Origin of the sequence: Flavobacterium hydatis, from assembly GCF_000737695.1 — a bacterium.
GTDB lineage: Bacteria > Bacteroidota > Bacteroidia > Flavobacteriales > Flavobacteriaceae > Flavobacterium > Flavobacterium hydatis.
The window spans coordinates 1-115,343 of sequence record NZ_JPRM01000006.1; the positions used below are offsets into that span (position 1 = coordinate 1).

General features: G+C 31.1%; 109 protein-coding genes and 2 tRNA genes (1 of these 111 running past the window's edge). 34 read left to right on the forward strand and 77 right to left on the reverse strand.

What is annotated here, in order from left to right; genetic code table 11:
- Positions 1-261 precede the first annotated feature (261 nt).
- The 3 genes from IW20_RS04435 to IW20_RS04445 are packed head-to-tail and all read left to right on the forward strand — an operon-like array spanning position 262 to position 3,046.
- Positions 262-1,356, forward strand: a complete 1,095-nt coding sequence (locus IW20_RS04435) for a Nif3-like dinuclear metal center hexameric protein (RefSeq protein ID WP_035619380.1) — start codon at positions 262-264, stop codon at positions 1,354-1,356.
- Between the two features lie 3 nt (positions 1,357-1,359).
- Positions 1,360-2,139, forward strand: a complete 780-nt coding sequence (locus IW20_RS04440) for a zinc ribbon domain-containing protein (RefSeq protein ID WP_035619383.1) — start codon at positions 1,360-1,362, stop codon at positions 2,137-2,139.
- Positions 2,140-2,191: 52 nt separating this feature from the next.
- Entirely contained in the window at positions 2,192-3,046 is an 855-nt protein-coding gene (locus IW20_RS04445) for an alpha/beta fold hydrolase (RefSeq protein ID WP_035619386.1), read from the forward strand.
- Between the two features lie 152 nt (positions 3,047-3,198).
- On the opposite strand, the gene IW20_RS04450 is transcribed toward IW20_RS04445, so the two are convergent.
- Positions 3,199-3,879, reverse strand: a complete 681-nt coding sequence (locus IW20_RS04450; protein ID WP_035619387.1) for an ArsR/SmtB family transcription factor — start codon at positions 3,877-3,879, stop codon at positions 3,199-3,201.
- A gap of 76 nt (positions 3,880-3,955) precedes the next feature.
- On the opposite strand from IW20_RS04450, the gene IW20_RS25270 reads away from it, so the two are divergent.
- The 3 genes from IW20_RS25270 (at position 3,956) to rluF (ending at position 6,489) form a co-directional block, all read left to right on the forward strand.
- Entirely contained in the window at positions 3,956-5,122 is a 1,167-nt protein-coding gene (locus IW20_RS25270) for a cytochrome P450 (protein WP_051885545.1), read from the forward strand.
- 15 nt (positions 5,123-5,137) lie between these two features.
- Complete coding sequence (locus IW20_RS04460; protein ID WP_035619389.1) at positions 5,138-5,482, forward strand: antibiotic biosynthesis monooxygenase family protein; 345 nt, start codon at positions 5,138-5,140, stop codon at positions 5,480-5,482.
- Between the two features lie 194 nt (positions 5,483-5,676).
- The gene (rluF, locus tag IW20_RS04465; protein WP_035619391.1) at positions 5,677-6,489 is read left to right on the forward strand and encodes a 23S rRNA pseudouridine(2604) synthase RluF; all 813 of its coding nucleotides are present in this window, start codon (positions 5,677-5,679) and stop codon (positions 6,487-6,489) included.
- Positions 6,490-6,628: 139 nt separating this feature from the next.
- Here the strand turns inward: rluF and IW20_RS04470 are convergent, their stop codons facing one another.
- The 12 genes from IW20_RS04470 to IW20_RS04525 all read right to left on the reverse strand — a co-directional run bounded on the left by IW20_RS04470 (position 6,629) and on the right by IW20_RS04525 (position 22,157).
- Complete coding sequence (locus IW20_RS04470; RefSeq protein WP_035619393.1) at positions 6,629-6,913, reverse strand: hypothetical protein; 285 nt, start codon at positions 6,911-6,913, stop codon at positions 6,629-6,631.
- An 89-nt stretch (positions 6,914-7,002) separates the two neighbouring features.
- On the reverse strand, positions 7,003-7,293 hold the full coding sequence (locus IW20_RS04475) for a hypothetical protein (RefSeq protein ID WP_051885547.1): 291 nt from the start codon (positions 7,291-7,293) through the stop codon (positions 7,003-7,005).
- A 346-nt stretch (positions 7,294-7,639) separates the two neighbouring features.
- Positions 7,640-8,386 carry a LytR/AlgR family response regulator transcription factor gene (locus tag IW20_RS04480; RefSeq protein WP_035619395.1) on the reverse strand — a complete coding sequence of 249 codons (747 nt, stop codon included), beginning with the start codon at positions 8,384-8,386 and terminating at the stop codon, positions 7,640-7,642.
- Entirely contained in the window at positions 8,379-10,121 is a 1,743-nt protein-coding gene (locus IW20_RS04485) for an ATP-binding protein (protein ID WP_035619397.1), read from the reverse strand. Before IW20_RS04485 ends, IW20_RS04480 begins: the two co-directional genes overlap by 8 nt.
- A 130-nt stretch (positions 10,122-10,251) precedes the next feature.
- Complete coding sequence (locus IW20_RS04490) at positions 10,252-10,728, reverse strand: hypothetical protein (protein WP_035619399.1); 477 nt, start codon at positions 10,726-10,728, stop codon at positions 10,252-10,254.
- Between the two features lie 317 nt (positions 10,729-11,045).
- Complete coding sequence (locus IW20_RS04495; RefSeq protein ID WP_035619401.1) at positions 11,046-11,927, reverse strand: bifunctional 5,10-methylenetetrahydrofolate dehydrogenase/5,10-methenyltetrahydrofolate cyclohydrolase; 882 nt, start codon at positions 11,925-11,927, stop codon at positions 11,046-11,048.
- A 141-nt stretch (positions 11,928-12,068) separates the two neighbouring features.
- Positions 12,069-13,421, reverse strand: coding sequence for a signal recognition particle protein (gene ffh, locus IW20_RS04500; RefSeq protein ID WP_035619403.1), 1,353 nt, complete (start codon positions 13,419-13,421; stop codon positions 12,069-12,071).
- 257 nt (positions 13,422-13,678) lie between these two features.
- A complete protein-coding gene (locus IW20_RS04505; protein ID WP_051885549.1) occupies positions 13,679-15,364 on the reverse strand; it encodes an MBOAT family O-acyltransferase in 1,686 nt (561 codons plus the stop codon).
- 1 nt (position 15,365) lies between these two features.
- The gene (locus tag IW20_RS04510) at positions 15,366-16,697 is read right to left on the reverse strand and encodes a LysM peptidoglycan-binding domain-containing protein (RefSeq protein WP_240478453.1); all 1,332 of its coding nucleotides are present in this window, start codon (positions 16,695-16,697) and stop codon (positions 15,366-15,368) included.
- 82 nt (positions 16,698-16,779) lie between these two features.
- On the reverse strand, positions 16,780-18,258 hold the full coding sequence (locus tag IW20_RS04515) for an SGNH/GDSL hydrolase family protein (protein WP_051885551.1): 1,479 nt from the start codon (positions 18,256-18,258) through the stop codon (positions 16,780-16,782).
- A 313-nt stretch (positions 18,259-18,571) separates the two neighbouring features.
- Positions 18,572-19,999, reverse strand: coding sequence for an HmuY family protein (locus IW20_RS04520; RefSeq protein WP_165571404.1), 1,428 nt, complete (start codon positions 19,997-19,999; stop codon positions 18,572-18,574).
- Positions 20,000-20,006: 7 nt separating this feature from the next.
- Entirely contained in the window at positions 20,007-22,157 is a 2,151-nt protein-coding gene (locus IW20_RS04525; RefSeq protein WP_051885555.1) for a TonB-dependent receptor plug domain-containing protein, read from the reverse strand.
- Positions 22,158-22,263: 106 nt separating this feature from the next.
- On the opposite strand from IW20_RS04525, the gene IW20_RS04530 reads away from it, so the two are divergent.
- Positions 22,264-23,169 carry a DUF6607 family protein gene (locus IW20_RS04530; protein ID WP_035619407.1) on the forward strand — a complete coding sequence of 302 codons (906 nt, stop codon included), beginning with the start codon at positions 22,264-22,266 and terminating at the stop codon, positions 23,167-23,169.
- Positions 23,170-23,228: 59 nt separating this feature from the next.
- Here the strand turns inward: IW20_RS04530 and argS are convergent, their stop codons facing one another.
- Positions 23,229-25,010 carry an arginine--tRNA ligase gene (gene argS, locus IW20_RS04535; RefSeq protein ID WP_035619409.1) on the reverse strand — a complete coding sequence of 594 codons (1,782 nt, stop codon included), beginning with the start codon at positions 25,008-25,010 and terminating at the stop codon, positions 23,229-23,231.
- 322 nt (positions 25,011-25,332) lie between these two features.
- On the opposite strand from argS, the gene IW20_RS04540 reads away from it, so the two are divergent.
- Positions 25,333-27,747, forward strand: coding sequence for a TonB-dependent receptor domain-containing protein (locus tag IW20_RS04540; RefSeq protein WP_035619411.1), 2,415 nt, complete (start codon positions 25,333-25,335; stop codon positions 27,745-27,747).
- 296 nt (positions 27,748-28,043) lie between these two features.
- On the opposite strand, the gene IW20_RS04545 is transcribed toward IW20_RS04540, so the two are convergent.
- Both IW20_RS04545 and IW20_RS04550 read right to left on the reverse strand, forming a co-directional pair.
- Entirely contained in the window at positions 28,044-28,715 is a 672-nt protein-coding gene (locus tag IW20_RS04545; RefSeq protein ID WP_035619413.1) for a copper homeostasis protein CutC, read from the reverse strand.
- Positions 28,716-28,952: 237 nt separating this feature from the next.
- Entirely contained in the window at positions 28,953-29,960 is a 1,008-nt protein-coding gene (locus IW20_RS04550; RefSeq protein ID WP_035619414.1) for a 3-oxoacyl-ACP synthase III family protein, read from the reverse strand.
- A 264-nt stretch (positions 29,961-30,224) separates the two neighbouring features.
- Between IW20_RS04550 and IW20_RS04555 the strand changes: the two genes are divergently transcribed.
- Positions 30,225-32,636 carry an alpha/beta hydrolase family protein gene (locus tag IW20_RS04555; RefSeq protein WP_035619417.1) on the forward strand — a complete coding sequence of 804 codons (2,412 nt, stop codon included), beginning with the start codon at positions 30,225-30,227 and terminating at the stop codon, positions 32,634-32,636.
- Positions 32,637-32,900: 264 nt separating this feature from the next.
- On the opposite strand, the gene IW20_RS04560 is transcribed toward IW20_RS04555, so the two are convergent.
- The 3 genes from IW20_RS04560 to IW20_RS04570 all read right to left on the reverse strand — a co-directional run bounded on the left by IW20_RS04560 (position 32,901) and on the right by IW20_RS04570 (position 35,219).
- On the reverse strand, positions 32,901-33,851 hold the full coding sequence (locus tag IW20_RS04560) for an ABC transporter ATP-binding protein (RefSeq protein WP_035619419.1): 951 nt from the start codon (positions 33,849-33,851) through the stop codon (positions 32,901-32,903).
- Positions 33,852-33,989: 138 nt separating this feature from the next.
- Positions 33,990-34,679 (reverse strand): OmpA family protein, encoded by a 690-nt coding sequence (locus tag IW20_RS04565; RefSeq protein ID WP_035619421.1) that lies wholly within the window; start codon positions 34,677-34,679, stop codon positions 33,990-33,992.
- A 33-nt stretch (positions 34,680-34,712) separates the two neighbouring features.
- A complete protein-coding gene (locus IW20_RS04570; protein WP_035619422.1) occupies positions 34,713-35,219 on the reverse strand; it encodes a lipocalin family protein in 507 nt (168 codons plus the stop codon).
- 183 nt (positions 35,220-35,402) lie between these two features.
- Here IW20_RS04570 and htpG point away from each other — a divergent pair, with 183 nt between their 5' ends.
- The 14 genes from htpG to IW20_RS04640 all read left to right on the forward strand — a co-directional run bounded on the left by htpG (position 35,403) and on the right by IW20_RS04640 (position 49,914).
- A complete protein-coding gene (htpG, locus tag IW20_RS04575) occupies positions 35,403-37,286 on the forward strand; it encodes a molecular chaperone HtpG (RefSeq protein ID WP_035619426.1) in 1,884 nt (627 codons plus the stop codon).
- Between the two features lie 205 nt (positions 37,287-37,491).
- The gene (locus tag IW20_RS04580) at positions 37,492-37,845 is read left to right on the forward strand and encodes a hypothetical protein (protein WP_035619428.1); all 354 of its coding nucleotides are present in this window, start codon (positions 37,492-37,494) and stop codon (positions 37,843-37,845) included.
- Positions 37,842-39,146: a hypothetical protein gene (locus IW20_RS04585; protein ID WP_035619430.1), complete on the forward strand. Its 1,305-nt coding sequence runs from the start codon at positions 37,842-37,844 to the stop codon at positions 39,144-39,146. The genes IW20_RS04580 and IW20_RS04585 overlap by 4 nt, the downstream gene beginning before the upstream one ends.
- A 59-nt stretch (positions 39,147-39,205) precedes the next feature.
- Complete coding sequence (locus tag IW20_RS04590) at positions 39,206-40,405, forward strand: hypothetical protein (RefSeq protein ID WP_035619432.1); 1,200 nt, start codon at positions 39,206-39,208, stop codon at positions 40,403-40,405.
- Positions 40,406-40,466: 61 nt separating this feature from the next.
- The gene (locus IW20_RS04595) at positions 40,467-41,672 is read left to right on the forward strand and encodes a lipase/acyltransferase domain-containing protein (protein ID WP_035619434.1); all 1,206 of its coding nucleotides are present in this window, start codon (positions 40,467-40,469) and stop codon (positions 41,670-41,672) included.
- 177 nt (positions 41,673-41,849) lie between these two features.
- On the forward strand, positions 41,850-42,746 hold the full coding sequence (locus IW20_RS04600) for an EamA family transporter (protein WP_035619903.1): 897 nt from the start codon (positions 41,850-41,852) through the stop codon (positions 42,744-42,746).
- 85 nt (positions 42,747-42,831) lie between these two features.
- Positions 42,832-43,188, forward strand: a complete 357-nt coding sequence (locus IW20_RS04605) for a DoxX family protein (protein WP_035619437.1) — start codon at positions 42,832-42,834, stop codon at positions 43,186-43,188.
- Positions 43,189-43,218: 30 nt separating this feature from the next.
- Positions 43,219-43,926, forward strand: coding sequence for an aquaporin Z (aqpZ, locus tag IW20_RS04610; RefSeq protein ID WP_035619439.1), 708 nt, complete (start codon positions 43,219-43,221; stop codon positions 43,924-43,926).
- 46 nt (positions 43,927-43,972) lie between these two features.
- Complete coding sequence (locus IW20_RS04615; RefSeq protein ID WP_035619441.1) at positions 43,973-44,215, forward strand: GlsB/YeaQ/YmgE family stress response membrane protein; 243 nt, start codon at positions 43,973-43,975, stop codon at positions 44,213-44,215.
- A gap of 175 nt (positions 44,216-44,390) precedes the next feature.
- The gene (locus tag IW20_RS04620; RefSeq protein ID WP_035619443.1) at positions 44,391-45,218 is read left to right on the forward strand and encodes a sterol desaturase family protein; all 828 of its coding nucleotides are present in this window, start codon (positions 44,391-44,393) and stop codon (positions 45,216-45,218) included.
- A 122-nt stretch (positions 45,219-45,340) separates the two neighbouring features.
- On the forward strand, positions 45,341-45,619 hold the full coding sequence (locus IW20_RS04625) for a DUF2805 domain-containing protein (RefSeq protein WP_035619445.1): 279 nt from the start codon (positions 45,341-45,343) through the stop codon (positions 45,617-45,619).
- A 113-nt stretch (positions 45,620-45,732) separates the two neighbouring features.
- Positions 45,733-47,592 (forward strand): M61 family metallopeptidase, encoded by a 1,860-nt coding sequence (locus tag IW20_RS04630; RefSeq protein ID WP_035619447.1) that lies wholly within the window; start codon positions 45,733-45,735, stop codon positions 47,590-47,592.
- 120 nt (positions 47,593-47,712) lie between these two features.
- Positions 47,713-48,423: a DUF4369 domain-containing protein gene (locus IW20_RS04635; RefSeq protein ID WP_035619448.1), complete on the forward strand. Its 711-nt coding sequence runs from the start codon at positions 47,713-47,715 to the stop codon at positions 48,421-48,423.
- Positions 48,424-48,654: 231 nt separating this feature from the next.
- Positions 48,655-49,914 (forward strand): hydroxymethylglutaryl-CoA reductase, encoded by a 1,260-nt coding sequence (locus IW20_RS04640; protein ID WP_081912433.1) that lies wholly within the window; start codon positions 48,655-48,657, stop codon positions 49,912-49,914.
- A 67-nt stretch (positions 49,915-49,981) separates the two neighbouring features.
- On the opposite strand, the gene IW20_RS04645 is transcribed toward IW20_RS04640, so the two are convergent.
- From IW20_RS04645 to idi, 7 genes are all read right to left on the reverse strand, one after another.
- Positions 49,982-50,055 (reverse strand) — tRNA-Thr (locus tag IW20_RS04645).
- 115 nt (positions 50,056-50,170) lie between these two features.
- Positions 50,171-50,244: transfer RNA gene (locus IW20_RS04650), tRNA-Thr, on the reverse strand.
- Positions 50,245-50,321: 77 nt separating this feature from the next.
- On the reverse strand, positions 50,322-50,588 hold the full coding sequence (locus tag IW20_RS04655; protein ID WP_035619450.1) for a hypothetical protein: 267 nt from the start codon (positions 50,586-50,588) through the stop codon (positions 50,322-50,324).
- A 56-nt stretch (positions 50,589-50,644) separates the two neighbouring features.
- Complete coding sequence (locus IW20_RS04660; protein WP_035619452.1) at positions 50,645-51,613, reverse strand: type I phosphomannose isomerase catalytic subunit; 969 nt, start codon at positions 51,611-51,613, stop codon at positions 50,645-50,647.
- Between the two features lie 65 nt (positions 51,614-51,678).
- On the reverse strand, positions 51,679-52,137 hold the full coding sequence (locus IW20_RS04665; protein ID WP_035619454.1) for a peroxiredoxin: 459 nt from the start codon (positions 52,135-52,137) through the stop codon (positions 51,679-51,681).
- A 1-nt stretch (position 52,138) separates the two neighbouring features.
- Positions 52,139-52,549, reverse strand: coding sequence for a 6-pyruvoyl trahydropterin synthase family protein (locus IW20_RS04670; RefSeq protein ID WP_035619456.1), 411 nt, complete (start codon positions 52,547-52,549; stop codon positions 52,139-52,141).
- A 12-nt stretch (positions 52,550-52,561) separates the two neighbouring features.
- On the reverse strand, positions 52,562-53,089 hold the full coding sequence (gene idi / locus IW20_RS04675) for an isopentenyl-diphosphate Delta-isomerase (RefSeq protein ID WP_035619458.1): 528 nt from the start codon (positions 53,087-53,089) through the stop codon (positions 52,562-52,564).
- A gap of 288 nt (positions 53,090-53,377) precedes the next feature.
- Here idi and msrB point away from each other — a divergent pair, with 288 nt between their 5' ends.
- The 4 genes from msrB to IW20_RS04695 all read left to right on the forward strand — a co-directional run bounded on the left by msrB (position 53,378) and on the right by IW20_RS04695 (position 57,105).
- Positions 53,378-53,938, forward strand: a complete 561-nt coding sequence (msrB, locus tag IW20_RS04680; RefSeq protein ID WP_035619460.1) for a peptide-methionine (R)-S-oxide reductase MsrB — start codon at positions 53,378-53,380, stop codon at positions 53,936-53,938.
- A gap of 4 nt (positions 53,939-53,942) precedes the next feature.
- Positions 53,943-54,551, forward strand: a complete 609-nt coding sequence (gene msrA, locus IW20_RS04685; RefSeq protein WP_035619462.1) for a peptide-methionine (S)-S-oxide reductase MsrA — start codon at positions 53,943-53,945, stop codon at positions 54,549-54,551.
- Between the two features lie 125 nt (positions 54,552-54,676).
- Positions 54,677-56,095 (forward strand): aminopeptidase P N-terminal domain-containing protein, encoded by a 1,419-nt coding sequence (locus IW20_RS04690; RefSeq protein ID WP_035619464.1) that lies wholly within the window; start codon positions 54,677-54,679, stop codon positions 56,093-56,095.
- A gap of 50 nt (positions 56,096-56,145) precedes the next feature.
- Positions 56,146-57,105, forward strand: a complete 960-nt coding sequence (locus IW20_RS04695; RefSeq protein WP_035619466.1) for a quinone oxidoreductase family protein — start codon at positions 56,146-56,148, stop codon at positions 57,103-57,105.
- A gap of 231 nt (positions 57,106-57,336) precedes the next feature.
- On the opposite strand, the gene IW20_RS04700 is transcribed toward IW20_RS04695, so the two are convergent.
- From IW20_RS04700 to IW20_RS04710, 3 genes are all read right to left on the reverse strand, one after another.
- A complete protein-coding gene (locus IW20_RS04700; RefSeq protein ID WP_035619468.1) occupies positions 57,337-58,425 on the reverse strand; it encodes a DUF6630 family protein in 1,089 nt (362 codons plus the stop codon).
- A gap of 42 nt (positions 58,426-58,467) precedes the next feature.
- Positions 58,468-59,166, reverse strand: coding sequence for an SMI1/KNR4 family protein (locus IW20_RS04705; protein ID WP_035619469.1), 699 nt, complete (start codon positions 59,164-59,166; stop codon positions 58,468-58,470).
- Between the two features lie 114 nt (positions 59,167-59,280).
- Positions 59,281-60,840 (reverse strand): NAD(P)/FAD-dependent oxidoreductase, encoded by a 1,560-nt coding sequence (locus IW20_RS04710; protein WP_035619470.1) that lies wholly within the window; start codon positions 60,838-60,840, stop codon positions 59,281-59,283.
- 271 nt (positions 60,841-61,111) lie between these two features.
- On the opposite strand from IW20_RS04710, the gene IW20_RS04715 reads away from it, so the two are divergent.
- Positions 61,112-61,351 carry a hypothetical protein gene (locus IW20_RS04715; protein ID WP_035619471.1) on the forward strand — a complete coding sequence of 80 codons (240 nt, stop codon included), beginning with the start codon at positions 61,112-61,114 and terminating at the stop codon, positions 61,349-61,351.
- An 83-nt stretch (positions 61,352-61,434) separates the two neighbouring features.
- Here the strand turns inward: IW20_RS04715 and IW20_RS04720 are convergent, their stop codons facing one another.
- Genes IW20_RS04720 through recQ form a run of 3 tightly spaced genes read right to left on the reverse strand, consistent with a single transcriptional unit; the run spans position 61,435 to position 64,823 of the window.
- Positions 61,435-61,854: a hypothetical protein gene (locus IW20_RS04720; protein ID WP_051885557.1), complete on the reverse strand. Its 420-nt coding sequence runs from the start codon at positions 61,852-61,854 to the stop codon at positions 61,435-61,437.
- A 5-nt stretch (positions 61,855-61,859) separates the two neighbouring features.
- Complete coding sequence (locus IW20_RS25275; RefSeq protein WP_051885559.1) at positions 61,860-62,618, reverse strand: hypothetical protein; 759 nt, start codon at positions 62,616-62,618, stop codon at positions 61,860-61,862.
- Positions 62,619-62,627: 9 nt separating this feature from the next.
- A complete protein-coding gene (gene recQ / locus IW20_RS04730) occupies positions 62,628-64,823 on the reverse strand; it encodes a DNA helicase RecQ (RefSeq protein WP_035619472.1) in 2,196 nt (731 codons plus the stop codon).
- A gap of 84 nt (positions 64,824-64,907) precedes the next feature.
- Here recQ and IW20_RS04735 point away from each other — a divergent pair, with 84 nt between their 5' ends.
- The 4 genes from IW20_RS04735 (at position 64,908) to lptB (ending at position 67,862) form a co-directional block, all read left to right on the forward strand.
- On the forward strand, positions 64,908-65,873 hold the full coding sequence (locus IW20_RS04735; protein WP_035619909.1) for a KpsF/GutQ family sugar-phosphate isomerase: 966 nt from the start codon (positions 64,908-64,910) through the stop codon (positions 65,871-65,873).
- Entirely contained in the window at positions 65,873-66,694 is an 822-nt protein-coding gene (gene tatC / locus IW20_RS04740; protein WP_035619474.1) for a twin-arginine translocase subunit TatC, read from the forward strand. Before IW20_RS04735 ends, tatC begins: the two co-directional genes overlap by 1 nt.
- The gene (locus IW20_RS04745; protein WP_035619476.1) at positions 66,687-67,034 is read left to right on the forward strand and encodes a carboxymuconolactone decarboxylase family protein; all 348 of its coding nucleotides are present in this window, start codon (positions 66,687-66,689) and stop codon (positions 67,032-67,034) included. The genes tatC and IW20_RS04745 overlap by 8 nt, the downstream gene beginning before the upstream one ends.
- An 87-nt stretch (positions 67,035-67,121) precedes the next feature.
- Positions 67,122-67,862: an LPS export ABC transporter ATP-binding protein gene (lptB, locus tag IW20_RS04750; RefSeq protein WP_035619478.1), complete on the forward strand. Its 741-nt coding sequence runs from the start codon at positions 67,122-67,124 to the stop codon at positions 67,860-67,862.
- Between the two features lie 72 nt (positions 67,863-67,934).
- Here lptB and IW20_RS04755 read toward each other — a convergent pair whose 3' ends face one another.
- Positions 67,935-68,792, reverse strand: coding sequence for a glycoside hydrolase family 25 protein (locus tag IW20_RS04755; protein ID WP_035619480.1), 858 nt, complete (start codon positions 68,790-68,792; stop codon positions 67,935-67,937).
- A 12-nt stretch (positions 68,793-68,804) separates the two neighbouring features.
- A complete protein-coding gene (locus IW20_RS04760; RefSeq protein WP_035619483.1) occupies positions 68,805-69,521 on the reverse strand; it encodes a CDP-alcohol phosphatidyltransferase family protein in 717 nt (238 codons plus the stop codon).
- A 189-nt stretch (positions 69,522-69,710) separates the two neighbouring features.
- On the opposite strand from IW20_RS04760, the gene IW20_RS04765 reads away from it, so the two are divergent.
- Complete coding sequence (locus tag IW20_RS04765; protein WP_455423158.1) at positions 69,711-70,778, forward strand: putative type IX sorting system protein PorV2; 1,068 nt, start codon at positions 69,711-69,713, stop codon at positions 70,776-70,778.
- Positions 70,779-70,829: 51 nt separating this feature from the next.
- Positions 70,830-71,969, forward strand: coding sequence for a lipoprotein N-acyltransferase Lnb domain-containing protein (locus IW20_RS04770; protein WP_035619487.1), 1,140 nt, complete (start codon positions 70,830-70,832; stop codon positions 71,967-71,969).
- Here the strand turns inward: IW20_RS04770 and IW20_RS04775 are convergent, their stop codons facing one another.
- The 43 genes from IW20_RS04775 to IW20_RS04980 form a co-directional block, all read right to left on the reverse strand.
- A complete protein-coding gene (locus IW20_RS04775; protein WP_035619491.1) occupies positions 71,970-73,364 on the reverse strand; it encodes an exopolysaccharide biosynthesis polyprenyl glycosylphosphotransferase in 1,395 nt (464 codons plus the stop codon).
- A gap of 77 nt (positions 73,365-73,441) precedes the next feature.
- Positions 73,442-74,815 (reverse strand): O-antigen ligase family protein, encoded by a 1,374-nt coding sequence (locus tag IW20_RS04780; RefSeq protein ID WP_035619493.1) that lies wholly within the window; start codon positions 74,813-74,815, stop codon positions 73,442-73,444.
- Between the two features lie 5 nt (positions 74,816-74,820).
- Entirely contained in the window at positions 74,821-75,891 is a 1,071-nt protein-coding gene (locus tag IW20_RS04785) for a glycosyltransferase (protein WP_035619496.1), read from the reverse strand.
- On the reverse strand, positions 75,888-77,006 hold the full coding sequence (locus tag IW20_RS04790; protein ID WP_035619497.1) for a glycosyltransferase: 1,119 nt from the start codon (positions 77,004-77,006) through the stop codon (positions 75,888-75,890). Before IW20_RS04790 ends, IW20_RS04785 begins: the two co-directional genes overlap by 4 nt.
- Positions 77,006-77,560, reverse strand: coding sequence for a serine O-acetyltransferase (locus IW20_RS04795; RefSeq protein ID WP_035619499.1), 555 nt, complete (start codon positions 77,558-77,560; stop codon positions 77,006-77,008). Before IW20_RS04795 ends, IW20_RS04790 begins: the two co-directional genes overlap by 1 nt.
- Before the next feature lie 5 nt (positions 77,561-77,565).
- On the reverse strand, positions 77,566-78,375 hold the full coding sequence (locus IW20_RS04800) for a class I SAM-dependent methyltransferase (RefSeq protein ID WP_035619501.1): 810 nt from the start codon (positions 78,373-78,375) through the stop codon (positions 77,566-77,568).
- Positions 78,372-79,373 (reverse strand): glycosyltransferase family 2 protein, encoded by a 1,002-nt coding sequence (locus IW20_RS04805; protein ID WP_035619503.1) that lies wholly within the window; start codon positions 79,371-79,373, stop codon positions 78,372-78,374. Before IW20_RS04805 ends, IW20_RS04800 begins: the two co-directional genes overlap by 4 nt.
- A complete protein-coding gene (locus tag IW20_RS04810; protein WP_035619505.1) occupies positions 79,370-80,911 on the reverse strand; it encodes a glycosyltransferase family 2 protein in 1,542 nt (513 codons plus the stop codon). Before IW20_RS04810 ends, IW20_RS04805 begins: the two co-directional genes overlap by 4 nt.
- Positions 80,908-82,059: a glycosyltransferase family 4 protein gene (locus tag IW20_RS04815; RefSeq protein WP_035619507.1), complete on the reverse strand. Its 1,152-nt coding sequence runs from the start codon at positions 82,057-82,059 to the stop codon at positions 80,908-80,910. The genes IW20_RS04810 and IW20_RS04815 overlap by 4 nt, the downstream gene beginning before the upstream one ends.
- Before the next feature lie 2 nt (positions 82,060-82,061).
- Complete coding sequence (locus IW20_RS04820; RefSeq protein ID WP_035619510.1) at positions 82,062-82,943, reverse strand: hypothetical protein; 882 nt, start codon at positions 82,941-82,943, stop codon at positions 82,062-82,064.
- Positions 82,943-84,376, reverse strand: coding sequence for an MBOAT family O-acyltransferase (locus IW20_RS04825; RefSeq protein ID WP_035619512.1), 1,434 nt, complete (start codon positions 84,374-84,376; stop codon positions 82,943-82,945). Before IW20_RS04825 ends, IW20_RS04820 begins: the two co-directional genes overlap by 1 nt.
- 8 nt (positions 84,377-84,384) lie before the next feature.
- Entirely contained in the window at positions 84,385-85,488 is a 1,104-nt protein-coding gene (locus IW20_RS04830; RefSeq protein ID WP_051885560.1) for a glycosyltransferase, read from the reverse strand.
- On the reverse strand, positions 85,481-86,875 hold the full coding sequence (locus tag IW20_RS04835; RefSeq protein ID WP_035619514.1) for a hypothetical protein: 1,395 nt from the start codon (positions 86,873-86,875) through the stop codon (positions 85,481-85,483). The genes IW20_RS04830 and IW20_RS04835 overlap by 8 nt, the downstream gene beginning before the upstream one ends.
- Positions 86,872-87,720 carry a GNAT family N-acetyltransferase gene (locus IW20_RS04840; protein ID WP_035619516.1) on the reverse strand — a complete coding sequence of 283 codons (849 nt, stop codon included), beginning with the start codon at positions 87,718-87,720 and terminating at the stop codon, positions 86,872-86,874. Before IW20_RS04840 ends, IW20_RS04835 begins: the two co-directional genes overlap by 4 nt.
- Complete coding sequence (locus tag IW20_RS04845) at positions 87,717-88,637, reverse strand: polysaccharide deacetylase family protein (RefSeq protein WP_035619518.1); 921 nt, start codon at positions 88,635-88,637, stop codon at positions 87,717-87,719. The genes IW20_RS04840 and IW20_RS04845 overlap by 4 nt, the downstream gene beginning before the upstream one ends.
- Complete coding sequence (neuC, locus tag IW20_RS04850; protein ID WP_279348592.1) at positions 88,637-89,773, reverse strand: UDP-N-acetylglucosamine 2-epimerase; 1,137 nt, start codon at positions 89,771-89,773, stop codon at positions 88,637-88,639. The genes IW20_RS04845 and neuC overlap by 1 nt, the downstream gene beginning before the upstream one ends.
- Entirely contained in the window at positions 89,766-90,806 is a 1,041-nt protein-coding gene (gene neuB / locus IW20_RS04855; RefSeq protein ID WP_035619520.1) for an N-acetylneuraminate synthase, read from the reverse strand. Before neuB ends, neuC begins: the two co-directional genes overlap by 8 nt.
- Positions 90,807-90,820: 14 nt before the next feature.
- A complete protein-coding gene (locus IW20_RS04860; protein WP_035619522.1) occupies positions 90,821-91,492 on the reverse strand; it encodes an acylneuraminate cytidylyltransferase family protein in 672 nt (223 codons plus the stop codon).
- A 1-nt stretch (position 91,493) separates the two neighbouring features.
- A complete protein-coding gene (locus IW20_RS04865) occupies positions 91,494-92,378 on the reverse strand; it encodes a glycosyltransferase family 2 protein (protein WP_035619524.1) in 885 nt (294 codons plus the stop codon).
- Positions 92,379-93,392, reverse strand: a complete 1,014-nt coding sequence (locus IW20_RS04870) for a glycosyltransferase family A protein (protein WP_035619526.1) — start codon at positions 93,390-93,392, stop codon at positions 92,379-92,381.
- A 12-nt stretch (positions 93,393-93,404) separates the two neighbouring features.
- Positions 93,405-94,283 carry an FkbM family methyltransferase gene (locus IW20_RS04875; RefSeq protein ID WP_035619528.1) on the reverse strand — a complete coding sequence of 293 codons (879 nt, stop codon included), beginning with the start codon at positions 94,281-94,283 and terminating at the stop codon, positions 93,405-93,407.
- A gap of 8 nt (positions 94,284-94,291) precedes the next feature.
- A complete protein-coding gene (locus tag IW20_RS04880; RefSeq protein ID WP_035619530.1) occupies positions 94,292-95,491 on the reverse strand; it encodes a glycosyltransferase family protein in 1,200 nt (399 codons plus the stop codon).
- Positions 95,488-96,384: a glycosyltransferase family 2 protein gene (locus tag IW20_RS04885; RefSeq protein WP_051885561.1), complete on the reverse strand. Its 897-nt coding sequence runs from the start codon at positions 96,382-96,384 to the stop codon at positions 95,488-95,490. The genes IW20_RS04880 and IW20_RS04885 overlap by 4 nt, the downstream gene beginning before the upstream one ends.
- Positions 96,385-96,403: 19 nt before the next feature.
- Positions 96,404-97,321 carry a glycosyltransferase family 2 protein gene (locus IW20_RS04890; protein WP_051885562.1) on the reverse strand — a complete coding sequence of 306 codons (918 nt, stop codon included), beginning with the start codon at positions 97,319-97,321 and terminating at the stop codon, positions 96,404-96,406.
- Positions 97,318-98,292, reverse strand: a complete 975-nt coding sequence (locus IW20_RS25280) for a glycosyltransferase family 2 protein (protein ID WP_051885564.1) — start codon at positions 98,290-98,292, stop codon at positions 97,318-97,320. The genes IW20_RS04890 and IW20_RS25280 overlap by 4 nt, the downstream gene beginning before the upstream one ends.
- The gene (locus IW20_RS25285) at positions 98,289-99,254 is read right to left on the reverse strand and encodes a glycosyltransferase family 2 protein (RefSeq protein ID WP_051885565.1); all 966 of its coding nucleotides are present in this window, start codon (positions 99,252-99,254) and stop codon (positions 98,289-98,291) included. Before IW20_RS25285 ends, IW20_RS25280 begins: the two co-directional genes overlap by 4 nt.
- Complete coding sequence (locus IW20_RS04905; RefSeq protein WP_051885568.1) at positions 99,255-100,169, reverse strand: glycosyltransferase family 2 protein; 915 nt, start codon at positions 100,167-100,169, stop codon at positions 99,255-99,257. It abuts the gene before it with no gap.
- A gap of 6 nt (positions 100,170-100,175) precedes the next feature.
- Complete coding sequence (locus tag IW20_RS04910) at positions 100,176-100,985, reverse strand: class I SAM-dependent methyltransferase (RefSeq protein WP_051885570.1); 810 nt, start codon at positions 100,983-100,985, stop codon at positions 100,176-100,178.
- Positions 100,986-100,992: 7 nt separating this feature from the next.
- The gene (locus IW20_RS04915; protein WP_035619533.1) at positions 100,993-102,276 is read right to left on the reverse strand and encodes an ABC transporter ATP-binding protein; all 1,284 of its coding nucleotides are present in this window, start codon (positions 102,274-102,276) and stop codon (positions 100,993-100,995) included.
- A gap of 65 nt (positions 102,277-102,341) precedes the next feature.
- A complete protein-coding gene (locus tag IW20_RS04920; RefSeq protein WP_089052138.1) occupies positions 102,342-103,211 on the reverse strand; it encodes an ABC transporter permease in 870 nt (289 codons plus the stop codon).
- Between the two features lie 219 nt (positions 103,212-103,430).
- Complete coding sequence (locus tag IW20_RS04925; RefSeq protein WP_205625900.1) at positions 103,431-105,335, reverse strand: polysaccharide biosynthesis protein; 1,905 nt, start codon at positions 105,333-105,335, stop codon at positions 103,431-103,433.
- Positions 105,336-105,463: 128 nt separating this feature from the next.
- Positions 105,464-106,348: a glucose-1-phosphate thymidylyltransferase RfbA gene (rfbA, locus tag IW20_RS04930; RefSeq protein WP_035619539.1), complete on the reverse strand. Its 885-nt coding sequence runs from the start codon at positions 106,346-106,348 to the stop codon at positions 105,464-105,466.
- Between the two features lie 85 nt (positions 106,349-106,433).
- On the reverse strand, positions 106,434-107,279 hold the full coding sequence (rfbD, locus tag IW20_RS04935; protein WP_035619541.1) for a dTDP-4-dehydrorhamnose reductase: 846 nt from the start codon (positions 107,277-107,279) through the stop codon (positions 106,434-106,436).
- The gene (gene rfbC / locus IW20_RS04940; protein ID WP_035619544.1) at positions 107,279-107,827 is read right to left on the reverse strand and encodes a dTDP-4-dehydrorhamnose 3,5-epimerase; all 549 of its coding nucleotides are present in this window, start codon (positions 107,825-107,827) and stop codon (positions 107,279-107,281) included. The genes rfbD and rfbC overlap by 1 nt, the downstream gene beginning before the upstream one ends.
- Before the next feature lie 667 nt (positions 107,828-108,494).
- Positions 108,495-108,698 (reverse strand): DegT/DnrJ/EryC1/StrS family aminotransferase, encoded by a 204-nt coding sequence (locus IW20_RS26905; RefSeq protein ID WP_316930608.1) that lies wholly within the window; start codon positions 108,696-108,698, stop codon positions 108,495-108,497.
- Positions 108,638-108,904: a hypothetical protein gene (locus IW20_RS26675; RefSeq protein ID WP_240478454.1), complete on the reverse strand. Its 267-nt coding sequence runs from the start codon at positions 108,902-108,904 to the stop codon at positions 108,638-108,640. Before IW20_RS26675 ends, IW20_RS26905 begins: the two co-directional genes overlap by 61 nt.
- Positions 108,905-109,115: 211 nt before the next feature.
- Complete coding sequence (locus tag IW20_RS04950; RefSeq protein ID WP_035619546.1) at positions 109,116-110,081, reverse strand: MraY family glycosyltransferase; 966 nt, start codon at positions 110,079-110,081, stop codon at positions 109,116-109,118.
- A 118-nt stretch (positions 110,082-110,199) separates the two neighbouring features.
- Positions 110,200-111,264 (reverse strand): EpsG family protein, encoded by a 1,065-nt coding sequence (locus tag IW20_RS26930; RefSeq protein ID WP_081912434.1) that lies wholly within the window; start codon positions 111,262-111,264, stop codon positions 110,200-110,202.
- Positions 111,265-111,505: 241 nt separating this feature from the next.
- Positions 111,506-112,408, reverse strand: coding sequence for an NAD-dependent epimerase/dehydratase family protein (locus IW20_RS04960; protein WP_035619551.1), 903 nt, complete (start codon positions 112,406-112,408; stop codon positions 111,506-111,508).
- Positions 112,409-113,227, reverse strand: a complete 819-nt coding sequence (locus IW20_RS04965; protein ID WP_240478455.1) for a glycosyltransferase family 2 protein — start codon at positions 113,225-113,227, stop codon at positions 112,409-112,411. It abuts the gene before it with no gap.
- Between the two features lie 206 nt (positions 113,228-113,433).
- Positions 113,434-114,573 (reverse strand): DegT/DnrJ/EryC1/StrS family aminotransferase, encoded by a 1,140-nt coding sequence (locus IW20_RS04970; protein ID WP_035619554.1) that lies wholly within the window; start codon positions 114,571-114,573, stop codon positions 113,434-113,436.
- On the reverse strand, positions 114,566-115,186 hold the full coding sequence (locus tag IW20_RS04975; protein ID WP_035619556.1) for an acetyltransferase: 621 nt from the start codon (positions 115,184-115,186) through the stop codon (positions 114,566-114,568). The genes IW20_RS04970 and IW20_RS04975 overlap by 8 nt, the downstream gene beginning before the upstream one ends.
- Positions 115,173-115,343: the end of a sugar transferase gene (locus IW20_RS04980; protein ID WP_035619559.1), read on the reverse strand. 435 nt of this gene lie beyond the right edge of the window; only the last 171 of its 606 coding nucleotides appear in the window; the start codon falls outside the window, past its right edge; it ends in the stop codon at positions 115,173-115,175. Before IW20_RS04980 ends, IW20_RS04975 begins: the two co-directional genes overlap by 14 nt.

Sequence of the window (115,343 nt, forward strand, 5' to 3'; positions counted from 1 at the left end):
TCCGAATGCTAGTGATAATTCCATATAAAATGGCAAATGGGAAGAGTAATTTTCGAAGTAAATTCATAATACGAAATTAGAATAAATTATCTTTGAAATAAAATTTATAAAAACAAACTAACACAAATTTCACGAATTACCACTAATTTCATTGTTACCAAAAATTAAAATTTGAAATTCTAAAAACTTCAAAATCAAATCTTAGTTTGTGTAAATTCGTGTTCTCTTAAAAAAATACAATTATTCATTACCCTATAAATTATGAAAATACAAGAAATACTTTCTGTACTTGAAGAAATGGCTCCTTTGGCTTACGCCGAAGATTTTGATAATGTCGGGCTTTTAGTTGGTGATTCATCTACAGAAGCTACAGGAGTTTTGGTTTGTCACGATGCGCTTGAGAATGTAATTGACGAAGCTATTACCAAAAATTGCAATCTGGTTGTTTGTTTTCATCCGATTCTATTTTCTGGGATAAAAAAAATAACGGGTAAGAATTATGTAGAACGTGCTATTCTTAAAGCCATAAAAAATGATATTGCCATTTATGCCGTTCACACTGCATTAGACAATCACTCTCAAGGTGTAAACAAAATATTCTGTGATGCTTTAGGCTTGATAAATACTAGTGTTTTGATTCCGAAACAAAAGTACATTCAAAAACTAGTCACTTATACTACACCTGATAATGCTGACAAGGTTCGAAATGCAATGTTTGCCGCTGGTGCAGGAACTATTGGTAATTATGATAATTGTAGTTTTAATACTGAAGGTTTTTTTACTTTCCAGGGAAATGAAGACAGCAATCCTGTAATTGGCGAAAGAGGAAAACTACATACTGGAACCGAAATAAAAATCGAAGTTATCTTTGAAAAACATTTACAATCAAAAATATTAAAAGCGCTGTTTGCAAATCATATTTATGAAGAGGTAGCTTACGAAATTTACGATTTACAAAATGCTAATCAAAACATCGGTTTAGGCATGATTGGAGAATTTGAAACTCCGATGAACGAAACTGATTTCTTACCTTTTGTAAAAGAAAAAATGTTAGCAGATGACATTAGACATTCTGCTTTTATTGGCAAAAAAATCCATAAAGTAGCTGTTCTTGGCGGATCTGGAAGTTTTGCTATAAAAAATGCAATTCAGGCTGGAGCCGATGCTTTTTTAACAGCAGATTTAAAATACCATCAGTTTTACGAAGCCGAAAATCGATTACTATTAGCCGATATTGGACATTTTGAAAGCGAACGCTATACAAAAAATTATATTGTTGATTATCTTCGGAAAAAAATCCTTAATTTTGCAATCATTTTATCAGAAGAAAATACAAATCCAGTTAAGTACTTATAGAATATGGCGAATACGAAAGAATTAAGTGTTGAGGACAAGTTAAGAGCAATTTACGATTTACAGCTAATTGACTCTAGAATTGACGAAATCAGAAACGTAAGAGGAGAACTTCCATTAGAAGTGGAAGATTTAGAAGATGAAGTTGCAGGTTTAGGCACACGTTCAGAAAAATTGAAAAGCGAACTAGAAATAGTTGAAGAGCAAATCAAGACTAGAAAAAATGCTATTGATGATCATAAAGAAGCCATCAAAAAGTACACAAAACAACAAGAATCAGTTCGTAACAATAGAGAATTTAACTCTTTGACAAAAGAAGTTGAATTTCAAGAATTAGAAATTCAATTAGCTGAAAAGCAAATCAAAGAAATGAAAGTTTCTATTGAGCATAAAAAAGAAGTTATCTCTAGTTTAAAAGAAAGACTTGAGTCTAAAACTTCTCATCTAAAACACAAAAAATCTGAATTGGATGCGATTATGGCTGAAACTCAAAAAGAAGAAATCTTCTTATCTGAGAAATCAGCTGAGTACGAAGTTTTAATCGAAGACCGTTTATTAGCGGCTTACAAAAGAATCAGAACTAGTGTTCGTAACGGTTTGGCTGTAGTATCTATCGAAAGAGGTGCATCTGCAGGTTCTTTCTTTACTATTCCACCACAAACACAAGTAGAGATTGCATCTAGAAAAAAAATCATCACTGATGAGCATTCTGGAAGAATCCTAGTTGACAGTGCATTAGCAGAAGAAGAAAAAGAAAAAATGGATTTATTATTTTCTAAATTCTAAATAATATAAAGCCTCGAAGTTCGGGGCTTTTTTTATATTAAAATCTACAATTTTGGGGCTTAAAGAAGGTATTCGTTTCATAACATTAAAATCCGTTGGGCAATATATTAACTTTTTAAGTTATGTACGTCCGCAAAAAGCAGCGCAGATTTCATATGAGCTTTTTAGTCAACCCCGAGAAGGAAGATTAAGCAAAGAAAGCTTACCACAAATACTACAAGATACCAAAACTGAAACGTTTCATCATAACGAGCATCATTTTCAGACTTATACCTGGGAAGGAAATGATACCAAAATATTGCTCGTTCACGGTTGGGAAAGTAATGCTTCGCGCTGGCAAAAAACACTCCCACACTTACAACAATCAGGAAGCACAATTATTGCTATAGATGCGCCTGCTCACGGACAAAGTAGCGGTAAAGAATTCAATGTACCTCTTTATGCTGAATTCATTAACAAAGCGGTACAAAAATACCAACCTACAATTATAATTGGTCATTCTATCGGCGGAGCTGCTTGTGTATATCACCAGCATTTATATCCAGATACCAGTATTCAGAAAATGGTTATTCTAGGCGCTCCATCAGATTTGCAAACGCTTATAAATAATTATATTGCCATGTTGAGCTTAAACGAAAAAATGGTTCCGCTATTGGAGAATCGTTTTATAAATCGTTTCAACTTTAAACTGGAAGATTTCTCTGGAAAAAAATTCGCTTCAAATTTTACTGTCAAAGGATTAATTGCACACGATACCGAAGATAACGTTGTCGCTTTTGAAGAAGGAGAAAAAATAGCCAGCACTTGGAAAAACAGCCAATTTATCGCTACAAATGGTTTAGGTCATGGCATGCATGATGATGAATTGTACCGAAAAGTGGTTGCTTTTTTATTTTCGGAAATTTAGTTTTCTTTAGGCTCTTTCTTTAGGTTCTAAGGTTCTAAGGTTCTAAGGTTCTAAGGTTCTAAGGTTCTAAGGTTCTAAAAAAAAGCATTCTGCTTTTTTTTAGAATTCATTAAAAATCTAAGAAGTATAAAAGGTCTAACAATCTAAGAAGTCTAGACAACGATTTTAAATTGTTTATATAATTCTTTTTCTCCTTTTCCTGTAATAATTATTGCTCTAGAATTTTCGGTTTTTCGTAACCAATCATTTGCTATCATTTTATTCAATAACGACGTAGCCAGAGATCCTGCCATGTGATTTTTTCTTTCACTCCAATCAAGACAAGGCTTCAGGAATAAACGTCTTTGTTTCTTAACCTCATCTACATTTATTCCAAAATCAGAAAACCATTTTATTCCTTCCTGGCTAATTTCAAAATCATTATTAGTATCTACAATTATATTCTGCTCTAATAAACTATTCGTTAAAGCCACACCTATTTTCCCCGCTAAATGATCATAACAAGTTCTGCAATGTTTTATTGGCGGAAGCTTTTCAGTATTCTTTTTTTGTGGAACTTTTTGTGGCGGAATTAAGCTTGCCATCCCCTCGATAGCATAAGCAATTTCTTTGCTTGAATATCTATAATATTTATGACGCCCTTGTTTTTCTACACAAAGTAAATCGGCATCTAGCAGCTTGCCTAAATGCATGCTTATATTTTGCGGCGATGTATTCCCAACAATTGCAAGTTCTGTAGCCGTAAATGCTTTTCCGTCGAGCAATGCCCACATGATTGACGCTCGGGTTGGATCACCTATTAATGTTGCTATTTTTATAAACTGTTCTTCCATTTTATACAATCATAGTTAAAGCCAGACTGAAGTATCTACGTGTAAAGTTAAATAACTTTGCTAAAAATTATAATCTATGCAACCTACTTTATTCCTTCAATCAGATATTAAAGATCCGTATGCTATATATAAAACAATGCTTGAAAAACATCCTATTTTTTGGGATGAAGCAAACCAAATTTGGGCGATTTATTCTCACGAATATTGTACCGAAATCCTAAATAGTCCCAACGTAAACATTCCTGTTATCAATCCTAATAATGAGCAGAATCTTAATAAATACGCTTTAAAAATCATCAATCATTTATCCCGATTATCAAACGGAATTCAGCATGTAATAGCAAAGGAAACTGCAATGCTTTTATTTGCAAACATGAAATCAATTAACATTAATCAAATCATAGCCGATTTACTAGATAATGGATTAATCGAAAACAAAATTGATTGGGTTGATTCTGTTTGTAAAAAGCTTCCTATTTTGGTTATTTTAAAAAGCTTTGGTTTTGAGCAAGATGATTGCAAATTCATTTCTGAAAAAATAGAACATCTTGTAAAAATAATGTTACCGAATAAATCGAATGAACAAGTTCGGGCTATTAATGAAATTTCGGAAAGTTGTTATTCTATAATAAAAAAACAACTGTCGAATCTTCCTTTTTATCAACCTTTACTAGATAAAATATCCAAATCGCATAACATTTCTCTGGAAGAAACGATAACAATATCTGTGAGCAATTTAATTGGATTGCTGATTCAAAGTTATGATGCTGGTAGAGGGATTTTGAGTAACTCTTTATTACAAATCATAAATAACCCGAATCTAATTTCTAAGAACAATATTGATAAAACTCTAATACAAAAATTGGTTATCGAAACACTACGATTTGATCCACCAATTCATAATACAAGAAGAGTTGCAATTACAGATATTATATTGGGTAAAACAATAATTAAAAAAGATAAAAATCTATTATTGGTGCTCGCCGCAGCAAATCGTGATCCTGAAAAATTCGATAATGCTTTGAGTTTTGATATAGAAAGAATCAATAACAATGATAATCTTACCTTTGGGATTGGAGGCCATATGTGTCTGGCTAAATACTTTTCGATTCAGCTTACTACCGAAGCTTTATTTTATTTATTCAATAATTATAAAACAATTACAACTCTAGACAACAACATTCAGTACGAACCTTTGATAAATGCCAGATTACCTAGAAACATCTGGATTCTGATTCAATAATTTAAATAAAACAATATGATAGCAGTAATTTTTGAAGTAATTCCTAACGAAGAAAAAAAACAAGAATATCTAGACATCGCAGCAAGTTTACGTCCTGAGCTTGATAAAATCTCTGGTTTTATATCTATAGAGCGATTTCAGAGTCTTAATGATCCTGGAAAAATTTTGTCTTTGTCATTTTGGAAAGATGAAGAAAGCATTCAACAATGGAGAAATCTCGAAATGCATCGTAATGCTCAATCTAAAGGACGTCAAGAAATCTTTAAAGATTACCATTTGAGAATTGCCGATGTAAAAAGAGATTACGGAATGTTTGACAGAAAAGAAACGCCAAAGGATAGTGAGGTTCTGAGGTTCTGAGGTTCTGAGGTTCTGAGGTTCTGAGGTTCTGAGGTTCTGAGGTTCTGAGGTTCTGAGGTTCTGAGGTTCTGAACTAAAAAAGCATGCTGCTTTTTTAGTTATTATTAAAATTCAAAAGTCTAAGAAGTCTAAAAGCTCTAACAATCTAAGAAGTCTAAATTCCAAGATGTCTATTTTTTGACTACTTTTGCACTATGGAAGAAAATCTAAAACGCCTCAACAAATTCATTGGAGAAACTGGATATTGTTCTCGTCGTGAAGCTGACAAACTAATCGAAGAAGGACGTGTAACCATAAACGGAATTGTACCCGAAATGGGAACAAAAGTTTCACCTGATGACGAAGTACGCATAGACGGAAAGTTAATCGTAGAGAAACACGATAAACCAGTTTATTTAGCTTTTAATAAACCTGCTGGAATCGAATGTACCACTAATCTGGAAGTTCGTAACAATATTGTAGATTACATTAATTATCCTAAACGTATTTTCCCAATTGGAAGGCTGGATAAAGCCAGTGAAGGTTTAATATTCATGACTAATGATGGTGATATTGTAAACAAAATTCTGCGCGCAAGAAACAATCACGAAAAGGAATATACTGTAACAGTAAACAAACCTATTACTGATCGTTTTATTGAGCGAATGGGGAATGGCGTTCCTATTCTTGATACAGTAACCAAAAAATGTAAAGTTGAACAAATAAGCAAATACATCTTTAAGATTATCCTGACTCAGGGATTAAACCGTCAGATTAGAAGAATGGCAGAATATTTAGGTTACGAAGTTACTGCCTTAAAGCGTATTCGCATTATTAATATTTCTCTTGATGTTCCTGTAGGTCGTTACCGTGATTTAACCGATGCTGAGATTAAAGAATTAAATGAACTTATTGAACCTTCAAGTAAAACTGAGGAAGCTAGTTTGCCTAAAATAGAAACCCCGAGAAGAAAAACGGAATTTATAAAAAGAGACGATCCTCGATTTAAGAAAAAGGGCGATTACTAATTAATAAGCTCTAATTACACTATAATAAAGAAAAGCCTGGAATTAAAAACTCCAGGCTTTTTTACTACAATCTTATTTTTCAACAAACAAATAATATTATTTTATCTTATTCCTTTACTTTTCAGATTCACAACATTCATTAAAATGGTGTTATCCCTGTAAGAATTGCATTTCCAGACAATGGTTTAAAAATATCAACAATTGCCTCGTAAGTCAGTCCAGATAAGACGACTGTTGCATCACATCTAAAACGATAATTTATTCCTTTCACTACTTGGGTAGAAACAGCAGTTGGAATATATTTTACTCCTAGCAAGCCATTCATCGCTTGTCTGAATATTTGCAAATCTTCTTGAGTTGGAATATGATAGACGGTCCATCCTCCAAACAATGTTTCATTATTTATTAGGGCACTATTTGACATAATTTCTATAATTTAAATTGTTTTAATTACTCTAATGGATTCCATAAATCACTTATTTTAAAAGTGATGCTGAATTCTTTTTTTGAGTATTAAATCCTTGTTATTTTCACAACATGTGGGTCTCCAACTAATGGCTTAAAAATTTTCACTATAGCTTCATAAGCAATCTCTGAAGGCGGAATTGATGCATCGCATCTAAAACGATAATTCATTCCTGCTACCACTTGTGTCGCAACTGCTGTAGGGATATATTTCACTCCAACATACCCCTCTAAGGCTTGTTTAAATAGTAATAAATCTGCAGCTGTAGGTTTGCGAAAATCTGTCCATCCGCCTACTATTGGCTCATGGTTTTCTAAGACTTGGGTTTGACTTGACATAATGTTAAAATTTAATTGTTCTTGGTCCTACTCATAAGGCTTTTCGGAAGCGCCATGTTTTTAAATTGGGTATTAAAACCGTCTTTAATGCAATTATTTAGCTGATAGATTATCACCTAAATAAGAAGTCATGGAGAATAAATTATGCTAGTCTTAATCAATTCCCTATAGTAAAACTATAGCACAATTAAATCTGTAAGTATGAATATGTCATGAGAACGGAAATCATTGTCATGAGAGGTAAAAAAAGTAGTATGGGATTTTTCCCTAATGTAAATAAGCAAAAAAACCTCGTTCATATAAATATGAATGAGGTTTTAGTTATAAAGAATTGTACGAAGTAATGTTATCTCAATATGCGAAACTTTTTTACGAAATCTCTGTATTTCTCGCTCAAGACAACCTTGTGGTTTCCTTTTAAAACAACTAGATTATCATTAACAATTATCTCTTCTATCTTGCTTAGGTTTACAATATAGTTACGATGTGTTTGACTAAACTTAGCAGGATCCAAAAACTGTATGATTTTGGTAAGAGATATTAAGATTACAAATTTTTCGGCTTCAGTTATTATATTGCAATATCTGTCTTCAACTTCTATATAGACTATATCCTCAATTCTAACTTTTTTTAAAGCTTTATTTTTTTTAATAAAAAGATAGTCGTCACTTATAACGGTATCTTGTTCTTCACCAACAAAAACATTGGTTTGACCATAAAATTTTTCGACTGCCATCTCTAGTGCGTACAAAATTTCTAGCTCATTGAATGGTTTTAATAAAAAACTAAATGGTTTGGTCAATTTGGCTCTTTCAAAAATCTGGCGATCTTTGGAACTTGTCAGGAAAACAAATGGTTTTAATCCATTAGGAACAATATTAATTGTTTCTGCAAAAGTAACCCCGTCTGGTTTTCCGTCTAAAAAAACATCTATAACTACAACATCTATTGCGTTATTATAAAACAACGCCAATGCTTCATTATAAGTAGGCGCAATGCCCACAATATTATAATTATTAGCGGTAAGCACTTTTACAAGTGCATCGCTTTCTGCTGGAGTATCTTCGATAATAAGTACATTTATATTATCCATGATTTTTAAACTTTTGTAATACTATAATTATTTTTGTTCCAACATTTTCTTCACTTTCAATTTCTAATCTACCGCCATTTTTATAGATCATGCTCTTGCATAATTGCATTCCTAATCCGGTTCCTATTGTATCATCGTTTTTCTTTTTAGAAAGCAATGCAGTCTTTTTCAATAGTTCTTCTTGTGTAGAAGCGCTCATTCCTAATCCGGTATCTTCGACAACTAAGTAACAAAAATCATCGTCTGATTCTCGGGTATAAATCGAAATCTTACCATTGTCTTTAGTAAACTTAATTGCGTTATCTAATATATTACGAATAATTATTTTAAGCGAATCCATATCGGCAAATACATAATCGGTAGTAGAAACTCTATTTTCAAAACTGATGTTTCTATTTATCATTAATGGCTTATAATTATACTCTACATGTTTCACAATTGTCGCCAAATGCAGTGATTCCTGAAAAAAATAGGTTTGTTTCGTTTGTAACAAAGCCCAATTAAGTAGGTTATCTAATAAATTATAAGCTCCATTAGCAATCGCACTATTATTATGTAATTGCGTATCTAGCTCAGTATAATTCTTAGTTTCCAGATTTTCAATTAACTTGCTATTACTCGTTTTTAGAGCATTTACCGAAGATCTTAAATCATGACTTACTATAGAGAACAACTTATCTTTTGTAGCATTCAATTTATCTAACTCATCTTTCTGAGCTAGGATTATTTTATTATTCTTTATTTTCTGTCTATAAAAATACACTCCTGTTCCAAACAAGATTAGCAATAAGACTGAAGAAAACAATAAGCTATTTCTTTCGGCTACTTTTAGCTTATTTTCAGCTTCTAAAATATTTACTTCTTTTTGTTTTTGCTTTACTGCAAATTTCTTTTCTAGCTCGGCAAGTGCCCAAACTTTATTCTGATCGTTTAAAGAATCTTTCCAGGTTTCATATTCTTTACGATAGGTTAAGGCTAATGGGAAATTTTTTCTATTCTCCTCTACCACTGCCATATTTAATGCAGCAGTTTGTTTTATTTCAAATGATTTAACTTTTTTAGAAAGATGATATCCTTTTTCAAAATAAGGAATTGCCTGACTGTCTTTATATTGTTCATAATACAAAGTGGCAATATCCATATAGGATCCGATTAATAATAAAGTATCTTTTTCTTTTTCTTGCAATTGAGCACCTTTAAACAAATGTTCTTCGGCTTTATCAAATTCTTTAAGATGCAAATAGCACAATCCTATATTATGTAAAACTGTACTTATTCCTAAATCATAAGTAGGTATATTTGATAGCTTTATTATTCCTTCAAAATACTGTAAAGCATTTTTAAATTCATTTTGACTTAATGCAATCTCACCTAGATTATTTTTTACTTTATAATGAAATGGAAAATTACTAGAAACTTTATTAAACTCTTTTTTTGCTTCATTAAGAAGTTTTTTTTCTTTAAAACTGATTCCTCTAAAATAATGACAGTAATCTCTAAGCTCAATATTTTTAGTTAAACTAATATGCTTCATAGAATAAACTAAGGTTGAATCCCAATTTTTTTCTATAAAAAATGATACTGCTTTATTAAAATTAATCTCTTCTTTAAACTTATTTGCTTCTATTTTTATTTCTTCCTTAAACAACTTCTTAAGAGGTAAATCTTCCTGTGAGAAGAGAAAAAGCGAATTAAACAACAATATAAAAACAACAAGTAATTTAATCTTAATCATTTCTCTTAATTATATATCAAGGATTATAAATCAATATAAGTAATTAAATCAATTATTATATTTCATTTATAATCCTTATTAGATTAACATTTCTCAATTGAATGAAAATTCTTCAACAAGTAATGAATAATTATCCTCCTGACTGAACTGTAGTTACTGTTCCTCTAGAAGCTACTGGATCTACATCCCAAAGAAAAGTTTGGATTGTTCTTACTTTTGAGAAATCTCCGATAAATGCATAGCGATTTGCATTAAATTTAAGCTCGTGAACAGAGAATGTACACGCCTCTTGTTCTGGCATATTATAGGCAATAAAAAATTGCAATTGGGGATGTCCTTCAAGATCGGTATAACAATTTTGAAAAATGTCATATTGAAAAACTTCATTTCTTCTGTCCAGATCAACATAAGCAACAATGTTTATGGAGAGCGTATCACTCTCTGCATTATAATATGCTTCTACAAACGGAGACAAAAGTCCTTTAGATTTTCTTTCAGGAAAAGTAACCTTTCCTATTTCTTTGTTATCATTTTCAGAAAAAATTTTAGTTCCTGGAGGCATGGTAATTACCTCATTACTCTCTACATTTAAATTTGTTGTGCTCATAATTTTAAGTTAGTTAGCTTATAGGTTTGGGACCTATCAATGGGTTAATAAATAAGTTTACAGAAATAAAATATATGACTAAAAATGGCCGGTAAATAGCCTTTTATTTCTATTTCAAATATAACAAACATTTTCTTAATAACTTTTAATCATTAACAAATAACACGTTAAAAACCTGTAGTTTATCTTGATTATTTGCTTTTAATCGCCAAAAAAGAACAGGAAACAGTTAATTCCTACAAATAACTCCATAAAGTAAAGAGCAAAAAAAAGCCTTAAACAAAAGTTTAAGGCTTACTATGTAATATGTGAAGATGTTATTTTCCTGCTTTCATTTTTCTTGCCAACAATGTGTTTTTAAGCAACATGGCAATTGTCATAGGTCCTACTCCACCAGGAACAGGTGTTATAAAAGATGATTTTTTACTTACTTCTGCAAAATCAACATCACCTGTAATTACATATCCTTTTGGATTTGTAGCATCATCTACTCTTGTAATTCCTACGTCGATAACAACAACACCATCTTTTACCATATCTGCTTTTAGGTAATTTGGAACTCCTAAAGCAGTAATAATGATATCGGCATTTTTAGTATATTCCTCAATATTCTTTGTTCTACTATGTGTCAAGGTTACTGTCGAATCTCCAGGGTTTCCTTTACGGCTCATTAAGATACTCATTGGTCGCCCTACTATATGGCTACGCCCAATAACTACAGTATGTTTTCCGGCAGTTTCTACATTATAACGCTCTAATAATTGCATAATCCCAAATGGTGTCGCCGGAATAAAAGTATCCATCTCTAAAGCCATTTTTCCAAAGTTTGTAGGATGAAATCCATCTACATCTTTATCTGGATCTATTGCCATTAAAATCTTTTGTTCGTCGATATGTTTTGGCAAAGGCAACTGAACAATATATCCGTCTAGATTATCATCTTCATTCAGTTCTTTAATTTTTGCCAATAACTCTACCTCTGTAATTGTTTCTGGTAAACTTACCAAAGTTGAATCGAAACCTATTTGCTGGCAAGATCTTACTTTACTACCTACGTAAGTTAAACTAGCCCCATCTGTACCTACAATCACAGCTGCCAAATGAGGTACTTTTCCTCCCGCATCTTTAATTGCTTGCACTTCTATTGCAATTTCGTTTTTAATATCTTCAGCTGTTTTTTTACCGTCTAGTAGTTGCATTTTTTTTAAAGGGTTTTTAAAGTTTAAGATTTAAAGTTTTTTCGGTTCAAACCATAAATCAATTTAGTTGTGTTTATATTAAAAAGTTTAAGGTTTAAAATTTCAATTATCTTGAAACTTTAAACCTTATTTATTTTTTTATTATCTCGGCATTCCGCCTGGCATTCCTTTCATGCCTCCCATCATTTTCATTAAGTTCTTTCCGCCTGGGCCTTGCATCATTTTCATCATTTTGCTCATTTGGTCGAACTGCTTCATCAGCTGATTTACTTGCTCGATTTTAGTTCCCGAACCTTTTGCGATTCTGGCTTTCCTTTTCACATCGATAACTGCTGGCTTGCTTCTTTCTAGTGGCGTCATCGAATGTATAATCGCTTCGATATGCTTGAAGGCATCATCTTCAATCTCTACATCTTTCATTGCCTTAGAAGCACCTGGTATCATTCCTACCAAGTCTTTCATATTACCCATTTTCTTTACTTGCTGAATTTGTGATAAGAAATCATCAAAACCAAATTCGTTTTTAGCAATTTTCTTTTGGATTTTTCTTGCTTCTTCTTCATCAAATTGCTCTTGCGCTCTTTCTACCAACGACACAACATCACCCATACCAAGTATACGCTCTGCCATACGAATAGGATAGAACACATCGATTGCATCCATTTTCTCTCCTGTACCAACAAACTTAATTGGTTTGTTTACAACAGATTTTATAGAAATTGCAGCTCCTCCACGTGTATCTCCATCTAATTTAGTAAGGATAACTCCGTCGAAGTTTAATATATCATTAAATGCTTTTGCAGTATTTACAGCATCCTGACCTGTCATGGCATCCACAACAAATAAAGTTTCTTGTGGTTGGATTGCTTTGTGTACACGTGCAATCTCATCCATCATTTCCTGATCTACGGCTAAACGTCCTGCTGTATCGACAATAACAACATTAAACCCATTAGCTTTAGCATGTTTAATTGCGTTTTGAGCAATTTCTACAGGATTTTTATTTTCTGGTTCTGAGTAAACCTCAACACCTATTTGGTCTCCTACAACATGTAATTGGTTTATCGCCGCTGGACGATAAATATCACACGCTACTAAAAGTGGTTTTTTATTCTTTTTTGTTTTTAAATAATTAGCAAGTTTTCCAGAGAATGTAGTTTTCCCCGAACCTTGTAATCCTGACATTAAAATAATGCTTGGATTACCAGACAAGTTTATCCCTGCTACATCACCACCCATTAATTCAGTAAGTTCGTCTTTTACTAACTTCACCAATAATTGTCCTGGCTGAAGTGTCGTTAAAACGTCTTGTCCAATTGCTTTTTCTTTTACTTTGGTAGTAAAATCTTTAGCAATTTTAAAGTTAACATCGGCATCAAGTAAGGCACGACGAACTTCTTTTAAGGTTTCGGCAACGTTTACTTCTGTAATCTTACCGTGTCCTTTTAATATATGGAAGGCTTTATCTAACTTATCACTTAAATTATCAAACATACTATTTTCTTTATTTGAAGTGCAAAGATAATCTAATTAGACATTTCAGGCAATTTTTATTTAACTGCAAAGTACGTTTTGATTTTACCGCAAAGTTCGCAAAGTTTTACACAAAGTTTTTTTGTTTCACGCAGATTAAAAAAGATTTTAGCTGATTTTTAAAACCCTCTTAATTTGTGGCTTTAAATATAAAAAGCGCAAAGAAAAAACTTTGCGCCTTTGTGCCTATGAACCTTTGTTCCTTTGAATCTTCTTAATTAGAACTGGAAGTAAATAAAAGGTTGTGAACCTGCAACTGCTGTTGCATAAACTATCCAGTACACAAATCCTAAAACAATTGCTTTACCAATTAAAGGAGTTTTATCAAATACTAATTTCATTTTGGCTGTAATTACTTCTGGTAAAAAGTGCCATACATAACCGAAAAGCATTAATAAAAATACATTTTTATATCCTAGTACGATCGTTTGCCAATGATCTGGTTCAAATGTTAATTGTCCGATATTGTTGATTACTTGTATTGCTGTATCAAAATCTTTTGCACGGAAGAATATCCAACAGAAAACCACAAAATGGAATGTTAGTACAATGGAGAAAAATTTCCAGATTGTACTTAATCCGTTACTTTCTTTTTTAGAAGGAAAAAGTTCTACAAATATTTTATGAACTGCTAATGCCAATCCGTGTAATGCTCCCCAAATAATAAATTGTGCTCCTGCTCCATGCCACAATCCTCCTAAAAGCATTGTTGTAAACAAGTTAAAATTAGTTACCATGGTTTGTTTTAATTTGCTTGAAAGCAAAAATGACAAGCAAAAAACTGCGATTCCTCCAACTGCTATTACTAACGGAATTATACTTTCAGCCGAATTTGTGATTCCCCAAAGTAACAATCCGAAAAAGAATAAACTCGGGAATAAAAATCCTGCAAATGTTCCTTCTCTGTTTCCTCCGATAGAGATATACAAAAAGTCTTTTAACCAAGTAGATAATGAAATATGCCATCTTCTCCAGAAATCAGTAATCGAAACCGATTTGTAAGGTGTTCTAAAGTTGGCTGGTAATTTAAACCCAAGCAATAATGCAATACCAATGGCCATATCTGAGTATCCTGAGAAATCACAATAAATCTGGATTGCATATCCGTAAGATGCCATTAAATTCTCAAACGAGGTATAACTCATTGGCGAATCGAAAACACGATCTACGAAGTTTACCGAGATATAATTAGAAATTACCGTTTTCTTAATTAAACCACCAATGATAAGAAACAATGCATTATTTACATCTTCTTTAGTAAGGTTTAATTTTTGATATATCTGTGGCAAGAAATCCTTAGCTCTTACAATCGGGCCGGCAACTAATTGCGGGAAGAATGAAACGAAGAATAAATATTCGATATAATTTTTTGTTGGTTTAATCTCTTCACGATAAATCTCGATAATATAACTCATCGATTGAAACGTGTAGAAAGAAATTCCGACAGGAAGGAAAATATCATGAAGCTCAAAATTACCATGAAACATATCATTGTAGGTAACTATCATAAAGTTCATGTACTTAAAATACCCAAGTAATCCTAAATTTAGGATAACACTTATTACCAAGTATATTTTCTTTCGGCTTTTTACAGTTTCATTATATATAACCTGACTCAAGCCATAATCTACAACCGAGGAAAGTAGCAATAACAAGAAATATATTCCGCTTGACTTATAATAAAAGAAAAGCGAGAATAGAATAACGTATGTTAATCTTAAATAAAATGTCTTGCGTAAAAAGGCATACACAAAATAAAAAACCAGAAACAATCCTAAGAATAGTCCTGTGTTGAATAATAATTTTTCTTCTGGGTTATAAATAAACCAACCCTTAACCTGTTCTAATGTAAGTGCACCAAAATTTTGAACGAACCAATCATTAATGCTATCAACTGTTATCAACTTATTTTTTTAATTTAAAATTATCGTATTCGTTTAATAATGCTTTCGAAAACAAGCTTCCTTGTTTTTCATATCCGTTTTTAGAATAATGTACCCAGTCTGGGCCTATTAATCCTTGAGCTTTTAATTTTCCAATACCACTCATTCCACCAAACTCGTTATACAAATCCCAAACTGCCAAACCATCTGTTTGAGCTGTTTCAAAAATATGTTTTGTATAATCAGCAACAAACGTATTTGGTTTTCTTCCTTTTAATAGTGATGGCGGCGGCGTCATAACTAGAACAGGAACATGAATGTTTTGATCTTTTAACTTACTTATAAACTCGCGTAATTGTTTTATGTAACCTGATGCTTCTAACCTGTCATAACTTTCGTTTGTTCCTAATGATAATATTATCATATCTGGATGTAACGATTTTAGTTGCTCAAAGAAAACAGGATATTTATTATAATCAGAAAATTTTGCTCCATTTACTCCAATACCACTATAAATTACTCCTGGGGAATCTTTCTCGAGTATTAACCCATTAAGCTCATATTTCTTAGCCTCTTTATTTGGAATAAGATAGATTTTGTCTAATGCCTTTTCGGTATTATAATAATGAGAAAATGAATCTGATGCTATATCCAAAGGAACATACTCTGATTGTGAAATTGTTTTAGGACGTGTTTCATTTGTAACAATCTTAAGCGTTCTACCTGCTCTAATTGCATTCGATTTTAAATGATTGACTCTTTTTATCTCTGCAATCGAAACATTGTATTTATCTGCAATAACCGAGATTGCTTCTCCTTTTTTTATTTTATGCGTAATTACTTTTTTCTCCGAAGATTGAATCATATTAGTTTGAATGCGAGTTGCCAAGTCAAACATATGCTGATTTTGCGGTGTAATTATCTTTATTGTATTAAACTTATATACAGGATCTTTTACATTAACCTCAATTACAAATCCATCGGTATTTCTCCAAAGTGCGATTCCGCTTAAACCCATTGGGCAGTTTTTCTCCGGAAGAATGTTTCGGTAACTTTCCCAAATTTTATTCGAACGGAAACGTTCATTATAAGAACCGTTTGTTTTTGCTAATGAATACGGAAAAATAAAACCTCTTCCTGCATTTCCTAATTCTTTCTGAAGATCTTTACGAATCTCATTTGTCATCAAATCACTCTGAATATGTGAGTCTCCGATATGAACGATGTTTATTTTATGATTCCCCTGATTTTCATTGCTTTTTAATTTCTTAAAGAAATCTTCCAGAACCTTTGCATTATAAATTTGACTCCCTGATATAGGCTCAATAGTTGTTGTATCGATATGGTTAGTCATCTTTTTAGTTATTAAAATTGGCTCGGTTTTTTGCGCTTTGTTATTAGACGCAAAAAGAAGACAACAAAAGAAAATAATAAGTTTATTCATCTACACTATCTTTTATTACAGACACGGAATCTGTATTGGTTTTCCTGACTGTTTTGCCTTTTCTTATGTCCGCTTCTCTCTTTTCGCGCAAAACTTTATATTGTTCGTATCCTTGGTTCAATTGCTCATAAAGTAATCCTCCAATTGCTTTTGCTCCACGCTGATTAAAATGCGTATAATCTTTATTAGCTTTTGCTGGTGCCTCATCTACCCATTTTACCATAGAGCCGTCCCCACCCATCAAAGTATATAAGTTAACAAATCCAGATTGAGTTTCTAAAGCATAACGCTTTTGAGCTTTCATTAAAGGAACAACTGCCGAATCGGTTTTCATTTGCATATCATATTTTGTCGATTTATCTGCAGTCGAAATAATCAAAATAGAAACTCCAGGGAAAGACGCTTTTATTTTGTCTACCACTTTGGTCATTCCTTTTCCATACCACGAATAGTTTTTTGTACCGTAATTTAAAACATTGGTTCCATAATGAAGGATAACCAAATCGTATTTTAAACTGTTGTTAAAACTTTGCATTACATTGGCATCAAAAATAGAAATTGGCATTCCTGAATTTCCTCTTTGTGAAAAATTATCTACGTGAACCCCGCTACCATTATCAAAATTGAAGCCATAAATAGGAATAGAGTCTGCGTGAACAAAATTAGCCTTAAATCCTTTTATACTTTTAGAAGTTACTTTTATAGTATTTACTAAATTATTAGGTGCAAGACTTTTGGATATTGTGTCTTTTCCTATAATAAAATTCACTTTACCAGTTCTTGATGATTTTCCATAATATAAAGTTGGATTATCTAAACTAGTCGCAAATTTATTTAAACCCGCCTCATAGGAAACCCATGTAGAATTTGACTTATCATTAGCAAAAAAGACATGCCCGTTTACACCAAAAGGACTTGCGGGTCTCTTAACATTAAGATATGATTGCATTTTCCAATTTTTGGAATACAGCGCTTTTACTGAAGCTCTTGATGCTGCTGACTCTGAAGTAATAGAAACAAATCCAACTCCTGTACCTCCAAATCTTTCTTGATATTTGTTTCGAACATCTTGTACAATTAAATCACCATCGGTCATAGAATCGCCATAATAGGCAATCCTTACTTTTGCTTCTGGGTGTTTTTCTAATTGATATAATTTATCATAAAAAGAAATCAGGTATTGATATCCTTTATAATTATCAAAAGTTTCTGATGGGAATTCTATTCCTTCATTAGCATTAAAAACGATATTCTCACCTGCTTCATCATCAGCATCGGTGCTATCATTTTTTTTAGATACGCCTTCTTTTTCAAATGATTCCAGAAGCATACTATCTACAAGTACATTTTTGGAGTCGACTTTACTTTCAGGAAAAATTTTATCTGGTAATATTTGTTTAAAACCAATGAAAGCTACAAATGCTAATGCTACAATTGCAAAAGACTGAAAAAAATAAGATTTTGTATTCACTTGTAATTATAAATTTTGAAGAATAAAATCAATAAGAACTCCATTATGCAAATTTCCTATTAATTTAATTAAAACGTTTGCAAAGATAGAATAAACAATAAATCTATTATTCCTTTTTTACGATTAAATAAAAATAAAAAAGAGGCTAGATAAATCTAGCCTCTTTCCAAAAAAAAAATAAAAAAAAACCAAGTTACTATCTAAATTGAATTTAAACATAGTCTTGTTATTAAGATTGATAAGCTATAACCTTACCACACGAAACAACTTACCAATCTTTTTATTTCCATAAAATGGAATCGTTTTTATGTGATTATTTTAAAAGCGCATATTGGAATTTTGGATATCCTCTTTCTCCTTTTTCATTCATCCCAGCAGTGAATTTCAATTTAAAAATATTTCCTGCAGGATCTTTAACTACGTAAAAACGATCCGTTCTTAAAACGAATTGAGGAATTGGAAGTCCATTAGGCCCCATTATACTTGTACCTCGCCAGTTTGAACCAATATTTCTCTGATCTTCTGTAAATTTAGCACTCTCTACATTCGCCAATGTAAAACTATCGTATGTTAGAGCTTCTGAAACAAGTACTTGATAAGCTTTTGCATCACCTCTAAGATTATTAACTACATAATCTGGATAATGGTAAGGTGCTAAACCTGATGGCCCACCTGGAATTACGTTAACAAATGTTGTAATATTAATATCCCACTGATTTTTTTGCGGCTCTACATTAACCATTTTCTTATCCAACAAACTGAAAAATGTAAAATTATAGGCTGCATTTTTAGAAATTATTACTTCTTGATGCGTTGTAGATGCAATATCAGCATACTGAACTTTATAATCATTCCCATTTCTTAATATTCTAACCTTTTTCCATCCTCTTGATGCACCAGACCCAATTCCTTCAGATCCAAGTTCTGGAACTACTGTGCTAGGGTTACTTCCCATATTAATTAAGTATACTTTATTATCTCCATCTGTAGCCGAAACTTCAGCAATTGCAGTTTTCAAAATATTTCCATCAGGGCCGTCTACTTGATCTGGTGAACCTGATCCTTGAGCAATAATCATAGTTTCATCAGCAACCTGTACTTCATCTATGTTTACAGTCGTAAGTTTTTTAACTGACATCTTCACTGTATTATTTAATACAACTCTAAAATCTTTACCAGAATAAAAACCTAAATCCCAAGAAACTCTAGCCACTTTTGTCATTGCACCGCTACTTAAATCAATGTAAACTTGATTCGGTTCAGTAGGTCCTCCAAATTCTGGAGCTAAAGCTGTTCCTAACGAAGCTGTCTCGTTAAAATTTAATTGCATTGTTTTATTCCCTACTACATTAGCATTAATTGAGGAACCTGTAATAGTAAAGATTACATTTTTTACTTCAGTTCCAATTGCTTTTTTAATTCTATTAAAAGTAAACTCAACAGAGGTTGCGCCTTGTACAAATGGCACTGTTATCTTATTTTCTACAACTGCAGGAACTGTTGTAAAATCTGTAGTATATGCTGCTGCCGTTGTTGTATAAGTAAGCGTCAATGAACCAGCTGCAGGAGTCGGCGCAGAAAATTTTATCTGAACAGGTGTTGCATCACTTGTTAAGTTATATGAAGGCTCAGCAAATGCAACAGACAGTGTCTGCCCATCACCATTATTATCATCATTGCTATTACATGCTGTAAAAGCAAGTAATACAAAGGAAAGCATTAAAAATAGATTTTTTTTCATGATTATATTAATTAAAATTAAGGTTATACGTGAGTTTAAGAAAATATGAACGACCATATCCAAGCAATACATCAGTTCCTCCACTTGAATGAGCTCCCGAAGAAGATCCTCCTTGCGTTAAAGTGACACTTTTAACATCCAGAATATTTCTTGCTCCTATAGTTACATCTAATTGTTTCTTGAAAAACGTTTGTCTAATTGATGCATCCATCCAGCTATATGGCATTAATTCGGTTAGAAAAAATTGTGTATTTGTTCCATCACTTGCAGCAACATAGCGTTGCTCCTTTCCATTGTATTTATAGTAGGCAGAGAACATTGTTCCCCATTTAGGTAGTGTATAAGAAATACTAGAATTTAGTTGTAATGAATACAAAAAGTTATCGTCTGAGCTAATATCTAAAGCAGCAAGGTCTATTTTTTGTGAAATTCCTACCAATGCTACTCCAACTTTAGCATTCCAACTTTTATATGCAAATTGCTGAGTTGAAGATATATTCCACATTTGATATTTATCGATATTCAGATATTTATAATTCTGAGTCGGAACTACTTGAGACAATACCAAACTAATCCTATCATCGATATCTAAATAAGTTACAGCTAGATTACTTGAAAGTAGTGCTCCCGAATTAAATACACAAGATCTTTTTAAACTCACTTCATACGAAGTACTTGTTTCGGGAACTAAATTTTGATTACCTTGAACATTATGATTCGAATCTACAAAATAGGTATAAAGCTCATCAAAGTTCGGGGTTCTATATGAACTCCCAATCGAGGCCCTAGCTTCAAGCCCACGTTTAAAAAGATATCTTAACCCTAATGAACTTGCATATTGATTATCGAATTTTGATTGAAAAGAATATCTAATTCCTGGACGTATAGAGAATTTATCTGTAAAATTAATTTCGGCAACAGTAAAAATATCGTAGTTTTCTAAACGTGCTCTAACATCTTTTGCTTGCTTTTGATCATCTTTAAAACTTCCAGAAGCTGAATTGTAAAATCCATTTTCATTTGTAACCTCATACCCAATCTGTAAATCGACTTTTTTATCATCAAAAAAGTTATTTACAGTTCCTGTAGAATATAATACTTCGTTGGATTGATATGTTTTTCGATCATTTGCCCATTCTTTATGAGTTTCCATCTGATAATTAAATTTTTCAATGTCTCGATCTTGCTTTTGATGAGAAACCGAAACGTTATAATTTAATTTTGAGAAAAGCTTACCATATGAATTTAAATGGTTGTAGTATCTATTAGATGCAAAACGCTTATCATTTGCGTAAAATGTTTCAGGGAAAGGATAATTAACTTGGGGAATTAATATAGGACTGTAGTAATCAATGTTTTCACTATAATAATCAAATTTATAAAAAATTCTAAAATCATTTTTTTTATAACCAATCAATGCATTCCCTACAAGTTGTTCTTTAGGAAGCCAGCTATAGCCCCTTAAACCATTCCCTACAGCATAATCTTTGCCTTTCATACCATCAAAATATCCTGCAAAATCGTTTCTATTTCCTCCTACCGAAACAAACCAATTCTCATTAAAATTATGTGCTATCTTGGCTGATTGAATATGTCTTCCTTTATCAAAAAATGCAAATTCATCAGCAACTGTTTCTTCTTGAGCAGTAACACTAATTTCCCATTTATGAGCTGCTTTCTTTTTTGTTATAATATTAAGAACTCCTGTTACGGCATTTGCTCCATGGGTAACCCCCATCGAACCTTCGATAATCTCTATACGCTCTACGTCGTCAAGGTTAACCTGAGTTAAATCGACATTGTTTCCCATTCCTGTATCACTTATTAAAGGCACATTATCTACTAAAATTTTAAAATATTGAGAATCTAATCCAAACATAGAAACTGTAGACCGACCATCACTCCCACTTGTTCTTATAGAAATATTTAAATATTGATTTAAAACATCCGCAAGATTGTTTGCAGCCAATCGTTTTATATCCTGCTCTGAAATCACACGTACATTAAATACCGACTTTTTTATAGATTGTGGCTCGAATTGTCCTGTAACAACAACTTCTGACAATTCGTTGGCACGAATACTATCTTTTTGCTTTTCCTGAGCGGAAAGTGTTCTACAAGATATAAGGGCAACAAATAGGATAATTTTGGTTTTCATTATTTTTAATTAGTCTTAATAATCTCGGCAAATATATAATTATTTTAATTCAATCTAAATAAAATTTATATATTTGCTGAAAATTTAAAATCAAAAAAGACAAGTTATGATTACAAAAGGTCTCTGTTTATCAGCCGTTATGGCGTTATCTGTAAATTTTGGATTTAGCCAGGAATCTAAAAAGCAACAAGATATTAAATCGATAAAATCGATGTGTGGTTGTTATGAAGTGAAATTTAATTTTGCTGAAACTTTTAAGTATACTAAAGACTCTATTAATTACAAGCCTTCGCCAACTAAGCATGAATCTGCTCTAGAATGGGTAGAATTATTAGAAGATACTCCTAACAAAATTGTAATGCAACACTTATTGATCGTAAGTGACGATATGATTATTAAGCACTGGAGACAAGACTGGCTGTTTGAAAACACAGACTTGTATTTATTTGATAAAGGGACTTCTTGGAAATACAAACAATTAGATAAAAAAGCCGTAAAAGGACAATGGACTCAAAAAGTGTATCAAGTAGATGATAGTCCAAGATATGAAGGAACTGCTTCATGGGTACACGTAGACGGGCAAAATTACTGGGCAAATATCACAGATGCTCCATTACCTCGTAGAGAACACACAATACGTAATGATTATAATGTTTTAAAAAGAAGAAACATTCACGAAATTACTTCTACGGGATGGAATCATGAGCAAGACAATGACAAATTAATTCGCGATGATAGCGGAAAAGATGTTTTGTTGGCACAAGAAAAAGGAATGGATGTGTACACTAAAGTTGCAGATATTAAATGTATCGCTGGTCAGAAATGGTGGAAAGAAAACAATGCACTTTGGAAAAATGTTCGTGATAAATGGCAAACTCTTTTTGACAGACATCAAGACTTAAACTTAGAAGCTAAAGTAGAAAGAAAGGCACTTTACTCTCTTTTGTTTGATTTAAAACCTACTGCTACAAAAGCAGAAACAGATGCAATCATCAACAAATTTGTAAAATAAAATATTTAGTTAGTTATGAAAAGAGCCGTTAGTTTTGATACTAACGGCTCTTTTTTATTTTACATTCTTTCAGGAACTTCTATTCCTAATAAACTGAAACTTGATTTTATAATCTCTCCTACTTTTTGAGAAAATTGAACTCTGAATATTTTCTTGGTCAAATCCTCTTCTCCTAAAATATGTACCGACTGATAAAATGAATTATACTCTCTTACCAAATCATACGTATAATTAGCAATTAAAGCTGGGCTATGATTTTGTGCAGCGTTTTGGATTACTTCTGGGAAAAGTTCGATTTGTTTTACCAATTCTTTTTCTTTTTCATGAAGCTCTTCGATTCCGGTTAATGTTACAGAGAAATCAAAATCGGCTTTACGAATAATCGATTGAATCCTTGCATAGGTATATTGGATAAACGGTCCTGTATTACCAGCAAAATCTACTGACTCTTCTGGATTAAACAAGATACGTTTTTTAGGATCTACTTTTAAAATGTAATATTTTAAAGCACCAAGTCCTATTGTACTATATAGTTTTGCTTTTTCATCGTCAGAGAAACTATCTAATTTCCCTAATCCTTCGGAAATTTCCTGAGCTGTATCGGTCATTTCCTGCATTAAATCATCGGCATCGACAACAGTTCCTTCACGGCTTTTCATTTTCCCCGAAGGTAAATCAACCATTCCGTATGATAAATGATATAAACTTGAAGCCCAATCAAAACCTAATTTCTTAAGTATTAAGAACAATACTTTAAAATGGTAATCTTGCTCATTTCCTACAGTATAAACCATTCCTCCAACATCTGGATGATCTTTTACACGCTGGATTGCTGTACCAATATCTTGTGTCATATAAACTGCAGTTCCGTCTGAACGAAGTACAATTTTACGATCTAAACCTTCATCGGTTAAATCAATCCAAACGGAACCATCTGGATCTTTTTCAAAAATTCCTTTATCTAAACCTATTTGTACAACATCTTTTCCTAATAAATAAGTATTGCTCTCGTAGTAGTAACTATCAAAATTTACTCCTAGGTTTTTATATGTAATGGCAAAACCATCATAAACCCATTGGTTCATTTTTGCCCAAAGTTCTTTTACAGCTGCATCTCCTGCTTCCCATTTTAAAAGCATTTCTTGTGCTTCAAGAATTATCGGCGCTTGTTTCTTAGCTTCGTCTTCGGTTTTACCAGCTTGCATTAATTCATTAATCTGCTCTTTATAAACCTTATCAAATTTCACATAATAGTTCCCTACCAGTTTGTCACCTTTTAAACCTGTACTTTGGGGAGTTTCTCCATTTCCAAATTTTTCCCAAGCCAACATCGATTTACAAATATGGATTCCTCGGTCGTTTATAATTTGAGTTTTATATACTTTTTTACCTGCAGCTTTAATAATTTCGGCTACAGAGTATCCTAACAAATTGTTACGAACGTGTCCTAAGTGTAATGGTTTGTTTGTATTTGGCGAAGAATATTCTACAATAATTGCTTTATCAGAAGGATTTGGTTTTACAAAACCATATTCTTTCTCCTCTTTAATACCATTAAAGAAACTTACATAATAAGTATCGGCAATTACAATATTTAAGAAACCAGAAACTACATTAAAACGAGCAACCTCCGGAATATTTTCTACAAGATAATTTCCTATTTTATTTCCTAACTCGACAGGATTACTTTTAATCACTTTTAGTAAAGGAAAAATAACCATTGTAATATCGCCTTCAAACTCTTTTCTGGTAGTTTGAAACTCGATTTTATCCACGGTTACTTCAAATAAGGCTTGTATTGCTTTTTGTATAGAAGGCGTAAGAATTTGTGATAATGACATGTAAACTTAGTTTTAAAGTGTGCAAATATACTGCTTATTCATCAATTACAGAAAATGTAAAAGATTTAAAATCTATGATAAGAAGTCTTACTAATCCGAAAAACAATTAAGACTCATTACAAATAACAATCTTAAATCCCTGAAAAACAAATCATTTTCAACAAAACAACTATTTTTTTTCACTAATCCTGTAACATAAAATAAATATAATAGTCTTAATAGAGTCTTTTAAATAATTTTCCAACAAGAGTAATCAACTTGTATTTTAAAGAAAATCATCAATCAAATAATCAATTAATCAACCTTAACTAAATCAAAACTTATGAAACTTAAAATTATCATGTTATTTCTTATTGGAGTAATAACATCGGTACAAGCTCAAAACTCTGGAAGTGTTTCTGGAAAAGTACTAGAAAAAGCCACTAATTCTCCTATTTCTTATGCTACTGTTGCTGTAAAAGAAGAAGGAAAAACAATCGCAAGTGGTGTGACAGATGATAAAGGTGACTTTATCTTAAAAAATATCCCTTTAAAAAATTATCTTTTAGAAATTCAATACATCGGATTTAGACCATACAAAACTAACTTATACTTTAGCGATTCTAAAAAAGAATACACATTTAAGGTTGCGCTTGAAGAAGAAGCTACTCAACTTAAAGGTGTAAACATTGTTAGCGAACGCTCGACTATCGAACAAAAAATTGACCGTAAAGTAATTACTGTTGGTAAGGATCTAACAACTGCCGGAGCTTCTGCATCTGACATCATGAATAATATCCCTTCGGTAAATGTGGATCAGGACGGAAAGCTTTCTCTTCGTGGAAACGATAATGTACGTGTATTAATTGACGGAAGACCATCAAATATTGATCCTGCTCAATTACTTAAACAAATTCCATCAACTTCTATCAAAAAAATTGAGTTGATTACAAACCCAAGTGCAAAATACAATCCAGAAGGAATGTCTGGAATCATCAATATTATCCTGCATAAAAACACTAATACTGGTTTTAACGGAAGTTATAGTGCTGGTATTACTTTTGGAGAAACTGCAAAATACAATCAATCATTAGACTTAAACTATAAAACTGGGAAAGTAAATTTCTTCGGAAACGTAGGTCAGAATTTTGGAACATATCACAACAGTGGTTTTATCAAAAGAATTGATCCGGAAATCATTCAGGATATTAATGTTCTAAACGACAATGATTCTTACTTATATAAAATTGGAATGGATTACTTAATTGATGATCATAACACAATATCTGTTTATACCAACCAAAATAAATCAAACGGAAAAGGATTTGTAGATACTAATATTGATTATAACAATTTAACAGGTTCTGATGTTTCTAATATTTTTCAGAAATCAAAATATTCAGGTCCAAATAAAATTGGTACTTATAATTTAGCTTACAAACATATCTTTAAAAAAGAAGGTCATACTTTAGATTTTGAAGGAAATTATAGTGATAACGAAGGAACACAATATGCTTCTTTTGATACTCAATCAACGAAAACTGACAATACTGTAGAAAAAGTAATTTACGACGATCAAATTAAAGGCACACGCAAATTAAGTACTTTTAATATAGACTATGTAAATCCATTAAACGAAAAAACTACGCTTGAAGCGGGTGCGGAAGCTAGAATTACAAAGACCAATAATGATTATGTTACTGGAAACCCACTTGCTGATTTTCCTGTTACTAATTATACTTACGATACTAATATTTATTCGGCTTATGTAACATTTGGTCAGAAATATAAAAAATTCAGTTATCAATTAGGAGCTCGTTTTGAAAGTTATAAAGTAGCTACTAATTTAAATTATGGTCTTGACAAATTTAATGATGACTATATTACTTTATACCCATCGGCTTATTTTACGTATAACTTAAATGAGAAAAACACATTACAATTAAGCTATAGCCGTCGTGTGGACCGCCCTAGTTTAGAGCAAACAAAACCTATCCGTGAGTTTTCTACTCCGTTAGTAACCTCTTTAGGAAATCCTGAATTAAGACCTCAGTTTACTAATTCGGTAGAAATAAATTATACAAAAACTCTAGAAAAAGGAAGTTTTACAACTGGTGTTTTCTATAGAAGCATTAATGACCCAATTAGCAGAGTTTTATATCCTGACGAAACAGATCCAAGCGGTAACAGACAAATTATGACATATACTAACTATAATCATAATACTTCTTACGGTTTTGAGGTTTCTTTTAATTACAAAATCACTAAATGGTGGGATATTCAACCATCTATTGATTTCTCAAGTATCAACCAACAAGGTATTGTGTTTGAATATGATCCTGCAACAACAAAGAGTAATCCTATCGAAAGAAAAGTTACTGTTGCTGCATTTAATGGTCGTATGAACTCAAACTTTAAAGTTAACAAACGTATAAGCTTCTTATTATTTGGTTTTTACAGAGGTCCTGTTGATGGAGTTCAAAATAATAGCCATGAAATGTACAAAATGGACATAGGTTCACGTTATACATTGTTAGACAACAAGATGAATATTAGTGTACGTTTTAATGATGTATTTCACACTATGAAATATGCTTTTGATTCTAACTATCCTTATGCACATACAGGAGAGTTTACATGGGAAAGTCAAACCGTTTATTTAGGGTTAACATATAATTTTGGTGGAGCAAAAATTAAAAACTTACAACGTAAACAAAGAGAAGACAACACGAGTAAAGGTGGCGGAGGAATGTTTTAATCCATCACACTTATTCGAATATTTTAATAATTGAATATTTTTTAGTAGTAAAGAAAGCCCAGAGTATGCCACTCTGGGCTTTTTTGATATATTCAATTTACATAGATTATCTAAAAAGGGAACGCGGATGACGCAGATTTCCTGAAGGAAAGACGCAGATAAAAACGGATTTTTTTTCTTTTTCTGTTATTTTTAAAAATCCGTTTTTATCCGCGTTTTCGCCTTGGCGAATCCGTATCATCCGCGTTCTATTTTTTCTAGACAATATTTATTTTTCGTCTATAGCATACTAAAAACTACAGCTTAGCTTTTAGAGCATTAATTTCTGCTGCGCTTGCTGTTTCGCCAGAATCGGTAATTGCAGATGAATGGAAAAAAGTATTTCCTAGTTTCTCTTTTAGCAATCCTATATTCGTAGATCGAAGTCCCCCACCAGGCATAATTACGATTCTATTATTTGCTTTTTGTACCACATCGATAAGAACATCAATTCCTTCTACTACATCCTTTCCTTGTCCTGACGTTAGGATTGTTTTAAAACCACAATTAATTACATCTTCCAGAGATTTAGATACATCCGAAACAACATCAAAAGCGCGATGAAATGTACAAGGAAGCGGGTTTGCCAAATTAATTAATTCCGTATTTTGTTCTATGTTAACGCTTCCGTCAGGATTAAGATTTCCAAGCACAAAACCATCAACATTGCATTTTTTGTATTCGATTATATTCTCTTTCATTTCCTCAAACTCAGTATCTGTATAAACAAAATCTCCACCACGAGGTCGGATAATAACATTTAAATCTATAGTAGCTTTTTCTCTTGCTGCCTGAACTAAATCTAAACTTGGGGTTGTCCCTCCTTCTTTCATATTTACACACAACTCGATTCTGTTTGCTCCATTTGCCTGAGCAATTTCTACAGAATCAAGATTAAAACACGCAATCTCTAATTGGCTTTTTTCCATTTTTATTATTCTTAAACAATTACAATAGGCTTAGACTTATGTTTATCCTGAAAAGAGACGAACAGACTCAACCTAACAATACAATTATGTTGCATCGAAAATAAACAAAAAAACCTATTCAGTACTGAATAGGTTTTCTTTTAAAAGTATTTTTTAATCATTTAAGAAAATATAAGTTTGAAAACATTACGTTTAAATGAACTTATATAACTTATATGGTTGTTTGTATCGGTTTAATTACCATTTGATAATTGCACTTCCCCATGTAAATCCGCTACCAAATGCAGCTAGAACAACTGTATCTCCAGATTTGATTTTTCCTTGTTCCCAAGCTTCTGTCAATGCAATCGGAATAGATGCTGCGGTTGTATTACCGTATTTCTGAATATTGTTATATACCTGATCATCATTCAATCCAAATTTCTTTTGGATAAATTGAGATATTCTCAAATTAGCTTGGTGAGGTATCAACATATCAATATCCGAAACCTGTAGATTATTTGCTACCAAACCTTCATTAATAACTTCAGCAAAACGTACTACTGCATTTTTAAATACAAATTGTCCGTTCATATAAGGGAAATAACTTTCGTCGTTCGGGTCATTATCTGCAATAATATCAGTTACCCAACGTGCTCCCATTCCTGGTGCTGTTAGTGATAATTCTTCGGCATGTTGACCTTCTGAGTGTAAGTGTGTAGATAAAATACCTTTTGTAGCATCTTCTTCTCTACTTAAAACTGCTGCTCCGGCACCGTCTCCAAAAATTACAGAAACACCTCTTCCTCTAGTTGTCATGTCTAAACCTGTAGAGTGTACTTCTGAACCAATTACCAAAACATTCTTATACATTCCTGTTTTAATATATTGATCTGCTACAGAAATAGCATATATAAAACCAGAACATTGGTTTCTTACATCTAATGCTCCAACAGTTTTTAATCCTAAGTCACGTTGTACCAAAACTCCTGGTCCTGGAAAATAGTAATCTGGGCTTAATGTTGCAAAAACAACAAAATCGATATCTTCTTTTGCTACACCAGAACGTTGAATAGCTATTTCGGCAGCTTTTACACCCATCGAAGTTGTAGTATCTTCTCCTCTTATAATGTGTCTGCGTTCTTCAATCCCTGTTCGTTCTTGTATCCACTCGTCATTGGTATCCATAATTTTAGACAAATCGTCATTGGTTACCACATTTGAAGGGACATAATATCCTAATCCCGCTATTTTTGAATGATACATATTTTTTTATTATTCGTTAAAAAATTGGACTGCAAATCTAAACATCTTTTAAAAATCATGTACACAATTTAGTGATTTTTTAGTAATTAACAATTCTATATATTATTCCCATTTGTTACTTTTTTCAAATACATAATTTTTGATAGGAAAATTACGTTATTTTTCAAAATATTCATATAACAAGTCATTTTCATTATTATAATATAACAAGATTGAACTACTTTAGACAAATCATAACAATCTTTAATTCTAAAAGTTTCAACTATGAAATTAAAAGTCACTCTATTTCTGTTTCTAAATCTTGGTTTAGTAGCTTTTGCCCAAGAAAATTTAACGTACCAGAAACCTTCTAAATCTATTTTAGATTTAGCCGATTATCAAAGAGCTCCATCCGTATCTATGGATACTAAAAAAGAGTTTATGCTATTATCTTACAGAAATACCTATAAAACCTTAGACGATTTAAATCAGGAAGAACTTCGTTTGGCTGGTTTAAGAATTAATCCTGTAACAAACATTTCGAGCACGGTTACTTATGTAAGAAACCTAAAGCTGAGAAAAGTTAATGATACTAAAGAAATTCAAGTTTCAGGTTTACCAACTGCTCCTCAAATCAGTAATATAGCATGGTCGCCTAATGACAAAAAAATCTTATTTACTCAAACTACAAAAACCGGTGTAGAACTTTGGATTGTAGATGTAGCATCTGCTAAAGCTACAAAACTTACCGATGCAAACTTAAATGCTAATCTTGGAACTCCATTTAGCTGGTTTAACGACAATGAGACGATTTTGGTAAAAATGTTACCTAAAAACAGACCTGCATTATTAGATTCTAAAAAAGATTTACCAACAGGCCCAATTGTTTCTACCGCTGATGGATCTAAATCGCAAAACAGAACCTATGCAGATATGTTGAAAAACAAAAATGATGAGGCTAATTTTGAGAACATTATCACATCCGAAATCTACAAAGTAAACATTAACGGAACGGCTACTTTATTTAAAAATGCCGATATGTATTCTTCTGAAAGAATTTCGCCAGACGGTAATTATGTAATGTTAACTACAATACAAAAGCCATTCTCTTATATTGTTCCGCTAGGAAGATTTCCATCAAAAGCAGTCGTTTATGATAAAAATGGTACTGAAGTAAAAACGGTAAACGAAGTTCCTCTTTATGAAATTATGCCAAAAGGCTTTATGGCTGTTCCTAAAGGAAAAAGAGAAATGTCTTGGAGAGGTGATAAACCGGCAACGCTTTCTTATGTTGTAGCTTTAGACGAAGGAGATCCTGCAAACAAAGTCGATTTTAGAGACGAAGTTTTTCTTTGGAATGCTCCATTTAATACCGAAGCAACTTCATTGGTAAAAACACCTCAACGTTTTAATGAAATTATCTGGGGGAATGACAATACTGCAATCCTTATGGACGAATGGTATGATACGCGTAATATTAAAACCTATTTAATTAATCCATCAGACGCAACTCAGAAACCTAAAGTAATCTTCGACAGAAACTCTCAGGATATCTACGCAGATCCAGGTGCTTTTGAATTTAAAAAGAACCAATACAATAAATATGTTCTTGCTATAGAAAACGATAATGCTTTCCTTCTTGGCGAAGGTTTTACCAAAGATGGTCAGTTCCCTTTTATAAGCGAACTTAATCTTAAAACATTAAAAACAAACCGTCTATATACTTCTACTCTTAAAGATAAAAAAGAAGATATATTAGAGATTGAAGATTTTAAAACAGGAAAAGTTTTGGTACAAATTCAATCCAAAAATGACTATCCTAATTATTATTTCAGAAACATAAAAAAACAGAATAATTTAACTCAGGTTACTTTCTTCAAAAATCCATTCGAAAGTATCAAGAATGTAAGCAAAGAAGTAATTAAGTACAAAAGAAAAGATGGTGTAGAATTATCTGGAACTTTATACTTACCTGAAGGATATGATAAAGTTAAAAAAGAAAAATTACCATTGTTAATCTGGGCTTATCCAGCAGAATACAAGGATAAAAACAGTGCAGGACAAAGTAGCCAAAACCCTAATGAATTTACATTTCCTTACTATGGTTCATTTATATATTGGGTAACCAAAGGATATGTAGTTCTAGATGATGCTTCGTTCCCAATTATTGGTGAAGGAACTACTGAGCCTAATGATAACTTTATTACACAACTTGTAGATGATGCCGAAGCTGCAATAGATGCTGTAGATGCATTAGGATATATAAACAGAAAGAAAGTTGCTGTAGGAGGACATTCTTACGGAGCATTTATGACTGCTAACTTATTAACGCATTCTAATCTTTTTGCTTGCGGAATTGCCAGAAGTGGTGCTTACAACAGAACGTTAACTCCTTTCGGATTCCAGACTGAGCAACGTAATTACTGGGAAGTTCCAGATATTTACAACACTATGTCGCCATTTATGCATGCCGATAAAATGAAAACACCACTATTATTAGTACATGGTGAAGCCGATAACAATCCGGGAACTTTTACTTTGCAAACAGAGCGTTATTTCCAAGCTTTAAAAGGATTGGGAGCTCCAGCGAGAATGGTAATTTTACCAAAAGAATCTCATGGTTATGTAGCTAGAGAAAACATCTTGCACTTGCTTTGGGAACAAGATCAGTTCTTAGAGAAATATTTAAAAAACTAATTCCCGAGAAACTTCTCGATTAATACACAAAGAATTCCCTAAATGATGAATTTCGGGGATTCTTTCATTTCATACTATGTTAATTATTAAGGAGCTAATCCTGCTGTACACTATATCTTTTATGGCAAACCCCGCCATAAAAGGATGCCGTTCCCATCAGGGCTAAAAAGCCAAATCTCATTTCACAAATAAAAACCCGATTGATTTTAAAGTCAATCGGGTTTTGTTTTTTATCGTGCTAAAAGAATTATCTAATTTTCTAATTTACAGATAATTTAAACCTAAATAAATTTCCTGCTCAATAGGTAAATCAATTTCACTTTCAAAAAAGATCAATTGTCTTTTATGAACCGTTTCTATTAAATAATGATTTCCTCTAAAATAAGTTCGTCTAATCTTCACTAACAAATTAGACTCTGCAACCATTTTAAACTGATGTGGGTAAACCAATGTTTTATGCATTTCATCTTCGTAAGGAATTAGCAAATGAGTAGCAATTTCATTTACCTCTCCAAAAAGTGAAGCCACATATTTCGTCTCAGGATCTTCGTATATTTTTGTTGGATTATCTTTAGCAAGAACTTCTCCGTTTCGCATTACAATCACCTCATCTGCAAATGACAAAGCATCGGTACTATCATGCGTTGCGATAATACAAGTAATCCCTTTTTGTTTTAAATATCTAAATAAATTTCTGCGTAAAGCATTTTTACGAAAAGCATCTATCTGACTAAATGGTTCGTCTAGTAAAATTACTTCTGGCTCTAAAGCCAAAACTCTTACTAAAGCAACTCTTTGTTGTTGTCCCCCACTTAATAACTTTGCTTTTACATTAGAGAATTGCTCCATTTCGACCATTTCTAGTAATTCCTGAACACGCAATTTTTTCATGTTAGCAAAACCATTCGAAAGGAACTTCCCAACATTTTCGGCAACGGTTTCAAAAGGAGACAAATCAAAGTCCTGCGCCAAATATTTCATATAAGGCATTCCGGGAACCAAGTTGTATTTGGGTCCTAAAACAGGTTTTTCATTATACGAAATAGCACCTCCATTTAAATCGTATAATCCGTACATTAATTTAAGTAATGTACTTTTTCCGCAGCCGCTTTCACCAATAATAGCAATATTTTCGCCCTTATTTATGGTAAAAGAAACATTTTTTATAACAGGTTTTTCGGTATACGAAAAAGAAATATCTTGAACTTGAAGCATTAGTTGGCATTGAAAAATTGAGGATACAAAGATAGTTGCTTTGATAAAAATAACTCAGAGAAAGTTATTAAATTATCTACAAAAAAAAGCTGCTTCAAACAGAAGCAGCTTTTAATTTATTCGTTAAGAAGCTATGCCTTATTTACCAGCTTTTGCATCGTTTACCATTTTGTCATTTGCAGTAATAGCAAACTCTACACGACGGTTTTGTGCTCTTCCTTCTGGAGTATCATTTGTAGCAATTGGATCTGCAATTCCTAAACCTGAAGTTTTGAAACGAGTAGCTTTTAATCCTTTAGAAACTAAATAAGCCTGAACAGAAGCAGCTCTTTGTCCTGAAAGTGTTAAGTTATATTCTGGTTTACCTGTATTATCAGTATAACCAAAAATTTGAATATCAGTATCTCCATACTCATTAAACACAGGAACTAATTTATCTAAATTTGCTTTTGCCTGAGTCGTTAATGTTGATTTGTTAGTATCAAAACGAACTGAATTTTCATTTAAAGTTAAATGGATACCTTCTCCTACTCTTTCTACAGTAGCACCTGGTAAAGCCTGATCAATTTCACGAGCTTGTTTGTCCATTTTGTTTCCAATAAGAGCACCAGTTCCACCACCTACGGCAGCTCCAATAGCAGCACCTAAAGCAGCGTTTCCACCACGTCCTAAATTGTTACCAAGAATACCCCCGATAAGAGCACCAGCAGCAACACCTATTCCTGCTCCTTTTTGAGTATTATTTGCATTCTTTACTGAATCACAACTTGTAAAAAAACTTGTTAATACAAGTAAAGTACTCAAACCTAAAACTGTTATCTTTTTCATATGTCTATCTTTTTTTATATGTATTCTTTAATATTAATTAGCTCTTTGAAATTGGTATACTACATCTTTCACTTGTCCACCTACATTGATATTATCAATTAATTGGAATGAACTCTCTGTTAAACCTCCAATTTTTAATAAATACCCATCTCTCACTTTTTTCGCTTTTACACCAGCGTCAAGAATCTTAAGCACAAACATACCCTGACTATTTATACTCCACACAATTGGAGAAGAAAACGCCGTACAACTAGATGAAGCTAAAGCCATTGACCCTTTGTTGTTATTTGAAATAAAGTTCCATGTACTACCAATAAAACACTTAGAATCAGCAAGATCAAATGAATTTACTTTAATATATTCTGAACCCGGATAAGAAACATTGGTTAAAACCCAATTCCCTTTAATTGCTACTTGAGTCGACTTATCAAGTTTTGTAGAAAGCGGTTCAGCTCCGTTAGAAGATGTCGTTGCTGTAGAAGCTGATTTGCATGCAAAAACCGTCACGGCTAATATGCATATTAAAATAATTTTTCTCATCGTTTTAGCAAATTTAAAATTAATACTCCTACAAAGATACAATGCAAAAAAATTAAATTTGTTTAAAAATTATTTTTTTTTCTTTCAGAATTAACACCTACGACAATTTGTCATCCTCTTGGCAATTGGTATCTTATTTGAAGAATCTGAAATGCATAACGTTAAACTTAAATTTTAAAAAATATGACAACAGGTAAAATTAATGTTTCGGTAGAAAACATATTTCCCTTAATCAAGAAATTCTTATATAGCGATCACGAAATTTTCTTGCGTGAGTTGATTTCTAACGGAACCGATGCTACTCTAAAATTAAAACACCTAACAAGTATTGGTGAAGCCAAAGTAGAATATGGCAACCCAATTATTGAAATTAAAATTGACAAAGAAGGTAAAAAAATCCACATTATCGACCAAGGTCTTGGGATGACTGCCGACGAAGTTGAAAAATACATCAACCAAGTCGCTTTCTCTGGAGCTGAGGAATTTTTGGATAAATATAAAGACTCAGCAAAAGATTCAGGAATTATAGGTCATTTTGGTCTAGGATTTTACTCAGCCTTTATGGTTGCTGAGAAAGTAGAAATTTTTACTAAATCATACAAAGACGAACCAGCTGCACATTGGTCATGTGATGGTAGCCCAGAATTTACTCTAGAGCCAACTGACAAAACTACACGTGGAACTGAAATCGTATTACATATTGCCGAAGATTCTCTTGAATTTTTAGAAGATTCTAAAATTCATGAACTATTGAATAAGTATAATAAGTTCATGCCTATTCCTATTAAATTCGGAACTAGAACAGAAACTCTTCCTAAACCAGAAGATGCTCCTGAAGATTATGTAAACGAAACTATAGAAGTAGACAATATCATCAATAACCCAAATCCAGCTTGGACTAAACAACCAACTGAATTATCTGAAGAGGATTATAAGAGTTTCTACCGCGAATTGTATCCAATGCAATTTGAAGATCCTTTATTCAACATTCACTTAAATGTGGATTATCCGTTTAACCTAACAGGAATTTTATACTTCCCAAAATTAGGTTCGGATATGCAAATTCAAAAAGACAAAATTCAATTGTACCAAAATCAGGTTTATGTAACTGATAATGTAGAAGGAATTGTTCCTGAATTTTTAACTATGTTAAAAGGAGTTATCGATTCTCCAGACATTCCGTTAAACGTTTCTCGTTCTGGCTTACAAGCTGATGGTGCTGTTAAGAAAATATCAAACTACATTACTCGTAAAGTAGCCGATAAATTAAAAGCATTATTTAATGAAAACCGTGCAGATTTTGAATCAAAATGGAACGACATTAAAATCGTTTTAGAGTACGGAATGCTTTCTGAAGATAAATTCTACGAAAAAGCTGGTGCATTTGTTTTGTATCCAACTGTAGATGATAAATATTTTACTCTTGAAGAATTAAAAGAGAAATTAAAAGAAAACCAAACCGATAAAGACGGAAAATTGGTAGTTCTTTATGCTGGAAACAAAGATGCACAACACTCTTATATAGAAACAGCAAAAGAAAAAGGATACGAAGTATTGCTTTTAGATTCTCCTATTATCTCGCATTTAATTCAGAAAATAGAAGGTGATAATAAAGATGTAACTTTCGTACGTGTCGATTCTGATCATATTGATAACTTAATCAAGAAAGACGAAAACACGATTTCTAAATTATCTGATGAAGAAAAAGAAACATTAAAAACATCATTAGAAGCTTATATCCCAAAAGCATATAGTGTACAACTAGAAGCTATGGATAGCCAAGCTGCTCCATTTATCATTACGCAACCAGAATTTATGCGTAGAATGAAAGAAATGAGTCAGTCAGGTGGATCTGGAATGTTTGGTATGGGCAATATGCCAGAGATGTACAACTTGGTAGTAAACACAAATTCTGATTTAGCTACTAGCATCTTGAATACCGAAGACAAAACACATCAGGAACATTTGGTTAAACAAGCATTAGATTTAGCTAAATTATCTCAAAACTTATTAAAAGGTGAAGCATTAACTGCTTTTGTAAAAAGAAGTTTTGAAATGATTAAATAACATGATATTAAGCCCTAAAGGCTATATCATTACAAAGCCCCTCAGGTTATACTTGAGGGGCTTTTTGTTTGAAAAAACAAAATATTTCTAACTATTCTACTAAATAATCCCAAAAAAAAGTACTTATTCCTGTTTTTTAACATAAGCTATTTACATAACTTTAACCCGCTTTTAAAAAAGTTACTTATTAAAAAAACAGAACACTATGAGGAAAATTTACCGTTATGAAAAATTGTCATTCTCGGCTCCCGCCGATGAAGATGTTAATTTTGAAATCAAATTTATATCCGATGGTAATATAGGACATACCGTAATTAATATACCCGGAGATAATGATTCTGAAATTGCTAATTCTGGTAAATGTTCTCTAGGAAAAATCCAATCACTCACATCTGAAAAAACAATTAGTGTTTCGGACATTGCTAATCCTATACCCAACGAAGACACAATTGCTATTGAATACTACATCAATAAAAAACTAATTGCAAAACACTCTAATCCTAAAAGTGAAACAGATCGACCGTATGTAATCCTAACTATCAAATTTTCTGTGAAATGAAAAATTGGATTGTAATAATTACCTTTTTTTATTTCGGAACCCTTCAGGCACAAAAAAAATTAGACATCCTTACAACACCTACTTCTCCAGCTGCATCGGTTTTAGGCATGCAGCCAAGTGCCATATTACAACCTAAATCTTATCGCGCTCTAGAAACAGCTCTTTTTTCGAACTTTAACGATGAAAACGGAAACAGTATAATTCCAAATGATTTTGGTCTCGAGTTTATGCCGTATTGGGCTAATGATCATGGTATAAGTTTAGAAGAATACCTTTATCCAAAAGCAAACCTTGATCAGCTTTTGCGAAATTCCTCATTTTCGTTGGCTTCTACTCAAAACTTCATGTTACAAGACAGTACAAATACAAGAAGTTTGGCTTTTGGTTATCGCACCTCTATCTATTTTGGAAACAAAAGAGATAAAGAAATCATCCAAAAGCACATAAAAACCTTAAGCGATAATCAGCGTATTGGCTCTAAAATATTAGCTGAACTTAGTGAACTTGCTGATAAATTTAAATTTAAAACGAAAAGAGAATACTTAACAGCCATTCGGGATAAACTCACCAATCGTATTTACGAAGTACTCGATAAAAAATCGATGAAAGAAGCCGAAGAAATAACCAAGAATATTTATGACGCTACAGATTCACTTCCGTTTAACGAAAATGATCTTGACTCCTTTTTCATTGCATTTTCTGAATTAATAGAAAATAAATCAATGGGGAGTTACGACGAATTTAAATCTTACATCTTATCCCGTCAAGGTTTAAGTATAGATTTGGCTTATGCCTTATCATTGAATTTCCCTACCAATGATTTTAAAAACTCTAATATACCCAGACAATCATTTTGGATTACCCCTTCGTATAAATTCTCAGATAAAATTAGTTTTCTAAAAGCCACAGGAGTTTTACGTTACGAATGGTACAACAAGAAATATTTTGAAAATTATTTCCCAGACACTAACGTATACAAGAACAATTTTGATTATGGATTGGCTTTATCAGGGCAATTCAAGAAATTTTCATTAGAATTTGAAGCAACCGGAAGACAAAGTAGTTCTCTCTTGATTACTAGTACCGATGCTGCTGGAAACATATTATACACTAAAGAAAATACATCAGATTTTCAGTACATCGGAACATTTAGCTACAGGCTCACAGAACAAATTGCCCTAACCTATCAAATCGGGAGTTCTTTTATACCCGTTTTTAACCATAACGGAACATTAATTTCGCTTCTGTCATTAAACTTTGGCTTTGGTGGCCCCAACGTTACTGATCTAACTTCAAAATAAATCTCAAAAAAAATAATACTCAAACCTACAATCGATGATTTTAAATCATCATAAATAATATGGCAACTAAAACAGGAATTTATATTACCGGACTCGGACAATCTATACACAATGAAACTGTAGAAAAATATACAGAAAGACTTAGAAACGAATTGAACTTTACCACAACTGGTTTTAATTATTTTATTAAAACAGAAAAAATCTCTTATCAACCCGAGAGAAATAGCACTGTGGTAAGTCTTTTTAAAAAAGATAAAAATGACAATGAAGAATTAATATATAAAATATATGATTTTCAATACCATAAAATCTTAACCGAAAAATTTGAACATTATAACATCTTCATAAAAAACCTTATTCTATTTAGTTTAATAATTAAGAAAACGCCTCAAATCACTTTAAGGTTTTTCAGAAAAAAAGAATTCAGCAGTCCTTACCAAACTACCTATGCATTTTCTATCCTTTTGATAATTTCATTATGTGTTCTTTTTTTAATTCCAGCTTGTATAGATTTAATGACTAATGAAAGCATTATAAAAAACATTTCTAAACTACTTTATCACTTCGGCTATGATATTGATGTAGAAAGAATACATAATTACGGCAAATACGTTCTTTCGATAACGACATTAATTTTAATTTTTGCTCCCCAATCCAAAACGATCATAACATCATTGGCAACCGAGTTTTCTTGTGTTGATAGTTATATCGCCAATGGAGAACAAAGCCAAATTGTATTAGGAAATCTTGATTCGCTTGTAGAGTATATTGCGGAGAATGAAGTTGAGCCAGAAATCCATTTTCATTGTTACAGCTTCGGGAGCATCTTAGCAACTGATCTTATTTTTCCTGTAGCCGAGATTCCACCATCAGATAACATCCAAAAACTAACCAAACTTCTTATTACAACAGGAAATCCTTATGAATTTATAAACGCCTATTACCCTTCTTTTTTTAAGAGAAGAAGTGCGATAATGGAAAACAACATAAAATGGCTGAACATTTATTCTGTTTCTGATGTTTTTGCTACAAATTTTAGAAAAGATGATACTCGAGGTGAAGCTGAGTTTGGAATAAAAAATATTGCCATTATTCCAGAAAATATTAACTACGAGATTACATCTGACAAATCTGGCATAATTGCCTTTTTCTCATTAAACAGTATCAAAATGCACAAATGTTACTGGGATCCATCTACAATAGGTCAGAGTTGTATGAAAGTATTATTACCTAAATTAATCGGTAGCAAACACATATAAACAAATGACAATCAATATATAATAAAAATAAGTATTACTTTAGATAGCAAAATCTAGCCCCATGAAACCTATCATCTTTATCCCCGGAATTCAAGCTACAAGTCTTGTTAACAGTAATACTTTCGATTTTAATTATATCTGGAACGCATACGACACCTTAGGTTCCTCTATTGGTTCCTCTATTTTTGGAGCGTATATTAACGAAAACCTACAATTTAATCCTTTATACGATCAAGGAATTGAAACGATAATAGAACGCAATCATATCGCTAAATTTCCTTACGAGAATTCTATTGCTAAATTAAAAAACAAACTAAACGAAACCAGAGCATATAAAAACACTCCTGTCTTTTTATTCGGTTACGATTGGCGAATGTCTAACATGGAAAGCGCCAAACGTTTGAAGATTTACATCGAATACCTCAAGCATAAACTTCAGGATCAAAACATCGAAGGATTCCGTTTTATTACTCATAGCATGGGAGGATTAGTTTTAAACTGCTATCTAAACTTATTAAATGATGATTTTTCGGGAATTGATAAAATAGTCATGAATGCTCCTCCTTTTTTAGGATCTCCCTATGCATTAGTTCATATGGTAAAAGGAGATGGAGGTTTAAGAAGTATCTTAAATTGGGTAATAGGAAGAAATGAGGATATGCGTAAAGTTATCCGAACTTATCCTGGGGTTTATGAGTTATTACCCATTTACAAAGATGCCTTAACCTATACAGATAATAATGAATCGCTGGATCTTTTGAAAAAAGAATATTGGCAAGACAATTTATACAGAGATATCGAACCTCTTTTTGACTCACGATTAGCGCTTTTAAAAGAATTTCGTTCTCCCACAGGTTTAAGAAACTTATCTGATTTGCCTCAAGCACTAAAAGACAGAATGATAATTATTGTTGGCGAAGATGACAAAACATTCACTAAGGTAAAAGTCTTAAAAAAAGGGAATAACAATATTGCAAATTTAGTCGACCTAGGTTCTCTTAATGACGGAAGAGAATCTGGCGACGGAACTGTTCCTTTTAAAAGTTCGTCTATTTATGCAAAAGACATTAAAACATTTGCAGTGAAGAAAGAAAACTTCTTTGATGAAATAAGTAACAATCTCGATTTTCATGGTTTATTCCTAAATGATAGTCGGGTACAGAATATTATACAACGCTATTTTTTAACCGAAAGCGCCAACCCAAAACTCAGCGGTCTTAAAAATTGGTGGGACACTCCTAACGGAAGTGTTAGAAAAGTAGAGTGATTAAACAATTATGAATAATCTATAAACAAGACACTTTCGAGAGGTTTTTCTTAAAATCATCAATAGAAACAATGCTCTAAATACAATATCCTAATTAAATCCATTTTTTTAATTACTTACTAAAGCCTATCTTTGCAGGCTTTATTTTTAAAAACAGAAAGCAGTAAATTATATAAAATGACAAAAAATAACGTATTAAAAGGAGTATTTCTAGTAGCATTTGGCGCAACAAGTTATGGTATGTTGGCCACTTTTGTAAAAATGTCATACGATGAAGGATTCACAACAGCAGAAGTAACTACTTCTCAATTTATATTAGGAATCATTGGGATCCTAATCATCAACGCTTTCCAGAAAGCAAAACATAAAGACACAGTTGTTAATGCAACTCCAAAAAACATTGCTCAATTAATGACGGCTGGAACCTCATTAGGAATGACAAGTTTGTTTTATTATCTGGCTGTAAAATACATTCCAGTTTCTATCGGAATTGTTTTATTGATGCAAACAGTATGGATGGGAGTTTTACTAGAAATGATTCTAGAAAAGAAACTTCCTTCTAAACAAAAAGTAGTTGCTGTAATTATTGTATTAGTAGGTACAGTATTAGCTACTAATATTACTCAAAACGAAATACAATTAGATTGGCGTGGTCTTGTGTGGGGTTGCTTAGCTGCTGCTTCATTTACAACAACAATGTTTACTGCAAACCGAGTTGCTACCGAAATTTCGTCAGCACAACGTAGTTTATATATGCTTCTAGGAGGTGCTGTTATTGTATTTTCTTTTGCAATAGCGACACAAACAACTCCATTTAACTTCGAAATTTTTGCAAAATGGGGTATCATCCTTGCACTTTTTGGTACAATTATACCTCCTATGCTTATGAATGCAGGTTTCCCTCTTACAGGAATTGGACTAGGAAGTATCGTTTCGGCACTAGAACTTCCTGTATCAGTAATGATGGCTTACGTATTGTTAAATGAGCAAGTTATATTCTTACAATGGGTTGGAATAATTTTAATCATAATAGCCATCATTATCATGAACTTAAATTTCCAAAAGCAAAAATAAGTGTTAAAAAATACTTGTTAAAAAATAATTAAGATATTACCTTAAAATCCCAATTATTTTTATAAATTCGTAATAAATTTCTATTATGGATTTACCTTGGCATATATATTTAATGGCTTCGCTTTATATTTTAGCTGGGATAAACCATTTCAGAAACCCAGGAATGTACCTCAAAATCATTCCGTCTTACTTTTCAAATCCAAAATTATTAAATATTTTAAGCGGTGTCGCTGAGATTATATTAGGGTCGCTCCTATTAATCTCAGCGACATCTCATTTTGCTGCATGGGGAATTATTGCGTTATTGGTCGCAGTTTTCCCAGCAAACCTATACATGTATCAAAATAAGAAGGCAAGTTTTGGGTTACCTCGATGGGTTTTATTATTACGCATGCCTCTTCAACTCGTTTTGATTTTATGGGCATATCAATATACTTTTTAACATTTATACATTAATTAAACACTTTTTATTATGAAAAAACTTTTTGCTGAATTTTTTGGAACGTACTGGCTTGTATTTGGAGGTTGTGGAAGTGCTATTTTCGCAGCAGGGATCCCTGAATTGGGAATTGGATTTGCTGGTGTAGCACTAGCTTTTGGTTTAACCGTTTTAACGATGGCTTATGCCGTAGGACATATATCAGGAGGTCACTTTAATCCCGCAGTTTCTTTTGGTCTTTGGGCTGGTGGAAGATTCCCTGCAAAAGACTTAGTACCTTACATTATCGCACAATGTGTTGGAGCAATTGCAGCCGCTGGAACTTTATATACAATTGCATCTGGCAAAGCTGGATTTGTAATTGATAATACTAAAGCTGGAGCTTTTGCATCAAATGGTTTTGGAGCTTTTTCTCCAGAAGGATACTCTTTACAATCTGCTTTTATAGCTGAATTTGTTCTGACTTTATTTTTCTTACTAATCATTCTTGGAGCAACAGATAAATTTGCTAACGGAAGATTTGCAGGAATAGCAATTGGTTTAGGACTAACATTAATTCACTTAATAAGTATTCCTATTACAAACACATCTGTAAATCCTGCAAGATCATTATCTCAAGCTGTATTTGTTGGTGGAGAACCATTATCTCAAGTTTGGTTGTTTTGGGTTGCACCAATTCTAGGAGCAATTGTAGCAGGGTTTATATACAAATCATTGTTGCAAAATCACGATGCCGCATAAATTAATATTTTCTAAAATCGATTATTAATCCCTTAAACTTTAAAATATGGAATTTTTATATTTCTTACTTATTGGAGCAATTTCTGGTTGGCTAGCAGGCCAAATATGGAAAGGCGCAGGTTTTGGACTTCTTGGCAACATCGTTGTAGGAATAGTGGGTGGCCTTATAGGTGGATGGATTGCAGGAAAACTAGGTATTGGCGGCGGAGGTTTGCTTTGGCAAATTATAATAGCTGTCGGTGGTGCTTGGGTACTATTATTCATCATTAGTTTGATAAAAAAAGCATAAGCATTCATATACGCTTACTATAAATAAGCAATAATCATTTTACACAAAGAGAAGAAAAAAGTTTTACAACTTTATTTCTTCTCTTTTTTTTATCAAACAAACACACAGACTGAAAATCAAAACTTTAAAGAAATCGTATTACTAAAATTATTAATTTTGAGTAAACACTTCTGCCATGAATGAAATTATTTCCTATTTCAGCACAATTCCATCTTTACACAGGAGTCTGATTCTTGTAAGTGGAATTACCATCTTCTGGATGATAGAAAACACTTTCCCTCTTTTTAAATTTAATTATAAAAAATGGAATCATGCTGGCATTAATTTCTTTCTGACATTTACCACAATTGTCATCAATTTTGTATTAGCATTTATACTACTACAAACAGCAGATTGGGCTATCAGGAACAATTTTGGGATTCTACAATGGCTTCCCGAAATCCCCTTATGGCTATATACAATTGTCGGATTATTACTATTAGACTTAATCGGCGCATATCTAGCCCATTTTACAGAACACAAGATAAAATTTTTATGGCGTTTTCACCTTATTCATCATACCGATACTTGGATTGACACTACAAGCGGAAATCGACATCATCCTGGAGAAAGCATCATCCGGTTTATTTTTACAACTTTTGGTGTTCTAATTGTAGGAAGTCCGATGTGGATGGTTTTCCTATACCAAACACTATCTGTTATATCAACTCAATTTACCCATGCAAACATTTCATTACCCAATAAACTCGATTATTTTTTGAGCTATTTTATTGTTTCCCCAAATATGCACAAAGTACATCATCATTATATGTTACCTTATACTGACAGTAATTATGGAAACATTTTCTCGATTTGGGATCGTCTTTTTGGGACATTTATGTTTTTGCCAAAAGAAGAAATTATCTACGGCATTGACACACACATGAACCCTAAAGAACATAATAATTTGAAAAATTTACTCCAAATTCCGTTTCAAAAACAACGTTCGCCAAAAAACAGTTAAAATCCATAAAAAAAACCAACCATAAGCAACGAAGTAATTATTTTTTTTACTAATATTGATATGTAAATTGAAAATCAATATATTATTAATCATTAACCCCTATTTGAATTAATTTTCACGTGATGAAAAAGAGTAACCGTAAAGAATTGACCTGGGAACAAACAGAAAAACTTGTTGCATTGGCCCTAGAAGAAAAGAATCCTTTTGAAATTATCAAAAAAGAATTTGGACTGGCAGAAAAAGAGGTTTTAGAAATTATGAAAAAGAAGATGCCTACAGAGAAATTTGAAATGTGGAAAAAGAAAGCTGTTGCTAATAAACCTAAGCCGAAACCTGTTAAGATAGATGATTTTGACGAAGATTTGGATGGAAAATATTATATAAAGAATAAATTAGACTAATCATAAAACTCCTGAAATAGGAGTTTTTTTTTACCCTTATAAATAATATCTGAATGTTTTTGTAACTTTTTTCAACTTATAAAGACCAATAACAAAACTAACTCAATAGAATAATGAAAAAAATAATAGTTACACTAGCATTAGCAGCTGTTTTTTTGGGATGTAAAACAGGTAGTTCTGCTACAGCCTCTGCAAAACCAGAAGTCGCAGTTAATATCAATCTTAATGATGTAAAAGACGACAAAGTTCTCGTTACAGTTACTGCACCAAAAATAACTACAGACGAAGTAACATATAGCATACCTAAAACTGTTCCCGGAACATACTCTGAGGACAACTACGGTAAATATATTGACGATTTAAAAGCTTATGATGCCAAAGGAGCACTTCTTACAGTAAAAAAGCTAGATGAAAACACTTGGTCAATATCAAATGCAAAAACATTAAAAACGATCACTTACTTAGTAAACGATACTTTTGACACCGAAAAAGGAACAGGTTTTGGTAATGATGATGTTTTCTCTCCTGCAGGAACAAATATCGACGCAGGCGTTAATTTCATGATAAATACACATGGTTTTGTAGGTTATTTTCAAGATAAACTAGACATTCCTTACAAAGTTACAATTGCACATCCTGCAAAACTTTGGGGAGCAACATCTATGACCGATGAAGACGCAAGCGACACTAGCGATGTATTTACAACATCTCATTATGCAGTTTTGGTAGAAAATCCAATAATGTATTCTAAACCAGATTACACCTCATTTGACGTAAATGGAATGGAAATACAAATAGCAGTATATTCTCCTACAGGAAAATTTACAGCAGAAAGTATTACTCCTGAGATGAAAACAATAATGACAGCTCAGAAAAACTTTTTAGGCAAAATAAATTCGACTAAAAAATACACTGTTTTACTGTATTTATCATCTATGAAACCAGACGACGCTCATGGATTTGGAGCATTAGAACATCCTACAGCAACAACAGTTGTTTTACCTGAAATGATGCCTAAAGATGAATTAGTAAAATCAATGAAAGATGTAGTATCTCACGAATTCTTTCATATCGTAACTCCATTGACTATTCACTCAAAAGAAATTCAATATTTTGATTACAATGCACCAAAAATGTCTGAGCATTTATGGATGTACGAAGGTGTTACCGAATATTTCGCAAACCTTTTCCAAATTAATCAAGGTTTAATCGACGAACCAGAATTCTATTCTCGCATTGCAGAGAAAATAGAGCATGCAAAAGCATTAAATGATACAATGTCATTTACAAAAATGAGTGCCAATGTATTAACACAACCATACAAAGACCAGTACTTAAATGTATACGAAAAAGGAGCACTTATTGGCATGTGTATCGATATTATTATTAGAGAGAAAAGCAACGGACAAAGAGGAATCTTAGATTTAATGCATAAATTATCGGATGAATATGGCGTTACAAAACCATTTAATGATAATGAACTTTTCGCTAAAATCACTCAATTAACTTACCCAGAAGTTGGTGAATTCCTAAACACTTACGTTGCTGGAACAACACCAATACCTTACGCTACTTATTTAGCAAAAGTTGGCGTAACTAACGCTGCCGAAAAAGTTCCTGGAACAATTTTCTTAAAAGGTCAAACTCCATATATCACGATAAACCCTGAGACAAAACAAATCATGGTTATACCAGAAATGGAATTAAATCCTTTCTTCAAAAGTCTTGACCTAAGAGGAGGAGATTACATACTTTCTATAAATGAAAAACCATATTCATTAGTAAACATATATGACTTAATTACAGAAAGTACAACATGGAAAGAAAATGACCCAATAACCGTTAAGATAAAACGTGATGGCAAAGATTTAACTTTAAAAGGTGTTGTTAAACTTCCTTACGAAGAAAAGAATACTTTTAAAGCGACAGATAATTCGAAACAAGCTCTTAGAAATACTTGGTTAAAAGGATAATAAGAAATAAAAACAAGAAAATCCCAATTTAGAAATAGATTGGGATTTTTTTATAAATTAAAAGTCGAGCATCGTTTTTTTAAAACTATTTTCTTTATTTTGCAGCAAAATCTATAAACAATGAAAAAAACTATTATTGCATTCGTTACCCTTGTTCTTTTAGCTTCATGTAACAAAAACGAATCAAAAACCAATTTGCATATTACCGGAAACATAAAAGGATTAAAGAACGGAACCTTATACATACAAAGAGTTGTCGATACTTCTCTAGTTGCTATAGATAGTATTAAAATTGACGGAAATTCTGCCTTTGAAGCAAACATCGAATTAAAATCACCAGAGATGTTATATTTATCTTTAGATCGTGGAGTAACTAACTCTTTAGATAACAACATATTATTCTTTGCAGAACCAGGCACTATTAATATTGATACAAATCTAGATACTTACCTTTCTAGCGCTAAAATTACTGGATCTAAAAACCAAGAATTTTACGAAGATTACAGAAAAATAAACTCTCGCTTTAATGACGAAAATCTTAGCTTAATTGAATCAAGATTTAAAGCAATAAAAAACAATGACCAAAAAACATTGGATAGCATAAATACAAAGCAAGAATCTAATATCAAAAGAAAATATTTATACGCTACAAACTTTGCCATTAACCACAAAGATTACGAAATAGCTCCTTATATCGCCTTATCAGAGATATATGATATCAATATCAAATACCTAGATACAATACAAAAATCAATGACTCCAAAAGTAGCACAATCACTTTATGGTAAAAAACTAACAGAGTACATTGCAAAAATAAAAAAACAGCAATAAGACCATAATACCAAATTGTAAATCAATATTTTACAACTATTTTTTTTATTGCACTTACACTAATCCTGTTTTTTAATAGAACAGGATTTTTTTATGTCTTTTTTTAAATTATTATTTTTTCAAATCTTAAACACTTGACAATTAGATAATTCCATTAAAATAAATCGCATTTTGAGATTTTATATTACTGATTTATAATAACTTAGCTTCATAATTTTAAAAAATAATCTTATGAAAAACCCCCCAAGTAACATCAGTCGTGCAAAGTATGATTTTATTGATTCATCGGTTATTGAAAAACTAGAATCCTATAATTCCAAACTAAGCCAAGAATCAGAGAAAGTACCCGCTCAAGATCCCTACACCTTAAACGGTCAAAAATTACGTTTAAATTTTATCCGTAAACAACTAAACACAAATGTTGACTATTTATCCGGAGAAAAAACTTTTAACAACAATGAGAGCCTAAAAGGTAACATCGAAAACTATATAGGAATGAGTCAAATTCCCACCGGAATAATCGAACCATTAGTAATAAACGGAAGTTCAGCTCAAGGAAGTTTCTATGTACCACTAGCCACTACCGAAGGCTCACTGGTTGCATCATACAACAGAGGCACAAAAGCCTGTAGAGAATCTGGCGCAATTACTACAATCACACTACAAGAAGGCGTACAAAGAACCCCAACTTTTAAATTTAAAAATTTAATTGATTTAGGAAAATTTGTAGCATGGGTATTAGAACATAAAGAAACCTTTTCTTTATTAACCCGGGAAACCAGTAATTATGCAATTCTAAATGACGTAGGAATAAATATAGAAGGAAATGTTCTCATTATAAGATTCGAATATACCTCTGGAGATGCATCAGGTCAAAACATGGTTACAATCTGTACAGACAAAATCTGCAAGTTCATCCTAAGCAATTGCCCTATCAAACCTATATTCTGGACAATCGAAGGAAACACATCTGGAGACAAAAAAGCAACTTCATTAACCACAAGAGTCCGAGGAAGGAAAATAACCGCTGAAATCACACTAAAAAGAGGTATTATTGAATCTGTACTAAAGATAACTCCAGAACTACTACAACAACAATGGAAAATAAGTACTTCTGGTTGTATAAAAGGCGGCACAATAGGCACCGCAATGCAAACAACTAATGCTCTTACCGCTTTGTTTATAGCATGCGGACAAGATGTAGCTTGCTCAAGCGAGGCATCTACTGCCATTACAAGAATAGAAATTGATGAAAATGGAGATTTATATTGCGCCATCACGATGCCAAACATAATTATAGGAACTGTTGGCGGCGGAACTTCATTTCCTACTCAAAAAGAATGCTTAGAATTAATAGACTGCTATGGCGCTGGCAAAAGTAGCAAACTAGCCGAAATAGCAGTTGCTTTATGCTTAACTGGAGAAATTTCTATTCTTGCAGCAATGGGTTCTGGTCAATTTACGGCAGCTCATCAAAAATTTGGAAGATAATTGCAACATATAATTGAGTATGGCACAAAAAAAAAACCATCATATTTCTATGATGGTTTTAACTCTGAGCCGGCGGAGGGACTCGAACCCACGACCTGCTGATTACAAATCAGCTGCTCTAGCCAACTGAGCTACGCTGGCGACTCATTACGGGTGCAAATATATAACTGTTTTTTGATTCTGCAAAATAAATTTAAACAATTTTTAAAAATATTTTTTAAACAAAAAAACCATCCTAAAAGGATGGTTTTTGCTGAGCCGGCGGAGGGACTCGAACCCACGACCTGCTGATTACAAATCAGCTGCTCTAGCCAACTGAGCTACGCTGGCGACTCATTACGGGTGCAAATATAAAGCGGTTTTTCGTTTTACCAAAATAAATTTGCACTTTTTTATCGTTTTTTTTACTACAATTCGTTGATTTTAGCAATCAATTGATTAGCAGTTTCTTCCAATTCAACATTGATTTGTTTGAAATGAGCTTTTTTATTTTCTACGTTCTTAGCGTTCACTTTTGTGATCAAAGTATCGAAAGCAGCAATAGCCTCATCGATTAAATTGTTAGTTTCTGTAGTTGGTTTTCCTGTAGTAGAAATTTCAAATAAGTAAACTGCTTCAATAATATCTCCTAAAACGTAGTTGATGTCTTTCTTTAAATTCTTAACGTTTGCCATTTTATTTTAATTTTAATTTGCGTTTGCAAAAGTACACATAATCTTTCTATTACCTGCTATGAAATGTAAATTTCTAAGATAGAAGCTTTTCCGTTGAGGATGAACTCATTCAAAGCAGCTGGAACTAATACCGTATCTCCTTTTTTATATGTCAATTTATTTCCGTCATATTCTATTTCAAAAGAACCTTCGATACACATATAGACCGTAAAAGTTTCTCTATTTTTATTCACCTCAACCTGACCATCTAACGGAATAAAATTTGTGGTGAAATATGGACAATCAACCACAACATTAGATTCATTTGTTATTTTCTGATACTCCTTATAAGTATCTACCTTATTATAGTTAATAGCATCTAGCGCTAAATCTACATGCAATTCTCTTTTATTTCCTTGCGCATCTACTCTATCAAAATCATACAAACGATACGTAATATCCGATGTTTGCTGAATTTCGGCAACAACCAATCCTGCTCCTATGGCATGAACTGTTCCTGTTTCCAGAAAGAAAACATCTCCAGGTTTAGCTTTTACATCGTCAAGAATAGAAACGAGTGTGTTATTATTTAGATTCTCAAGATATTCTTCTTTACTAGAATCTTCCTTAAAACCTACAATAATCCTAGCATTTTCATCTGCTTGCATCACATACCACATTTCCGTTTTACCAAAAGAATTATGACGTTCCTTTGCCAATTTATCATTAGGATGTACTTGTATCGAAAGATCTTCGCGAGCATCAAGATATTTAAAAAGCAACGGAAATTGTTTCCCGAATCGCTCATGAACTTTTGTTCCTAAAATTTCATTTGGAAATTCTTCTATTATATCTGCTAGCGATTTTCCTTTTAAACTTCCGTTTGCTACAATACTTATATCCCCTTCAACAGTAGATAATTCCCAGCTTTCGCCAGTAATCTTAGAAGTGATCGGTTTATTTAATACGGTTTTTAATTTTTCGCCTCCCCAAATTCTGTCTTTCAAGATTGGGTCAAACTGTAAGGGATATAATTGTGGGGTCATTTATATTATATATTTCATACAGATTCATGTTATTCATGAATACTATATATTATTATTCTTTTAATTTATGATACTAATTCTTTAATCGCTTCTAGTGCCTTAGGAATATGCTTAGCAGCTATCATACTATCAAATATCAGGATTATAACTCCATTTTTATCAACAACATAAGTAACTCTTCCTGGCAGTAATCCAAGCAATCCAGACGGAACGCCAAAAAGTGTTCTTATCCTTTTATCAACGTCTGAAAGAAGGATAAAAGGCAAATGATGTTTATGAGAAAATTTTTGATGAGAATCGACACTATCACTACTAATACCAATTACCTCGGCTCCTAAAGCTACAAAATCTTCATATTGATCTCTAAAGCTACAAGCCTCTGTGGTACAACCAGGCGTATTATCTTTAGGGTAAAAATAAATAACCAAAGGTTTACGACCAAGTACATCTTTACTCTCAAACACCTCTCCATTAGCATCTTTAGCTGTAAAATTCGGGATAACATCCCCTACTTTTAATGACATTTTATTCTCCTTTATAGGTTACAAAATTGCGAGCAGTTTCATATAACACGATTTCTAAATCAAAATCGGGATTAATCTTTTTTCTAATTTTATTCCAAATCACTACTGCAATATGTTCTGCAGTTGGATTTAAATCTTGAAATTCTGGTACATCAAGATTAAGATTTTTATGATCAAATGGCAATTCTACTTCTTCATATATAATATCAGCCAGTATTTTTACATCTATCACAAAACCTGTTTCAGGATCAACTTCTCCAGTAACACTTACTGTTAAGTCATAATTATGTCCATGAAAATTGGGGTTATTGCATTTCCCAAAAACGGCATCATTTTTCTCCAACGTCCAATCTTTTCTGTACAGCCGATGGGCAGCATTAAAATGTGCTTTTCTTGATATCGTTACTCTCATGTAGGTTTTGGTTTAAATTTTATGGTCTTCTAAAAAATGATAAAACTCGTCAAAAATTATTTTGAACCAAACAGTGTAAATCTCAGGATGTAATTGCATATCGGTTTTTACATCTTCTATTTTCATCCATTTCCAAGCTTCAACTTCTTCAGTATTTATAATAGGTTCTTGATTATAATGTCCAATCATAACGTGATCCAGTTCATGCTCTGTTAATCCGTTATCAAAAGGAGCTTTGTATATAAAATGAAAAAGTTCTTTAAGCGGAGTTTTAAAACCCATTTCTTCAAACAATCTTCGACTTCCTGCTTCGATATTAGTTTCGCCATCTCTCTGGTGACTACAGCAAGTATTAGTCCAAAGTAACGGCGAATGATATTTATGATGCGCGCGTTGCTGCAACATAATCTCATTATTATCATTTAAAACAAAAACCGAAAATGCACGATGCAAAACCGCTTTTTCATGCGCTTCCATTTTTGGCATCAACCCTATTTGCTCATCATTTTGATTAACTAATATTACTTTTTCTTCTATCATAATTGGTATTAAACACACAAAAATACGAAAAAAGAAATTGCTTTAAGGCCTAGAAAAAGTTTGTGAAAAGTTTAACGAGCCTACCATTCATTAAAATTTTAATTTTATATCATGATTACGAGCATATTAAAGACATGACAATAACAATCTCATCTTTTAAAACTGAAAATGCATTTTATTCGTAAATAGTAATAGTTAAAACTCACTTAAATATGTATCCTTTTGTAAAATGCACGACAATTTACAAATTCAAGATATTTTACTTTTACAACACTAAATCAACTTATTATGAAAACAAAAATTCGTTTTTTAAGCTTATTATTTTTGCTTCCGCTATTTATATTTCAAGCTTGTGGACAAAACAAAAAAGAACAATATACCTCTACAAAGAATAATCCCATGGAAAAGAAAATTAGTAAACCAAATAATCCATATTATTCTAATACCGACACCACAAAACTAAATCTTACAGATGCACAGTGGAAAAAAGTATTACCTGAAGATGTATATGAAGTAATGAGACATGCTGACACCGAAAGACCCTTTACAGGAAAATACTGGAACACCGACGAGAAAGGAACATATTATTGCGCAGCTTGCGGAAACAAACTTTTTAGATCTGGAGCCAAATTTTCAAGCAGCTGCGGATGGCCAAGTTTTTTTGAACAAGAAAATAAAAAAAGTACAACCTATAAACAAGATAACTCTTTAGGTATGGAAAGAACCGAAGTTCTTTGTGGCAGATGTGGCGGACATTTAGGTCATTTATTTGATGATGGTCCTGCTCCAACAGGAAAAAGATACTGCATGAATTCTATCGCTCTTGATTTTGTACCAGATAATAAATAACAATATGAAAAATACAATTTTAATCTGTCTTTTAATCCTATCTTTTAATGGGTTTGGACAAGCAAAAAAACAACCTAATTACGATACCATCACACTTGGCGGTGGCTGTTATTGGTGTGTCGAAGCAGTTTATGAAAATTTAAACGGAGTAAAATCTGTAGTATCGGGTTTCTCTGGAGGAAAAACTATTAATCCGAGTTATGAAGAAGTATCAACCGGAAAAACTGGCTTTGCCGAAGTAGTTCAGATTACCTACGACAAGAACGTAACAAGTCTGGACGAGATATTTAAAGTATTCTTTACCGTACACGACCCTACAACCTTAAACAGACAAGGTGCCGATGTAGGAACACAATATCGTTCGGTTATTTTTTATAAAAACGAAGAACAAAAAAATGCAGCAAACAACATTATCAATGCATTAAAAAAAGCAAAAGTATATAACGACCCGATTGTAACTGCCGTAGAACCATTTACAAAATTTTACAAAGCCGAAGATTATCATCAAAATTATTATGACAACAATAAAAACCAACCTTATTGTAAAATGGTAATTCAGCCAAAAATAGAAAAGTTCGAAAAAGTCTTTAAAGACAAATTAAAAAAGAAATAATTATTAATTCACTAAGCCGCTTATGAAAATGAGCGGTTTTTTTTATTTAATATTCAAAGCCAAAATTTTGTAATTTGCATCAATCTATTAAGAACCAGAACCTTTTAACCAAACCACGAAAAAAAATGAAGCACGTATACCTATCCCTCATATTCCTGCTGCTTTTTAATTACAATCACGCTCAGGAAAACTTACCCACAGATTACCTTACTAAAGAATTTCATAAAGGACGAAGAGAAGCTTTTAGGAGCTTAATGCCTGCAAATTCAGTAGCAGTAATATTTTCCTATCCCGAAAGAAAATTCTCTAGAGACATAAGCTATAATTTCCATCAAAATCCCGATTTGTATTATTTAAGTGGCTACAAAGAACCCGATGCCGTTTTATTACTATTTAAAGAAATGCAAGGAACTAGCGAAACTGCTTACAATGAAGTTTTATTTGTTAGAGAAAGAAATGCAAATCATGAAATGTGGACAGGAAGACGATTAGGTACCGATGGAGCTAAATCTAAATTAGGATTTACAACCACTTACAACGGAAAAGATTTTAAGGATTTCCCTATTGACTTTAAAAAATTCGACAAAATAATTTACGATAAAATCCCAACCGACATTGGCAAAGACACAAGTGGTTTTGACCTTTTCGGATTACTAGAAACATTTAAAACAAAAGCAGCAATTACGAATGATGATACAGCTTCTCTAATATTATTCGAAAACATTACAGCAACACTTCGCGAAATAAAAACACCCGAAGAGATTGATTTAATGCGTAAATCCGTTAAACTTTCCTGTATTGCTCACAACGAAGTCATGAAGGCAATAAATATCGATATGAGCGAAAATGAAGCCGATGGAATTCATGCTTATATTCATCGAAAATATGGAGCCGAAGGAGAAGGTTACCCACCAATTGTTGGTGCCGGAGCAAATGGATGCATCCTGCATTATGGCGAAAACAATAGCACCAAAATAGACAACCAATTATTATTAATGGATGTAGGTTCCGAATATCATGGCTATTCAGCCGATGTTACCCGAACAATTCCTGCAAACGGAAAATTTACCGAAGAGCAAAAAGCAATCTATCAATTGGTATACGATGCACAAGAAGAAATTTTTAAAATTTGTAAAGAAGGAACTCCACTTGCAGATTTAAACATCAAAGCTAGAGAAGTTTTAGCCAAAGGATTACTGAAATTAGGAATCATCAAAGACTTAAAAGAAGTAAGCATATATTACCCACACGGATGTTCTCATTTTCTTGGTCTAGATGTTCATGACAAAGGAAATTACAGAGGGCCAACAAGCCTACTTAAAGAAAACATGATAATTACAGTCGAACCAGGAATATACATACCAGCAAATAGCAAATGTGATAAAAAATGGTGGAATATAGGCGTTCGTATCGAAGATGATATTCTTATAAAAAAAGATACCTACGAAAACCTGTCAATTGATTCTCCTAGAAAATGGCAAGACATTGAAAAACTAGCTTCACAAAAAAGTAAATTCAACGAATTTAACTTACCAAAAATTTAATCCAAAAACGATTTCCACAATAAATATTTCACAGCTACAATTAAATAAAAATGAAAGCATTAACTTTTTCTACTTTTGGTAATTCCGATGTACTTGAATACATCGATATTCCAAATCCACAATTAAAACACGACGAAATCTTAGTCGAAATGAAAGCCATCGGATTAAATTTTGCCGATGTATATCGTCGAAAAGGAAACTATCACCTTAAAGGAAATCCCCCTTTTATAGCTGGTTACGAAGGATCAGGAATTGTAGTAAATACAAACAATCACTCCGAATTTAAAATTGGAGACAGAGTAGCTTTTGCCGATGTTCCTTTTGCAAATGCTGAACTTGTTGCTGTAAATATTAACCATGTAATTCCGTTACCAGAAGCAATCGATTTTGAAACTGGAGCTTCTATTTTACTACAAGGACTTACAGCCCATTACCTCGCCACCGATAGCCATAAAACACTAAAAGGAGAAACCGTTATTATTCATGCAGTTGCCGGAGGAGTTGGACAATTCCTAACACAAATAAGCAAACTTTTAGGCGCAACCGTAATTGGTTTAACCTCATCACCCGATAAAGCAAAAATCGCTATCGAGCAAGGAGCCGACCATGTATTCTTATACAATGATAATTGGAAAGCAGAAGTTTTTAAAGTAGTCCCAAACGGTGCCGATGTAGTTTACGATAGCATAGGCAGCACCTTAAATGATAGTTTCGAAGTAACCAAAAATTGTGGTCAAGTCGTATTTTTCGGAATGGCTGGCGGCGATCCTGAACCAGTAGATCCAAGAATGCTCATGGATACCTCTAAAACATTAACAGGAGGAGATTTATGGAGTTACTTAACCACCAGAGAAGAAAGAACAAAAAGAGCCTATCAGTTATTTACATGGATTACCGAAGGCAAAGTTTCGTTAGCTACACCTACATCTTTTAAATTATCCGAAGGAAAGCAAGCACATGATTATCTAGAAAGTCGTAAAAGTACAGGGAAAATAATTTTGATTCCGTAAATAATCTGGGCGTGCCACCAATATAAAAAGGGGCTGACTATTGCATCGCTTAGTCGCCCCTTTTTATATTGCTGTCGGGCTTTCACTGCTACTTCGGTAGCTTAGCTCTATCCCTCACGCGTAAACAGTATTCAGTCTCAGTTTTCACAATAATACTTTTACAGACATTTATTAAAGTTTAAAACTTTGACAAAGGTTATATAAAACAATTCATGAATTCGTAGCGACAAGTTACAACTGTTCAACCTCAATTTTAGTCAATTCAGACAACTCTAAAATTCTGGCAACATCATTTTTATTTGCTACAAAAAACAAATAATTATCTCCGTGCGTATCGTAACTCATTAATTCAAAACCTCTTTTTTCTAAAGCCGACTGTATGTAAGGAAACAAATCATGACTATAGGTTTCTTCCGGATAATCGAAATTAAGATCTTCGCCTATCATTTCTGAGATAAAGGCTTCCGCATCTTCAGGATCAAATTTCCAGTCGCTGTTCCAGGCATCGATAATTTCAAAAAAAGCCCAATGACCTTGCACTATTTCATGATATTCTGTATGCCCTTTTTTAAAATTCTTTAAAAGTTTTTTCGATTGCTTCTGAACTAATTTTTCATCTACATCTCCTCTGGAAACCAATTTTATAAACTCTTCAAAAGTTTCCTGTGTAACCTTATCTTCTGACAATAAATTTTCTTGTGAAGGAAGCACGACACTATCAGGTATTTCAATTTCCATATACTGACAAATCCCTTGTAAAACTCTTTCAAACTCTTTGAATCCTATTTTCTGAATTTCATTTTTAGGATTATTTATATCTATATATTCAGTTTCTAAAATTCCTTTTGTATAATCTAAAAAATAACTGTTATTATACAAAATTCTAAAATCATTTGTCTCTAAACTATTAGTACAACAAAAGAAAATGACAAAATTATGCAAGATATGTTTTACATATTTTTTCGCCTCAGGAGTTGGCTCAGAATAAAATTGAATATGAATATAATCGTATTCTAATCCTTCTTGTATCGTTTCTTCCGAAAGCACACCGATATCAATCTTTTTATACAATTCGTTTAAAACCTCATACACATTCTTGAAACCACTTTTCTTGATTTCTTCCCTCCCTTCTTCATGGTCAAACGAACTCGGGAATGAATAAAAATTTACAGAAATAGTATCATGAACCCCTTTCATTTTAAACTCAACACTATTCACCTCATTATACAAATAAGAGTAAATAGAGAATATAACATCAAAAGAAACAATTGATTTTGGATCGTTATTTCTACCAAAAAAATTAGAAAAGAAATCTTTCATTACAATTTATTAAGTGGTTTAATTTTTAGGCTTTAATAATCGTTAATTGTCTGAATATTCAAAACTAGTATCCATTTTATCAAATGGGATGATTTCAACTAATATCTTTTTTAACTCAACATCGCTTAACAATCCTCTTTTAGTTTCTTTTGCTTTAGGCAACAAGATTTCATAGTCTATAATTTCTCGATTAAATACAGTCTGCAAAACATCATTTTGCATATTCGTTAGATACTTTTTATGAGTTTTTAGAACCTTCTCCAGATTATCTTTAAATTCCTCATCACTTACATCATTGTAAACATCCTGATCAGACATATCTGTTAAGAGCATTCTAAAAATAAAATCTTGCATATTCTTCGCTAGATAATTTACTTCATTCGCATCATGCCAAACAAAAACTACAGGATGTTCTCCATTATTTTCTTCACTTAAAAAGAAACAATAATGATCTCCAGCACCGCTTTGGCCGAATGGTATAAATTTGAATTCTTCTTTTATCTGACGATAATCTTCAGGATCCAAAAACTCTTCTATTTCTTCATTTACATTATTAAGATTAAGCAATTCAAAATCGTAAGAATGCAAAAGTAACGGAGGATTTTCTTTTAATTTAGGATAAACGGTTAAATACCAATCAGGACCATATTCTCCAACATTAAGCATTCCATCTAGAGAGAGTTCCTTATAAATAATTGGATATGTAAATCCGTACTTAGCTTCAATATCTAATAACATCATAATATGTATTTTAAAAAAAATTGCTTGGCAACTAAACTGTAATCTAAAATTACAATTTAACTACCAAGCAACTAAAATAACAATATTTTTACCGCTATATAGACATCTAGCAAATTATTTCAAAGTTTCAGCAATCATCAAAGCACATTTTTCACCATCAATAGCTGCCGATATAATTCCACCAGCATAACCCGCACCTTCACCGCAAGGATACAATCCTTTTATTTGTAAATGTTCGTAAGTTAACGGATCTCTCGGAATTCTTACTGGTGAAGATGTTCTGCTTTCTGGTGCATGAAGAATCGCTTCATTAGTTAAATAACCGCGCATTGATTTACCAAATTCAGAAAAACCTTCACGTAATATTTGAGATAAGAAACCCGGAAAAACCTGTCCCATTTCTACCGAAGTAGTTCCAGGAACATAAGACGTTTTAGGAATATCCGATGAAACTTTATTTTGAGTAAAATCGACCATACGTTGTGCCGGAACTTTTTGTGTTTCTCCAGCCAAATGCCATGCTTTTTGTTCGATACTTTTCTGAAATTCCATTCCAGCCAAAGCTCCGAATTTAGCAAAAGGTTTAAAATCTTCTAATTTCAACTCGATTACAATTCCAGAATTGGCTGTAGCCTGATCCCTTTTAGACGGAGACCAACCATTCGTAACCACTTCGCCAGGACTTGTAGCACAAGGCGCGATTACACCACCAGGACACATACAAAAAGAATACATCCCTCTTCCTCCTACTTGTTTCACAATAGAATATGGTGCCGGAGGCAAATGTTCCCCACGATAATCACAACTATACTGAATACTATCTATTAAAGATTGAGGATGTTCGGCTCTTACGCCCAAGGCAAAAGGTTTAGCTTCGATAAAAATTTTCTTTCTATCTAATAATTCAAAGATATCACGAGCAGAATGTCCCGTTGCCAATATCAATTTATTAGCATTAATCGTATCCCCTTTTTGAGTTACAATTCCTTGAACTTCATTATTTTTCACAAGAATATCAGTTACACGAGTCTCAAACAAAACCTGCCCACCGCATTCAATAATTTTTTCTCGAATATCCTGAATAATCTTTGGTAATTTATTCGTTCCTATATGAGGATGCGCTTCTACCAAAATATCATCAGAAGCCCCAAAAGCAACCAATAATTCGAGAATTCTGGTTACATCCCCACGTTTTTTAGATCGTGTATATAATTTCCCGTCAGAGTATGTTCCTGCTCCACCTTCTCCAAAACAATAATTAGAATCTTCGTTTACAAAATGTTCTGTATTTATTGCTTTTAAATCTCGTCGGCGACCACGCACATCTTTTCCTCTTTCTAGAACAATTGGTTTTAAACCTAATTCTATTAATTGCAAAGCGGCAAAAAGTCCTGCAGGACCAGCACCAACAACAATTACCTCTTGCGCTCCAGATACATTTTTATATTCCGGAAGCTCGATATTAGTAGGCTGAAAAACTTCATTTTGCAAATAAATATTCACCTTCAAGTTGATTTTTATAGCTTTTTGGCGCGCATCAATCGAGCGTTTTAAGATAGTTATATGCTGAATTTCATTTGGTGAAACTTTTATTTGTTTCGACAAATGTTCTTTTAGCAATAACTCATTTGCTGCTATTTCGGGCGATACTTGAAGTAAAAGTTCTCTTGGCATTTTGTTTTATTTATTCAATTAGCTTTTCTATTTATGAAAAGAACGTGCAAAAATAACATTTTGAACTGATATTATGTATTTACTGTAAAATTTGCAAAGCTTTATTTTTTAATCTCGCAAAGACGCAAAGTCGCCAAGTTTTTTATTTTCTTTGCGTCTCTGCGTCTCTACAGAAAAAAAACTCAGAATCTTAGCATCTCAGAACCTCAGAACCTATTTTTCAAAATAGACTTTGTACCTTTGCCTCACTGAAACTTTGTACCTATAAATAATGTCAAGAAAAATAAAATTAATATGGGATTTTCGTGGTCCAGCTTCCGCAAAAACCGCAGAACATCATGAGATTCATTTAAAAGAATTTATAGCTATCGAAAAGCTACCTTTAAATATAACTGGATTTACAATACTAAACGATATGTACGCTATTGCCTATATGGTTGTAACCGATGAAAACATGATTCAGGTTCGCGACGCTTTAAAACCACATCGCGGAGAAGTATTTCCTGAATAAACTCTAAATAAAAAAATCCAAGTTCCAAAACCAATCGGCTTTAGAATTTGGATTTTAGATTTTTTAAATAATAATCTGAGGCATTATTCTATATCCAGTTTGTAATCACTAAATATATAGGTATCATTCTTTTTACCTCCCAATTTTATACTTTTGAATTCGACAGACTCTTTATCTTTTACTTCATAAGTATAAATATCTATATCTTTATTTCCTTCCATAGCTTCATAAAACTTACCATCTTCAGTCCACCATTTCCCCTTTTCAGTAAAAGTTTCAACTTCACAATCTTGTTTTGCAGTAAACATAATCATATAAGTTCCATCTGCAAATCTTTGTTGGATCCAGTGTTTTTCGACTCCTTCTATTTGTCTGTCTTTTTCAAAACCTTTCCAAATACCAACCAACTTACTGTCTTGCTCTTTTTTATCGACTGAAAAACCAAAAATAAAAATTGAAAATAATACCAAAGCAACTATTTTATATAATGTTGTTGTTCTCATAATTATTAATTTGTAGTAGGGATTTCTATCGTTTTAATATAATCATTTAGATATATAAACATAAAAGAGTCGACTTGTTTATCCACCTTAAATTCGGCATCTTTCTTCTTTAATGATTCATTTTCTTTTCCAGTACCAGCACTACCTGTTCGAAACCCATCATTAGAGAGATTAGACTCAATTATCATATCTCTAAACTCTTTTGCTTTAAGTTTATATTCATCAGTCTTTTTAAAATATTTAAAATATCCTTTTTTAAAACTTCGAAATTCATCTCCAGTCATTTTTTTCGACTTTATACTGACTCCATTTTTTATTTCAATTAGATTATAATTCTCATAAAGAGAACTATAACCCATATGAACATATTCTATTATTTTTCCTGATGGACAAATTAACAATCCCGAATAAAAATCACATTTAAAATTGGCATTTGACCCAAAAATATCTTTATAAATTGATGTCAAAAAGAAAGAACTTTTGCCATTATCATTTTCTTTTCTATCCTCTTTATAGATATTCTCAACAACAAGATTTCCATCTAAAAATTTAAAATAAGCAATATAGCCTCTCCAATTTGCAGTAGAAAGGCTCGTTATTAAATTCTCCGGAATGGGATGGTTCTTAAAATATCCTTCTAAAGGATTGCCTTGTATCACTAAAGTATCTTTTTCAATAATTAAATAATCCGGAACCTGAGCAGTTGCAAATGATTTAATTGATGTCAAAAAAAACAAAGCAATAATTATTTTCAAAAATCTCATAAATAACTTCTAGTTCGCTACTTCGCTAATAAATTTTATTCGCATAAGGCGTAATTCATCGATATCATACTCACCATCAAATTCTTTAAGAGCATCTTCTATTTTATCAGATTCTGACTCCATAAAGTATTCATGGATTTCTTCTTGCTGATCCTCATCAAGCATATCGTCTACCCAATAGTTAATATTAAGTTTTGTTCCAGAATATACAATTTGCTCCATTTCTTTAATCAAAGCATCCATCGAAAGCCCTTTTGCAGAAGCAATATCATTAAGTGATAATTTACGATCGATGTTCTGGATAATGTATAATTTATTTACCGAGTTAACTCCTGTAGATTTTACAACTAGATCGTCTGGACGAATAATATCATTCTCCTCAACATACCTATTTATTAAGGCAACAAAATCTCCTCCGTATTTTTTTGCTTTTCCTTCTCCTACTCCATGTATATTATACAATTCAGCAATAGAGATTGGATATTTTAAAGCCATATCCTCTAATGAAGGGTCTTGGAAAACCACAAATGGAGGAACACCTAATTTCTTTGCAACTTTTTTTCGTAGTTCTCGTAACATTCCCATCAAAACTTCATCGGCAGTACCTCCAGATTTTGATGCTGTTACTATAGCTTCGTCTTCACTTTCATTATATTCATGATCTTCAGACATCATAAACGAAACTGGCTTTTTAATAAAGTCCAATCCAGCTTTTGTGATTTTTATGACTCCGTAAGTTTCAATATCTTTTGATAAGTATCCTGCAACTAATACCTGACGAAGTAATGCCATCCAGTATTTCTCGTCATGATCTGAACCTGACCCGAAATAAGATTGCGAATCTGTTCTATGTGCTTTTATAACTGCATTTACACGACCTATTAATGTAAATACAATTTCTTTGGATTTATAGATATGTTTAGTATCGCGTACAATTTCTAACAATTTCACCACTTGATCTTTGGCTTCAATTTTAGTTTTTGGGTTACGAACGTTATCATCCATATCTGCACCTTCGCCTGTTTCGCTGTCGAATTCTTCTCCGAAATAATGAAGCAAGAACTTTCTACGTGACATTGATGTTTCGGCGTAAGCCACAACTTCTTGCAATAAAGCAAAACCAATTTCTTGTTCGGCAACTGGTTTACCAGACATAAACTTCTCTAACTTTTCTACATCTTTATAAGAGTAATAAGCTAAACAATGTCCTTCGCCTCCATCACGACCTGCACGACCTGTTTCCTGGTAATAACTTTCGAGTGACTTTGGAATATCATGATGAATTACAAAACGAACATCGGGTTTATCGATTCCCATCCCGAAGGCAATAGTTGCAACAACAACATCTACATCTTCCATCAAGAACATATCCTGATGTTTTGCTCGTGTCTTTGCATCCAATCCTGCATGATAAGGAACAGCACTAATACCGTTTACTTGAAGAACCTCTGCAATTGCTTCTACCTTTTTACGGCTTAAACAATATATAATTCCAGATTTTCCTTTGTGCTGTTTTATAAAACGAATAATATCCGATTCTATATTTTTTGTTTTTGTACGAACTTCGTAATATAAATTTGGTCTGTTAAACGACGCTTTAAAAGTATTAGCATCGGACATATCAAGATTTTTTAAGATATCTTCTTGAACCTTTGGAGTAGCGGTTGCAGTAAGACCAATAATTGGCACATCACCCAACTGTTTAATAATATGTTTTAGATTTCTGTATTCAGGTCTAAAATCATGTCCCCATTCTGAAATGCAATGCGCTTCATCGATAGCGACAAATGAAATGGGTACGTTTTGAAGAAATTGAACATATTCTTCTTTGGTTAACGATTCGGGAGCAACATATAATAATTTTGTCAAACCAGAAGTAATGTCTTTTTTTACTTGAGCAATTTCTGTTTTGGTAAGTGAAGAATTCAGAACGTGAGCAATTCCGTTTTCTGAAGAGAGACTCCGAATAGCGTCTACCTGGTTTTTCATCAAAGCAATTAAAGGAGACACAACTATCGCTGTTCCCTCCTGAATTAAAGCGGGTAATTGGTAACAGAGTGATTTCCCTCCACCGGTGGGCATTATAACAAAAGTATTTTTTTTATCGAGTATACTTTTTATAACCTCCTCTTGCAATCCCTTAAATTGGCTAAAGCCGAAATACTTCTTTAATTCTTTATGTATTTCAATTTCGTTTGAATTCATTCTTTATTTTATGGTATTTTGTATAAATTTGCATCAATAAAGATACAACTTTCTTTTACACTTACAAATTTTAACTATCCTGTTTTGATAACAAAAGAAAATATATTAGCTATCGCTAAAAAAACCATACTCTCTGAAAGCGAGGCAGTTGCAAAGCTGGTTAATTTTTTAGATGAAAATTTTACTCAAGCTGTTCAACAGATATACGAATCTAAAGGTCGTTTAGTAGTCACAGGAATAGGAAAAAGTGCAATTATTGCACAAAAAATGGTAGCAACTTTTAATTCTACAGGAACACCTTCACTCTTCCTTCATGCCTCTGAAGCAATTCATGGTGATTTAGGAATGATTCAAAATGAAGATGTAATTATTTGCATTTCAAAAAGCGGTAATAGCCCAGAAATTAAAGTTTTAGTCCCATTATTAAAACGTTTTGGTAATACATTGATTGCTATTACAGGAAATACGACTTCGTTCTTAGCCAAAGGCAGTGATTATGTTTTAAACACTACTGTAGACATGGAGGCTTGCCCAATAAACTTAGCACCAACCAATAGTACTACAGCACAACTTGTAATGGGAGATGCTCTTGCGGTTTGTTTAATGGAAATGCGTGACTTTAAACCAGAAGATTTTGCCGTATATCATCCTGGAGGAGCATTAGGTAAAAAACTTTTACTTCGCGTGAAAGACATGATTGAACATTCGCTAAAACCAACTGTTAGTCCAGATTCTTCAATCAAAAAAGTTATATTTGAAATATCAGAGAAACGACTAGGTGTAACCGCAGTTGTAGAAAACGATAAAATTATCGGAATTATTACTGATGGAGATATCCGACGAATGCTAAACGACAGAGATACTTTTGCGGATTTAACCGCAGTAGACATTATGACTAAAAACCCAAAAATGGTATCATCAGACACAATGGCTGTAGATGCCTTAAATATATTAGAAGATTTTTCGATTACCCAATTAATCGTTTCTGACAACGGAGAATACAAAGGAGTACTACACTTACATGACATTTTAAAAGAAGGAATCGTATAATGGCAAATAAAAAAAATCTAGGCGAAATGTCGTTTTTAGACCATCTTGAAGAACTTAGATGGTTATTAGTAAGAAGTACAACTGCCATAATAATAATGGCTTTTTTAACCTACTTTATAAGTGATTACTTATTTGATGTAATCATTTTTGGCCCAACAAGACCAACCTTTTTTACGTATCAGTTTTTCTGTGAATTATCTCATAAACTAGGTTTTGCCGAAAACATCTGTATCACCGAGATGCCATTTATCATCCAGAATACACAAATGGAAGGACAGGTAAATGTTTTTGTATGGATGTGTATCTTGGCAGGATTCATCTTAAGCTTCCCTTATATTTTATGGGAAATCTGGAAATTTATCAGCCCTGCGTTATATGAAAAAGAGCGTGCAAATGCTAAAGTATTCATCTTTGTTTCTTCCTTGCTTTTCTTTTTAGGAGTAATATTCGGGTACTTTGTAGTAATACCAATGTCTGTAAATTTCGTGGCAACTTTTACGGTAAGTGATATTGTAAAAAATCAATTTACTCTAGAATCTTATATGGGAATGGTAAAAACTAGTATTCTAGCTGGTGGACTATTCTTTGAGTTACCGATTATCATTTATTTCCTTACCAAATTAGGATTGGTAACTCCACGTTTTTTAAGAAAGTACTGGAAATACGCTGTAATCATAATCCTGATTGTAGCAGCAATTGTTACCCCTCCAGATGTTGTGAGTCAGACAATTGTAGCAATACCAATGTTATTAATTTACGAATTGAGTATCTTTATTTCGGTACTTGTATATAAAAAACAAAACAAAGAATTAAATGTCTGATATCATTCAAGAATTTAACGACTATCGTTCTAAAATGAACGAAAAGTTATTAGCCGACAATAACAAAATTGTAAAGCGCATTTTTAATCTAGACACCAATGCCTATGCTGCAGGTGCCCTGGATGTTAAAACAAAAGAACTTCTAGGCTTAGTTGCCTCAGCTGTTTTGCGTTGTGATGATTGTGTAAAATACCACCTTGAAACTAGCTTTAAAGAAGGGGTTACCAAAGAAGAAATGATGGAAGCAATGGGAATCGCAACCTTAGTTGGCGGTACAATTGTAGTTCCTCATTTGCGTAGAGCATACGAATTTTGGGAAGCACTAGAAGAAACTAAATAATTGTTAATAGGTCTATTTGTTGATTCGTTTATTCGTTAATTTGTAGCGATTAAACGAATCAATCGTTTAAATGATTAAAATAAAAAAATGAAACTAAGAGCCGATAATTTAATCAAAACCTATAAAGGTCGTAGTGTAGTAAAAGGCATTTCTGTTGAGGTAAATCAAGGAGAAATAGTTGGTCTTTTAGGACCAAACGGTGCTGGTAAAACTACTTCTTTTTATATGATTGTAGGATTGGTAAAACCAAATTCAGGCAATATTTATCTTGATGATTTAAATATTACAGATTTTCCTATGTACAAAAGAGCACAACACGGAATTGGTTATTTAGCTCAGGAAGCATCTGTTTTTAGAAAATTAAGTATCGAAGATAACATTTTAAGCGTACTACAATTAACTACTTTATCTAAAGCTGAACAGGTAGCCAAAATGGAAAGTTTAATCGAAGAATTTAGCTTGGAGCATATTCGTACCAACCGAGGAGATTTACTTTCGGGAGGTGAGCGCCGACGTACCGAAATTGCACGAGCTCTTGCTACCGATCCTAAATTTATTTTACTAGATGAGCCATTTGCAGGAGTTGACCCTGTTGCGGTAGAAGATATTCAGAGGATTGTAGCGCAATTAAAAAATAAAAATATCGGAATTTTAATTACCGACCACAACGTACAAGAAACTCTTGCCATTACTGATAAAACGTACCTAATGTTTGAAGGAGGAATCTTAAAAGCAGGTGTACCTGAAGAATTGGTAGAAGACGAAATGGTACGTCGTGTGTATCTAGGTCAGAACTTTGAACTTCGTAAAAAGAAACTGGAATTCTAAAAAAGTATTCAGTCGCAGTTTTTAGTTTACAGTTACTTACTGAAACTGAGAACTGCAACTGGAAACTAAAAACTAATCTACTGTTATAAACTGTAATTGCTGTAAATCGCCGTTGTAGATATTTACATCAACAGTATGTTTTATTCCTGGCATTGTTGCTTTCTCTGTAAACTGCCAAAACAACCAATCCTCTTCTATTTTCTCTCGATAGAAATTATAATTCGCTATCCAAAAAAGATAATCACTAAATTCTTCTTTCAGAAAATCATCATAATATCTTTCTCCACTATATATAATTGGTCGTACTTTATAATGTTCTTCTACTTTATTTAGCCATCTTTTCAATCCTTTTTTCAAACTATCCAAAGATTGGTTCTTAGGTAATTTTTCTATATCTAAAACCGGAGGTAAATCACCTTTATGCAATTTAACGGTTTTAATAAATAGATTTGCTTGCTCTATAGAATTTTCGTTTGGGCGATAATAATGATACGCTCCCCGAATGATTTTCTGCTCTTTAGCTCCTTCCCAATTATTTAAAAATTGGCGATCTACACGATTATTTCCTGCTGTTGCACGTATAAAAACAAACGAAATCGGGAATTTCTGTTCTAAACTATCTACTTTACTCCAACGGATTTTCCCTTGAAATTCGGATACATCCAAACCAATTGCCATTCCTTGATGATTCGACAACACTTGATAATTCCTAACATCCGAAAGACGTTTATCTTCTGCCTCTTTTTCGAGAACTTTATCTGTTTTAAAACTAAAGTAATACGCTAAACCGTTTCGGTAATGATAAACAACTCCTAAAAGAAGGGCAATTAAAACTGAAAATACAGTGAAACGAAAAAACTTTCCTATGGAAGAACTGGTTGATTTAGATTTCCGATTTGAAATCTTTCTTTTGGTAACTTTTCTTTTCATTCAATAAAAAAACTACTTTTTCAGAAACTTATTGTTTATAACAGACAATATTATGTAAGTAATAATTACCAATGGAATCCCTAGGTATTGAAAGAAAACCAATAGCAAAACTGACAATGATAAAAAGCCAACTTGTAGTGCGTTATCTTTTAAATTGAATTTTTTAAATTTTAATGAAAATAAAGGAATTTCGGCATTTAGGATATAAGCACTAAATAACGCTATCACTAATAAAATCCATTGATTTGTTAAGATTTCAAGAATCATCAACGATTCTGAATATTTTAAAACCAAAGGCAAACTCAAAATAAACAATGCGTTTGCAGGTGTTGGTAAACCAATAAATGAATCTGTTTGTCGTGTATCTATATTAAAATTTGCTAAACGATAACAAGAACCCAAAGTCACAATAAACCCTAAAAACGGTGTGAACTCTGTACCAATAATATTGTGTGCACTTGAACTACTTACAAATAAACTATACATTACATAACCAGGAACAACCCCACTGGTTACCATATCTGCCAATGAATCTAATTGTAATCCTAATGGACTGGACACTTTAAATAATCGAGCAAAGAAACCATCGAAAAAGTCAAAAAAGATTCCTAAACAAACAAAATAGAAAGCCATTTCATAGTCTAATTTAGAAACAAAAACAACAGCTATGCAGCCACAAAAAAGATTGATTAATGTAATAGCATTAGGTACATGTTTTTTAATATTCATTGCAAATAAAATTTAAGTATGATAAGCAACAAATTTACTATAATAACTGAATGGAATGTACGTTTTTATTAGAGTTTTTTACACAAAATTCAGACTTTAGCATTATTTACATAAAGGAATAAATAAGCTCAGTAAAAAATTATATTTTTGGTAAAAATTAAACAGACTTCGGTTTATAAAAATTAGCTCTTGAAGAAAATTTTATTGTTTTTACTATTTTGTGTTTACACAACAAATTACGGCCAAACAGTTCGAAAATACTCTAATGAGTTCATGAACATTGGTGTAGATGCTGCAGCTCTTGCCATGTCGAGTGCAGTGGTTGCATCTACGACAGATGTAAATTCAGTTTATTGGAATCCAGCAGGATTAACTAATCTTCAAGATCATCAGGTTGCTTTGATGCATGCTAATTATTTTGCCAATATTGCACAATATGATTATATTGGCTATGCAAGTCCGATAGACGACCGAAGTGCTTGGGGGATTTCATTAATTCGTTTTGGAGTAGATGATATTTTAGACACTACAGAATTAATAGACAATCAAGGAAATATTGATTACAATAGGATTAGTCTTTTCTCGACTGCCGATTATGGTTTTACTTTTTCGTACGCTAGAAAATTACCTGTTCCTGGATTTCAATATGGTGTTAATGCCAAAGTTATCCGACGTATTATTGGTAAGTTTGCCAATTCTTGGGGTTTTGGATTTGATTTAGGATTACAGTTTGAGAAAAATGACTGGCGTTTTGGTTTAATGATACGTGATATTACTACTACTTATAATGTTTGGAATATAGACGAGAAGGAATACAAAAAAATCTCTGATGCCATTCCGGGAGAGAATCAGGAATTACCAGAAAGCACCGAAATTACGTTACCTAAAGCACAATTAGGTATTGCAAAAAAGTTTATAATCAGATATGATTATAGTGTTTTGGTAGCTACAAATCTAAATATGCGTTTTGAAAGAACGAAAGATATAATCTCTAGTAATGCTGTAAGTATTGATCCTGCATTAGGACTAGAGTTTGGATATACTGACTTAGTTTTCTTGAGAGCTGGAGTAGGAAATTTTCAGAATGTAACACAATTAGATAATTCTGAAAAAGTAGGTTTTCAGCCTAATATAGGTCTTGGTTTTAAATATAAAGGCATTCAGGTAGATTATGCTTTGACAGATTTAGGAAATCAAAGTGTTGCATTATATTCTAATATTTTCTCGCTTAAAGTAGACTTAGGCATCTTTAGATAATAAATAATTGCATACCAAAGAAACATTGATAATTCATTTAAAAAAATAGCTATGAAAACGTATTCATCAAAAAAAACATTCTTACTAGTATTGTTTTTTGTGTTTATCAACAACAGTTTTGGACAGAGCCTTTTATTATCCAAAGATTCGAAAGTTAGCGTTTTAACTTGCGGAACTGGGAATGAATCATACTCTCTTTTTGGTCATACAGCTATTAGAATAAAAGATTCTATTAATGCTCTTGACATTGTATATAATTATGGTACGTTCGATTTCAGAACTCCTAATTTTGTTGCTAAATTCACAAAAGGGAACTTACAATATTACGCTACAGCAAATTCTTATCTCGAATTTATTAATGAATATAACTATACAAAACGTAGTGTTTACGAACAGGAATTAAATATCTCTGATGATATAAAGCAAAAATTATTTGATAACTTAAATAAAACGCTACTTTCTGAAGATAGATTTTACACTTATAAATTTATTGACAAGAACTGTACTTCTATGGTTGTTGATGTTCTTAATAAATCTTTAAACGGGACTGTAATTACAAAAAAAGGAGATACTGATAAAACATATAGAACTATTCTATATCCTTATTTTGACGGACATTTTTATGAAAAACTTGGTATCAGCATTATTTTTGGGAAGAAAGTTGATGAACTTGGAACAAAAATATTCTTGCCTTTTGAGTTAAAAAATAGTTTAAATAAAACAACTTTTCAAAATCATCCTTTAGTAAAACAAGATAAAACCATTTTATCTTTTGATAAAGAGCCAACTCATTCATGGTGGAATAACTGGTATACTTACATTATCTTACTTGCATTTATCATCTTTATAGGCAAAAGAAGTATTGACAAAGCTTATCTTTTAATAATGGGATTATTGGGCGTATTTTTTGTGTTTATTGGTTTTTATTCTTTACACAAAGAATTAGAGTTTAACTATAACATTTTATTGTTTAGTCCTTTCTTACTGGTTCTTTTGATTTTCAATCTTATGAAAAACAAAAAATGGACTTATAGATTATCACTCATCCATATCATTTTACTAATTGTATATGGATTGTTTATGATTAATAAAGCTTCATTTCTGATTGTTTTACCTTTGATTATTACTAGTGGAGTCGTACTTGTACGTGTAGCAATTAAGAATAAAAAACCAATTCCTATTATTATATAGTTATTGCCCTCTGTAAAACAAGACTGTAGTAATGGTTTTAAAAGTAATACTTAAATCCAGAAAGATACTTCTGTGTTTAATGTAATATAAGTCGTACTGTAGCTTTATTAAACTTTCTTCTATCGATTCTCCATAGGAATAGTTTACTTGTGCCCAACCTGTAAGTCCTGGTTTAATAATATGCCTTGTTTCATAAAATGGCATAACCTGAGCAATTTCTTTCACAAAAAAAGGACGTTCTGGTCTAGGACCAATAACTGCCATATCTCCTTTTATAACATTAATAAATTGCGGTAGTTCATCTACTCTCGATTTACGCATCATCTTCCCGAAAGGGGTTACCCGAACATCATTTGCAGCAGCAAAAGCAACTCCTTTTGATTCGGAGTTTTTTACCATTGTACGGAATTTATATATTTTAAAAACTGCTCCATCCTTTCCTATTCTTTCCTGAGTATAAAAAAGACTTCCTCGATTTCCTATACAATTTCCTATAACGATAAATGGTATTAAAACAATCCCAATTAATAACCCAATCAATGAAAGAACAAATTCAAAGAGACGTACAACCAACAGATATAACTTGTTACTATTACTACGACTGAAAGGAAAAAAACGATAAAAATCTCTTGCTATATATTGCACAGGAATGCGCTGCGTTTTACTTTCGTATACTTGAGTATATTCTCTAATTATTTTACCAGATTCCAGTAAATGCAGTAATTGCTGGTACAAATCGGCAGTAATACCGTCTGTCTTTTGCGAAGCTATAACAATCTCAGAAACATTATTATTTATTACAAATTCTTCTAACTCATTCTTTTGAATTTCTTTTACATAATGATATTCAGAAGGGGTATTGTTTAAAGAATCTGAATTTACAAAACCTATGATTTTATAATGTGGATCAACATTTTCTAATCCCAATACCAATTCTTCTACTTGATCCTGATCACAAATTAAAACTACGTTTTGAAAAAAACGATGTGAAGCAAGAAAATAAACGTAAAATAAACGCCAAAATAAAATGGCAAAAAGAACTGCAAAATAAAATATAACTATAGAGATTCTCTGTTTAGGTAATTCAGGGGATAAAACTGGAGTCAGCAAATAAACAAAAACAGTTGTCGAAACCGCAATAACAGTACTTTTGATAATCTGAAATTGATTACTTGCTACTTGCAGGTTATACATCTCAAAAATTGACCCAAAAAGGTTAAGATAAATTACCAATACTATTAGCCCATAATAATTAGTATTTGAAATATTAAAATAGCGATAATCAAATACCTGACTTAATAAATATAATGTTGCTAAGATAAAAAAAGAATCAAAAAATCGAAGAATGACTTTCCGTTCAGATATTTCAAAATGAATCTTATTTTTTTGTGGCATTTTTGGTTATAGTGGTTAAGTTCTGTATTTAAATTTGGGGAAATTTAAAGTTACGGCAGCAAATGTATTAATTAAATTTACAATCCTACATTATTACTATCTATAGATTTTTCATTTATGTTATTACCTGATTTAAATTTAATTACATTAATCAAAGTTAGTGCATAAACAAAGGCGGGAGCAGCTGTTCGCATAGCTGCATGATTAATTGTTAAAAACCAAAAAACGTAAAAAGACAAAAAATACAGATGCCCACGATTAGTATAATACAGCACAAAAGGCATTATAAAAAGTATCAAAAGACCTGATATCCCAAATATTCCATGTTCGCTTAACATACGTGTTATTTCATTATGAGAAGCTACATCAACTCCAAAAGCTTTTTTTCTGTACTCTTTACCAGCGCCAGCACCAATTCCTAATATTGGATTATCTAAAAAAACTTTAAGCTCGATATCTATAATAGCCTCTCTCCCTCCTAATCTGTCTTTTTTTATTCTTCCCGCTGCATCTTGATTAGCATAACGTTTGCCAATTAATCCAGAAGTTTGTACAGAGCTATATGTCCAAATTCCTAATCCCATAACAACTGTAATGATAAATACCAAAGCTAATTTTCCTTTTACTTTCGCGCTTGAATAATGATATAACACTAATAATAATAAAGAAATCATTACTACTCCCGTGATTACTCCTCCTCTTGAAAAAGTTACTATGGCTCTATAACTAACAACTAATAATAATATCCCATTTAAAATCAGCAGTTTTTTTGATTTAGAAAAAAGAATCAATTGTGTAAAAAATACAAACATACCTAATCCTAAAACAGTAGAAACCTGATTTGGACCAAATCCCCCAGAAGTTTCAAAATTAGATTGTGTACCTGTAACAACACTCTGTACACTAGGGTTGTATAAAAACAAATATGCAGTAGTTGTTAATATAGGTAATCCCATTGCAAGAACAATATTCTGTAATTCCGGAAAAGTAATTTTCCGATTAAAAGTATATATCGCACAAATCCCTAAACACAATGCTCCTGATAAATTAAAAACCAAAACCTTTTTTATATCTGCCGAAAAATCATCTGCAATCGAGGTTACTAAAACACCTGGAATCAATAATAATATAAAAAAACCGTAAACTAATGCATTAATAGAAAAACTACTATATAACATTCCTATTACCATAAAAAAGATGACGCTTAACTTAATATATTCATTATTCAAGTTCCCTTCTGTCATTCTTAAAAAAACCTCAACACCAATCATATATGCAGCCACTAAGAGTACTTCATTATTTTTATTTTTTGTTTTTAAAACAAAAAACAATCCTACAATTGGAATAACAAGCGCATAAATCTTAGATAAAAATGGCATTACAAAAACAACCAATGCAATTACCAAATGCATCAAAACTAAGAAAGTATAAGACAAATGTTTTATTTTCATGATTATTATGCTTTATAAGCTAAAATTAATTTCTGTATGACAACATCTTTTGCATAATTTTCTGAAACAACATTATTCAAAGACATTCCTAATTGATTTCTAAGTTCAGAATTTGAAATTAATTTAAGGATTTGATTCTCAAACTCTGACACTTTTAAAGGATTAAACAACAGACCTGTGATATTATCTTTAATAACCGAAGAACAATAACCTACGTTTGTTGAAACTACTGGTAAAGCTACAAGACCATATTCTAACAATGTTACCGGAAAACCCTCATCAGTAGAAGCTAAGATTCCTATTGTAGCTTGAGATAAAATATATGCAATATCATTTCTTGAATTATACAAATAAATATTATCCTCTAAGTGGTTTTCTTTTATAAATATTTTAATAGAATCGGAATATTCATCAAAATAATCCTTTCCTATTAGATGTAAACTCCATCCTAAATCACTTAATTTTAAATTTTCAAAAGCTTTTACTATCATCAGATGATTCTTCGGATTTTTCAGATTCGCAAGAAACACGATTCTTTTATCTTTAGTACCTTTTAAAAAAGTAGAACTTAGAGTCTCTTCTGTCAGTATTGCAAAATTTGGAATAAAAAATACTTTTGAACATAACATGTTTTTTTTATTCCATTTCTCTAATAATGGATTAACGGTAAAAATCGATGAGAAAAAAACTGAAAAAAAGACTAAGACACTATTTTTAACTTTTGATTCATGTATCCTTTTTCCATAATGATCATGCCAGGCTATTTTAATTTTCGGTAAAGTAAATTTTAACAGAACAGCCAAAAAGAAAGAAGAACTATGTGCATGAATAACCGTTATCTTATTCTTTACAATATAATTTCTCAGTTTTGAAATTGCGTGTAAATCAATAGCTTTCTTTTTATTTAAAAACAAATAGGTAACCCTCGAATCAATTTGTTCTTTGAGCGCACCTTCTTTACGTGTAACAACCAATCCAGAAAATTCAATTGTTTGACTAAGTGCATTTGCAAAATTTACTGTCATACGCTCTGCACCTCCAGCTTCAAGTGAATCTATCATTTGTAGCACTCTCATGATTGTAGTAATTTTTTAATTTCGGTTTCAAAAACATCTGTCGTAAACTTTTGTGACCATTCTGATGCTTTCAAACTTTTATCAATAAAACACCTCTTATCTTTCAAAATTATCTCTAACTGATGTAAATCATCTAATAAATTCATTTTAAGTAAAACTCCACGGTTACCATAATCTAACATAAAAGGAACGCATGAAACCGATGTTGCTACTGGAACACATCCCCAAAACATACCCTCTGCAATCGCTTTTGGCCATCCCTCACTTTTAGATGGTAAAATAACAAAACCGCTATTCTGATATGCTGTTTTAATTATTTCCTGATTTTGATTTCCATTCAAAAAAATATACTTTTTCAAATCATTCTCTAAAATATATTTTTCTAAAATGATCCTTTCAACGCCTTCTCCATAAAGATTTAATGATACATCGTAACCTTTTTTATATAAACCTTCAACCAATTGAATTGCATATAATGGATTTTTTCCTGAAACTAAAGTGCCGACAAAAACAAAATTCATTTGTTTTTTCGTTTCTAATTCTTTAAAATCTAACTTCTCATTATCAGCATATGTAGCAGTAAAAAAGGGTTTTATATTTTTAGTACTTTCTTTCCATTCTCCATAAACAAGAACTTGTATGTTTTTAGTTAAAAATGTATTCCTTAAAATCCATTTTTGTAATCTATAACTCAATGGTTGCTGAGCTTGAGGATCCCAATTACCTGCATATTTTGCTGTCTTGATTTTATTTGGGAAGAATATCTGAACTATGCAACCTAATAAACCAATATTACCTGGACAACGCAAATGAATATGATCAGCACTTTTCATTGCTCTAAATAAAACAATCACATTGTAAATACTATAAAAAACAGATAGGAAAGCACTTTTTAAAGTATTTAAATTTGAATCTATTAATTTAAAATTCTTAGTAAAATCAAATGGAATTTTTGATATTAAAAGTCCTCGATCATTTTCCCATACAGGGCAGCAAAAAATTAGTTCATCACTAAATTTTCTTAAAATAATTAATTCGTTTACATAAGGTCCATAAGCATAACAGTATTTATCCTTATAAATCAATGGTGCGTTTGAAACAATTAATAATTTCATTAAATATATCCTTCTGAACCTCTATTAGAGATTATTACTGCTGGCACTCCTAAGACAGCTACATTATCGGGGAAAGAATCTTTAACCATTGAGCAAGCCCCAATTAAAACATTATTCCCTATATTAATTTTGCCTGCAATAACTGCATTAGCTCCTATATATACCTCATCTCCTAAAATAGGCGTTCCTCTTTTTTTATCGATACCAGAAACACCAATTGTTACTCCTTGTGATATGTTACAATTATTACCAATTATGCTATTTGAATTTATAATTATTCCTCCAAAATGCCCTACATAAAATGAATGTCCAATTTTTACTGAATACGGTATTGAAATTCCTGTGATAATTTCAATCCATTTTTGCCACAATAGAGCCAAAAATAATAACGGAAATCTAAAAATTTTCCACTTAATTCTGGCATAAATATAATGTGCTATTCTGTGTTGAAAAGTTGCCCAAAAACCTTGTGTAAAGAATACGATACTAAAAAAATTGCCTCCGTATTTTTTATATTTTTTGTAATCCGATTTTATGAGTTGAAATAGATTCATCGAAATTATATTTTTTTCTTCATCAACATCGTTACATGCATACAGCTAAATAAAACCGAGTCTGAAGTTCTGGAATTATTCCAATCTTCTTTATGCCATTTTTGTCCAATAGTTTTCTTTTTTTCATCCGAAATTGGTAACATATTTACCATCACAATCCATTTTGATTTTCCTAGAACTCCTCTTCTTTCGATTATATCAAAAGAGTTTTGAAATTTATAAAAAACTTTTCTTGTAAATGGCCATTCCCAAGCTGCATCTGATTGAAATGGTCTATATAATGTTCTCAATATCTTTATTGGTAAACTCGTTTCAAGGGGATCATAACTTATAATTTCTCCTCCTGAATTTAATTTTTCATTTAATCTATCAATTAAAATTGTGGTGTTCTCAAAATGATGCAAAACTCCATAAGCATAAATCAAATCAAATTTATCAGTTGTAAATTCATCAGATAGAAAGTCAACTGTTTTGGCTTCGGCATTAGGAAATTGCTTGAGTTTCTCATTTAGCTTTTCAATAGCAACATCACTTAAATCAATTCCTAAATACTCTTTTGCATTTTCGGCTAAATACATCGACCAGTAATTACCCGAAAAACACCCTAAATCTAAAACCTTTTTATCAGACAAGTCTCCAAACCATTGTTTGTGTAAAACATAAGCTTGATCCTGGACACCAACATTTTTTTTTATTTTATTTAAAACTCCATTTCTAAATTTTGACCATAGTTTGGTGGCCGAATTTTTCTTCTTGGTATTATAAAATTCTTTTTGTTTTTTGTTGATCTCTAAAATTGTATCTTTTGATTTCATTTTTCTAATTTAGGTTTATTCAATAATAGACTCCACCAACCAATTGTTCTTCCCATTGCTTCTGTAAAAGCAGCTTTTTTATTGTTTGCTGTAATGGCATTGCTAAATCGGATAAAAGTAAGCAAAATGGTTATTGCATTCCACTTAAAAGAATCTTTCAGATTAGGCTTAGGATTTTTTACATGCCACACATACCAACCATTTCGCACTACCATTTTACCGTATAAATATTGATTTGGTCGTCCTGAATCAGCATGGAAATGTTGCAATCTTGCAGCAGTATTTAAATAGAGCTTCCCTGTTTTTGCCACTCTTAATGTAAAATCAGCATCTTCATACAATCCGTACCCCTCAAAATAAGTAGAAAATGAAAGTTTTTCAAAAACTGTTTTTCTAAAAGAGGAAACACCTCCCATCAATTGTTCTACTTGGTATGTTTTATCACTTGGCGGCAAAAAACCAACACTTCTTCCATGTGAAAAACAAGGAGAAAAACCGGGAGGACAATTACTGTCTAGATGCAATTTTTTTCGTAAAACAAAGCGACTCCCGTCTTTACGTTTCCATCCGTCAAAATAAAACTCACTTATCGGAGCTTTATAATCTTCATTTACTTTTTCCCATTTTGTTTCGTTTATAATATACCCACCGACACCTAATGCATCTGGATAGTCTTTATAAGTATTAATTAACTCCTCAAAATAATTTTCTTCTAAAACAGTATCATCATCTAAAAAGCAAACAATTTCGATAGCATCACTTACTTTATTAATTCCAAAATTTCTTTGTTTAGTAAGTCCTCTATTTTCATCTGAAACCAAAAAATAATTTAATTTTTCAATTTGATGCTTTTTTAAAATAATTTCAGTCTCATTATTAGTCGATCCATCAATAATTAAAATTTCATCAGGATACAACCTTTGTTTCTGAACCGATTGTAACAATGCTAACAATGGCTCTGGTCGCATATAAGTACAAATAATTAATGATATCTTCATGACTTACTTATTAATTCATTAGCCCAATATATGCTCTGTTTCCATTCTTTTTTAAATTTAACAAAATATTTTAATGGATTTTTGACATTTTGTAGCTTATAATATTTAAAGAATAAGATGGTCTTAAAGCCATTAATTTGCTCTAAATTCTGATTTTTCGATTTCAAAACCATAATTGTAGGTGAAGGTTTTGGCTGTATAGATTCTCCATCCCAAGGAAACGTTGGTTTTATCCTAAACCCGCCCATTGGAGCTTTAAGGTGTAATATTGAAATTTTAGGAAAATACAAAACATCTGCACCTTTATTACGCAATTGCAAACCAAAATCGGTATCCTCACCATAACCAAATTCTAAACTCTTACTAAAGCTCACTTCCTTTAGCAATTCTGACTTTAAAAAACTATTGCCTGAGCCAAAATTTCCCGATTGGCTAATTATCTTATTTACTAATTTCTCCTTGCGTTGCAAATATGAAGCAGACAAAACTAAAATACCATACTGCTCAATGTTCTTAAATACATTTCCTATTAAATTAATATCAAATCGATTGTCATCATCATTAAGGAATACCCACTCACTTTCTACCTGATTAAGAGCAACATTTCTGGCATTGCAAGCTCCTGCCTGATGTGTAAAAGTATGCTTTATAATAAATGGCCAATCTTCTGAAGTTAAATAATCTAACTCCGAAACACTTCCTATTAGAGGATTCTGCTCAACGATTATTACATTTTTAGGTAAATGTGTTTGTTGGGATAAATCTTTTAAAACATCATATAAATATTCTTTTCTTCCGATAGTTGGAATAATAACATCAATAGTTCCTGAATTAATTACTTTTAATGAAGAATTAACTTTAATTGAATCTAGACTAATGTTATTATTATTTCTGTTCTTAAAAGTAAAACTATATAGTAAAGCTAAGAGAGGAAATTTAAATTCATAAATCATAAAATTTAGGAATAGTAAAAATATCCATCTCGTTCTATAATGTTGTTTCACAAATCTGAAAAGAATCAGATTAGATGGTTTTGAAATTAAATGGATTTCGTTTTCAAGCAACAATTTTGGCTCCGAATAACATAATAATCCTAAAGGCATACATACCTTAGCTATTGAACTTAAATAGTAATCGAAATTATTATCTGCTTTTATCTTATCATTAATCTCTAACAATATAGCAGCATGAACCACTCCTACCGAACTACTCATTTGCCAGGTTGGATAACTTACATCTTTGTTAATTTTTATAAAAGGTGATTCATCAACATAACCTATTTTTTGACCCAAAAAATTAACTTCATTAGGATTATAGGAAATCATCATTTTATTATGATGAAAAAAATCAGCTATAAATTCTAGATTAAGATATTGCTCGTAATTTTCATTACACCAAACTATTTTTGAAAACGGAAATTGAATAGCCAGCTCTATTAAACCTGATGCAATAGTATTGTTTTTATTAAAAGATAAAGTCTCATTTCTTTCCGAAATAACTCTTGTAATCTTATTATCTGAGTGATATACTACTATCAAGATTTAAGAATTAATGATTTATAAAACTCAATATTATCTTTCGCTACTTTATCTATATCAAAAAGCTTTTTTACTCTATCTCTTGCTTTTTCCCCCATTTCGCTTCCTAGACTTGAATCATCTAAAAGCTGCGTTATTCTATATGCAAACAAATCATGATTTTTTGGACTTACTAAAAAACCACTTTCACCATCAATAATCATTTCATTTGCCCAACCAATATTTGATGCTACAACAGACTTTTGCATAGCCATGGCTTCTAACCAAGATACCGGAAGCGCCTCTGCAAAAGAAGGAAACACACAAACTGTCGCTTCTTCTATTTTTGTTTTTATTTCAGAATAAGGAACACTTCCTAAATAATCAACATTCATTTTTGCCTTTTCTGAAAATAGTTCTTGCATCATTTGCCAAGTAGAAGAATTTCCCGAAATAATATCCGGAACGTCTTTACCTACTAAAATCAATTTAGCTTTAGGATTGTTTTCTATTACTTTATTAAAGATTAATGGCAATTCGAGAAGTCCTTTTTTACGAATTAAACTTCCAAAATATAATATAGTTTTCTCTTTTTTAGAACTTACATTATTAATCTGAAACAAATTAGTCTCGATAGGATTAGGAATAATTGTAAATTCTTTATTTAAACCGAAAATCGCATTTGTTTTATCTGCTGTAAACTGACTTACCGATAACAATCTATCCGCATTTTTTAATGCTCTTTTTTCATGAAACTTATTTATCCATTTTACTGGACGATTGTCTAGATGGCAAAAATAAGTATCTGATCCATTTAAGCGTATAATTAATGGGCAAGATTTTGGTTTTATAAAAGATGAAATACCTGTCCAGTCTGGTGCTTCTACTAAATCAATTTCTTTGTCTAAAAATAATCGATTTATTATCCTCTCTAGCTTTTTTCTAGTTAGGAACCATGACAATCCTTTTAGCTTGATATTCTTTATTTGCTGTACAAGAATTCCATCGTCATAAAAAGTAGCATCTTCTTTCTGACCATAAACAAGAACTCTAACAGAAACATTATGTTCTAAAAGCCCAATTGCTAAATTTTTAATACTGGTACCAATACCTCCAGAATTACCTGTTTTAGGATGTGGGTATTCTGGAGTTAAAAATGCTATTTTCATTTTTATTTATTAAAAAAGTCTTTTAAAATTCTAGCTGTAAATATTCTTGCACCAGTATCATTCATATGCCCGCAAGATGAGAAATATTTATCCTCTTTTACTACATTTTCGTAATTATGAATTTCTGGATATGCTTTTTTAACCTTATCGAAATAATTCATTCCCACGACATTTTCGCACATAGGAGTCATTACTACGATAAGATTGATATTATTGGCCTTACAAATATTCTTAATCTCTTCGTAATACTTATTGTGCGGTAAAGGATTTAAATTGACAATATTGTTTTTCATATTCCCGTTTTTATGTTTTACTAACGGATAATAACCTAGATTGTCTAAAACATTTGTTTTTTTATTAATAGCTGTATAAAAAAACTCTCTGAAACCAATTTTAGTTTCATATTTTGCATATCTATAAAATGGGATATAATACAACTCATTAAAGTTTTTAAAAGTTTTAAAATGCTCTTTTATAATATCTGAGTGATGAATATAGGGCAGAAATTTAGCAGCAATTCCTTCTGATTCAGAATCATTTGCAAGGCTCAAATCAGCTTCAAGAATAACATTTTTAATCACATATTTTCTTTCTATCATTAATTTCAATAATAATGAAGTTTCAAATAAATGTCCCCCACTCATTCCATAATTAAATGTTTTTAATCCTTTTTCTTCAAACATTTGTGCTACGAAATGGTTATTCGCTCGAGATGTACCCAAAATAACAACATCATATTTTTGATTTTCTGAATTAAAAATTGTTTCTATTTTTCCTCTATTTCTAGATTGCATAAAAACCGCTGTATATAATCCATCTAATAAAATCGCTATTGAAACGGTTATAAGTATAATATTTGCTGTATAAATTAAAAAACGCTTCATTAAAATTGAAAATATATAAATTCTTTATAATCTGAAAAAGTTCCGAAGGCCATAATAGCCATAATAGCCAGAGCTAATTTCAAAATACTTTTCTTCCCTGAAATGGGTTCAATTTTGTTACGGTTATTCCATTCAATTAAAACAAATAAACTTATCATAACAATTAATTCATAATTACTTCTATCATTTGCTAAAAACTGAATTTTAAATTCCCCGTTAGAAACGATTCTTTTTAAATACTCAACAGCATCTGTTATGGTTCTTGCTCTAAAAAATACCCAGGCCACACAGGTCAATAAAAAAGTATAGAGAATGCTCATTATTACTTTTGCAGAACCCAAATTCCACTTTAGTACAATCGCATCCATATTATTTCGGTTACTATTTGATAAAAGCAAAGGCAGAAAATAAACTGCATTTATAAATCCCCAAACAATATATGTCCAGTTGGCCCCATGCCAAAACCCACTAACGACAAAAATGATAAATGTATTCCTGATTTTCATCCAAATACCTCCTTTGCTTCCGCCTAAAGGAATATATAGATAATCACGGAACCAAGACGAAAGCGAAATATGCCAACGACGCCAAAACTCTGCTATGTCTCTTGAGAAATATGGGTAATTAAAATTCCGAAGTAAGTCCAATCCAAACAATTTTGAAACTCCTAATGCAATATCTGAATATCCTGAAAAGTCTCCATAAATTTGAAATGCAAAGTATACTGCTCCCAGAATAAGAGAAAAAGAGTTCATTGAGGTATAATTATCAAAAATAGCATTGGCATAAGTAGCGCAAGTATCTGCGATAACTACCTTTTTTACCAATCCCCAAACGATTTGGTAAATACCCTCTTTTGCCATTTGAAAATTAAACTCACGTTTTACTTTTACTTGTGGCAATAAATGCGTGGCTCTTTCTATTGGTCCTGCAACTAGAAGTGGAAAATAACTAACAAACAGAGAATAATCTACAAAGTTATATTCGGCTTTTATTCGTTTAAGATAAATATCAATTACATAGGATAATCCATGAAAGGTATAAAATGAAATCCCTACTGGAAGTATGACTTTTAATAAAATAGGACTTGCCTGAATTCCAACGGAATTTAATAATTCTGAAAAAGACGCTGCAAAAAAGTTATAGTATTTAAAAACTCCTAAGAATCCTAAATTGACTGAAATACTAAGCCAAAACCAAAATTTCCGACTTCTTTCTGACTTTCCTTTTTCAATTTGAATTCCAGTGTAATAATCCAAAAATGTAGAAAAAACTAATAAAAAAAGAAATCTCCAATCCCAACAAGAATAGAAATAATAGCTAGCAATAATTAATAAAGCATTTTGAGTGCTTTTTGTTTTATTAAAGACAAACCAATACAGGAAGAAAACGATTGGTAAAAAGATGGCAAAAGCCAAGGAATTAAAAAACATGTATGTGTTTATAAATTTTTAATAAACTTATTATCAGATAGTAATCCTAAATAATTATCTACCATTTGTGTTAAAGAAAAAGCTCGCAAATTATCATTAATATTTGAGTTATTTTCTAAAATATAATTTTGATTTAAAATGTTTTCGATAATTTTTTTTAATTGGTCAATTTTTGTCGCTTCAAACAAAAAACCATTCTTATTTTCTTCAATTAAACCAAGTACATTTCCCTCAATCTTGGTTGTTATTACAGGTAAACCAGATATTAAACTCTCTAAAACTACATAACAAAACGTTTCTCCGTGAGAAGGGTGAATTAAGTAATCATAATTGTAATAGATCTCGTTTAGATTTGACACGCTTCCCTTAAAATTAAAAATGTTTTGAAGGGAGAAATCTTCTATCATTTTATTTAATTCTTCTTTATAATATCCTTTTCCATAAATATCAATTGAAATATCATTTTTTGTATTCTCTTCAATTTCTTTTACTGCTAAAATTAAATCCTGAATTCCTTTTTCTTTTCTTAAATGAGAAACAACAATGAATTTTTTACTCAATGAAAAATTAGTTTTCTGCTTAAATTTTGAAAAATCTATCCCATTTGGAATAACTATGATCTTATTTTTAATATGTTCCCCAAAATCATTTACCAATTCTTTTTTGGTAGAATCTGAAACACTAACAAAAACATCAATATATCTTGACAATAAAATCCCTTTTAGTTTTTTATTAATCTTCTTCTTGAATGTATATCCATTTAATGGCCTTGGATTGTGATCGACAGCAATGATTTTAGCCTTTGATATTTTTTTTATCTTATAGAATAAAGGGGTACATAACTCTACAAAATGAGTCATTATATGTGTGTACTCTTCTCTGTTTTGGTCATAAAAAGAGAGAAAATAATTTTCTACGTTTTCTGTTTTACTACTGTAAATAGTCAAATCTGAATAATTCCCATGACTTGATTTGTTAGGAAAAAACCAATCAACATGAATATTATTTTCTTTACATTTTTTATCAAACTCCCAGAAAAAATAATCCATACCTCCAACTCTTTCAGGAAGTAATTCATAATTGCAAACAACTGCTATTTTTTTCTTAATCATTGAATGATAATAATGTTGTGGCAATACGTTTACTAGTATTTTTTAATTCTCCTCCTATCTGTAATCGAAGAAAGTTTACTCTTTGTTCTTGTTTATTATCTTTTCCCTCAAGAATAAAATTAACTGCATCTAAATATTCATTTTCATTTTTGACAATATTAGTTGAATCGGAATCAACCAATTTTGATAAATGTTTATATTTCAAAAATTTTTGATCATCGAACCAACCGTTTTTATCCGTTCCAAAAACAGGATTTATAACTGGTTTATCAAAAATAAAAGCATCTAAAGTTATTGTTGACAGGACATTTATACACAAATCACAATATTTTAATAACGCTTTTAAATCATTCAAATCCTCAACAGTTGGCACTCTTTGCGTCCAAGCTTCTTGATGTCCCTCTCTGCTGATATTCCAGTCAGGAAAGTTCCAAATAATAAAAGGGAATTTTTTAATTAAATTCTCAAATCTTATAGGTTCTTCAGCTGGGGATGTTCTAACTATTAGATTAACTTTTTTTACAAGTCTTTCTTCTGAAATAAATTTTGCTAGTAACTCTAAATAGATTGGGTCATTTTCACTACTTGCATCATTACAAGTAAAAAATATAATTGGATAATTATTATCAATTTTAAACTTCTGTAAAAAGCCCTCTTTATCGTATCCAAATTCATTACTTGAATAAGGCTCAAATTGTGGAGTCCCCACCACTTTTATTTGTTTTTCTTTTACAGATTGATAAAACGTAAGTAATTCTTCTTTCATCAAATGACTCCAAACCAAATAAAAATCAAAAACTCCTGCCATTCTACCTTTCGAAGCTAAATTATCCCAACTAAAAATAAAAGCTGAAGTCTTAATTTTTAATTTTTCTGCGGCATAAATAAGTGGGGCGATAAATGGTGGACGCTGATGTGTAAAAAATAACGTAGAAATGTTATCCTCTTTTAAAAGTTTTAAATACTCCTTGGTTATTAAATCGTATTTAAACGTTTGTTGTTGTAAACGATTATAGATCCAAATCAATTTCTCTGAATAAAATAATTTGGAACATTTATGAATAGTTCTTGTTGCAAATCCTCTCGGATTTTTTGCTTTCGATTTAGTGCTGATTAAATTATCTTCGATACCAAAATTACCTTTTGCATGTAATTGCAAATGGGTAACTTCTTTGGCTTTTCTAAAAAACCACGTATAAAAAGACTCCTCAAAAACCTTTAGTTCTATAATTTTACACTCTAAATTGAAATCACTATAAACTGTTTTTGGCAAACATGAATAAATAATTACTTCATCAAAATTAACTTTTGCTTCCTTAATAAAATCGGTTAATATAAAATTACGAAATCCAACACCATCTGTAATAACAACCCCTAAATTCTTCATAAAAAACTCTTATTTAGACTTCCAACTCTTCCATGATCAGAGTGAGACATTTTAACTATAAGTTCTTTATTTAATGGCTCTTCAGAAAGAAAACTAATATCACAAAAATATTTCTCTTCAATAGGATTTAATCTCCATGGCACTACACTTTTATAATCTAATAACCAATTATTTTTTTCTAACCTCCTAGTCTTTGTGTCATTCCACGAGGTAGTATAGTCAATCCACAAATAACCTAAATCCCACGCTTTATTCTCGAATTCTCGAATATTAACAATATCAAGACCTCTTAATCCTCCCATTATTTCCTGACTAACTGCTTTTGAGCCATCTTCAAATAATAATCCTTTTATTCCAGGCTGCATAAAATATCGAATATCTTTGTTTAAAAAGCTATCTACTTGTACAGTTATTTTTTTACAAACATTTTTCACACTTACATCTGTTATCGTGGGATTTAATTTTACATACCGAACTAAATCATGATAGCGGATCCAACGCATACTCTGATACATATCTAAAGCTGATTTATTTGCAGCTGTAGTTACCAACGGATAATATTCTCTTGCAAGATTAAATAATCTTGCAGGAATTCGTTTCCCTTCATATTGCTTTTCTACATATAAATTCATAAGCCATGCCAAATCATTTTCAAAACTTGCACCAACATGAGCTACTATTTCCTCATTATCATTCAAACAAATAAAGGAACGTCCAAAATTTACATCTCCATATTGCCATTCCCAAAATTCTTTGTTTTGAAGAGGATGATTTTCTCTGTATATTTTTTTGAAAAAAGATTCTAAAATTCCCCAATCATTTATAGTTGCTTCTCTAGTAATCATAACTTTTCTTTATAATTTTTACCTCCTACCAAATCATTACAATCAAATCTATTTAATAACAAATGATTACGGGTTACTGTATTTATTCCTCTATTTGTTGTAAAACCTAATTTGTATCCTACTTTTTTGGCCATCTCCGCAACTTCATCTGTACAAGTTTCAGGGGTTCCGTAAGGATATGAAACTAAATCTAATTTTGAACCAGTTAGTCCTTCAAAAAATGTTTTAGTATTTTCAAGTTCAAATTTAATTTTTTCAGTATTTAATAAACCTAATGGATAATGACTGTGTGTATGGCTTCCCAAATACCCCAATTTCGCAAGTTCTTTTAAATTTTCTTCACTCATATAAAGTGATTCTAGAACACTACTTTCTTCAAAATGCAAATCAAACATTTTTTTTACAATTCCTTCTTGCTGTTTGAAATTTAGTTTGAAATTTAAAATATACTTTAAAACTGCACTATTTTCATCGTCATATCTATAAATTTCTTTCGCTTTTATTTTTTCTAGATCTGAAAAATCAACTTTTTCAATTTTTAAAATTTTCTCTAAGAATTCAGTTGTAGAGATTATCGATCTTAATAAATGAATTTTATGAACTGTACTTACTTTTTTATCTTCAAAATTTAATGAATTAGCAAAAAAAATAGCTGGAATATTAAGTTCATCCAAAATTGGCAAGGCCAAGTCAAATTGCTCTTTTAGACCATCATCAAAAGTTATTAGTAAAATATTTTCTTTAGATTTTAATACCTCATCAGCATTACTTACTAAATTGTTTGGACTGATAAAATCACCTTGTTTTTTTAGCAATATTAATTGTTGTTGAAACTCCTTAGGAGTAAGTCCAAATATACTTGGATAATTAGCCTTAAACTTATTTCGTATATAATGATAATTACTAACTGTAAGCATTATTTAATGTCTCTAAATTGTTTTTGATGATTGAGTTGCCAAATATCATCTTTTTTAAGACATTCTAGAAATAATTGATTACTATTTCCTTGACCAAAAACATCTTCTATATTTTGTATTTTATGTGAATCAATAATCGAAAGCGCTCTTTTAATTTCATTTTCAGAATAATCTATATTAATTATATCCGCATGAACAGCTCTATTCTGCTGACGTGTTCCGATATTAATAATCGGAATTCCATAATATGGAGCTTCTCTAATCCCTGCACTACTATTGCCTATTATAAATTGGCTATTTTTTAATAATGTCAAAAAATACTCAAATCTTAGTGATGGAAAAATTCTGAATCTTTCGTTTTCTTTCAATCTTTCATATTCTTCAAGAACAAATTGGCTTCCTAAATCATTGTTCGGAAAAATCACTACATAATTATGATTGTCTTGCAGTAATGAAGTCACAAAGTTTTTTACATATTGCTGCATTTCCTTAATTTCGGTCGTGACTGGATGAAACATAACTATTGCATATTTTTCAAAATCAATTTTATAATATGCTTTAGCTATCTTCAAATCTGGTAACTGATCTGAAAACATAATATCAACATCTGGGGAACCAATTGTAAATATTGATTCTTTTATTTCTCCCATTTGTATCAATCTTTTCTGCGCTTGTTTGTTGGATACAAAATGTATATGACTTAATTTACTTACGCTATGGCGAATTAATTCATCAACAGTACCAGAAACTTCTCCGCCTTCTATATGTGCAACTAAAATATTATTGAGAGATCCTACGATAGCACCTGCCAATGTTTCGACTCTATCTCCATGCACGACAATCATGTCTGGATTTACTTCCTTACAATAAGCAGATAATCCTTCAATGGTTTTAGCTAGAGTTAAATCCATTGTTGTTTCATGAGTATGATTCTTGAATGTATGGATGTTTTTAAAATCACATCTCTCTATTTCAATTAGTGTGTAACCATAAACTTCTTGTAAATGCATTCCTGTCACGAAAATATATACTTCGAAATTTTGTTGCTTTTCAAGCGCTTGAATTAGTGATTTTATTTTACTAAAATCAGCACGAGTTCCTGTAAGAAATAGAATTTTTTTTATTGAATTACTCAAAATCTGAAAAATCTAATTGTTCATCATTTTCAATATCTCTTAAAGCAATTTTTCCAATCAAATCATTAAAATGTTCTGCTAAGATCTTTCCTGTTCCAGGGCGCTTTACCCAAATATTTTCTTTCGACAATATCTCTCCTTTTTTAATTGGGGTAATTGCGCAAACAGTTGCAAATGCAAAATCGATTGTTACTTGTTCTTCAAATGCTGGCTTTTTTGTTCCGCCGCGCATTAAAGCAATTTCTGCAGATGAAATAATTAATTCCTGACATGCTTTTTCGTCCATACTGCAAACAATATCTGGACCTGTACGTTGCATATGATCTGTAAAATGACGTTCTAAAATACTTGCACCGAGGGCAACAGCTCCCAAGCAAGCATTATTATTTAAGGTATGATCGCTTAGTCCAAAAATTTTATCAGGAAAAGCTTCATGCAATTCTACCATTGCTCCAAAACGTACCAGATGAATTGGTGTTGGATATAAATTTGTAGTATGTAAAAGCGCTACTGGAATATTGTGCTTATCAAATATAGCAACAGCTTTTTGAACACTTTCTATCGTGTTCATACCTGTACTCAGAATAACTGGTTTACCAAAAGAAGCAATATGTTCTAATAATGGATAATTATTACATTCTCCAGAACCAATCTTATAGGCTGGTATATCAAATTTCTGCAACCTGTTAGCCGCAGCACGAGAAAATGGGGTCGAAATAAAAATCATCCCTTTACTTTCTACATAGTTTTTAAGCTCTAGTTCTTCTTCTTCATTTAGCGAGCAACGCTCCATTATTTCATAAATAGAAACATCTGCATTACCAGGAATTACTTTTTTAGCAGCTCCACTCATTTCGTCTTCAACAATATGAGTCTGATGTTTTACAACTTCCACTCCAGCTCTTTTCGCTGCATCAACCATTTCCTTGGCTACCTGCAATGAGCCTTCATGATTAATTCCGATTTCAGCAATAACCAAAGGCGGGAAATCTAACCCAATTTTACGTCCTGCAATTTCTATGTATGGATTCATTAATAAGTTATGAATTATAATTTTATATGTTTATTGTATAAGTATTCGGCGTAATCAAAATCTTCTTGAGTATCGATATCAATGTTAGCAAAAATATGATCTATTTCAAATGGATATGCATTTTCAGAAATAATTATATTCTCAAGGATTAATCTTGCTTTTGTGATATAAAGTAATCCATTTTCAAAAAAAAGAGGCTCCATATCTTGGCTACGTTGTCCGATTTTATAATTAAAAGGTATGAATTTGTTGTCTGTTATCTTTCCTAATTTATTATGATTTCTGGTAATAGTAAACAAACTATCGCAATTTTGCTTTCCATAAATTTCAAATGTTTTTTTTAATAAATCTTCCGGACGAAGTGGATTCGTAGGTTGAAGTAAAATTACGTTTTCAACATCAGCGGAATCAATATTCTCCAAAACATGCTTTAACGCGGTAATAGTAGGCTCAAGATCTCCAGAAATAACTTCAGGTCGGTCTATTACTTTTGTTCCAAACTCTAAAGCAACTTGCTTAATTTCTATGTCGTTTGTAGAAACATAAACTTCATCGATAATTTCGCTATTTGCTTTAGCATACAAAATACTATGTGCTAACAAAGGAATTCCACCTATTAATTTTGTGTTTTTTTGTGGTAATCGTTTGGATCCTCCACGTGCTGGAATTATAGCGATGCTTTTCATCTTAAAATTTTAAACTTGATAGTTTTCTCATTTTTACAATCACATTCTTATCAACAGGTTTTCGATATTTTAAAATTTTTGGAATATTAGTTAACACCACAAAAATAGTTTTTAAATATATTTTACAATACTCAAAATCACTTAAAGCATATTTTTTAAAATTATGCCTATATAATTTTAAAATACTCATTAAAGGGCGAGGATAATAGACCAAAAAATAATAAGTTGCATTTTTTAATTGTCTTCCAAATCTAAAATAATTCTGCTTTACTAATTTTCTTTGTTCTTTATTAACTCTATGATTTACTTTAATTTCATTAGAATATAATATATCGAATCCTTTTGCTAAAACTTCAATAGATAGACAAGACTCTTCGCCATAAATATCAATCCATACCGGAAAACCATTAGTCTGATTATAAACAGACTTTCGAATAGCAAATCCACAGCCTATAAACTCAGAAGAAAGAAATTCTTTTTTCTCTTTTTCAGCTTGCTTTAATGCTTCAATATCGGACGGATAAATTCCTTTTATTTCTTCAAATGCAAGAATCCCTACGTTTGGATATTTATTAAATAAAGTTTCAATTTTAAATAAAAAATCTTGGTTTAATGGATGTGCATCATCATCTAAACCAATCAAGATTTCAGAAACTGCTAATGGATAAATTTGATGTCTGGCTGCCGAAGCTCCTATCGATTTTGGAGAGATAAACCATCTCACCCAAGTTAATTCATTTTGCAAACCTGCAGAATCGTCTGTACATCCATCCAGAAAAACTAAGACCTCAACTTTAGTCTTATCGATTAATGAGTCTAGAATATATAGCGTTTTGAATAAATCTGCTTTTCGATTTTTTGATACTATGAGTATTGAAGCTTGCATCTAATATTTTTCAACCATGTTATATGGTAATTTTTTCCATTTCAGAAATAATTTTGCCGTCCATTTTATTGAAATAAATTTTATAAAAATTCTGTTTTTAATAAAATACAACATACTATTTAATCTCCTTTTTTCTACAAAATCAAATTGAGGAATTTTATACTCTCTTTCTATCTGATTTGATTCTTCTAGCATCCAATCCTCAATAACATTTCCCATATGATAGGCATAATTATCTTGGGTAGTCAAACGCCAATAATCTTTTTTTAATGGTAATTTATCCAAATATCTCTCACTATCTCCTCCCATTTTATAACTAATAAAGGATATTAATTCTCCGAATATATCTTTTTTATAAGTTGCAACAAAATGTCCCGAACCAACCAAAACATTCAGATCCTTTTTAACTTCTATTCCTAGATTAAATTTTAAATAATCCTGATTATAACTTCTGTCCCAACCAATACTATCATAAAACCGAATTAAGGCTTCTTTATTTTTTACAGGAATAAGTTTTAATTTCTTATTAAATAAATTATCAAAAATGACGTTACCACAATAATGTTCATACATTTTAAACTGAGGCACAATACCTACTACTCCAGCATCTGGTACAGTGGTAAAAACTCTCGATGTTTCGACTTGCCAGTTAGGTAAGAACATTACATCAGAATCTGAAATAGTAACTAATTCTATATTGTTACCCGCTAAACCTTTTAGTATTGCATTGAGTTTCCCGATATTTTCTGTATGAATAATTTCTTGTATTTTATCTTGTTTAAAGAGCAAATCTAAATATTCAGCAATAACGATATCACTCCCATTGTTAATAATCGTAATAAATGTTTTTTTATGTACTGTACAAAAAAGTGAATTAAGGCATAGTTTTAAAATTTCAAAACTATCTTTAAAATATCCTTCTTGATTTGGGATATAAACCGGAATTATCACCTGATGAAGATATTCTGATTTTGGCAAAACCTGGTCTTTATGTGGATTAAATCCTATTCGCATTTTATTAAAAGATTAATCTAAATTTTTATTAGCATGATCAATATCAATACAATCTTTGATATTTTTTCTTGCATTTTCTCCCTTTAAAAATACATAATCGGCGCTACCATTAAAATCATTTACTCTGTATAAACTATTATCATCAATTATTTTATAGAGCTCATCGAAATTATTTTTTTGTAAATTACTTATAATTTCATTGCAAGTCGAAAGCCCATTGTTCTCTTCTAAAAGTTCAATTATTAATATACAATTTTCCGTCTGACTAAAAACTTCTTTTGCGCCATCAATTACTTCCTTCTCATAACCTTCTACATCTATTTTTATAATTAAATTATCACACTTAATATTATCTTTAAAAACATCTAACGTTGATATTGGAATAGTTATTTTTTTATGACTCCCTTCAAAATTATTTTTTAAGGAATGCTTTCCTTTATTCCATCCCTCATTAATATTTAAAGTTTTATTTTCTGAAAGATTTCCTAGTCCCATTTTAAACGGTCTTATATTGATAAAATCATTCAAAATAATATTTTTAACGAACTGCTGATAATTAAAATACTCTGGCTCGAATGAATAAATCTCGATATCAGAATTTGAGCTTGCAGCTGTTAATGAATGTAATCCGATATTTGCCCCAATATCAATGAAGTCATATCCCTTGAAAGCATAAGTTTTTATCAATTTCAAAACCATTACTTCATTATAATCACCAAAAACAACCCCTGATTCTATAGATGTTTTTATTCCCGCCTGAACAATAAAGCCATTAAAAAAGATTTTAATCTTATCTTTCCCAACTATTCTTTTAATTAAATTTCTTAAGAAGTTACTTCTTTTAAAATTCTTGTATACATAAATCAGTAATCGCGCAATATTTTCTTTCATATAAAATATTAAGTTAAAACATTATTCAACATTTTCTCAAAGTTTTCGTCACTAAAATAATCTCCAAATGGCTCAACTAATTGTTTATTTGAATAATTTTCAACAATCTTAAGTAATTTCTCTTTTATCTCAATTGAGTTATTAGAACTCGCAATGTAATCTTCTTTTTTTATTATCTTTCTTAATTCGCACTCTGATGGCAACAAAGCTAAAATAGGTTTGTTTAAAGAAGCAACAAAGGGTGCTTTTCCTAACAAAATATTACTATAGTCTAAATAACTTTCTACAATAATGATTATATCTGATTGACAAATTTGTTCATTTGCGGAATTAGAAAAACTCAATGCGTCTAATATGTGAATATTTTCATGATTGTGATACTTTTCTTTTAAACGATTATTTTCAGAGCTTTTCAATCGGAAAACTATCTCTACATTTTCTTTAAAACTCTCATTCTCCTCAGATAATTCTGCAAAAGCATCCAACAAAATATCGACATTCCTTCCAAATTGTAGCCCTCCATGATAGGAGATTGATATTGCTTTTTCTTTTTTCCTAACCAAAGAATTATCTGCCAAATCAAAAGCCTTTCCATCGTATTGATGTGGTAAAGTATAAAACTTTTTATGGTTACCATAAATAATTTGTAAATCTTTAGAGAGTAAAGTTGATGGTGTCATACAAGCCTTAGCTTGTTGAACAACTTCATACATTTCTTGAAAATCTAAAAGTTCTCGTGTGCTTAATGTTTTATCTGAACTTGTATCAAAGAAAAACGGATACGGATCATGAAAATTAATAATCGCTTTCTTTAATATTGGCAAATCTTTTGAAGCTAAAATCGTTTCGTATTCTAATCCTGAACTTCTTATAAAAATATAATCATATTCTTTATATTTAATATCTTCAATAACTCTTCTAAATTGATTTAAATAAAAAGTCTTATAAATTGATTTAACAAATACTCTCCTATATAAAGCATTCGTTAATTTAATATAATAAGGCGGTTTTCTTTTTATCATATGCTCTGATATAGAATTCGCACTCAGTAGTTCTTTATCATATTGATGCTCGTATCCCATCAAATAAGAAATATCAATCACTGCTTCTGGATATAATTTCCTTAATTTTAAAATAAAAGATCGCGATACAACTCCTTCACTTGTACCCGAAATTCTTAAATCTTGTACAATAATTAAAATTTTCATTTTATACTCTTTTTAATTTTGAAACCTAGAGATAAAAATCGTTTTATCTGAAAAAACTTAAAATATAAATAAAACAATTTCACCCAATAAATAGCGTGTTTTTTATTGTCTAAAATTGTCTTTTCAAATCTATCAAAAAGAATATCAATAAGTTCTTTAGACAATTTATGGGTTTGCTCTTGTAATAAATAGAAATAGAATTGAAAAGTTGCATTGTTTTTTATAATCAAATTATCTTTTTTACTTGTAATATTCATCCCACTTAATCTAAAGCATACTATTGCTTCATTAATCGTAAATATGTTATTCCATCTAGAAAACTCCAGAACCGCCAAAAGATCACTATTCCATGCCAATGGAAAATCCTTGAATTTAATCTGTTCTATAATTTCCTTCTCGAAGATATATTCACTCAAAGAACTTCTTGTTCCTCCATTTAATTTTCGCATTAAAAAATCACCTGTGCTTTCTATTTTAGGATGCGAATAATTTTCTGAAATTGAATCTCCTTTGTCATTTATTACTCTGGTTGAAAATCTTATGGCACTAATTTTTAAAGCTTCTATTTCTTCTAGGTTTTTATAAAAAGATGCTACACAATTATTCTCTAAAACATCATCATCTCCTAAAATCATTAGCCACTTTTCGTAATTAATCATTATCATACAACGTTCCCATTGCTTCACCAAAGATATACCTCCTAGGTTATCTTCAAAATGATGGTACTCAAAATTGAAGTGGTTCTTATAAAGCTCTAATAAATAGGATGGACTCTCTGGACTCGCATCATCTCCAATATATACTTTAAATCTTTGGTCAGTTTGATTTGCCAAAGATTCTAAAGTTTCTCGGAAAAATTCGAGTTTATAATAAGGAATTACAATTGCTAGCATAAATTTTAAAAACGTATAATTATCTAGCTTTTAATTTTAGGACAACAGCAACTAAATACTCAGATACTCCTACCATTCCTATCTTTTTCAAACCTTTTTTAATTAATAAACTTATTTGATAACTATTAGAATTTTTGGTGTCGTTATATTTTTTTACAAAATGACTACTTTTTTTATAAAATCTCGAAATTAAAACAACTGATAGTTTATGATATTCTTCTTCTGTCAAATAGATTTTAAAATATTCATAAGCTCGTATAAAATCAGGAAGTAAATCTTTTGTCATTGTCATACTATCAGGATTTCTTCTATAAAGAGACAAAGGCTCGTCTATAAAAACTACTTTACAATCTCTATAAAATATTCTTACCCACATAATCCAATCTTCTTTGGCTTTTAAGTTCTCAGGAAATCTAAAATTTTCGAATAAAGAAGCTTTAAAAAAACCACAATGTATCGGAATCGTAAATGACTCTTCCCATTGATATAGTAAACTTTCGAAATTAAATAATTCTGCATTCAAATTACAATACGGAACTGAAGATACATTAACATTATCTATAAACATCCTAAAGTTGGAAACTACAACTTTTACATCCTTATTTTCTACAACATTCAGATGTTTTAATGACAACTCCAATTTTGTTTTAACTATATAATCATCTGAATCAAGAAATTGAATATAATTCCCTTTTGCATTTTCTAATCCAAAATTTCTTGCACTGCTTAATCCTCCATTCTCTTTTTTTAAATAAACAAAACGCGAGTCTTTTTCAGTCCATTTTTCAGCAATTTCTTCTGTATGATCTAATGAACCATCATTTATAATAATACACTCCCAATTAGCATACGTTTGATTAAATATTGATTGAAGAGCTTCATCTAAATATTGAGCTTGGTTATAACAAGGGATAATTACGGAAACTAACTGACTCATACTAAAGCATTATCTTGTTTAATATATTTTTTTGCTAATCTATAAAAGCCCAAACCTTTAGCCTTTTCAATATTTAAAATTTTATAAAAAATTAATATAGGTATTATGCTTTTTTGCTTAAAATTAAGAATTCCTGAAAAAAGAAATAAAGCATAAAACTTACAAGTATAACTTAAATTTGTCTTAAGTAAAACTTCTATTCTGTAAAAATTCAAAGCATAATCCCTCATTTGTTTTGGATAATGCTTTAAATAGAGAGATAATAAATAATATGTTGTTTTTAATAATTTTGAATGATTTTCTTCATTATTTATTTTATCAACATCTTTTCTATAAAAATTGTCACTACCTAAATTATTAGATGTTATTGACTTTAAATTATTTTTAAAAGCTCTTATGTGTAATTCTGGATCTTCTAAAACATCTATTTTTTCATCAAACCCTCCTAAAGATTTTATACTATCAGTTTTCCATAAAACACTTGAAACACAAAAAGGATATGAACCTCCTAAAAACAAATTCAAGTAATTTTCATCAGAATATAATTCAAGTTCAGAATTAAAAATCTTATTTAAGTCTCCAATTTTTTTATTAAACAATTCCGTTTTAAAAATAAAGAAATCATATTTTAAATTATTACTGGCAAAGTCTAAACGATTAGATAAACAATCAAAAGATAATAAGTCATCAGAATCCAAAAAAAGTATAAAATGACCTCTTGCATTTTCAATACCAAAATTTCTAGAGGATGAAGGCCCTTTGCTTTTTTCTTTTGGTCGTCTGAAAAATTTAAATCTTTTATCTCCTTTTATATACTCATTCAGAAGTTTTTCGGTAGTATCAATCGAACCATCATCTATAACAATACATTCCCAATTTTCATAAGTTTGTGCCAAAACACTATTAAGAGTTTCACTAATAATATTTACTCGATTATAGGTGGGTATGATTATCGATACTAATTGACTCATACTAAAGGGAAATTTTTAAAATACTTTTCAACGGTATAAATATTTCTTTTTATAATAATACAAAACCAAGAACTAAACCAGAATTGTATAGCCAACTTTTTATCTATCAAAAAAAACAAATTACTAGCATTTTTCACAATGAAAACACAATTCTTGGTATGTCTATTTTCTAAACCTTTAAAAAAAAAGGCTATTATGTCTGAATAATAACTTTTAATTAAATCCGAATCTTGTAAAGCTATACTTTTTTTAAAATTCTCAATCATGATTTTCGTTTGAGATTCTTTGAATATTTTTACATATTCATGATTTTCAAATGATTTTGTTGAAGCATGCTGTCTATAAAGAAATAAAGGAATATTGATAATTTTATAATTATTCTCGGGCAAACAATAAAACAATCTAGAAAAAAATTCGGTCTCTTGTCCTCTAAAAATTTTTAAGTCAAACAAAGCTTTATTTTCAAGAAAACTTTTCTTAAAAAGGATCGAAGGCGTCATTATCTTCAATTTCCATCTAACATAATCTTTAAACAAAAATGAATCTATGTTTAAATCTATGTTTTCAATTTTGCGCAACTTTCCATCTACATATATTCCAGAACAAATAACCAACTGCACTTCTTCAGAAGAAAATAAGCTGATTTTTTTTAGAATAAAATCTTCTAACATTATATCATCACTATCAAACCAATTGACATATTCTCCTTTACTTAATTCAAAACCATAATTTCTTGCTGCATTGCCTCCTTTTGGCCGATGTTTTGGCCGATGGTGATATTGAAAACGAGAATCTTTTTTAATATAATCACTTACAACTTCATCTGTATTATCTGTACTACCATCATCTACTATAATGCATTCCCAATTTTCATAAGTCTGAACTAAAATACTATTAAGTGTTTCTCCTATAAGATTTGCTCTATTATAGGTAGGTATAATAATGGAAACTAGTGGACTCATTTATGTTAAAAAGGAATTTGATGTGTTTTCAGAAAGTATTTTATTTTTTATTATTTGCTTCTTATCAAGTTTGTTTAAAACCCTAATTTCAAATATGTATTCTTTCACTTTTTTAATTCTCAATAAAAAGAAGGCTTTTGTAAGTTTTTTACAACATTTTTTATATTCTCTTTTAAACGACTTAGATAAAAGAGGATTTGAAAAATCTAGTATTAATTGTCTTTTTAGATATTTTTCCGGGTTAACAAAATAATCGTTGGAAATACGATATTCCCTATCGTGATAAATAATCGTATCTGCCAAAATTCCAATTTTTAATTTATGAAATTTTACCCGATGCAAGTAATTATCGTCCTCTCCATAATGAAAAAAAGAAGGGTTAAAGCCGCCAACTATTTCTAAGCAATTTCTCGAAATTAACCAAGCTGCAGCATTTACAAATTCAACTTCATAAATTTTATTTACAGTTTTATTTAAAAAAATATCAGAATAGAGGTTTTTGCATTTATCAGGTACTATGTATTTTGAAAATTTATAATCTAAAGCATCTCCTTTTCCATTTAAATGCATTGGACTTATAACTCCAAATTCGGAATTTTTCTGATGCGCAATCACTAAATTGGCTATAGTATCTTCATTAATCCATGCATCTTGATTTAATAAAAACACATAATCGAATTTTTCTTCATACGCTTTTTTTAGCCCTATATTATTAGCCAAACCAAACCCTAAATTTGTTTTTAGTTCGATTAAATCTACTTCATCATATTTTTTGATAAGATTAACCGTTTTATCAAAACTATTATTATCTATAATAATAATTTTAACTTCTATTTTACTAGAATACAAGCTTTTTATTACCTTTTCAATCCATTGATCACCATTATATGTAACAATAACAACTGAAACTTTCATAAAATCTTATTTAAATATTTTCTTTAAAACCTTAAATGGCTTCAATATAAAATCTCCAATGATATAAGATTTACTCTTATAAATTTCTGCAATTTTATCATCATCCATACTAAAAACTTTCGAACCATCAAAAACAGAAATCCATTGAGGTGTAGTATGAATATCAGAAGCAATTATGATAAGGTATAATGGATTAACCTCATAAGATCCAATATTAAAATAATCCCCTTTGTAGACATCCAAATTATCATTTGAGTCTGGATAAATAATAGAATTTCCGTTAACAAACAACTGATTTAAAATTTGAATATTAGTAAACCTTGATGCAACTAAATCAAAAAATTCATTTTTATAAAGTTCTTTTACATGAAATTCGTTGATATAATTTCTTTTGTCTGTATAAAATAATTTATCAGGAGTTGAAATAATTAATATCCCATCTGATTTTAATACTCTTTTGATTTCGAGCATCATTTCATCATGTTTATCATGATGTTCTATGGTTTCATAGCTTACAACAACATCAATAGAAGCATCAGGTATTGGAATATTGTCTGCGCTACCTGTTTGAAAATTAAGATTTGATTTTACATATTTAATTTTAGCATTTGCTATTGTTTCAGAATCGATATCAACTCCATAAACAAATTTTGCACTTTTACTCATTAAATTAGAACCATAGCCTTCGCCACATGCTATATCTAAAACGACTTTATCTAAAATGTAATTAGTTGCAATCGAGTATCTATGTAAATGATCAATAGTATTTTTGTTATATACGAAAGTCTCTAATCTTTCTCCTGTCCAGTTTTTCATTTTATAATTATTCCCAATTTAATATCTGTCTTATTATACCTGGAAATTTCCCTGTATAATCTCCTCTCATTGTTTTATCACTTTTAATTTCAATGATATTGAACCCCACTACGTCCATTTCATGAAATTCAATTAAAAAAGGGTTATAACGCATTATGGCGAAACTACAACTATATCCTCCCTCAGCTAAATTTTTACCTGGTAATATTATTGTTTTTTTATGTATTCCTTTTTTTAAAGATGTAGTTAAAGTTTCAGAATCTTTATCATGCGAACTCAAAATATGAACTCCTTGTAAATTGTATAAATTTAATCCATGAGTAAACAGCTCATTCTCTTTTAAAATCTCGTACGTGAATTCAATTTTTATATCATTAACAATCAAATGATTAAAAGTAACTCTATTATCAACATCAATAACTTTAGCCTCTAATAATTTTATAAAATCTGAACCTGGACTTTCATTTATATTCCACTTTTTATGTGCAATATTATTTCCATCTTTTAAATATTCATCAATACAATCATCAATTTCTCCTTCAAAAACTACTTTCCCATGTTCTAAAACAATTCCTCTGGTGCACAAACTCTTTACGGCTGCTATATTATGACTCACAAAGAGCACTGTCCTACCTCCTTCTCTAGAGATATCTTGCATTTTACCAATCGCCTTTTTCTGAAATTCGGCATCTCCAACAGCTAAAACCTCATCGATAACCAATATTTCAGGCTCTAAAAAAGCTGCAACAGCAAATGCCAATCGCACTGTCATACCACTACTATAGCGTTTTACAGGAGTATCGATGTAACGCTCACAACCCGAAAATTCAATAATTTCATCTAGTTTTTTTACAATTTCTTTTTTAGTCATTCCTAAAATTGCACCGTTCAGAAATATATTTTCACGACCAGTCATTTCACCATTAAATCCTGTACCAACTTCTAACAATGAAGCTATGCGTCCTCGAGATTTAATACTTCCTGTAGTTGGTGCTGTTACCTTTGATAATATTTTTAATAAAGTAGATTTCCCTGCACCATTTTTGCCAATGATACCTAAAACCTCACCACGCCTCAACTCAAAGTTAATATCTTCTAAGGCCCAGACATAATCACTAGTTCCTTTAGTACTGCGATCATTAGCATCACCAATTTTTAAATAGGGATTTTCTTTTCCGCGTATACTATGCCACCAACGGTTTAAATCATGACTTAAAGTTCCAGTACCAACCTGTCCCAAACGATATTGTTTGGAAATATTTTCAGCTTTTAATATAATATCTTTTTCCAATTAGTAAATTATAATATATGAATAATGCATACCTAATGAATCTCGTTTTATTAAAACATCGCAAATTAAACTGTATCAATAAAACTCTTTTCAGTTTTATTGAAGGCCAATAATCCAGCAAAAAATATAATTAATGTTACTATGAAAGTATAAAAAAGACCATAAAATGAAATATTACCAACACTCAAAAGCATATACCTCGATGTTTCGATTATATAAGCTAATGGGTTATATTGCACTAACCAAGCATAATTAGGTATTTTGTCTTTAATTAATACCATTGGATATACAACCGCAGAAAGATACATAAGCAACTGAACTCCAAAACTAATTAGATAAGTAAAATCTCGATATTTAGTTACTAAAGACGATATTATCATTCCCATGCCAAGCCCTAAAATTCCCATAAGAATAATTAGCAATGGAAAAAATATTGTTGTTCCATTTAGACCAATAATAGCTCCTTGGCTGTAATAATAAAGATAAAAAACAATAAAGATAAAGAGTTGAATTCCAAACTTGATTAAGTTGGAAATTACTATAGAGAGAGGTGTGATTATTCTAGGAAAATATACTTTCCCAAATATATTTGCATTGGCTCTGAAAGTATCCGAAGTTCCAGTAAGGCAAGCTGTAAAATAATTCCAAACCGTAATTCCTCCAAGGTTAAATAAAAAAGGTGGTACAGAGCCTGTATCAATTCCAGCTACATTATTAAATATTATTGTAAAGGTTATCGAAGTAAACAATGGTTGAATTAAGTACCAAAGTGGTCCTAAAACTGTTTGCTTATAAACTGTTACAATATCTCTTTTTACAAAAAGAAATAATAAATCGCGATATTGCCAAACTTCTTTTAAATTCAGCGAAAAAAAATTATTCTTTGGTGTTATTTCAAACAACCAAGGGGTTGAAACATTTTCTGGTTTATTCATTGACATTTTAAAAATTCTGCTTTAAAATAAGTTGCTATTACTTCATTTTAAATACTAAAAAGAGCATGGTATTATTATGGCAAATGTAACAATTAAAATAAATTATCTATCATGTACACATTTCTATTCTAAATAATACAAACAAAAAAGGTGCTTTTAAATAAAAACACCTTGTTGTAAGAAATTGAAGCGCAAATATATTCTTTACGCTTATTATATTTATTTATCTAGAATTTCAAAACTAGAATTCATACTTTTAAATTCTGGTACAATTTTTTTCATTTTAGCAACGATATCGTCATTATCAAAGAATTTAGATATTCCTATCAGCTCATCTATTTCTATATGCAAGGTTTCATATTCATCTTGAATCTCCTCAGCAATCATGATTTTATTATGATAAGTAGGTAATGTTTTTGAAGTATCATTTAGTAACTCTTCAAATAGTTTTTCACCTGGTCTAAGCCCTACTATCTGAATCTTAATTTCTTTTTCTGGAATAAACCCTGCCAGTTTTATCATTTTCCTAGCCAAATCAATAATTCGAACAGGTTTCCCCATGTCAAAAATATAGATTTCACCTCCATTACCCATCGCACCAGCTTCAAGAACTAATTGACATGCTTCTGGGATTGTCATAAAATATCTAATAATATCAGGATGTGTTATCGTTAGAGGTCCTCCTTCAGCAATTTGTTTTGTGAATAAAGGAACAACTGACCCATTAGAACCTAGAACATTTCCGAAACGGGTTGTAATAAATTTTGTTGTATCACTACCTTTTTCTTTTTGATTTTTTAAATGTAAAGACTGCACATATTTTTCAGCAATTCGTTTACTGGCTCCCATAACATTACTAGGATTTACAGCTTTATCTGTAGATACCATTACAAATTTCTTTACTTTATATTTACAAGCTAAATCTGCTAGATTTTTAGTCCCTTCAATATTTGTTAAAATAGCTTGAGATGGATTTCCTTCCATTAAGGGTACATGCTTATAAGCTGCCGCATGGAAAACTACTTGTGGTCCATAAACTTTAAAAACCCTTTCCATAGCCTCTTTGCTTTTCACATCTGCAATTACAGCATGGATTCTTGAATCAGAAACCATATTTTGGGTTTCTAAACAAAGACTATGTAGCGGTGTTTCTGCCTGATCTAATAAAATTACATTTTTAGGATTAAACCCTATTACCTGTCTTACTATTTCACTTCCTATTGACCCTGCTGCCCCGGTAATTAAAATAGTTTTATCTTTTAACTGTTTAGATATCGATTTACTATCCAATACTATTGGTTTTCTTTCCAACAAATCTTCAATCTGGATATTTTTTACTTTTTGAGAAATCTCTTTTTGATTTTCCCAATCTGAAATTAATGGTACTGTATATACTCTATAATTAAACTCTAAACATTGGTCAACAATAATTAATTGTTCATCTTTTGTTAGACTTTTATCCGCAATAATAACTCCTTCGGCTGCGACAGAACGCATTAAAGCAGGTAATCTTTTCTTTTGGATTAATATTGGTAAATCCAACATTCGCTTAGAAGCATTTTGATTGTTTTTATCAACAAAGCCAACAATTTTAAAACGAGAAGGTGTCTCAAATTTTAATGCATTAGCAACAGATATTGCATTAGCATCAGTTCCATAAATAATAGTTCTAATTAATTTAGTGTTGTTTTTTTCAGCAAAATAAAGTTCAAATGTTTGCTTGACAACTACTCTATATAAAAACAAGCCACAAAATGAAAGTACAATATTTATAAAAAGGGCAGTATTTAAAAATGCTTTATCTCCGTGATATAATTCAAATACAAAATTAAAAAACAAAAAAACAACTAAAACTGACATTTGTGAAAACAACAGTTTAATTGCATCAATGTAAGATGAATGCCTAATTATACCCGAATAAGTCCTAAACAACCAGAAGAAAAAAATGTTAACTCCAAAAAGAGATCCTACAAAATAAAACTCATGGTGCGTTATTATATATCCCAAGCCTGTACCCTTAAATAACAAGTAAGTAAAAGTAAAAGAGAAAATCAATACCATAACGTCCATCAAGACTATAATCCATCTAGGTAAATAACTTAGGTTATGAATATTAAGTCTCATGTTAGCTATCGAAAAATACTTAGCAAATAAAATTGCAAGATTAGTTGGTTTATTATTCAAATTAGTTGGTCTTAGATTTATAGAGTCCGATAATAATTACAAAAATACGAAATAATGGATTCAAAAAATTAAATTTTAACACCACCCTTTTTTTGTTTCAAAAAATCTAATAAATATGCTCCATAACCAGATTTAACAAGTGGTAGTGCTAATTCTTCAAGTTGATTATCATTTATAAATCCTTGTCTCCATGCTATTTCTTCTATACAACCTACTTTTAACCCTTGTCGTTCTTCTAAAACCTGCACAAACTGACCTGCTTGCATCAAACTATTAAATGTCCCTGTATCAAGCCAAGCTGTACCCCTACTCAAAATTCCTACTTTTAAAGATTCTTTTGCAAGATATACTTTATTTACATCTGTAATTTCATATTCTCCACGTGCACTTGGCTTTATATTTTTAGCTATTTCCACAACTGAATTATCATAAAAATATAAACCTGGGACAGCATAATGAGATTTGGGACTTATTGGTTTTTCTTCTATTGAAATGGCTTTTAAATCTTCATCAAATTCTACTACTCCATAACGTTCCGGATCAGAAACATGATATGCAAACACCACTCCACCATTAGGTTTTGTATTAGAACGCAATAATTCTTGCATATTGGCTCCAAAAAATATATTATCTCCTAAAATCAAAGCTACATCATCATTTCCTATAAATTCTTCACCAATGACAAAAGCTTGTGCTAATCCGTTTGGAATTGCTTGTTCTGCATAACTAAATTTACAACCTAAGTTAGCTCCATCTCCTAATAATTTTTTAAAATTTGGTAAATCATGTGGTGTGGAAATAATCAATATTTCATTTATACCTGCCATCATCAAAGTTGATAGTGGGTAATAAATCATTGGTTTATCGTACACTGGCATCATTTGCTTGCTCATCGCAAGAGTTAATGGGTGCAATCTGGTACCTGAACCTCCTGCTAAAATAATTCCTTTCATAAATCTTAATTTTAGATCTCAGATTTTAAATTTTAAAATTATTTAAATTGATTCTCAAAATTTTAAATCTTCAATGCTGCTTTATTTATACAAACATCTTTTTCAAACTCTCTTTATAATGTGGTATATCCAGATTATATGTATTTCTAATCTTTTTCTTATCTAACAATGAAAATTCTGGGCGTTTTGCAGGAGTTGGATAAGATGCTGATGGTATCCCTCCAACAACGCAATTATATTTACCAAATTCTTTTATTGCTAAAGCAAATTCATACCAACTTATTTCTCCTTCATTAGAATAATTATAAACTCCTGGAAGCCATTCTTCAGATGAAATAATTTCGATTATTGCTTGGGCTAAATCGCCAGCATAAGTAGGTGAGCCTATTTGGTCATTTACTACACTAATTGAATCTCTCTCTTGCATCAATCGTTGCATTGTTTTCACAAAATTATTTCCAAATTTACTATAAACCCATGATGTTCTTATAATAATTGAGTTTGGATTTTCTTGTAAACAAGCTAATTCTCCTAATCTTTTAGTTTCTCCATACACATTGATAGGATTTGTTAAAGCTTCTTCATCCAAAGCTACTGATGATGTACCATCAAAAACATAATCTGTAGATATATGAATCAGTTTTACTTTATTTTTAGCTGAATATTTTGCTATTACTTTTACTGCCAAATGATTGACAATCTCTGCCAATTCTCTTTCAGTTTCTGCTTTATCAACTGCAGTATAAGCACCGCAGTTCAAAATAATAGTAGGTTGCAATTCTTCTAATTGTGTTTCAAGTAAATTTAAATCATCCAGAGTTATTTGATTTCTGTCTGCAAAAATCCATTCGTATTGAGGACAATTTAAAGATAAAACAAATATTTCTGAACCTAATTGTCCGTTTGCTCCTGTTACAAGAATCTTTTCCATTAAAACAAACTGTTACAATTCTCGATAAAAGGAAGAATCTGGTCTTTTTCAGAAACTATAACATCTTTTAAGTCCATTCCCCACTCGATATTCAAAGATGGATCGTCAAATTTAATTCCACCTTCTGAGACTTTATTATAAAACTGGTCACATTTGTACATTACTGAAGCCGTTTCACTAACAACCGAAAAACCATGTGCAAAGCCCTGAGGTACTAATAATTGTTTTTTGTTTTCAGCTGACAATAAAATACTAAATGACTTACCATAAGTAGGCGAATCTTTTCTTAGGTCTACGGCAACATCAATAATTTCTCCTTCTAAAACTCGAACTAATTTGGTTTGTGCAAAAGGAGGGTTTTGATAATGTAAACCTCGCAAAGTACCTTTCTTAGAAAAAGATTGATTGTCTTGAACAAAATCGATATTAATTCCTAAATCTTCGAATTTATTTTTGCTATATGATTCAAAAAAATAACCTCTCTCATCTCCAAAAACTATTGGTTCAATAATCACTAAATCCTTTATAAATGTTTTTTTAATTTTCATATTAAAATATAATTTTTATTTAATTTAAAAAAGTATTGATTACTTCTTCAACTCTACTTTTTTTCTTTATTTGTGAGACTTGATTCTGAGGGCAAACACAACCCTTTTTAAAATAATTCTTCAGCAATTTTATCTCCATTATATTGATACTTTCCAAGAATTGGCTGCAAGCGCATCGTTTTCTAAAGTGGCGCACGTTTCATTATTTTGATTTAAAAAAAAACTATCATTAAACTTTTTCTATTTATATCTTTTTCTGTATTTAGTTCTACCAAAAATTGCATTTAACCAATAATTCGAATAATAATTCTCATTAGAAACGTCGAAAAGCTTTACGCTTTCTATCTCCTTAAAAATATCTTTCCAAAAAAATGATTTCTCTACGGGCAATTACATTTTCACCTAGGCCTTTAATTTGTCTAGGACATATTCCTGCGCATATATTGCTCATTCCATAATTACACTCAACTTCACTATGTTAATATTTGACTGCTTCATCTTTAGATTGGGTAGCATAAAAAATTGCTCTTTCTTTTAAAATCAATTGAATTCAAAATAATTGCACCTCCCCTAAAAGTCACAATTATTTTATTTCCATTGAAAGAAAGAATTCCAAAAGTTCACAATTTTTGCCCTTATATGAACTTGCAAGAACTTCTGCACTATCCTATTTTACATTTAATAAAGCTAAATGAATCGCAGATGTACCTAAATTTAAAGCTGCAATAAATGTCTCTTCTTTAAGATAATCCTCCAAAACCTTCTCAAGTTCATCAACATATTGCCCTCCAGAAGTTATACAATTTGTCTCTAAAGCTTTCTGAATATAGCTTTGTTCAAAACCGCTTTTTTGAGATAAGAATAAATAAATTCTTTTATTATTCCATAATCTGTGGGGTAACGAAAATCATCATTACTAACATTACATAACGGTAAAGTAGAAAATGAAATCAACTTTGAGTCTCTTTGTAAAGATTCTATAGCATTTACGTAACCAACAGGAATATAAACTACTTTACTATCTTGAGCTAATATTAATATGGTTTCAACTGGTAACTCCCTTGAAGGTGTTCCCAAATTATCGATCTTTACATAATGGTTTTTTAAAGATTCACTTAAAACAATATTTTTTTAGTATCTAATTTAAATCTCTGCCAAACACGAACTGGGTTTTCATTAGAATTACTGATAATATAAAATCTTTTATATATTTAAAACTAAAATCAATTACATACAAAATAGTACCACGATAATCTCAAAATTTTCTTCCTTATAATTATTTTGGGAATCATGCTTCTAGTCTTGAGTTGTTTTTATTTAATAAATAGAATTTTGATGAGTATATAAAAAGCAGTGGTAAAAGTACAATTATAAACAAAATCAAATTTTCTAACTTATTATATAGAGTTATAACCAAAAATGAAATTCCTGCTTGAACTAAGGCATAAAATAAAGAAACCAATCTATGCTGTATTTTATATTCATTACTTAGTACCTGATATAAATGTAAACGATGGGCATCAAAAATATTCTGTCTTAAATACAAGCGATGAATAATTGTACAAATAGCATCAACCCCATAGACTGCTAAAAACAAAAGCCAAATAAGAGAATTTGTAACTAGAATAAGTTTTAAAATTAAGTAAATTATCCAGAACGCAATTGCGATACTTCCAACATCCCCCGCAAAACATTTTGCTTTTTTTCTATAATTGAAAAACAGAAAAACTAAGCTCGCAATTATAGTATATTTTATAAAATCGCTATCTATAAAAAGCTGAATATATCTGTTAACATATAGCAATGCTCCCATAACAACTAATGTATACAGCCCTGTAATGCCATTAATTCCATCCATGAAATTATATGCATTAATTAGTCCAATAGCTAAGATATAGGCTATTAAAACAGAACAAATTGGCACTAAAATAAATAAATTTAAATCATAAAAAATTAACGTGATTGAAAGAAAATGAATTCCAATTCGAATTTTATTAGATAGGTTTTGAATATCGTCCCAAAAACTTACTAAACTGACAAGGGTAATCCCAGTAAAGAAAAAATAATTATTTTGAAAGTGCTGTAAAAAATAAATCAAGGCAGAAAACCAAAAAATAATTCCTCCTCCCCTTAATGTTACTTCTGCATGTGAACTTCTTTGATTAGGCTTATCGATAATATTAAATCTATTAGCTACTTTAAAATAAAGTAACGCTATCATTATTAAAAAAATCCCCAATAACGCATATTCCATTAGGTACCAAGTTTTTCATTATTTCTTTATGGTTTTCTTTCTAAACAATATTGGGAAGTAGATCAATTGCTAATTGATATTATTAGTTAAAATAATACAATTCAACCAAATAATTATATTATGTGTTTTTTAACAATATTGTTTTATAAGGAATTAATTTTAGCTCATCTTTTATCGTACTCTCACTATCAATTTTTATAGCCCTAAAATAAGGAAACAAATAAAAACAACACAAAAAAATTATAAGCCAAAATCGCCTATTCATTAAGATATAACGAAAAATATCTGCGACAAGAATAATTTCAAAAATTCTGAAATAAATATAAATCCTAGTTAATTCTGTTGATTCAGAAAAAATATTTAAAAAAATGATAGAACAAACATAAAGTAACAATAAGTATCTTTGATTTTCATTTTGAAAACCTTTTTTATCAAAATAACTTATCACGAAAACTCCCATAGCATTAATAACTAACAATTTTAACAAAGGAACTGGAGCGGCAAATTTGCTAGAAACATAAAATAAATAATGAGAATCTTTAAAGAGTAAACTCAACCAATGAATAATTCCAATTTGTGATATAAAGAACGAAATTACCATTAAAAAATACAAATGACTATTTTTCACAGAGTCTCCGCACACATAAACTATAGAAAAAATCACAAAAGGTATCAAACAGCTATAATGAAATGAAATCCCTAAAATCATCAATAAAAAATAAATAAAATATTTTTTATCCAACAAAAAAGTAAAAGCATAAAAAGCTATCGTAACCGACAAATACTGTCTGATATAAGTGAATGAATACAAAAACATGACTGGAATTAAAAAATAAAGTACTAAAGGAAGAGTACTTTTTTTAGTATATCTCCTGACACCAAGGTATGCGAAAAAATAAGTAAAAAAAGAAAAAAAGAAAAAAAGAAATCTAGAATCCAGATTTAGATACCGAAAAAATTTCATCACAATTAAAAAACCAAATTCAAGACCATTATCTCTAGTGCCACTAAGATACCAAGTAGTATAATTATTATAATCCCAACCTATCCTGTCTCTCAGTCCACCAATTAAGACTAAAACACCAAAAAGTACCAAACTAACAAACTTTTCCTTATTGGGATATTTGTAACTTATAAAAAATAGAGATAACACTATCAACAATAGCAAAACATAAAACCCCATAGTACCTATCTATTTATCATCCCTACTCTAACATCATAGCATCTAGAATAATTACAATTAATTAAACCCATCCATCTACACTTATATCCTTTTTAAAAGAAAAATTAAATTATAAATCCTTGATATATTAAACTACTGTAATTTTTAAAATACTCAAACCTCTTATATTATTTTATTCATTTAATCAATAAAATAAATATTGAAATGTCGCAAAAATATTAAAATCCTATCAATTACTACATTATTTAATTATGAAGCTTTTAATTGTCTTTTCTAATCCCTGTTGAGCTGTAAAAGGTAGTTTTTCAATTCCAATTGCTGATTTAATTTTTTGATTTGAAACCCTATAATTTTCTGTTAACTTTTGTAGTGTATCAGAATTTAAAGGAAATTCCATTAAATCTCCAATTTTTGCAATTCCATTTATGAGGAACTTAGGAAATGCAACACATAAATTTTTCTTGTTTAAAACCGAAGATATAATTTGAACTAATTCATTTGTTGACAAAACTTCATCATCTGCAAGATTATAAACTCCCGAAGTGATTTCTTTATTTTGAAGAATTCCATTAATTAAGAAATTAAGATTATCTATTCCTAAAAATGACCTTTGATTCTCAAATGCTGACAAAGGATAAGGAATTCTTTTCTTAACCACATTAAAAAGAAGATTCAAATTACCTTTATTTCTAGGACCATGGATCATACATGGTCTGATAACAAAAACCCTTTTTCCGTGTGGAATTTTTTTTGATAGTATATATTCTTCTGCTTTTAATTTCGATTGCCCATAAAGAGTTTTTGGATTAGGTTGAATATCTTCATATAAAATATCCAAAACATTATCTGCAGCTGCTTTTACACTACTGAAATAAATAAAGTCTTTAGTTTCACTTTCTAAAAAAACATCAAATAATTCTTTAGTTAAATTTGTATTAGTTTTAAAGTACTCCAAAGAATCACTAGTGCATTTGGTATCGTGTGCTTTACCTGCTAGATGAATAAAAACATCTGCCACATTCCCCTCTTTCCAATTCGAATTCCTCAATGAAATTGGCTCAATTATATAAGATTGGTCTATTAAATAATCGGATAGATTTTGTCCAACAAAACCTGAAGCACCAGTAATTATTATTTTGTTCATCTATTTAAATTGATTCAATGCTTTTTGATTTATTCTGTTTCTATCTGAATCAAAAAACCACCCCCATTTATTAAAATAAGTTAGTGCTGATCTGACAAATATTGTGAACAATCTTTTACTTTTATTTGCACCCGACTCATATTCGTGTATCACTGAAACCTTTGGAAAATAAATCGTTTTATAATGTTGATGCATCCTTCTTGACAAATCCCAATCTTCAAAATACATAAAAAAAGTATCATCATACATACCTACCTTTCTAATAGCATCAAGGTTTAGTAATGTAAAGCATCCTGAGAGGACTGGAGTATTATAAATAGAGTCTTCTGGCACTTCTCTTAATTCATATTCAGTGATGAATTTCTGATACAACACTCTTGGTTTCTTAATTTTTCTTTTTAATATACTAAATGGAGTAGGCAAGAGCTTAGGTAAGTTCTGAATACTTCCATCTCTATTCAAAATCTGTGGCATTATCATTCCAATTGTCATGTCATTTGCCATATAGTTGACCATTGGCATAATTACATCCCCTCTAAAATAAATATCTGGATTAACAATAAAGTGATATTTTGCACCAAAAATCATTGCTTTTTGAATAGCTAAATTATGTGATGCTCCAAAACCTGGATTCGTAGGATTATGAATATATTCTATTCTTAAATCAGTAACTAATATTTTTAATTCGTCAGTAGGTGAATTATCAACTAAATACAATTTTACATTCAGCTCTCCATCCAAAAAAGAATGTATCGCCTTTTGTAACATTGCAATATCATTTTTATACAAAACAATGCAGGAAGTTATTTTTGTACTCAAAATATAAAACTAATTAACTGTTTTTTTTAATAAACCATTAATCACAGTACCAACCATTCAATTCCTAAATCTAAAAAATTAATCATGCTAGATAATTCAAAAAAAGCTTCTTTCATCTCTAAAAATAGTGGTTCTTAATTACCAAATCCTTTAGAAATGCTTATTCATTTTTCGTCTTAAAATATAATATTTTAAATCGCTTAATTTTATTTAAAGAAGCTATTAAACACTTGTTCTATTCTTTTTCTATCCTCATCAATTAAATTTGAGCCCGATGGTAAACATAGGCCATTATCAAATAAATTTTCAGCAATTTTATTACCGTAGTAAGGGAATTTCTCAAATATTGGCTGTAAATGCATAGGTTTCCACAAAGGACGACTTTCAATATTTTCTTTTTCTAATGCTAATCTTAAGTCTTCTATTTTCTTGCCTTTTACAAATTGTGGACTGAAAACTATTGCCGAAAGCCAATGATTTGAATAATAATCATTATTAGGTTCCGTAAACACTTTAACCTCATCGATATCTTTAAAATAGTTGACATAGAAAGAATGCATATTTCTTCTTAAACTAATATGATTATCTAAAACTTCCATTTGACCACGACCTATGCCAGCACAAATATTACTCAATCTATAGTTATAACCTAATTCGCTATGTTGGTAATGCGGTGCATTATCTCTCGCTTGTGTTGAAAGAAATATTGCCTTATTAATTACGTCTTTACTTTTTGATACTATTGCACCACCACCGGAAGTGGTTATTATTTTATTTCCATTAAATGAAAGAATTCCAATATTTCCAAATGTGCCACATTTTTGGTTTTTATAATAACTCCCTAATGCCTCGGCACTATCTTCTAAAACTGGAATATTATACTTTTCTGAGATTCTATTTATATCATCAACTTTATAAGGCATTCCATAAAGATGCACGGCAATAATTGCTTTTGGTTTTTTACCTTTTGAAATTCGATCAACAATAGCATTTTCTAATGCTTCCGGACATAAGTTCCATGTTTCAGATTCACTATCAATAAAGATTGGTGTTGCTCCCTGATATAGAATAGGATTTGCTGAAGCTGAAAATGTCATACTTTGACAAATCACCTCGTCTCCTGCTTTAACATCCAATATTATCAATCCTAAATGAATGGCTGCTGTTCCAGAACTTAAAGCTCCAACAAAAACATCACCATTCAGATAACTTTCCAAATCTTTTTCAAACCCATTAACATTTGGGCCTAACGGTGCTATCCAGTTACTATCAAAAGCTTCTTTAATATATTTTTGTTCCGATCCTCCCATGTGCGGTGAAGAAAGCCATATTTTTGTGTTACTCATTTACTTCTTTATATTTTATAATTTTCCCTGGATTTCCTACAACAGTTGCAAAATCGGGTACATCTTTAATAATGACTGACCCGGCACCAATGGTAACCCATTTTCCAATTTTAACTCCTTGAATTACGCAGGCTCCAATTCCCACGTGAGTTCCCTCTCCCAAATTCACATTTCCTGCTAAAGAGGCATTTGGTGAAATATGGCAAAAATCACCTATTTTGCAATCATGTTCGATAACTGCACCAGAGTTAATAATACAATGTTCGCCTATCTCTACCGAAGAATTAATTATTACACCTGCCATAATAACTGATCCTTTACCAATCTTTGAATTAATAGAAAGTATAGCTGTACTATGAATTGCTTTAAAAAAAGAGGCTGCAACTTTTGAAACAACTTTTTTTCTTAAAAAATTATCTCCAATTGAAACAATAATAAAATCTGACAATGAAGATCTAAGAAGTGATGCTTTCAAAACCGGAATCCCTAATATTTCTTCAGTTTTAGGATAATCATCAAATATACATCTCACATCATCATTGTTACTTCTTAAAATATCAATAACAACTTTACAATGTCCGCTTGCTCCATATAAATATTTAACTTTCTCCATTAAACAATTCTGTTGTTGCAGTATTTACTGAGTTAATTCCATCTCTTTTAATTACCTTTTTAATTGTTTTAATCAGTATATTCAAATCTAATAAAAATGATACATTTTTCACATACCAAACATCGTATTCAAATTTTTGTGACCAAGACAAAGCATT

Excerpts from the sequence above, each read along its gene's own strand:
- IW20_RS04865 (WP_035619524.1), bottom strand. The coding sequence starts at position 92,378 with ATGCAAGCTTCAATACTCATAGTATCAAAAAATCGAAAAGCAGATTTA.
- IW20_RS04870 (WP_035619526.1), bottom strand. The coding sequence starts at position 93,392 with ATGCGAATAGGATTTAATCCACATAAAGACCAGGTTTTGCCAAAATCA.
- IW20_RS04820 (WP_035619510.1), bottom strand. The coding sequence starts at position 82,943 with ATGAAGCGTTTTTTAATTTATACAGCAAATATTATACTTATAACCGTT.
- ffh (WP_035619403.1), bottom strand. The coding sequence starts at position 13,421 with ATGTTTGATAATTTAAGTGATAAGTTAGATAAAGCCTTCCATATATTA.
- IW20_RS04630 (WP_035619447.1), top strand. The coding sequence starts at position 45,733 with ATGAAAAAAATAATAGTTACACTAGCATTAGCAGCTGTTTTTTTGGGA.
- IW20_RS04585 (WP_035619430.1), top strand. The coding sequence starts at position 37,842 with ATGAAAAATTGGATTGTAATAATTACCTTTTTTTATTTCGGAACCCTT.
- IW20_RS04565 (WP_035619421.1), bottom strand. The coding sequence starts at position 34,679 with ATGAAAAAGATAACAGTTTTAGGTTTGAGTACTTTACTTGTATTAACA.
- IW20_RS04550 (WP_035619414.1), bottom strand. The coding sequence starts at position 29,960 with ATGTATCATTCAAAAATAGCGGGATTAGGATATTATGTCCCTTCAAAT.
- rfbC (WP_035619544.1), bottom strand. The coding sequence starts at position 107,827 with ATGAAAATTAAAAAAACATTTATAAAGGATTTAGTGATTATTGAACCA.
- IW20_RS04905 (WP_051885568.1), bottom strand. The coding sequence starts at position 100,169 with ATGAAAGTTTCAGTTGTTATTGTTACATATAATGGTGATCAATGGATT.
- IW20_RS04720 (WP_051885557.1), bottom strand. The coding sequence starts at position 61,854 with ATGAGAACAACAACATTATATAAAATAGTTGCTTTGGTATTATTTTCA.
- IW20_RS04640 (WP_081912433.1), top strand. The coding sequence starts at position 48,655 with ATGAAAAACCCCCCAAGTAACATCAGTCGTGCAAAGTATGATTTTATT.
- IW20_RS04600 (WP_035619903.1), top strand. The coding sequence starts at position 41,850 with ATGACAAAAAATAACGTATTAAAAGGAGTATTTCTAGTAGCATTTGGC.
- IW20_RS04625 (WP_035619445.1), top strand. The coding sequence starts at position 45,341 with ATGAAAAAGAGTAACCGTAAAGAATTGACCTGGGAACAAACAGAAAAA.
- rluF (WP_035619391.1), top strand. The coding sequence starts at position 5,677 with ATGGAAGAAAATCTAAAACGCCTCAACAAATTCATTGGAGAAACTGGA.
- IW20_RS04970 (WP_035619554.1), bottom strand. The coding sequence starts at position 114,573 with ATGAGTAACACAAAAATATGGCTTTCTTCACCGCACATGGGAGGATCG.
- IW20_RS04775 (WP_035619491.1), bottom strand. The coding sequence starts at position 73,364 with ATGCCACAAAAAAATAAGATTCATTTTGAAATATCTGAACGGAAAGTC.
- recQ (WP_035619472.1), bottom strand. The coding sequence starts at position 64,823 with ATGAATTCAAACGAAATTGAAATACATAAAGAATTAAAGAAGTATTTC.
- IW20_RS04700 (WP_035619468.1), bottom strand. The coding sequence starts at position 58,425 with ATGAAAGATTTCTTTTCTAATTTTTTTGGTAGAAATAACGATCCAAAA.
- IW20_RS04635 (WP_035619448.1), top strand. The coding sequence starts at position 47,713 with ATGAAAAAAACTATTATTGCATTCGTTACCCTTGTTCTTTTAGCTTCA.
- IW20_RS04615 (WP_035619441.1), top strand. The coding sequence starts at position 43,973 with ATGGAATTTTTATATTTCTTACTTATTGGAGCAATTTCTGGTTGGCTA.
- IW20_RS04480 (WP_035619395.1), bottom strand. The coding sequence starts at position 8,386 with ATGGATAATATAAATGTACTTATTATCGAAGATACTCCAGCAGAAAGC.
- IW20_RS04875 (WP_035619528.1), bottom strand. The coding sequence starts at position 94,283 with ATGAAAGAAAATATTGCGCGATTACTGATTTATGTATACAAGAATTTT.
- IW20_RS04885 (WP_051885561.1), bottom strand. The coding sequence starts at position 96,384 with ATGCTAGCAATTGTAATTCCTTATTATAAACTCGAATTTTTCCGAGAA.
- IW20_RS04660 (WP_035619452.1), bottom strand. The coding sequence starts at position 51,613 with ATGACCCCACAATTATATCCCTTACAGTTTGACCCAATCTTGAAAGAC.
- IW20_RS04490 (WP_035619399.1), bottom strand. The coding sequence starts at position 10,728 with ATGAGCACAACAAATTTAAATGTAGAGAGTAATGAGGTAATTACCATG.
- IW20_RS04815 (WP_035619507.1), bottom strand. The coding sequence starts at position 82,059 with ATGAAAATAGCATTTTTAACTCCAGAATACCCACATCCTAAAACAGGT.
- msrA (WP_035619462.1), top strand. The coding sequence starts at position 53,943 with ATGAAAAATACAATTTTAATCTGTCTTTTAATCCTATCTTTTAATGGG.
- IW20_RS04450 (WP_035619387.1), bottom strand. The coding sequence starts at position 3,879 with ATGGAAGAACAGTTTATAAAAATAGCAACATTAATAGGTGATCCAACC.
- IW20_RS04910 (WP_051885570.1), bottom strand. The coding sequence starts at position 100,985 with ATGAAAAACTGGACAGGAGAAAGATTAGAGACTTTCGTATATAACAAA.
- IW20_RS04530 (WP_035619407.1), top strand. The coding sequence starts at position 22,264 with ATGATTACAAAAGGTCTCTGTTTATCAGCCGTTATGGCGTTATCTGTA.
- IW20_RS04540 (WP_035619411.1), top strand. The coding sequence starts at position 25,333 with ATGAAACTTAAAATTATCATGTTATTTCTTATTGGAGTAATAACATCG.
- IW20_RS25285 (WP_051885565.1), bottom strand. The coding sequence starts at position 99,254 with ATGAGTCCACTAGTTTCCATTATTATACCTACCTATAATAGAGCAAAT.
- IW20_RS04835 (WP_035619514.1), bottom strand. The coding sequence starts at position 86,875 with ATGAAGAATTTAGGGGTTGTTATTACAGATGGTGTTGGATTTCGTAAT.
- IW20_RS04745 (WP_035619476.1), top strand. The coding sequence starts at position 66,687 with ATGTCTGATATCATTCAAGAATTTAACGACTATCGTTCTAAAATGAAC.
- IW20_RS04555 (WP_035619417.1), top strand. The coding sequence starts at position 30,225 with ATGAAATTAAAAGTCACTCTATTTCTGTTTCTAAATCTTGGTTTAGTA.
- IW20_RS04655 (WP_035619450.1), bottom strand. The coding sequence starts at position 50,588 with ATGGCAAACGTTAAGAATTTAAAGAAAGACATCAACTACGTTTTAGGA.
- IW20_RS04760 (WP_035619483.1), bottom strand. The coding sequence starts at position 69,521 with ATGAATATTAAAAAACATGTACCTAATGCTATTACATTAATCAATCTT.
- IW20_RS04710 (WP_035619470.1), bottom strand. The coding sequence starts at position 60,840 with ATGCCAAGAGAACTTTTACTTCAAGTATCGCCCGAAATAGCAGCAAAT.
- IW20_RS04670 (WP_035619456.1), bottom strand. The coding sequence starts at position 52,549 with ATGAGAGTAACGATATCAAGAAAAGCACATTTTAATGCTGCCCATCGG.
- IW20_RS25270 (WP_051885545.1), top strand. The coding sequence starts at position 3,956 with ATGCAACCTACTTTATTCCTTCAATCAGATATTAAAGATCCGTATGCT.
- IW20_RS04880 (WP_035619530.1), bottom strand. The coding sequence starts at position 95,491 with ATGAAAATTTTAATTATTGTACAAGATTTAAGAATTTCGGGTACAAGT.
- htpG (WP_035619426.1), top strand. The coding sequence starts at position 35,403 with ATGACAACAGGTAAAATTAATGTTTCGGTAGAAAACATATTTCCCTTA.
- IW20_RS04690 (WP_035619464.1), top strand. The coding sequence starts at position 54,677 with ATGAAGCACGTATACCTATCCCTCATATTCCTGCTGCTTTTTAATTAC.
- IW20_RS04805 (WP_035619503.1), bottom strand. The coding sequence starts at position 79,373 with ATGAAGATATCATTAATTATTTGTACTTATATGCGACCAGAGCCATTG.
- IW20_RS04795 (WP_035619499.1), bottom strand. The coding sequence starts at position 77,560 with ATGAATCTATTTCAACTCATAAAATCGGATTACAAAAAATATAAAAAA.
- IW20_RS04510 (WP_240478453.1), bottom strand. The coding sequence starts at position 16,697 with ATGACTAACCATATCGATACAACAACTATTGAGCCTATATCAGGGAGT.
- IW20_RS04475 (WP_051885547.1), bottom strand. The coding sequence starts at position 7,293 with ATGTCAAGTCAAACCCAAGTCTTAGAAAACCATGAGCCAATAGTAGGC.
- IW20_RS04755 (WP_035619480.1), bottom strand. The coding sequence starts at position 68,792 with ATGAAAAGAAAAGTTACCAAAAGAAAGATTTCAAATCGGAAATCTAAA.
- IW20_RS04495 (WP_035619401.1), bottom strand. The coding sequence starts at position 11,927 with ATGCAACTACTAGACGGTAAAAAAACAGCTGAAGATATTAAAAACGAA.
- lptB (WP_035619478.1), top strand. The coding sequence starts at position 67,122 with ATGAAACTAAGAGCCGATAATTTAATCAAAACCTATAAAGGTCGTAGT.
- IW20_RS04595 (WP_035619434.1), top strand. The coding sequence starts at position 40,467 with ATGAAACCTATCATCTTTATCCCCGGAATTCAAGCTACAAGTCTTGTT.
- IW20_RS04920 (WP_089052138.1), bottom strand. The coding sequence starts at position 103,211 with ATGAATAAACCAGAAAATGTTTCAACCCCTTGGTTGTTTGAAATAACA.
- rfbD (WP_035619541.1), bottom strand. The coding sequence starts at position 107,279 with ATGGAAAAGATTCTTGTAACAGGAGCAAACGGACAATTAGGTTCAGAA.
- IW20_RS04975 (WP_035619556.1), bottom strand. The coding sequence starts at position 115,186 with ATGGAGAAAGTTAAATATTTATATGGAGCAAGCGGACATTGTAAAGTT.
- IW20_RS04545 (WP_035619413.1), bottom strand. The coding sequence starts at position 28,715 with ATGGAAAAAAGCCAATTAGAGATTGCGTGTTTTAATCTTGATTCTGTA.
- IW20_RS04570 (WP_035619422.1), bottom strand. The coding sequence starts at position 35,219 with ATGAGAAAAATTATTTTAATATGCATATTAGCCGTGACGGTTTTTGCA.
- tatC (WP_035619474.1), top strand. The coding sequence starts at position 65,873 with ATGGCAAATAAAAAAAATCTAGGCGAAATGTCGTTTTTAGACCATCTT.
- msrB (WP_035619460.1), top strand. The coding sequence starts at position 53,378 with ATGAAAACAAAAATTCGTTTTTTAAGCTTATTATTTTTGCTTCCGCTA.
- argS (WP_035619409.1), bottom strand. The coding sequence starts at position 25,010 with ATGTCATTATCACAAATTCTTACGCCTTCTATACAAAAAGCAATACAA.
- IW20_RS04440 (WP_035619383.1), top strand. The coding sequence starts at position 1,360 with ATGGCGAATACGAAAGAATTAAGTGTTGAGGACAAGTTAAGAGCAATT.
- IW20_RS04470 (WP_035619393.1), bottom strand. The coding sequence starts at position 6,913 with ATGTCAAATAGTGCCCTAATAAATAATGAAACATTGTTTGGAGGATGG.
- IW20_RS04860 (WP_035619522.1), bottom strand. The coding sequence starts at position 91,492 with ATGAAAAGCATCGCTATAATTCCAGCACGTGGAGGATCCAAACGATTA.
- neuB (WP_035619520.1), bottom strand. The coding sequence starts at position 90,806 with ATGAATCCATACATAGAAATTGCAGGACGTAAAATTGGGTTAGATTTC.
- IW20_RS04580 (WP_035619428.1), top strand. The coding sequence starts at position 37,492 with ATGAGGAAAATTTACCGTTATGAAAAATTGTCATTCTCGGCTCCCGCC.
- IW20_RS26930 (WP_081912434.1), bottom strand. The coding sequence starts at position 111,264 with ATGGGGTTTTATGTTTTGCTATTGTTGATAGTGTTATCTCTATTTTTT.
- idi (WP_035619458.1), bottom strand. The coding sequence starts at position 53,089 with ATGATAGAAGAAAAAGTAATATTAGTTAATCAAAATGATGAGCAAATA.
- IW20_RS04830 (WP_051885560.1), bottom strand. The coding sequence starts at position 85,488 with ATGATTAAGAAAAAAATAGCAGTTGTTTGCAATTATGAATTACTTCCT.
- IW20_RS04890 (WP_051885562.1), bottom strand. The coding sequence starts at position 97,321 with ATGAGTCAGTTAGTTTCCGTAATTATCCCTTGTTATAACCAAGCTCAA.
- IW20_RS04485 (WP_035619397.1), bottom strand. The coding sequence starts at position 10,121 with ATGATTAAGATTAAATTACTTGTTGTTTTTATATTGTTGTTTAATTCG.
- IW20_RS04825 (WP_035619512.1), bottom strand. The coding sequence starts at position 84,376 with ATGTTTTTTAATTCCTTGGCTTTTGCCATCTTTTTACCAATCGTTTTC.
- IW20_RS04780 (WP_035619493.1), bottom strand. The coding sequence starts at position 74,815 with ATGAAAATAAAACATTTGTCTTATACTTTCTTAGTTTTGATGCATTTG.
- IW20_RS25275 (WP_051885559.1), bottom strand. The coding sequence starts at position 62,618 with ATGAGATTTTTGAAAATAATTATTGCTTTGTTTTTTTTGACATCAATT.
- IW20_RS04785 (WP_035619496.1), bottom strand. The coding sequence starts at position 75,891 with ATGAGAGTGCTACAAATGATAGATTCACTTGAAGCTGGAGGTGCAGAG.
- IW20_RS04715 (WP_035619471.1), top strand. The coding sequence starts at position 61,112 with ATGTCAAGAAAAATAAAATTAATATGGGATTTTCGTGGTCCAGCTTCC.
- rfbA (WP_035619539.1), bottom strand. The coding sequence starts at position 106,348 with ATGAAAGGAATTATTTTAGCAGGAGGTTCAGGTACCAGATTGCACCCA.
- IW20_RS04525 (WP_051885555.1), bottom strand. The coding sequence starts at position 22,157 with ATGAAAACCAAAATTATCCTATTTGTTGCCCTTATATCTTGTAGAACA.
- IW20_RS25280 (WP_051885564.1), bottom strand. The coding sequence starts at position 98,292 with ATGAGTCAATTAGTATCGATAATCATACCCACCTATAATCGAGTAAAT.
- IW20_RS04960 (WP_035619551.1), bottom strand. The coding sequence starts at position 112,408 with ATGAACAAAATAATAATTACTGGTGCTTCAGGTTTTGTTGGACAAAAT.
- IW20_RS04950 (WP_035619546.1), bottom strand. The coding sequence starts at position 110,081 with ATGGAATATGCGTTATTGGGGATTTTTTTAATAATGATAGCGTTACTT.
- IW20_RS04605 (WP_035619437.1), top strand. The coding sequence starts at position 42,832 with ATGGATTTACCTTGGCATATATATTTAATGGCTTCGCTTTATATTTTA.
- IW20_RS04800 (WP_035619501.1), bottom strand. The coding sequence starts at position 78,375 with ATGAAATCAAAAGATACAATTTTAGAGATCAACAAAAAACAAAAAGAA.
- IW20_RS04840 (WP_035619516.1), bottom strand. The coding sequence starts at position 87,720 with ATGATTACTAGAGAAGCAACTATAAATGATTGGGGAATTTTAGAATCT.
- IW20_RS04705 (WP_035619469.1), bottom strand. The coding sequence starts at position 59,166 with ATGATGTTATTAGATATTGAAGCTAAGTACGGATTTACATATCCAATT.
- IW20_RS04435 (WP_035619380.1), top strand. The coding sequence starts at position 262 with ATGAAAATACAAGAAATACTTTCTGTACTTGAAGAAATGGCTCCTTTG.
- IW20_RS04925 (WP_205625900.1), bottom strand. The coding sequence starts at position 105,335 with ATGAGACTTAATATTCATAACCTAAGTTATTTACCTAGATGGATTATA.
- IW20_RS04620 (WP_035619443.1), top strand. The coding sequence starts at position 44,391 with ATGAATGAAATTATTTCCTATTTCAGCACAATTCCATCTTTACACAGG.
- IW20_RS04520 (WP_165571404.1), bottom strand. The coding sequence starts at position 19,999 with ATGAAAAAAAATCTATTTTTAATGCTTTCCTTTGTATTACTTGCTTTT.
- IW20_RS04665 (WP_035619454.1), bottom strand. The coding sequence starts at position 52,137 with ATGTCATTAAAAGTAGGGGATGTTATCCCGAATTTTACAGCTAAAGAT.
- IW20_RS04845 (WP_035619518.1), bottom strand. The coding sequence starts at position 88,637 with ATGCTTACAGTTAGTAATTATCATTATATACGAAATAAGTTTAAGGCT.
- IW20_RS04460 (WP_035619389.1), top strand. The coding sequence starts at position 5,138 with ATGATAGCAGTAATTTTTGAAGTAATTCCTAACGAAGAAAAAAAACAA.
- IW20_RS04695 (WP_035619466.1), top strand. The coding sequence starts at position 56,146 with ATGAAAGCATTAACTTTTTCTACTTTTGGTAATTCCGATGTACTTGAA.
- aqpZ (WP_035619439.1), top strand. The coding sequence starts at position 43,219 with ATGAAAAAACTTTTTGCTGAATTTTTTGGAACGTACTGGCTTGTATTT.
- IW20_RS04590 (WP_035619432.1), top strand. The coding sequence starts at position 39,206 with ATGGCAACTAAAACAGGAATTTATATTACCGGACTCGGACAATCTATA.
- IW20_RS04770 (WP_035619487.1), top strand. The coding sequence starts at position 70,830 with ATGAAAACGTATTCATCAAAAAAAACATTCTTACTAGTATTGTTTTTT.
- IW20_RS04790 (WP_035619497.1), bottom strand. The coding sequence starts at position 77,006 with ATGAAATTATTAATTGTTTCAAACGCACCATTGATTTATAAGGATAAA.
- IW20_RS04560 (WP_035619419.1), bottom strand. The coding sequence starts at position 33,851 with ATGCTTCAAGTTCAAGATATTTCTTTTTCGTATACCGAAAAACCTGTT.